General features: G+C 34.2%; 118 protein-coding genes, 1 tRNA gene, 1 other RNA gene and 2 other annotated features (2 of these 122 running past the window's edge). Of the genes, 10 read left to right on the forward strand and 110 right to left on the reverse strand.

The genetic code is table 11. The annotated features are described in order from the left end of the window. On the reverse strand, nucleotides 1–1,943 hold the 5' portion of the coding sequence (locus tag KFV12_RS08250) for a peptidoglycan D,D-transpeptidase FtsI family protein (RefSeq protein ID WP_242444227.1). The gene continues 136 nt to the left of window position 1, outside the view; only the first 1,943 of its 2,079 coding nucleotides appear in the window; the start codon lies at nucleotides 1,941–1,943; its stop codon lies beyond the left edge, outside the window. A gap of 189 nt (nucleotides 1,944–2,132) precedes the next feature. After that, on the reverse strand, nucleotides 2,133–2,732 hold the full coding sequence (locus tag KFV12_RS08255) for a superoxide dismutase (RefSeq protein WP_111715187.1): 600 nt from the start codon (nucleotides 2,730–2,732) through the stop codon (nucleotides 2,133–2,135). Between the two features lie 157 nt (nucleotides 2,733–2,889). Between KFV12_RS08255 and KFV12_RS08260 the strand changes: the two genes are divergently transcribed. From KFV12_RS08260 to KFV12_RS08270, 3 genes are all read left to right on the forward strand, one after another. Beyond that, on the forward strand, nucleotides 2,890–3,624 hold the full coding sequence (locus tag KFV12_RS08260; protein WP_111715188.1) for a DUF1189 family protein: 735 nt from the start codon (nucleotides 2,890–2,892) through the stop codon (nucleotides 3,622–3,624). 96 nt (nucleotides 3,625–3,720) lie between these two features. Next, a complete protein-coding gene (gene ispG / locus KFV12_RS08265; protein ID WP_199798213.1) occupies nucleotides 3,721–4,836 on the forward strand; it encodes a flavodoxin-dependent (E)-4-hydroxy-3-methylbut-2-enyl-diphosphate synthase in 1,116 nt (371 codons plus the stop codon). Then, the gene (locus tag KFV12_RS08270; protein WP_111715190.1) at nucleotides 4,829–5,419 is read left to right on the forward strand and encodes an LNS2 domain-containing protein; all 591 of its coding nucleotides are present in this window, start codon (nucleotides 4,829–4,831) and stop codon (nucleotides 5,417–5,419) included. Before ispG ends, KFV12_RS08270 begins: the two co-directional genes overlap by 8 nt. 16 nt (nucleotides 5,420–5,435) lie before the next feature. Here KFV12_RS08270 and KFV12_RS08275 read toward each other — a convergent pair whose 3' ends face one another. The 5 genes from KFV12_RS08275 to KFV12_RS08295 all read right to left on the reverse strand — a co-directional run bounded on the left by KFV12_RS08275 (nucleotide 5,436) and on the right by KFV12_RS08295 (nucleotide 9,747). Then, nucleotides 5,436–5,843, reverse strand: coding sequence for a Fur family transcriptional regulator (locus KFV12_RS08275; RefSeq protein WP_096076344.1), 408 nt, complete (start codon nucleotides 5,841–5,843; stop codon nucleotides 5,436–5,438). Then, nucleotides 5,833–6,684 carry a metal ABC transporter permease gene (locus KFV12_RS08280; protein WP_111715192.1) on the reverse strand — a complete coding sequence of 284 codons (852 nt, stop codon included), beginning with the start codon at nucleotides 6,682–6,684 and terminating at the stop codon, nucleotides 5,833–5,835. Before KFV12_RS08280 ends, KFV12_RS08275 begins: the two co-directional genes overlap by 11 nt. After that, the gene (locus KFV12_RS08285) at nucleotides 6,681–7,448 is read right to left on the reverse strand and encodes a metal ABC transporter ATP-binding protein (protein ID WP_111715193.1); all 768 of its coding nucleotides are present in this window, start codon (nucleotides 7,446–7,448) and stop codon (nucleotides 6,681–6,683) included. The genes KFV12_RS08280 and KFV12_RS08285 overlap by 4 nt, the downstream gene beginning before the upstream one ends. 64 nt (nucleotides 7,449–7,512) lie before the next feature. Beyond that, entirely contained in the window at nucleotides 7,513–8,409 is an 897-nt protein-coding gene (locus tag KFV12_RS08290) for a deoxyribonuclease IV (protein ID WP_240837101.1), read from the reverse strand. Between the two features lie 9 nt (nucleotides 8,410–8,418). After that, entirely contained in the window at nucleotides 8,419–9,747 is a 1,329-nt protein-coding gene (locus KFV12_RS08295; RefSeq protein ID WP_111715197.1) for a DEAD/DEAH box helicase, read from the reverse strand. 146 nt (nucleotides 9,748–9,893) lie between these two features. On the opposite strand from KFV12_RS08295, the gene KFV12_RS08300 reads away from it, so the two are divergent. After that, nucleotides 9,894–10,862, forward strand: coding sequence for a 4-hydroxy-3-methylbut-2-enyl diphosphate reductase (locus KFV12_RS08300; RefSeq protein ID WP_254256548.1), 969 nt, complete (start codon nucleotides 9,894–9,896; stop codon nucleotides 10,860–10,862). A 41-nt stretch (nucleotides 10,863–10,903) separates the two neighbouring features. Here the strand turns inward: KFV12_RS08300 and KFV12_RS08305 are convergent, their stop codons facing one another. The 7 genes from KFV12_RS08305 to ccpN form a co-directional block, all read right to left on the reverse strand. Next, nucleotides 10,904–11,989: a Nif3-like dinuclear metal center hexameric protein gene (locus KFV12_RS08305; protein WP_111715200.1), complete on the reverse strand. Its 1,086-nt coding sequence runs from the start codon at nucleotides 11,987–11,989 to the stop codon at nucleotides 10,904–10,906. Then, nucleotides 11,979–12,668, reverse strand: a complete 690-nt coding sequence (locus tag KFV12_RS08310) for a tRNA (adenine(22)-N(1))-methyltransferase (protein ID WP_254256549.1) — start codon at nucleotides 12,666–12,668, stop codon at nucleotides 11,979–11,981. Before KFV12_RS08310 ends, KFV12_RS08305 begins: the two co-directional genes overlap by 11 nt. Before the next feature lie 56 nt (nucleotides 12,669–12,724). Beyond that, on the reverse strand, nucleotides 12,725–13,075 hold the full coding sequence (locus KFV12_RS08315) for a c-type cytochrome (RefSeq protein WP_111715203.1): 351 nt from the start codon (nucleotides 13,073–13,075) through the stop codon (nucleotides 12,725–12,727). A gap of 93 nt (nucleotides 13,076–13,168) precedes the next feature. Further along, nucleotides 13,169–14,272, reverse strand: a complete 1,104-nt coding sequence (gene rpoD, locus KFV12_RS08320; RefSeq protein ID WP_111715204.1) for an RNA polymerase sigma factor RpoD — start codon at nucleotides 14,270–14,272, stop codon at nucleotides 13,169–13,171. A gap of 20 nt (nucleotides 14,273–14,292) precedes the next feature. After that, nucleotides 14,293–16,053 (reverse strand): DNA primase, encoded by a 1,761-nt coding sequence (gene dnaG, locus KFV12_RS08325; protein WP_254256550.1) that lies wholly within the window; start codon nucleotides 16,051–16,053, stop codon nucleotides 14,293–14,295. Between the two features lie 23 nt (nucleotides 16,054–16,076). Continuing rightward, nucleotides 16,077–16,886: a pyruvate, water dikinase regulatory protein gene (locus KFV12_RS08330; RefSeq protein WP_111715208.1), complete on the reverse strand. Its 810-nt coding sequence runs from the start codon at nucleotides 16,884–16,886 to the stop codon at nucleotides 16,077–16,079. A 14-nt stretch (nucleotides 16,887–16,900) separates the two neighbouring features. Continuing rightward, on the reverse strand, nucleotides 16,901–17,533 hold the full coding sequence (gene ccpN, locus KFV12_RS08335; protein WP_254257648.1) for a transcriptional regulator CcpN: 633 nt from the start codon (nucleotides 17,531–17,533) through the stop codon (nucleotides 16,901–16,903). Between the two features lie 285 nt (nucleotides 17,534–17,818). Between ccpN and KFV12_RS08340 the strand changes: the two genes are divergently transcribed. Next, nucleotides 17,819–19,207, forward strand: coding sequence for a glycine--tRNA ligase (locus KFV12_RS08340; protein WP_111715209.1), 1,389 nt, complete (start codon nucleotides 17,819–17,821; stop codon nucleotides 19,205–19,207). 48 nt (nucleotides 19,208–19,255) lie between these two features. Here KFV12_RS08340 and recO read toward each other — a convergent pair whose 3' ends face one another. From recO to lepA, 20 genes are all read right to left on the reverse strand, one after another. Then, nucleotides 19,256–20,005 carry a DNA repair protein RecO gene (gene recO, locus KFV12_RS08345; RefSeq protein WP_111715211.1) on the reverse strand — a complete coding sequence of 250 codons (750 nt, stop codon included), beginning with the start codon at nucleotides 20,003–20,005 and terminating at the stop codon, nucleotides 19,256–19,258. Continuing rightward, nucleotides 20,005–20,907: a GTPase Era gene (gene era / locus KFV12_RS08350; RefSeq protein ID WP_111715212.1), complete on the reverse strand. Its 903-nt coding sequence runs from the start codon at nucleotides 20,905–20,907 to the stop codon at nucleotides 20,005–20,007. Before era ends, recO begins: the two co-directional genes overlap by 1 nt. Beyond that, nucleotides 20,897–21,310, reverse strand: a complete 414-nt coding sequence (cdd, locus tag KFV12_RS08355; RefSeq protein ID WP_254256551.1) for a cytidine deaminase — start codon at nucleotides 21,308–21,310, stop codon at nucleotides 20,897–20,899. Before cdd ends, era begins: the two co-directional genes overlap by 11 nt. Nucleotides 21,311–21,320: 10 nt before the next feature. Beyond that, on the reverse strand, nucleotides 21,321–21,665 hold the full coding sequence (locus tag KFV12_RS08360; RefSeq protein WP_111715215.1) for a diacylglycerol kinase family protein: 345 nt from the start codon (nucleotides 21,663–21,665) through the stop codon (nucleotides 21,321–21,323). Between the two features lie 2 nt (nucleotides 21,666–21,667). Continuing rightward, nucleotides 21,668–22,132 carry an rRNA maturation RNase YbeY gene (ybeY, locus tag KFV12_RS08365; RefSeq protein WP_111715217.1) on the reverse strand — a complete coding sequence of 155 codons (465 nt, stop codon included), beginning with the start codon at nucleotides 22,130–22,132 and terminating at the stop codon, nucleotides 21,668–21,670. Next, entirely contained in the window at nucleotides 22,132–23,076 is a 945-nt protein-coding gene (locus KFV12_RS08370; RefSeq protein WP_239242775.1) for a PhoH family protein, read from the reverse strand. The genes ybeY and KFV12_RS08370 overlap by 1 nt, the downstream gene beginning before the upstream one ends. Before the next feature lie 66 nt (nucleotides 23,077–23,142). Continuing rightward, nucleotides 23,143–23,571 carry a hypothetical protein gene (locus tag KFV12_RS08375; RefSeq protein WP_239242776.1) on the reverse strand — a complete coding sequence of 143 codons (429 nt, stop codon included), beginning with the start codon at nucleotides 23,569–23,571 and terminating at the stop codon, nucleotides 23,143–23,145. 78 nt (nucleotides 23,572–23,649) lie between these two features. After that, nucleotides 23,650–24,231, reverse strand: a complete 582-nt coding sequence (locus KFV12_RS08380; protein WP_254256552.1) for a hypothetical protein — start codon at nucleotides 24,229–24,231, stop codon at nucleotides 23,650–23,652. An 11-nt stretch (nucleotides 24,232–24,242) separates the two neighbouring features. Then, nucleotides 24,243–25,235: a flotillin-like protein FloA gene (floA, locus tag KFV12_RS08385; protein ID WP_099578504.1), complete on the reverse strand. Its 993-nt coding sequence runs from the start codon at nucleotides 25,233–25,235 to the stop codon at nucleotides 24,243–24,245. Between the two features lie 18 nt (nucleotides 25,236–25,253). Then, entirely contained in the window at nucleotides 25,254–25,883 is a 630-nt protein-coding gene (locus KFV12_RS08390) for an NfeD family protein (RefSeq protein ID WP_111715224.1), read from the reverse strand. Nucleotides 25,884–26,059: 176 nt separating this feature from the next. Next, nucleotides 26,060–26,236: a 30S ribosomal protein S21 gene (gene rpsU, locus KFV12_RS08395; protein ID WP_041636032.1), complete on the reverse strand. Its 177-nt coding sequence runs from the start codon at nucleotides 26,234–26,236 to the stop codon at nucleotides 26,060–26,062. Nucleotides 26,237–26,354: 118 nt separating this feature from the next. Next, entirely contained in the window at nucleotides 26,355–27,710 is a 1,356-nt protein-coding gene (mtaB, locus tag KFV12_RS08400; RefSeq protein ID WP_254256553.1) for a tRNA (N(6)-L-threonylcarbamoyladenosine(37)-C(2))-methylthiotransferase MtaB, read from the reverse strand. A gap of 136 nt (nucleotides 27,711–27,846) precedes the next feature. Next, entirely contained in the window at nucleotides 27,847–28,584 is a 738-nt protein-coding gene (locus KFV12_RS08405; protein ID WP_254256554.1) for a 16S rRNA (uracil(1498)-N(3))-methyltransferase, read from the reverse strand. Between the two features lies 1 nt (nucleotide 28,585). Further along, nucleotides 28,586–29,521: a 50S ribosomal protein L11 methyltransferase gene (prmA, locus tag KFV12_RS08410; RefSeq protein ID WP_239242781.1), complete on the reverse strand. Its 936-nt coding sequence runs from the start codon at nucleotides 29,519–29,521 to the stop codon at nucleotides 28,586–28,588. Nucleotides 29,522–29,523: 2 nt separating this feature from the next. Then, the gene (dnaJ, locus tag KFV12_RS08415; protein ID WP_239242782.1) at nucleotides 29,524–30,642 is read right to left on the reverse strand and encodes a molecular chaperone DnaJ; all 1,119 of its coding nucleotides are present in this window, start codon (nucleotides 30,640–30,642) and stop codon (nucleotides 29,524–29,526) included. A 91-nt stretch (nucleotides 30,643–30,733) separates the two neighbouring features. Beyond that, nucleotides 30,734–32,560 (reverse strand): molecular chaperone DnaK, encoded by a 1,827-nt coding sequence (dnaK, locus tag KFV12_RS08420; protein ID WP_239242783.1) that lies wholly within the window; start codon nucleotides 32,558–32,560, stop codon nucleotides 30,734–30,736. Nucleotides 32,561–32,613: 53 nt separating this feature from the next. After that, a complete protein-coding gene (gene grpE, locus KFV12_RS08425; RefSeq protein ID WP_254256555.1) occupies nucleotides 32,614–33,195 on the reverse strand; it encodes a nucleotide exchange factor GrpE in 582 nt (193 codons plus the stop codon). 13 nt (nucleotides 33,196–33,208) lie between these two features. Then, nucleotides 33,209–34,156, reverse strand: coding sequence for a heat-inducible transcriptional repressor HrcA (hrcA, locus tag KFV12_RS08430; RefSeq protein ID WP_254256556.1), 948 nt, complete (start codon nucleotides 34,154–34,156; stop codon nucleotides 33,209–33,211). Nucleotides 34,157–34,280: 124 nt separating this feature from the next. Next, complete coding sequence (gene hemW, locus KFV12_RS08435) at nucleotides 34,281–35,396, reverse strand: radical SAM family heme chaperone HemW (RefSeq protein ID WP_111715237.1); 1,116 nt, start codon at nucleotides 35,394–35,396, stop codon at nucleotides 34,281–34,283. Between the two features lie 60 nt (nucleotides 35,397–35,456). Next, nucleotides 35,457–37,280, reverse strand: a complete 1,824-nt coding sequence (gene lepA, locus KFV12_RS08440; RefSeq protein ID WP_254256557.1) for a translation elongation factor 4 — start codon at nucleotides 37,278–37,280, stop codon at nucleotides 35,457–35,459. A 175-nt stretch (nucleotides 37,281–37,455) separates the two neighbouring features. Here lepA and rpsT point away from each other — a divergent pair, with 175 nt between their 5' ends. Beyond that, nucleotides 37,456–37,704: a 30S ribosomal protein S20 gene (gene rpsT, locus KFV12_RS08445; protein WP_096076311.1), complete on the forward strand. Its 249-nt coding sequence runs from the start codon at nucleotides 37,456–37,458 to the stop codon at nucleotides 37,702–37,704. A 34-nt stretch (nucleotides 37,705–37,738) separates the two neighbouring features. Here the strand turns inward: rpsT and holA are convergent, their stop codons facing one another. Further along, the gene (holA, locus tag KFV12_RS08450) at nucleotides 37,739–38,710 is read right to left on the reverse strand and encodes a DNA polymerase III subunit delta (RefSeq protein WP_436970162.1); all 972 of its coding nucleotides are present in this window, start codon (nucleotides 38,708–38,710) and stop codon (nucleotides 37,739–37,741) included. 94 nt (nucleotides 38,711–38,804) lie between these two features. Here holA and KFV12_RS08455 point away from each other — a divergent pair, with 94 nt between their 5' ends. Next, the gene (locus tag KFV12_RS08455; protein ID WP_096076310.1) at nucleotides 38,805–38,939 is read left to right on the forward strand and encodes a YqzM family protein; all 135 of its coding nucleotides are present in this window, start codon (nucleotides 38,805–38,807) and stop codon (nucleotides 38,937–38,939) included. 31 nt (nucleotides 38,940–38,970) lie between these two features. Here KFV12_RS08455 and KFV12_RS08460 read toward each other — a convergent pair whose 3' ends face one another. The 29 genes from KFV12_RS08460 to KFV12_RS08600 form a co-directional block, all read right to left on the reverse strand. Then, nucleotides 38,971–41,274 carry a DNA internalization-related competence protein ComEC/Rec2 gene (locus KFV12_RS08460; protein WP_254256559.1) on the reverse strand — a complete coding sequence of 768 codons (2,304 nt, stop codon included), beginning with the start codon at nucleotides 41,272–41,274 and terminating at the stop codon, nucleotides 38,971–38,973. Nucleotides 41,275–41,289: 15 nt separating this feature from the next. Then, complete coding sequence (locus KFV12_RS08465) at nucleotides 41,290–41,751, reverse strand: ComE operon protein 2 (protein WP_240837089.1); 462 nt, start codon at nucleotides 41,749–41,751, stop codon at nucleotides 41,290–41,292. A 79-nt stretch (nucleotides 41,752–41,830) separates the two neighbouring features. After that, the gene (locus tag KFV12_RS08470) at nucleotides 41,831–42,514 is read right to left on the reverse strand and encodes a helix-hairpin-helix domain-containing protein (RefSeq protein ID WP_239242788.1); all 684 of its coding nucleotides are present in this window, start codon (nucleotides 42,512–42,514) and stop codon (nucleotides 41,831–41,833) included. Nucleotides 42,515–42,582: 68 nt separating this feature from the next. Beyond that, nucleotides 42,583–43,323: a class I SAM-dependent DNA methyltransferase gene (locus KFV12_RS08475; RefSeq protein WP_239242789.1), complete on the reverse strand. Its 741-nt coding sequence runs from the start codon at nucleotides 43,321–43,323 to the stop codon at nucleotides 42,583–42,585. Then, complete coding sequence (gene rsfS / locus KFV12_RS08480) at nucleotides 43,323–43,676, reverse strand: ribosome silencing factor (RefSeq protein WP_111715246.1); 354 nt, start codon at nucleotides 43,674–43,676, stop codon at nucleotides 43,323–43,325. Before rsfS ends, KFV12_RS08475 begins: the two co-directional genes overlap by 1 nt. An 18-nt stretch (nucleotides 43,677–43,694) precedes the next feature. Further along, nucleotides 43,695–44,258: a bis(5'-nucleosyl)-tetraphosphatase (symmetrical) YqeK gene (gene yqeK, locus KFV12_RS08485; protein WP_239242790.1), complete on the reverse strand. Its 564-nt coding sequence runs from the start codon at nucleotides 44,256–44,258 to the stop codon at nucleotides 43,695–43,697. Next, complete coding sequence (nadD, locus tag KFV12_RS08490; RefSeq protein ID WP_111715249.1) at nucleotides 44,239–44,814, reverse strand: nicotinate (nicotinamide) nucleotide adenylyltransferase; 576 nt, start codon at nucleotides 44,812–44,814, stop codon at nucleotides 44,239–44,241. Before nadD ends, yqeK begins: the two co-directional genes overlap by 20 nt. Then, entirely contained in the window at nucleotides 44,811–45,104 is a 294-nt protein-coding gene (gene yhbY, locus KFV12_RS08495) for a ribosome assembly RNA-binding protein YhbY (protein ID WP_096076302.1), read from the reverse strand. Before yhbY ends, nadD begins: the two co-directional genes overlap by 4 nt. Beyond that, nucleotides 45,098–45,901 (reverse strand): shikimate dehydrogenase, encoded by an 804-nt coding sequence (gene aroE / locus KFV12_RS08500; RefSeq protein WP_254256560.1) that lies wholly within the window; start codon nucleotides 45,899–45,901, stop codon nucleotides 45,098–45,100. Before aroE ends, yhbY begins: the two co-directional genes overlap by 7 nt. Nucleotides 45,902–45,914: 13 nt before the next feature. After that, on the reverse strand, nucleotides 45,915–47,012 hold the full coding sequence (gene yqeH, locus KFV12_RS08505; RefSeq protein WP_254256561.1) for a ribosome biogenesis GTPase YqeH: 1,098 nt from the start codon (nucleotides 47,010–47,012) through the stop codon (nucleotides 45,915–45,917). Between the two features lie 111 nt (nucleotides 47,013–47,123). Further along, nucleotides 47,124–47,194, reverse strand: a tRNA-Gly gene (locus KFV12_RS08510). A 128-nt stretch (nucleotides 47,195–47,322) separates the two neighbouring features. Continuing rightward, nucleotides 47,323–48,171 (reverse strand): prohibitin family protein, encoded by an 849-nt coding sequence (locus tag KFV12_RS08515; protein ID WP_111715254.1) that lies wholly within the window; start codon nucleotides 48,169–48,171, stop codon nucleotides 47,323–47,325. Continuing rightward, a complete protein-coding gene (locus KFV12_RS08520) occupies nucleotides 48,137–48,442 on the reverse strand; it encodes a hypothetical protein (RefSeq protein ID WP_099578547.1) in 306 nt (101 codons plus the stop codon). Before KFV12_RS08520 ends, KFV12_RS08515 begins: the two co-directional genes overlap by 35 nt. Before the next feature lie 147 nt (nucleotides 48,443–48,589). Then, a complete protein-coding gene (locus tag KFV12_RS08525; RefSeq protein ID WP_254256562.1) occupies nucleotides 48,590–49,114 on the reverse strand; it encodes a YqeG family HAD IIIA-type phosphatase in 525 nt (174 codons plus the stop codon). Nucleotides 49,115–49,325: 211 nt separating this feature from the next. Next, nucleotides 49,326–50,018 carry a 5'-methylthioadenosine/S-adenosylhomocysteine nucleosidase gene (mtnN, locus tag KFV12_RS08530; RefSeq protein ID WP_254256563.1) on the reverse strand — a complete coding sequence of 231 codons (693 nt, stop codon included), beginning with the start codon at nucleotides 50,016–50,018 and terminating at the stop codon, nucleotides 49,326–49,328. A 60-nt stretch (nucleotides 50,019–50,078) separates the two neighbouring features. Then, nucleotides 50,079–50,555: a transcription elongation factor GreA gene (gene greA / locus KFV12_RS08535; RefSeq protein WP_099578553.1), complete on the reverse strand. Its 477-nt coding sequence runs from the start codon at nucleotides 50,553–50,555 to the stop codon at nucleotides 50,079–50,081. 19 nt (nucleotides 50,556–50,574) lie between these two features. Beyond that, on the reverse strand, nucleotides 50,575–51,198 hold the full coding sequence (gene udk, locus KFV12_RS08540) for a uridine kinase (RefSeq protein ID WP_096076294.1): 624 nt from the start codon (nucleotides 51,196–51,198) through the stop codon (nucleotides 50,575–50,577). After that, nucleotides 51,198–52,457 carry a peptidase U32 family protein gene (locus KFV12_RS08545; RefSeq protein WP_239242796.1) on the reverse strand — a complete coding sequence of 420 codons (1,260 nt, stop codon included), beginning with the start codon at nucleotides 52,455–52,457 and terminating at the stop codon, nucleotides 51,198–51,200. The genes udk and KFV12_RS08545 overlap by 1 nt, the downstream gene beginning before the upstream one ends. A gap of 11 nt (nucleotides 52,458–52,468) precedes the next feature. Further along, the gene (locus KFV12_RS08550; protein ID WP_099578557.1) at nucleotides 52,469–53,392 is read right to left on the reverse strand and encodes a peptidase U32 family protein; all 924 of its coding nucleotides are present in this window, start codon (nucleotides 53,390–53,392) and stop codon (nucleotides 52,469–52,471) included. Between the two features lie 11 nt (nucleotides 53,393–53,403). Further along, on the reverse strand, nucleotides 53,404–54,030 hold the full coding sequence (locus KFV12_RS08555; RefSeq protein WP_239242798.1) for an O-methyltransferase: 627 nt from the start codon (nucleotides 54,028–54,030) through the stop codon (nucleotides 53,404–53,406). Nucleotides 54,031–54,184: 154 nt separating this feature from the next. After that, on the reverse strand, nucleotides 54,185–55,318 hold the full coding sequence (gene mltG / locus KFV12_RS08560; protein WP_254256564.1) for an endolytic transglycosylase MltG: 1,134 nt from the start codon (nucleotides 55,316–55,318) through the stop codon (nucleotides 54,185–54,187). Nucleotides 55,319–55,336: 18 nt separating this feature from the next. Then, the gene (locus tag KFV12_RS08565) at nucleotides 55,337–55,651 is read right to left on the reverse strand and encodes a DUF1292 domain-containing protein (RefSeq protein WP_111715263.1); all 315 of its coding nucleotides are present in this window, start codon (nucleotides 55,649–55,651) and stop codon (nucleotides 55,337–55,339) included. A 14-nt stretch (nucleotides 55,652–55,665) separates the two neighbouring features. Beyond that, nucleotides 55,666–56,085: a Holliday junction resolvase RuvX gene (gene ruvX, locus KFV12_RS08570; RefSeq protein ID WP_099578561.1), complete on the reverse strand. Its 420-nt coding sequence runs from the start codon at nucleotides 56,083–56,085 to the stop codon at nucleotides 55,666–55,668. Continuing rightward, entirely contained in the window at nucleotides 56,078–56,347 is a 270-nt protein-coding gene (locus KFV12_RS08575) for an IreB family regulatory phosphoprotein (RefSeq protein ID WP_099578563.1), read from the reverse strand. The genes ruvX and KFV12_RS08575 overlap by 8 nt, the downstream gene beginning before the upstream one ends. Before the next feature lie 61 nt (nucleotides 56,348–56,408). Continuing rightward, nucleotides 56,409–59,033, reverse strand: a complete 2,625-nt coding sequence (alaS, locus tag KFV12_RS08580; protein WP_254256565.1) for an alanine--tRNA ligase — start codon at nucleotides 59,031–59,033, stop codon at nucleotides 56,409–56,411. Nucleotides 59,034–59,283: 250 nt separating this feature from the next. After that, nucleotides 59,284–61,704, reverse strand: coding sequence for an SF1B family DNA helicase RecD2 (recD2, locus tag KFV12_RS08585; RefSeq protein ID WP_254256566.1), 2,421 nt, complete (start codon nucleotides 61,702–61,704; stop codon nucleotides 59,284–59,286). A 2-nt stretch (nucleotides 61,705–61,706) separates the two neighbouring features. Beyond that, complete coding sequence (locus KFV12_RS08590) at nucleotides 61,707–62,366, reverse strand: tetratricopeptide repeat protein (RefSeq protein WP_254256567.1); 660 nt, start codon at nucleotides 62,364–62,366, stop codon at nucleotides 61,707–61,709. 78 nt (nucleotides 62,367–62,444) lie between these two features. Further along, the gene (mnmA, locus tag KFV12_RS08595; protein WP_254256568.1) at nucleotides 62,445–63,563 is read right to left on the reverse strand and encodes a tRNA 2-thiouridine(34) synthase MnmA; all 1,119 of its coding nucleotides are present in this window, start codon (nucleotides 63,561–63,563) and stop codon (nucleotides 62,445–62,447) included. Between the two features lie 6 nt (nucleotides 63,564–63,569). Then, on the reverse strand, nucleotides 63,570–64,709 hold the full coding sequence (locus KFV12_RS08600) for a cysteine desulfurase family protein (protein WP_254256569.1): 1,140 nt from the start codon (nucleotides 64,707–64,709) through the stop codon (nucleotides 63,570–63,572). Between the two features lie 158 nt (nucleotides 64,710–64,867). Here KFV12_RS08600 and KFV12_RS08605 point away from each other — a divergent pair, with 158 nt between their 5' ends. Then, nucleotides 64,868–65,758: a nuclease-related domain-containing protein gene (locus KFV12_RS08605; RefSeq protein ID WP_254256570.1), complete on the forward strand. Its 891-nt coding sequence runs from the start codon at nucleotides 64,868–64,870 to the stop codon at nucleotides 65,756–65,758. 37 nt (nucleotides 65,759–65,795) lie between these two features. Here KFV12_RS08605 and KFV12_RS08610 read toward each other — a convergent pair whose 3' ends face one another. Next, entirely contained in the window at nucleotides 65,796–66,176 is a 381-nt protein-coding gene (locus tag KFV12_RS08610) for a hypothetical protein (RefSeq protein WP_254256571.1), read from the reverse strand. Between the two features lie 107 nt (nucleotides 66,177–66,283). Here KFV12_RS08610 and KFV12_RS08615 point away from each other — a divergent pair, with 107 nt between their 5' ends. Continuing rightward, complete coding sequence (locus KFV12_RS08615) at nucleotides 66,284–67,285, forward strand: LLM class flavin-dependent oxidoreductase (protein WP_111715274.1); 1,002 nt, start codon at nucleotides 66,284–66,286, stop codon at nucleotides 67,283–67,285. Between the two features lie 36 nt (nucleotides 67,286–67,321). Here the strand turns inward: KFV12_RS08615 and cymR are convergent, their stop codons facing one another. After that, the gene (gene cymR / locus KFV12_RS08620) at nucleotides 67,322–67,741 is read right to left on the reverse strand and encodes a cysteine metabolism transcriptional regulator CymR (protein ID WP_099580130.1); all 420 of its coding nucleotides are present in this window, start codon (nucleotides 67,739–67,741) and stop codon (nucleotides 67,322–67,324) included. 108 nt (nucleotides 67,742–67,849) lie between these two features. Between cymR and KFV12_RS08625 the strand changes: the two genes are divergently transcribed. After that, complete coding sequence (locus KFV12_RS08625) at nucleotides 67,850–69,097, forward strand: replication-associated recombination protein A (protein WP_254257649.1); 1,248 nt, start codon at nucleotides 67,850–67,852, stop codon at nucleotides 69,095–69,097. Between the two features lie 24 nt (nucleotides 69,098–69,121). Here the strand turns inward: KFV12_RS08625 and KFV12_RS08630 are convergent, their stop codons facing one another. The 44 genes from KFV12_RS08630 to hemC all read right to left on the reverse strand — a co-directional run. After that, a complete protein-coding gene (locus tag KFV12_RS08630) occupies nucleotides 69,122–70,111 on the reverse strand; it encodes a DUF2705 family protein (protein ID WP_254256572.1) in 990 nt (329 codons plus the stop codon). Then, nucleotides 70,104–71,033, reverse strand: coding sequence for an ABC transporter ATP-binding protein (locus tag KFV12_RS08635; protein ID WP_254256573.1), 930 nt, complete (start codon nucleotides 71,031–71,033; stop codon nucleotides 70,104–70,106). The genes KFV12_RS08630 and KFV12_RS08635 overlap by 8 nt, the downstream gene beginning before the upstream one ends. A gap of 156 nt (nucleotides 71,034–71,189) precedes the next feature. Then, a complete protein-coding gene (locus KFV12_RS08640; RefSeq protein ID WP_111715279.1) occupies nucleotides 71,190–71,954 on the reverse strand; it encodes a tRNA threonylcarbamoyladenosine dehydratase in 765 nt (254 codons plus the stop codon). Nucleotides 71,955–72,055: 101 nt separating this feature from the next. Next, nucleotides 72,056–72,245, reverse strand: a non-coding RNA gene (ssrS, locus tag KFV12_RS08645) — 6S RNA. Between the two features lie 41 nt (nucleotides 72,246–72,286). Further along, nucleotides 72,287–74,092 carry an aspartate--tRNA ligase gene (gene aspS / locus KFV12_RS08650; RefSeq protein ID WP_111715280.1) on the reverse strand — a complete coding sequence of 602 codons (1,806 nt, stop codon included), beginning with the start codon at nucleotides 74,090–74,092 and terminating at the stop codon, nucleotides 72,287–72,289. Between the two features lies 1 nt (nucleotide 74,093). Then, complete coding sequence (gene hisS, locus KFV12_RS08655) at nucleotides 74,094–75,356, reverse strand: histidine--tRNA ligase (protein WP_254256574.1); 1,263 nt, start codon at nucleotides 75,354–75,356, stop codon at nucleotides 74,094–74,096. Between the two features lie 302 nt (nucleotides 75,357–75,658). Beyond that, nucleotides 75,659–76,519 carry an N-acetylmuramoyl-L-alanine amidase gene (locus tag KFV12_RS08660; RefSeq protein WP_254256575.1) on the reverse strand — a complete coding sequence of 287 codons (861 nt, stop codon included), beginning with the start codon at nucleotides 76,517–76,519 and terminating at the stop codon, nucleotides 75,659–75,661. Next, a complete protein-coding gene (dtd, locus tag KFV12_RS08665; protein WP_254256576.1) occupies nucleotides 76,516–76,968 on the reverse strand; it encodes a D-aminoacyl-tRNA deacylase in 453 nt (150 codons plus the stop codon). The genes KFV12_RS08660 and dtd overlap by 4 nt, the downstream gene beginning before the upstream one ends. Nucleotides 76,969–76,978: 10 nt before the next feature. Beyond that, a complete protein-coding gene (locus KFV12_RS08670) occupies nucleotides 76,979–79,168 on the reverse strand; it encodes a RelA/SpoT family protein (protein ID WP_111715286.1) in 2,190 nt (729 codons plus the stop codon). A gap of 116 nt (nucleotides 79,169–79,284) precedes the next feature. Further along, nucleotides 79,285–79,806 carry an adenine phosphoribosyltransferase gene (locus KFV12_RS08675; RefSeq protein WP_111715288.1) on the reverse strand — a complete coding sequence of 174 codons (522 nt, stop codon included), beginning with the start codon at nucleotides 79,804–79,806 and terminating at the stop codon, nucleotides 79,285–79,287. Nucleotides 79,807–79,846: 40 nt separating this feature from the next. After that, on the reverse strand, nucleotides 79,847–82,102 hold the full coding sequence (recJ, locus tag KFV12_RS08680; protein ID WP_436970163.1) for a single-stranded-DNA-specific exonuclease RecJ: 2,256 nt from the start codon (nucleotides 82,100–82,102) through the stop codon (nucleotides 79,847–79,849). Between the two features lie 60 nt (nucleotides 82,103–82,162). Beyond that, nucleotides 82,163–83,275: an amidohydrolase gene (locus tag KFV12_RS08685; protein ID WP_111715291.1), complete on the reverse strand. Its 1,113-nt coding sequence runs from the start codon at nucleotides 83,273–83,275 to the stop codon at nucleotides 82,163–82,165. A gap of 82 nt (nucleotides 83,276–83,357) precedes the next feature. After that, nucleotides 83,358–84,461: a mandelate racemase/muconate lactonizing enzyme family protein gene (locus KFV12_RS08690; protein ID WP_111715293.1), complete on the reverse strand. Its 1,104-nt coding sequence runs from the start codon at nucleotides 84,459–84,461 to the stop codon at nucleotides 83,358–83,360. Between the two features lie 113 nt (nucleotides 84,462–84,574). Next, nucleotides 84,575–86,866 carry a protein translocase subunit SecDF gene (gene secDF, locus KFV12_RS08695; RefSeq protein ID WP_254256578.1) on the reverse strand — a complete coding sequence of 764 codons (2,292 nt, stop codon included), beginning with the start codon at nucleotides 86,864–86,866 and terminating at the stop codon, nucleotides 84,575–84,577. A 180-nt stretch (nucleotides 86,867–87,046) separates the two neighbouring features. Beyond that, nucleotides 87,047–87,319, reverse strand: a complete 273-nt coding sequence (yajC, locus tag KFV12_RS08700; protein WP_372486727.1) for a preprotein translocase subunit YajC — start codon at nucleotides 87,317–87,319, stop codon at nucleotides 87,047–87,049. A gap of 10 nt (nucleotides 87,320–87,329) precedes the next feature. Then, on the reverse strand, nucleotides 87,330–88,469 hold the full coding sequence (gene tgt / locus KFV12_RS08705) for a tRNA guanosine(34) transglycosylase Tgt (protein WP_096076267.1): 1,140 nt from the start codon (nucleotides 88,467–88,469) through the stop codon (nucleotides 87,330–87,332). Nucleotides 88,470–88,482: 13 nt separating this feature from the next. Continuing rightward, on the reverse strand, nucleotides 88,483–89,505 hold the full coding sequence (gene queA / locus KFV12_RS08710; RefSeq protein WP_254256579.1) for a tRNA preQ1(34) S-adenosylmethionine ribosyltransferase-isomerase QueA: 1,023 nt from the start codon (nucleotides 89,503–89,505) through the stop codon (nucleotides 88,483–88,485). 2 nt (nucleotides 89,506–89,507) lie between these two features. After that, complete coding sequence (gene ruvB, locus KFV12_RS08715) at nucleotides 89,508–90,521, reverse strand: Holliday junction branch migration DNA helicase RuvB (RefSeq protein WP_111715297.1); 1,014 nt, start codon at nucleotides 90,519–90,521, stop codon at nucleotides 89,508–89,510. A gap of 14 nt (nucleotides 90,522–90,535) precedes the next feature. After that, nucleotides 90,536–91,126, reverse strand: a complete 591-nt coding sequence (gene ruvA, locus KFV12_RS08720; protein ID WP_111715299.1) for a Holliday junction branch migration protein RuvA — start codon at nucleotides 91,124–91,126, stop codon at nucleotides 90,536–90,538. A 9-nt stretch (nucleotides 91,127–91,135) separates the two neighbouring features. Further along, a complete protein-coding gene (locus KFV12_RS08725) occupies nucleotides 91,136–91,585 on the reverse strand; it encodes an ACT domain-containing protein (protein ID WP_111715300.1) in 450 nt (149 codons plus the stop codon). Nucleotides 91,586–91,596: 11 nt separating this feature from the next. After that, complete coding sequence (gene obgE / locus KFV12_RS08730; protein WP_099580094.1) at nucleotides 91,597–92,886, reverse strand: GTPase ObgE; 1,290 nt, start codon at nucleotides 92,884–92,886, stop codon at nucleotides 91,597–91,599. 11 nt (nucleotides 92,887–92,897) lie between these two features. Then, nucleotides 92,898–93,380, reverse strand: coding sequence for a Spo0B domain-containing protein (locus KFV12_RS08735; protein ID WP_239242822.1), 483 nt, complete (start codon nucleotides 93,378–93,380; stop codon nucleotides 92,898–92,900). Between the two features lie 107 nt (nucleotides 93,381–93,487). After that, the gene (rpmA, locus tag KFV12_RS08740) at nucleotides 93,488–93,772 is read right to left on the reverse strand and encodes a 50S ribosomal protein L27 (protein ID WP_096076260.1); all 285 of its coding nucleotides are present in this window, start codon (nucleotides 93,770–93,772) and stop codon (nucleotides 93,488–93,490) included. Between the two features lie 10 nt (nucleotides 93,773–93,782). Further along, nucleotides 93,783–94,103: a ribosomal-processing cysteine protease Prp gene (locus KFV12_RS08745; RefSeq protein WP_099580090.1), complete on the reverse strand. Its 321-nt coding sequence runs from the start codon at nucleotides 94,101–94,103 to the stop codon at nucleotides 93,783–93,785. After that, complete coding sequence (rplU, locus tag KFV12_RS08750; RefSeq protein WP_096076258.1) at nucleotides 94,103–94,411, reverse strand: 50S ribosomal protein L21; 309 nt, start codon at nucleotides 94,409–94,411, stop codon at nucleotides 94,103–94,105. Before rplU ends, KFV12_RS08745 begins: the two co-directional genes overlap by 1 nt. A gap of 13 nt (nucleotides 94,412–94,424) precedes the next feature. Beyond that, nucleotides 94,425–94,497, reverse strand: a sequence feature (ribosomal protein L21 leader region). A 54-nt stretch (nucleotides 94,498–94,551) separates the two neighbouring features. Continuing rightward, entirely contained in the window at nucleotides 94,552–95,055 is a 504-nt protein-coding gene (mreD, locus tag KFV12_RS08755; protein WP_239242823.1) for a rod shape-determining protein MreD, read from the reverse strand. Next, nucleotides 95,055–95,924 carry a rod shape-determining protein MreC gene (gene mreC / locus KFV12_RS08760; RefSeq protein WP_254256580.1) on the reverse strand — a complete coding sequence of 290 codons (870 nt, stop codon included), beginning with the start codon at nucleotides 95,922–95,924 and terminating at the stop codon, nucleotides 95,055–95,057. The genes mreD and mreC overlap by 1 nt, the downstream gene beginning before the upstream one ends. Nucleotides 95,925–95,947: 23 nt before the next feature. Then, a complete protein-coding gene (locus KFV12_RS08765; RefSeq protein ID WP_254256581.1) occupies nucleotides 95,948–96,943 on the reverse strand; it encodes a glycoside hydrolase family 3 protein in 996 nt (331 codons plus the stop codon). A gap of 285 nt (nucleotides 96,944–97,228) precedes the next feature. After that, on the reverse strand, nucleotides 97,229–97,645 hold the full coding sequence (locus KFV12_RS08770; RefSeq protein ID WP_254256582.1) for a DUF4930 family protein: 417 nt from the start codon (nucleotides 97,643–97,645) through the stop codon (nucleotides 97,229–97,231). 51 nt (nucleotides 97,646–97,696) lie between these two features. Beyond that, nucleotides 97,697–98,176: a GNAT family N-acetyltransferase gene (locus KFV12_RS08775; RefSeq protein WP_254256583.1), complete on the reverse strand. Its 480-nt coding sequence runs from the start codon at nucleotides 98,174–98,176 to the stop codon at nucleotides 97,697–97,699. Between the two features lie 13 nt (nucleotides 98,177–98,189). After that, nucleotides 98,190–99,929, reverse strand: a complete 1,740-nt coding sequence (locus KFV12_RS08780; RefSeq protein WP_254256584.1) for an ABC transporter ATP-binding protein — start codon at nucleotides 99,927–99,929, stop codon at nucleotides 98,190–98,192. Next, nucleotides 99,930–101,666 carry an ABC transporter ATP-binding protein gene (locus KFV12_RS08785; protein ID WP_254256585.1) on the reverse strand — a complete coding sequence of 579 codons (1,737 nt, stop codon included), beginning with the start codon at nucleotides 101,664–101,666 and terminating at the stop codon, nucleotides 99,930–99,932. 341 nt (nucleotides 101,667–102,007) lie between these two features. Further along, complete coding sequence (locus tag KFV12_RS08790) at nucleotides 102,008–102,370, reverse strand: hypothetical protein (RefSeq protein ID WP_254256586.1); 363 nt, start codon at nucleotides 102,368–102,370, stop codon at nucleotides 102,008–102,010. Next, a complete protein-coding gene (radC, locus tag KFV12_RS08795; protein WP_254256587.1) occupies nucleotides 102,370–103,041 on the reverse strand; it encodes a RadC family protein in 672 nt (223 codons plus the stop codon). Before radC ends, KFV12_RS08790 begins: the two co-directional genes overlap by 1 nt. Further along, nucleotides 103,041–103,868: a prepilin peptidase gene (locus tag KFV12_RS13395; RefSeq protein ID WP_367304751.1), complete on the reverse strand. Its 828-nt coding sequence runs from the start codon at nucleotides 103,866–103,868 to the stop codon at nucleotides 103,041–103,043. The genes radC and KFV12_RS13395 overlap by 1 nt, the downstream gene beginning before the upstream one ends. 93 nt (nucleotides 103,869–103,961) lie before the next feature. Next, complete coding sequence (locus KFV12_RS08800; RefSeq protein WP_111715319.1) at nucleotides 103,962–105,347, reverse strand: YfcC family protein; 1,386 nt, start codon at nucleotides 105,345–105,347, stop codon at nucleotides 103,962–103,964. 99 nt (nucleotides 105,348–105,446) lie between these two features. Beyond that, nucleotides 105,447–106,709, reverse strand: coding sequence for a bifunctional folylpolyglutamate synthase/dihydrofolate synthase (locus KFV12_RS08805; RefSeq protein WP_111715321.1), 1,263 nt, complete (start codon nucleotides 106,707–106,709; stop codon nucleotides 105,447–105,449). 4 nt (nucleotides 106,710–106,713) lie between these two features. After that, a complete protein-coding gene (locus KFV12_RS08810; protein WP_254256588.1) occupies nucleotides 106,714–109,347 on the reverse strand; it encodes a valine--tRNA ligase in 2,634 nt (877 codons plus the stop codon). A 52-nt stretch (nucleotides 109,348–109,399) separates the two neighbouring features. Continuing rightward, nucleotides 109,400–109,603 (reverse strand) — a binding site (T-box leader). Between the two features lie 32 nt (nucleotides 109,604–109,635). Continuing rightward, nucleotides 109,636–110,697: an AbrB family transcriptional regulator gene (locus KFV12_RS08815; RefSeq protein ID WP_254256589.1), complete on the reverse strand. Its 1,062-nt coding sequence runs from the start codon at nucleotides 110,695–110,697 to the stop codon at nucleotides 109,636–109,638. Between the two features lie 137 nt (nucleotides 110,698–110,834). Then, nucleotides 110,835–111,290 carry a hypothetical protein gene (locus KFV12_RS08820; RefSeq protein WP_111715325.1) on the reverse strand — a complete coding sequence of 152 codons (456 nt, stop codon included), beginning with the start codon at nucleotides 111,288–111,290 and terminating at the stop codon, nucleotides 110,835–110,837. A gap of 319 nt (nucleotides 111,291–111,609) precedes the next feature. Next, nucleotides 111,610–112,896 carry a glutamate-1-semialdehyde 2,1-aminomutase gene (hemL, locus tag KFV12_RS08825; RefSeq protein WP_254256590.1) on the reverse strand — a complete coding sequence of 429 codons (1,287 nt, stop codon included), beginning with the start codon at nucleotides 112,894–112,896 and terminating at the stop codon, nucleotides 111,610–111,612. Between the two features lies 1 nt (nucleotide 112,897). Further along, nucleotides 112,898–113,881 carry a porphobilinogen synthase gene (hemB, locus tag KFV12_RS08830; protein WP_111715329.1) on the reverse strand — a complete coding sequence of 328 codons (984 nt, stop codon included), beginning with the start codon at nucleotides 113,879–113,881 and terminating at the stop codon, nucleotides 112,898–112,900. Continuing rightward, nucleotides 113,881–114,564 carry a uroporphyrinogen-III synthase gene (locus KFV12_RS08835; protein WP_254256591.1) on the reverse strand — a complete coding sequence of 228 codons (684 nt, stop codon included), beginning with the start codon at nucleotides 114,562–114,564 and terminating at the stop codon, nucleotides 113,881–113,883. Before KFV12_RS08835 ends, hemB begins: the two co-directional genes overlap by 1 nt. Nucleotides 114,565–114,576: 12 nt before the next feature. Continuing rightward, on the reverse strand, nucleotides 114,577–115,343 hold the 3' portion of the coding sequence (gene hemC / locus KFV12_RS08840) for a hydroxymethylbilane synthase (RefSeq protein WP_099580052.1). It continues 166 nt past the right edge of the window; only the last 767 of its 933 coding nucleotides appear in the window; the start codon falls outside the window, past its right edge — the gene reads right to left on this strand; it ends in the stop codon at nucleotides 114,577–114,579.

A 115,343-nucleotide genomic window follows, 5' to 3' on the forward strand; every position in this document is an offset into this window, starting at 1 on the left:
CCAGGTAACCATGGTGGTGGGACAGGTTGGTTTGTATAGATAATAGCGAAACTCATACTTGGTTTGTCCATAGGAGCATAGCCGATATACGTAGAATTTACACGTGATTTACCATCCTGGAAAACTTCAGCTGTTCCGGTTTTCCCAGCACTTTTTACTACCGTATTAGCAAAACTTTTATAGCCTGTACCAAGTTCGTTATTAAAGGCCATATCGAACCCATCTTTCACTTGATCAATTTCTTCTTGTGAATTATTTATTCGATTCAATACTTTTCCTTTAATACTTTCTTTAATTGGTCCTATTTTATCTGTCTTTGAAGCTCCACGAACTTCTTTAACTAAGTGTGGCTGTATACGATAACCATCATTAGCAATCGTTGAAACATACTGAGAAAGTTGTAAAGGCGTATATGTATCATATTGTCCGATCGCTAAATCCAGATAATTACCAGGATTATTCTTCAGTGTACCTGTTTGACCTGTTACTTCATTTGGTAAATCAATACCTGTTTTAACGCCTAATCCAAACTGATTTAAGCCTTTTCTTAGTTTTAATCCTACTTCTGTTATATCCGCAGGTAATGACATATTGTTAGAATAATTTAAACCTGCCATCTTTAAAGCAGTCTTAAACATATATACGTTTGACGAGTGCATTAATGCTTCTTTATCATTGATTTCTATTTTGCCTGCTGGATTAAAATATGAACGTTTTTCTACGCCACCTTTAAATACTAAAGGTTGGTCAATCATATCCTCTCCAACATTTATCGCATTATTACTATATCCAGTAAGTAATGTTGCGCCTTTTACCGTAGACCCAACTGCATATTGAGATGTAAATGTCCCATAATGATAGTCTGATATCTTACCATTCTTATCAATTTGTCTTCCAGCTAATGCAAGAATATCACCATTGTTAGGATCTTGTACGACTACTAAAACTTTATCCATCGATTTGGCATTCATAGAGCGTAAAATTTGAATATGCTTATCTACTAATTTTTCAACTTGAAGTTGTAGATCTATATCAATAGATAAAACCAGATCATTTCCTCTAGATCCTTCAGAAATCACTTCTGAATTGATGATTTTCCCTGATTTATCTGTTAAATAACGCATCTTCTTCTTTTTACCTCGTAACACATTTTCATATTGAAATTCGAGATAACTTTGTCCTACTCTATCATTACGCGAATATCCTTTAGATAAATAATAGTCTACTAATTCTTTAGGTAATCCTTCTTCTTTTGATGAAACATTTCCAAACATTGTACGTAATGTCTTACCATAAAGATATTTTCTATCCCAATCCATTGTTGTATTCACACCAGGTAATTCACTTAAATTCTGAGAAACTAGTGCATATTCTTTTTCTGACACGTTTTCGTTTCTAATAATTTGAGGACTTAACTGACTACCACTGCTCATTTCGCGAAAAATAGCTGCTATTTCTAATTCATCTTGTGACATTGATTTCAATTTATCTTCTGTTAACTTTTTATATACCGCTTCATTATATTCATCCTGAGAAATTTCACCGGTATCAAATAATTGTAATTCTTTCTTCATCAACTGATCCACTTCATCTTTATGCGTCAATATAAAGAAATCCTGCTTATCCCTTAAAGTCAATGCATCTGTAGGCATAGACATCAATTTATGTAATTTCTTTGCAGTATCAAGCATTTCACTGCGACTTGTCATACGGTCACGTGTGTATGTAATAGCTTTCTTTGAAGTATTATCAACCAACAATTTACCGTTGCGATCATAAATTCTGCCTCTTGGAACTGATTCATTTACTTCTATATTTTCATTATTATCCACTGCTTTTTTATACGTTTCACCTTTAACAATCTGAAGGTATCCTAATCTAAGAACAAGGATGATTAATAATGAAACAATTGCCATAAAGATAACGCTGATTCTACGGTTCATCAGTCGCTTTTGTTTAAGTTCATTTGATTCTTGTTTAACACGTTTCAAAGGAAATCCCCCATCACTAACCATTTATCTTTTAATAATATATGAATTAACACATATTTTCTATATTTTTGATATAAAAACACAAATAAAGAGACATTTCAGATGAAATGTCTCTTTATTTTTACGAATTACGATTAACAACTATTTAGCAGCTAAATATAATTCGTTTACTTTTTCCCAGTTTACTACATTCCAGAATGCTGCAATATAGTCAGGACGTTTATTTTGATAGTTTAGGTAATAAGCATGTTCCCATACATCTAAACCTAAGATCGGTGTTTTACCTTCCATTAATGGATTCTCTTGGTTTGGTGTAGAAACTACTTCTAATTCTCCATTGTTTACTACTAACCAAGCCCAACCAGAACCAAAACGTGTAGTTGCAGCTTTAGCGAATTCTTCTTTAAAAGCGTCTAAAGAACCGAATTTAGCGTTGATTGCATCAACTACTTCACCAGTAGCTTCTTTACCTGGTGCAAGTAAAGTCCAGAATAAAGAGTGATTATAGTGTCCACCACCATTATTTACAACAGCTGTTTTCTTATCAGCAGGTACTTCGTTAATTCTTTTCATTAAATCTTCGATAGAAAGATCCGCAAATTCTGTTCCTTCTACTGCAGCGTTTAAGTTAGTAACGTAAGTATTATGGTGTTTCGTATGGTGAATCTCCATAGTTTCTTTATCGATGTGTGGTTCTAATGCATCATATGCATATGGTAATTGTGGTAATTCAAAAGCCATAATTAATCATCCTCCTTAAGTTTTAAGTACATATTCATCATATCAACTTAAGATAGCGTTCTCAACTACTTTGCTTATATATCAAAATGATTATTTTTGATAGAATAATAGTGTTGTCTCATCTCCAAACATTTAATGCATTCTAGGAGGAAGTAATTTGTATATTAAGCACTTGAAAAGGTTAATGAAGCCTAAACAATATCCTTTGTTCAGAACGGTAAAGCTCAGATATATTTTTTTACATATATTTATCATTGCATTTCTTTTCTCAATTCCTAATAGTATTCATTATTACAATGCTATTAATGTTGCAAATCAGATGGTGGAAAATAAACAGCATGAAATACCTGACTTTAAAATTAAAGATAACATACTTGTCTTGAAAGAAGAAAAAACAATCGATGTTCCACCTTATAAAATTTTATTTTCAAATAAAAAACAATCACCGGAAAATCATGTCATGTCGTTTCAGAAATACGGTATACAAGTAGATGAATCTACCTTCTTGTCGTATTTAAATTTGCCGATGTTTAATGATAAAACGAGTTTTATTACTTTTTTAAAAACGTATACTACTTCTAGTTACTTTTATCTGTCGATTATTATCGGTTTTCTGATTTTCATTCAATTTATCACTACTGTCATAAAAATTATATTTATCAGTACAGTTGCACACGTTGTCTCAGTACTATTTAAAAGAAAGTCCCGATTTATGAACTGGCTTAAAATAACAACATTTTTATTAACACTACCTTCAATTATTTTATTTTTAGGGTTATTGAATATAAAATACAATATGTTTTTCATCATGTGCTCATGGACAGTGCTCGCAGTCCTCATATTAGTAACTGTTCATAATTTACCTCGTAAAAAAGTAAAGTTTGAATCTTAAAACAAAACAATACAATTTAATGTTATTATTCTATATAATAAATATGTTATGACATTATTCATACTTAAAATTAAAGGAGTTTTATAAATGCCTGAAATCACACATAGAAGAAATACACGTCCAGTGAAGGTTGGAGATCTTACAATCGGTGGAAGTGATGAGCTTATCATACAAAGTATGACGACAACGAAAACACATGACGTTGAAGCGACAGTTGCAGAAATTAAGCGTCTTGAAGAAGCAGGTTGCCAAATTGTACGTGTAGCTTGCCCAAAAGAAGAAGATGCACTGGCAATTGCAGAAATTAAAAAACAAATTAATATCCCACTTGTTGTGGATATTCATTTTGATTATAAATTAGCATTACTTGCTATCGAAGGTGGCGCTGATAAAATTCGTATCAATCCAGGTAATATCGGGCGTCGTGAAAAGGTAGAGGAAGTAGTAAAAGCATGTAAAGCAAAAGGTATACCCATCCGTATTGGTGTTAATGCTGGATCGCTTGAAAAACATATCATAAAAAAATACGGTTATCCAACTGCAGATGGTATGGTTGAAAGTGCATTACATCATATCAAAATTTTAGAAGACCTGGATTTCCATGATATCATCGTATCGATGAAAGCAAGTGACGTTAACTTAGCAATAGAGGCGTACACAAAAGCTGCGCAAGCTTTTGATTATCCACTACATTTAGGTATTACTGAAAGTGGTACATTATTTGCAGGAACAGTTAAATCTGCAGCAGGACTTGGTGCAATCATGAGTTTAGGTATCGGAAATACACTTCGTATCTCTTTATCAGCGGATCCTGTCGAAGAAGTTAAAGTAGCTAGAGAATTATTAAAATCATTTGGATTAGCAAGCAATGCAGCTACATTAATATCTTGTCCTACTTGTGGACGTATTGAAATAGATCTCATTTCTATTGCAAATGAAGTAGAAGAATACATCTCAACGATTAAAGCACCGTTAAAAGTTGCTGTATTGGGTTGTGCGGTTAATGGTCCCGGTGAAGCACGTGAAGCAGATATCGGTATTGCCGGTGCACGTGGTGAAGGCTTGTTATTTATGAAAGGTAAAACAGTCAGAAAAGTTCCAGAGGAAACGATGGTAGAAGAATTGAAGATTGAAATTGATAAATTAGCTGAGGAATACTTTAAAAAGCAAGCTGAAGAAAAATTAAATCAAGAGCAGGCAGTAAATGAATAAAAAGTTTCGTATGGGTATAGATATTGATGGTACTGTAACATGCCCTACTGCTTTAGTACCTTATCTTCAAAGATCTTTTAATAAAGATTTTAAATATGAAGATATTACTGAATATGACTTATCTAATGTACTAAATATTCCTGAATCAGAAATTTATCAATGGTTTAAAGATAATGAACATGAAATATATAAATATTCTCCAGTTCATAATGATGCAGACCAGGTTTTATCGAATTGGGCCAATTATTATCAACTGATCTTTATCAGTGCCAGACATTCTTACTTACAAGAATTAACAATTGACTGGTTTAAAACACACAATGTGCCCTATCATCACATTGAACTTACAGGTTCACATGAAAAGATAGAAACAGCAAGACGTCTTAATGTTGATGCATTTTTTGAGGATAAACTTGATAATGCGATTGAAATTCACAACGCATTAAACATTCCAGTGTATTTATTTGATACACCTTATAATCAAAGTGAATTACCAGCTGGCGTTACACGGGTAAAATCCTGGCTGGAATTAGATACATTAATAAAAAAACAATTTCCAATAAGAAAAGGAGAAGACAGTTAACTGTTTTCTCCTTTTCTTATTTACAACGTTCACATAATCCATATAGTTCAATTTTATGACTATGGATTTCAACATTATCAAGTTCCGCTTCAAATGTTGCAATTGGACAAAATTCAACGACACGTGTTTCACCACATTTTTCACATATAAAATGGTGATGATGATGTGTCGTACATGATAGTCTAAATTTCTTTTCACCATCAAGTTCTGTCACTTCGATAATATTTAATTCATCAAATAAATTTAAATTTCTATATATTGTATCAAATGAAATGCCCGGATATTTCTCATTTAGTTCTTCCTGCATTTGTTTTGCATTAAGGTATTTACTTGTATCATGTAACATACTTATCATATCACGACGTTTGTCAGTATATTTATGTCCATTGTCTTTTAAAACTTTAATCGCATCATCAGTATTCATTTGAAATACCTCCTTTTTCTTTCATATTACTGATAGAAAGGGCAAAAAGCAACACTAATACAAGCAGCATTACAATTACTCCACCTGGAGATATATCTAGATAAAACGCAATAATTAGTCCGATTAAGACTGAACATTCACCTATCACAACACTCCACAGCATCAGTTGCTTATAGCCTTTTGCAAAACGCATGGCACTTGCTACAGGCAGGGTGATTAAACTACTCACTAATAGAATTCCAACGACACGCATCGATGCAGAAATTACAAGCGCCACCATTAGCATAAATAAAATATGTACGTGCTTCGGTACACCGATTATTGCAGCATATTCCTCATCAAAAGATAGAATAAACAACTCTTTATATAATACAAAGATAAATACAAGCACTAAAACAAAAATTGCTAAAATAATAAATACATCATTTAAAGTTACTGCACTGATACTTCCGAATAAATAACCAAATAGGTCCTGATTAAATCCATCCGCAAATGAAATGAAGATAACACTCAATCCAATTCCAAAACTCATGATTATCGGTATTGCTAACTCCTGGTAATGTTTATATAAAGAACGAAGTTTCTCAATTAAAAGAGAGCCTGTGATTGAGAATAATATCCCGGTCCAAACCGGATTAATAGTAACGGCAATCAATTTTGATAAAAGCATGCCAAATGCAATACCACCGAGTGTAACGTGACTTAATGCATCTGCAATTAATGAAAGACGACGTACTACAATAAATGTACCGATTAATGGGGCAAGAATACCTATTAGCATCCCACTTAGAAATGAATAGCGAATAAAATCAAATTCCCACAACGCTTCTATTAAGCTCATTGACAACACTCCCTACTATGATTATGGTCAACAAACTGTACAGGATGACCATAAATTTTAGAGATTTCAACTTCATCTAATGACTTAAATTGATGTGTTGTCCCGTGGAAATGCAGATGCTGGTTGAGACAGGCAACTTGTGTGGCTGTATCAACGACTACGCCAATATCATGCGTTACTAGTAGAATTGTGATACCTTCAGCTTTAAGTTGCGCAAGTAATTCATAGAACTGTGCTACATGTTTTGCATCAATACCAACAGTCGGTTCATCGAGTACTAATACAGAAGGATTTGATATGAGTGCACGTGCGATAAATACACGTTGCTGTTGACCACCAGAAAGCTGAGATATATTTTTATCTTTTAAATGCGTGATATTTAATCGTTCCAGCATCGCTTCAACTTTTTGTTCATCCAGTTTATTAAATTTTTTAAATAACGGTTTAATCTGAATTAAACCACTTCTTACAACTTCAAATACCGTAGCCGGGAAACCACCACTGCTCGCGTTTGCTTTTTGAGAAACATAACCGATACCCGTAAGTTTTTTTTGTGATTTCATATTCTTTCCGTTCATATAAATGCTGCCTGATTGTACCCTTAATATTCCCAGGATTAATTTTAACAATGTTGACTTACCTGAACCATTCGGTCCTACAATCGCCAGAAAATCTCCCGGATAGATACTGATGTTAATATCTGATAATGCTACTTTATCTGGATATCGATACGATACATTTCGAATTTCAAATATTGGCTCCAATCGCTTCAGTCCTTTTTGAGATAAAAAACAAGCATTAATCAAAGATTAATCCCTGTTTTAAATTTTATTGATGCATAATTTTTTCTAGTAAATCAGAATCAAACTGATTATTTTTAATCATTTCAATTTCAAATTTATACGGTGGCTTTTTATTTTTTTTATCATCGCCAACTTGAACGTATGGTGTTTCTAAAATCTTAGGTACATCTTTAAAGACTTCATGATAAACAATTTTTGATAATGCATCAAAACCGATGTTGCCAAATCCAAAATTTTCATGACGATCTTTTCGCGCACCCTGTACATTTTTTGAGTCATTTACATGTACAACTTTAATTCTATCAATACCGATAATTTTATCAAATTCTTCCAGCACACCATCAAAATCATTGACAATATCATAACCCGCATCATGTGTGTGACATGTATCAAAACAAACTGATAGTCGGGCATTATTCTTTACACCTGAAATAATTTCAGCAAGTTCTTCAAATGATTTGCCACATTCAGAACCTTTACCTGCCATCGTTTCTAATGCAATACGAACATCATTATTGTTAGATAAAACTTCATTTAACCCTTCAATAATTTTCTTGATACCCGCATCTTCACCAGCACCAACATGAGCGCCAGGATGAAGCACGATATCTTTTGCGCCAATTGCTTCTGTACGTTCAATCTCTTTTTGAAGAAACTCAACACCCAGTTCAAACACTTCAGGTTTTACTGTGTTAGCGATATTGATGATATAAGGTGCATGCACAACAATATTCGATAAATTATTTTCTTTCATAAATGCAAGACCTGCATCTATGTTCAAATCTTCTATCGGTTTACGACGTGTGTTTTGAGGTGCTCCTGTATATATCATAAATGTGGAAGCATTGTAGCTCGCTGCTTCTTCTGCTGCAGCAAGCAACATTTTTTTACCGCTCATTGATACATGAGATCCAATTAGCATGTTAAATCCCTACCTTTTTTTATTCTCTCTATTCGTACGTTTAGAATGGGCTTTTTTCTCATTACGTTTTAACTTATCTAATTCAAAACGGAATTTCTTCTTATACCCCGGTTTCACTTTTTTCTTACCTTTTAGTTTATGTTTTAAGTTCTGTTCGATATTATCTTCTTTTTTCTTACGTGATTGGCGCTCAGTTCTATCTTTAATTTCGACTAATTCACCATTTTTAACATCGCTATGAATGAATGAGAAACCACGTTTCTCAATCTGATTGATTAAATCTTCTTCATCTGGTGTATAAATCGTTATTGCTACACCAGTATAGTTTCCTCGACCTGTTCGCCCTACACGGTGCGTAAAGAAAGCAATATCACGTGGAATATCATAATTGATAACATGACTAACACCATCAATATCAATACCACGACTTGCAAGATCACTCGCAACGACATATTGATATTCAAGATTTTTCACACGTTTCATTTGCTGTGTACGTTCACGTGGTGCAAGACCGCCATGAATCACACCTACTTTTAACCCCTGATCTTGTAAATATTCAGCTACTTCATCCGCACGTTCACGACTATTCGCAAAAATAATTGCGAGATAAGGATTAATCGTAGACATTATTTTAGTTAACTGTTCTTTACGATCGTTACTTTTCGTAGGTACAAGATAAAAAGTAATATTTTTATTTGTCTTTGCGTCAGGTTCAATCTCAATAAATTCCGGCTTAGATAAGTATTTATTTAAAAATGGATGTAAAGCTTTAGGTATCGTAGCAGAAAATACAGCAATTTGTGCTTCACGCGATACATTTGCAGCAATCTTATCAACTGTCGGCAAGAATCCTAAGTCAATCATTAAGTCGGCTTCATCAATAACGACAGCTCTCGCTAAATGAATATGTAACACATTTTCTTCTGCTAAATCTTTTATTCGATTTGGTGTCCCGATAACAATTTGTGGCTGTACTTTTGATTTTTGAATATCTTTATTCTTATCAGTACCTCCAATATAAAGCCCTGCTTTTATACCATCTGTAAATGAAATTAAATGCTCTGCTGCATCATATAACTGCTTTGCAAGCTCTCTTGTAGGTGCAAGAATAATAATTTGAGGATGCTGTACCTCTTTATCAATTTTATTAATTAACGGTAGTAAAAATGCATGCGATTTTCCTGTACCTGTTTGTGATTGTCCAATTAAGTGTGTTTCTTTTTTTAATTTAGGAATAACTCTTCTCTGGATTTCTGTTGGCTGGTTGAAATTTAAATCTTCCACCGCTTCTACTAAATATGGTGCAAGTTCAAATAACTCAAATGGGTGTTTGTCCATCATAATCCTCCTTTTATGTTCATCTCATGTATTATATAGGAAAGAATACGAAAAAGAAAGCAATCATTGTTAAAATTAAAATATTCTAATCATCTTTAAAAGTTTGTTATACTATTTATTAAGCAGATTAATAGGAGGAAAATGCGATGGAAATTATTAAAATAACACCTCGTGGATATTGTTACGGTGTCGTTGATGCCATGGTGATTGCACGCAATGCTTCACTTGATAAATCATTGCCACGTCCAATATATATTTTAGGTATGGTCGTGCATAATAAACATGTAACTGATGCTTTCGAAAGCGATGGTATCATTACACTCGATGGACCAAACCGATTAGAAATATTAGAGAAAATCAGTGAAGGTACAGTTATATTTACCGCACATGGTGTAAGTCCTGAAGTAAAACGCCGTGCTAAAGAAAAGGGACTTGTTTGTATTGATGCAACTTGTCCGGATGTAGAAAACACACATACATTGATTCGTAAGAAAAAAGCAGAAGGTTATCATGTCATCTATATCGGTAAAAAAGGACATCCGGAACCTGAAGGCGCTGTTGGTGTCGCTCCGGAAATCGTACATCTTGTGGAAAATATCAACGATATCGACAACCTTGATGAAGATTTAAAAAACAATAAACTTATCGTTACAAATCAAACAACAATGAGTCAATGGGATGTAAAACATCTTATGGACGAACTACAAAAAAAATATCCACATATCGAAGTGCATAAAGAAATCTGTTTAGCGACACAAGTACGCCAGGAAGCAGTTGCAAATCAAGCAGGACAAGCAGACGTATTAATCGTGGTTGGTGACCCAAAAAGCAACAACTCTAACCGTTTAGCACAAGTATCTAAAGAAATCGCTCATACAGAAGCTTACCGAATTTCTGACATTAGCGAACTAAAACTTGAATGGCTTCAGGGTAAGTCAACGATCGCTGTAACTGCCGGGGCTTCAACACCAACACCAATCGTAAAAGAGGTCATCGATTATATTAAATCTTACGATCCATTAAATATTCAGCCGATACCAGAAAAGTCAGGTGTACCAACAGAAAAAATCTTACCTAAAATTAAAAATGCAACACCTGTAAAAATTTTAGATTAATAAAACGATGCTTAAACCTTAGTTTAAGCATCGCTCTTTTTTTATATTACTTTAAATGGATTTGTATCTATTTGTGAAACAACGATATTTATATCTTTGATAAAAGTGGATAAAAGTGCTTTGAGGCCATCTTTCATAACATATTCAGCATAATGTGTGATATCAAGCGCAGCAAGTTCTGCCATTATTAAATCATGTGCTTCATGATACTTAATATCACCTGTAATAAACACATCAACACCTGTTCGCTTAACATCTTTCATGTAATCCATACCTGCCCCGCCAATTATCCCAACTGTGTTAATAACTTTATCTTCACCTATCATCTTAATAACATCCAGATTTAATTTCTCTTTGGCAATTTTAGCAAAATCAGATAATGAAATAGGTTCCATCAAGGCTGCCTTTACACCAGTACCATATTCAGCCTGGACGTCAATTGACCAAATATCAAAAGCAGGTGTTTCATAAGGATGATGTGTTTTTATCACTTCTAATACATCAGATTTCAAAGATGATTCAAAGACACATTCAATCTTCATTTCTTCTTCCTGATGTATTTCACCTTTACTACCGACAAATGGGTTAGCATTTTCTAATGCACGAAATTCGCCAGTTCCTTTTATTGAAAAGAAACAGTGATCATAATCACCAATTTGTCCAGCACCTACCTTTGCCAACGCTGATTTAAATTGTTCAGCATATGCTAACGGAACAAAAATCTGTAACTTTAGTATCGATTTTTGTTCAGGTAATAATATTTCTATATCCTTTAATTCAAGACGCTCAGCAATCATTGCACTAACACCTTTAGGATGGGCATCCAAATTTGTGTGTAATGCAATCAACTGTATGTCGTTCTTTATTAAGCTTCTGATTACTTCTCCATAACCTGAATGAAGAATTGATTTTATACCACTAAAAATCAGTGGATGATGGCAAATTATAGTATTTATATTTTTTTCTTTAGCTTCCTCTACAACGTCTAACGTACAATCAAGCGCTGTTAAAATACCTGTAATTACAGCTTCTTCATCTCCAATTAGAAGACCTACATTATCCCACTCTTCTGCAGTTTGCAGTGGTATCTCCTGATTGATTTGCTTTAACAACTCTTTAATCAACATAACCTAACACCTCTTTTAATAATGAGATTTCTTCTTTTAGCTGTTCATGTTTTTGTGCATGAACAGGATCGTGTTCTATCGCTGATAATACTTTTATTAAATGCTGATATTCTCTATTCCATTTTTCGATAAACACTTCATTTTTATTTTGTAAAAGAATTGGGCCGAACTTCAGTGCTTTTTGTGTATATGCCACTTTTTCAGTGGCATATTCAGCAACGATAATTTCGTAGGTATGCTTTTTTTCTTTCATTATCTCTTCAACGATAATTTCATAGCCAAGTGAAACAAGTGCACGACGAACTGCTTCTGTATGAATATTACTTTGCAGAATTAGACGTGGATGATTACTTAATTTATCTTTACCAGTAGTAATAATGTCTGCGATAAGTGGTCCACCCATACCACAAATAGTAATTACATCAACTTCACCCGGTTTAATGACTTCTAATCCATTACCAAGACGTACGTCTATAGAAGTGGAAGCATTATACTTTCTAACATTCTGAACTGCAGCTTCAAACGGTCCAGTAACCACTTCACCAGCTATCGCATATCTAATCAGATTATTTTCTAATGCATATAGAGGTAAATAAGCATGATCGGACCCTATATCAGCTAATCGTTCATGCTGTATATACCTTGCAACTGTCTTTAATCTATTATTTAATGGTATCATTTTATATCCTTTCAAAAAAAAATCTTTTGCACTTGGCAAAAGATTTTAATTGTTTATTATTTTGCTTCTTTTAAATACTTCACTAAAGTATCTAAATCTTTATCAGAAATTTTTGAAGCGTCGTGTGCTGGCATCGCACCTTTACCTTCACGGATAATCTTCTTAGCATCATCTGGTTTCATAGAAAGACCAGCTAATTTAGGACCCATTCCACCTTCTAAGTTTTGACCGTGACATGACGTACAGTTATCTTTTGCAAAAGTTTTAGCATCAAACTTTTGCTCAGTTTTAGCTCCGCCTTCACCCTCTTCTTCAGCTTTGTTAGCACCATGTGCTGACATAAAGAAGATTAAGCCTACGCCCATAAGCATAATAAGTAAAAACGGAATTACTGGATTACGATTCATTCAATTTACCTCCCTTTAATTTCACCATATACATATCTATTTTATATTAAAAACAGTGATTGTCAAAGACTTTTCACAATTAAAATTGAAATTTTAATCCATAAAATCTTTAAGACGTTTACTTCTAGATGGATGACGTAATTTACGTAAAGCTTTTGCTTCGATTTGGCGTATACGTTCTCTCGTTACACCGAACACTTTTCCTACTTCTTCAAGCGTACGGGTACGTCCATCATCTAAACCAAATCGTAATCTTAAAACATTTTCTTCACGATCTGTTAATGTATCTAATACATCTTCTAATTGTTCTTTTAATAACTCATATGCAGCATGATCAGCTGGACTTTGTGCGTCCTGATCTTCAATAAAATCACCTAAGTGACTATCATCTTCTTCACCGATCGGTGTTTCAAGTGAAACTGGCTCTTGTGCTATCTTTAAGATTTCACGAACTTTTTCAGGTGGTAAATCCATTTCTTCTCCAATTTCTTCCGGGGAAGGATCACGTCCTAAGTCCTGAAGTAATTGACGTTGTACACGTATTAACTTGTTTATCGTTTCTACCATATGCACTGGTATACGAATTGTTCTTGCCTGGTCAGCTATCGCACGCGTGATTGCCTGACGAATCCACCATGTAGCGTAAGTTGAGAATTTAAATCCTTTCGTAAAATCAAACTTTTCTACAGCTTTAATTAGACCCATGTTACCTTCCTGTATTAAATCAAGGAATAACATACCACGTCCTACATAACGTTTTGCAATACTCACAACAAGACGTAAGTTTGCTTCTGCAAGTCGTGCTTTCGCTTCATCATCCCCCTGCTCAATACGTTTAGCAAGTTCAATTTCTTCTTCAGCACTTAATAAATTAACGCGTCCAATTTCTTTTAAATACATACGAACAGGATCGTTAATTTTAACACCTGGAGGTGCAGATAAATCATTAAGATTGATCTTATCATCTGTATCATTTGCATCTTTTTCATTGATTAAAGTGATGTCATTTTCGGCAATCGCTTCAAAAAATTCATCCATCTGATCAGAATCCATCTCAAAATTTTGTAATTTATCAGCGATTTCTTCGTGACTTAAATGTCCATTCTTCTTACCTGTCTCAAGTAATTGTGCTTTTACTTGTTCTAATGTCAATAATTCTGCGATTTTCGTTGTCGTATCGGATTTCTTTGCAGCCATTTTAAAACCTCCCAGTATGTCTAGTGCTTTTTTGATCTTTGATATTGAATGATTTCTCTCACAATATTATCGCGTGTTTCCATGTCACCGGTAGCAATTGCATCTTTTAAAGCTTGTTTCAGCTGACTCACATGTGTTAATTCATGCTGCTCTTCATTAAAGACATATACATAATCATTTATTTCCTCTGTAGTAGGTTCGGAATTAACCAACATACTGTCAATTGATAAACATACCTCATGAATATCCTGAGGAATATGTGTGATGAATTGACTGAGATTAAATTGGTCTTCATTATTGTAATACCCTATTAAAGCCTCATAAATCAATCTATGGTATGCATTTGAGAAATTATGTGCAGACAGAGAATCTTTATATTGTGTGAATAAATATTTATCTGTCATAAAATGTTTTAGTACCACGCGTTCAGCAGTCTCAATCTTGTTTAATGATTCTTGTTTGATACCAACATTAATATGATTAAATGGACGCTTTTTCTGATTTTTTTGTACTTGATATTTTAGACTGTCAAAATCTACTTTAAACAAATCACTTGCTTCATGCAATACTTTTTTCTGTAAAACTTCAGAATTCATAAGTTTAGCATCTTGAATAATATTATTCAAATGTTTTTCATATGCTAAATCATTATTCTTTATTTCATTCTGATAATATTGCATATAAAAGCTTAAATAATTAATCTTATGCGTTTGAAAATATTCTAAGAACTGATTTTCCCCTAAATCTCTAATCATCTCATCCGGATCTTTTCCTTTGTGAATCGGTACTACAAACACATTTAATCCTTCTGAAAGTAATGTCTTTCCTGATTTTAGTGTCGCTTCAATACCAGCTCTATCTCCATCAAACATTAACGTAATATTTTGTGCGAGTTTTTTCAGTGATATTACATGCTCTCTACTTAATGCTGTACCCATTGTTGCTACCGCATTATGAATACCTACTTCACCAAGCTTTAATACATCCATAAAACCTTCAAGTAAAATTACTTCATCTGTTTCTCGAATTGGTTTACGTGCAACATCAATATGATAAAGGATATTTCTTTTTTGAAATATCGGTGTCTCAGGACTATTTAAATATTTGGGTTCACTACCATCAAAACTTCGCGCAGAGAAGCCAACTGTATCTCCACGTGCATTTCGGATAGGAAACATAATACGATTACGAAAACGGTCAAAATAACTGAAATTTTCCTCATTTCTGCTTAAAAGACCAGCTTCATATGCAAGTGATTCATCATATCCTTGTTTTTTTAAAAAATCTAACGCAAAATGACTTACATTCGGACTGAAACCAATTTTTTCTTTGACAATCAAATCGTCATCTATACCACGTTTATAAAGATATTCTAAAGCTGGTTCAGCCTCTTCAATTGCTTTTAATACATAGTGATAATAATCATTTAATAAGTTATGCATTTCAACCATTTTCGTATGGTCATTTTCAACTGTTGGGTTATCACTTTGGACATCTATCTTGATATCAACATTTTCACCTAATATTTTAACTGCTTCAATAAATGAGACATTTTCTATTTGTTCGATAAACTGAAAAACATTTCCACCCTTTTTACATCCGAAACAATGACAAATCTGTTTTTCAACAGATACTGAAAATGATGGTGTTTTTTCATCATGAAAGGGACATAAACCGATATAGTTACGTCCCCTTTTTTCTAATTTCACATATTGACTTACAACATCTAAAATATCATTCTTTTCCCGTATTTCATTAATTATTTTTGGATCGATTTGCAAACTTCCACCTCATCATACCCATATTAATTTCTAGTAATTATTTTAATGATTTCATTCGCTGTTTCTTCAATTGCCTTATTCGAAACATCAATAACTTCACAATTAATTCTTGAAACAATCTCTTCAAAATATTTTAATTCTTCTAAAATACGTTGATCTTTTGCATAGTTGGCATCATTTTTTAATCCAAGTTGAGCCAAGCGTTCGATTCGGATTTTATTCAATTTTTCAGGATCAATTTTTAAAGCGATACATTTTTTAGGGTCAATTTCAAACAACTGATCAGGCGGATCAACTTCCGGTACTAATGGAACATTCATGACTTTAAATCTTTTATGAGCCAAATACTGACTTAAAGGTGTCTTTGACGTACGTGAAACACCGATCAAGACAATATCAGCTTTTGAAAGTCCGCGCGGATCTCGACCGTCATCATATTTTACAGCAAATTCAATTGCTTCTATCTTCTTAAAGTAATCTTCATCGAGTTTATGTACCATACCAGGCTCATTTAACGGTTTTTCTTCAAGCGTTTCTTCTAAAAGCCCCATTAACGGCCCCATTAAATCTACGCTTTTGATATTATGTTTTGCTAATTCAGACTGCATATAAGCTCTGACATTCGGTTTAACTAAAGTGTATACAACGATAGATTTCTGTTCTTTAGCCAGGCTGATAACTTCATTTATATTTTCATGAGTTTCAATATATGGCAGACGAATTGTATCTACAACGTTATTTAACATATTAAACTGAGAAATACATGCTTTTGTAACGAGTTCTGCTGTTTCACCAACTGAATCTGATGCAATAATTAATCTCATTTCATTCATAAAATAAATTCTCCTTATTCATCTTCGATTAGAGAAACAAATGCTCTCGTTATAGTAGTTTTGCTAATTCGACCGGTAACTTCGTAATGTCCGTCTTTTTCAACAACAACTGGAATTGAATCAATTTGTTTATCAATAATTTGCTTTGCAGCATAAAATAATAAGTCGTCTTTATAACAAACAGAGACATTTGGGACACGTGTCATATAAACATGAATCGGTGTCGTATGAATTTCTTGTCCCCCCATCGATGCACGGAGTAAATCCTTTCTGGAACATACACCAACAAGATGATTGTCTTTATTTGTTACAAACAAAGTTCCTACATCATCCAGGAACATCACACAGATTGCTTCATATGTACTTGAATCTTCATGAATAACGATTGGTACCGACTGAAAATCTTTCACCCGAAACTTCTTAATCGATTCTGAAAGTAACTGAGTACTGGATTTCCCTGTATAAAAGTAACCAACACGAGGACGTGCATCTAAATATCCTGCCATCGTTAAGATTGCAAGATCAGGACGTAAAGTAGCACGCGTTAGATTCAATTTTTCAGCAATCTTCTCACCGGTGATGGGGCCATTATTTTTTACAATTTGTAAAATCTTTTCTTGTCTTTTATTTAATTCTATGACAATCACCCCAATAGTAGACATAGTTTATTTATTATATTATACCTACTCATAAATAAATTTACAAATGTATCGCTTAACAATTGAGCTCATTCAATTTTCATGTTATATTTTAAATAAGCGAGTTAAGGATGGTGAAAGCTTAACAATAAATTGGCGTACATTTACATTGTTAATAATTAAAAGCGAGTAAACACTAATTTGGGTGGAACCGCGGGTATATATACTCGTCCCAAGGCAATCAATTTGCCTTGGGACTTTTTGTTTACTCAAAAATAAATGGAGGATATCAACATGACGGAAAACAAAATGGAAACAATCGTTAATCTTGCAAAGCATCGTGGATTTGTATTTCCTGGCAGTGAAATTTACGGAGGGTTAGCAAACACATGGGATTACGGTCCTCTTGGTGTAGAACTAAAAAATAATGTGAAACGCGCATGGTGGCAAAAATTTGTTCAGCAATCACCTTATAATGTTGGATTAGATGCAGCAATCTTAATGAATCCAAAAACATGGGAAGCAAGTGGACACCTATCAAACTTCAATGATCCTATGATCGATAATAAGGACTCAAAAATTCGTTATCGTGCGGATAAATTAATTGAAGACTACATGCATGCTCAAGGTGATGAGCACTTTATTGCTGATGGTATGAGTTTTGACGAAATGAAGCAGTTTATTGACGAAAAAGGTATTGTATGTCCAGAATCAGGCACAGCAAACTGGACGGAAATTCGTCAGTTTAACTTAATGTTCAAAACATTCCAGGGGGTTACTGAATCTTCTACTAATGAAATCTTCTTACGTCCTGAAACAGCACAAGGTATATTCGTGAACTATAAGAACGTACAGCGTTCTATGCGTAAGAAATTACCGTTCGGTATCGCTCAAATCGGTAAATCATTCCGTAATGAGATTACTCCAGGAAACTTTATTTTCCGAACACGTGAATTTGAACAAATGGAATTAGAATTCTTCTGTAAGCCTGGAACTGAAATGGAATGGCAGACCTACTGGAAAGAATTTTCTGCTAAATGGTTAAAAGATCTGGGCATCAAAGAAGAAAATACAAAATTACGCGACCATGACGAAGATGAGTTATCTCACTACTCAAATGCAACAACAGATATCGAATATAAATTCCCATTTGGTTGGGGAGAATTATGGGGAATCGCAAGCCGTACTGACTTTGACTTAACAGCTCATATGAATGCATCAAATGATGACTTCAAATATCACGATCAGGAAACAGGTGAAAAATACGTACCTTATGTTATTGAACCATCATTAGGTGCTGACCGTGTAACATTAGCATTCTTATGTGATGCATATGATGAAGAAGTTTTAGAAGGTGATGACAAACGTACAGTATTACGTTTCCACCCTGCATTAGCGCCTTATAAGGCAGCAATCCTTCCATTAAGTAAGAAATTGTCTGCTGATGCTATGAAAGTATACGAAGAATTAAGCGCATACTTTGCGATTGACTTTGATGAAAGTCAATCAATCGGTAAACGTTATAGACGTCAAGATGAAATCGGTACACCATTCTGTATTACATTTGACTTTGATTCATTAGAGGATAATCAAGTAACAATACGTGACCGCGACACAATGGAACAAGTACGTATGCCAATCAGTGAAGTAAAATCATTCTTAGAAGAAAAAATTAAATTCTAAAATAAATTTTAAAAGCACTCATGATATACCATTCATGAGTGCTTTTTATTATTGATTCATCTGATTTAACTGTTCAATAATTTTGCGAGATTTCAAATAGACGCCTACAAATTCATCATACATTTTAAACACAAGTGATTCCATCTCTCGAACAACTTCGTCACTAATCTTCATTCCACTTACTTTATCCAGAGGTACTTCATCGAGTAAATAGAGCATGTACAATGCTTTATTTGAGATACGGATAGCATGAGGGTCATCTATTTCTCCAAACTTTGTCACGACACTGTTATATTTAAAAGAATATGCGACAAAATCTTTATGGTCCATCGCACCGTCATGGACACTATATTTAAAGTTGGGTTCATACCCATAAAGCGCCATCATCTTGAGTGAAACAAATAATGCAATTAATGCTTCATTATCACCCTGTGAAATCCTATCCAGGCCAAATTTCAATAACTGAAAAACCAGTTTATTTGACGTATCATCATCGAGACCTCTATCAATCAATTCAACAATATATTGCGCATATGTTAATTTCATTATGTCACTACGAATCGGATAATGACTTTCTAATGTATCTACAGAACTTAGTGTTCCCATTCCTTTAAATTGTGAAAATATAAATAGATTTTCATAGAACAAATCTAAACCTGCACCAAACTTTGTAGATTTACGCGCATTTCTAGCCATCACTGCTACTTTTATACCAGCTTCATTTAAAAAAGTGATAATCAAATGATTATCACCATATTCAACTCTCTTGATAACAATACCAACAGACTTTTTAAGCATTAATATTCATCTTCTCTGTAACCGATTTGACGAATAAAGTTCGGTTTATTACGCCAATCTTTTTGTACCTTCACCCAAAGTTCTAAATAAACTTTAGAACCTAGTAACATTTCGATATCTTTTCGTGCATTTTGACCGATTTGTTTTAACATCGACCCCTTCTTACCGATAATAATCCCTTTTTGAGAATCACGTTCTATATATATAGTCGCCTCAATATCTACCTGATCTTCTGAAACACGTGTCATCTTTTCAACCTGAACTCCAATCGCATGCGGGATTTCCTGGCTTGTTAAATGCAGGGCCTTCTCACGAATTAATTCTGCTACGATAAATTCTTCCGGATGATCTGAAATTGTATCTTTCGGATAATACATCGGGCCTTCCGGCATATAACCTTCAATCACTTCCACTAATCGATCAACATTATTTCCTTGTAGAGCTGAAATTGGCACTACTTCAGCGAACGGTAACAAGTCCTTATATTTTTCAATTTCTTTAATCAGTTGATCCGGATGAATCTTGTCAATCTTATTTAAGACTAAGAAAATCGGTGTCTTGTTTGATTTTAAAAGCTCAATGATAAATTCATCACCACGTCCTAAACTTTCTTCTACATTTACCATAAATAATATTGCATCAACTTCTCGTAATGTATTTTTAGCGATTTTCATCATATAATCACCTAATACATGTTTCGGTTTATGAATACCTGGCGTATCGATGAATATGATTTGAGATTGTTCTGTTGTTAGTACGCCTTGCACTTTGTTTCTTGTAGTCTGTGCTTTATCTGACATAATCGCAACTTTTTGTCCAAGCACTTTATTCATAAAAGTTGACTTTCCGACATTGGGTCTACCAATTATCGCTACAAATCCTGATTTAAAATTATTTGACATCTTCTAAGTCCTTTCCTGAAAACCCTAACGGTAATAAATCATCTACAGTAAGTTTGATTACATTACCTTTAATATTTGTTAAGTATACTGGCATTTCATCATCGCATAGCTCTTTAATTACTTGTCTGCATGAGCCACATGGAGATGAAGGTGTTGGTGTGTCAGTTGTAACAACCAACGCTTCAAAATCTCCTGGTTTATATCCTTGTGCAATTGCTGAGACAAGTGCAGTACGTTCTGCACAAATACAATCACCATATGCTGCATTCTCAACATTACATCCATCAAATGTCGTACCATCTTTAGCGATTAAAAATGCACCCACTTTAAAATTTGAATACGGTGTATATGCTTTTTCTCGCGCTGCCTTAACACCATCCTGCCATTCATTTTTAAAATCCATAATATTCCTCCTAAAATAATTCGATTATATAAGGCATGAAAATGATTATTCCAATAATCGCACTCATGATTGATGATAATAAAACTGCAAACGCGGCTGTATCTTTAGCATGCTTGGCGAGTTCATGATAATCTTCAGTAACAAGGTCAACGACATATTCTACTGAAGTATTTATGACTTCCATAAACAATACAGAAAAAATTGCAATAATCACAAATAACCATTCAATCTTTGTAATTTGAAAATAAAATGAAAACATAACTACTAATATCGCGGCAATTAAATGAATCACAAAATTTACATCTTTTTTTAAGAGTGTTATGAAACCTTGTATCGGATATAAAAAGCGTTTCATCCTCATTCTCTCGTTAAGCCGTAAGCATTTAATATTTCATCCTGGCGTCCAAACATTTTTTTCTCATCTGCTTCATTCATATGATCATAGCCTAAAAGATGCAATAGTCCATGAACTGATAGAAATCCTAATTCACGTTCAAAAGAGTGACCATATTCTTCTGCCTGCTCTTCGGCACGTTTAACACAAATAATAATGTCACCTAATACACGTGGCGCATCCGGCATTTCAAAATCTTCATCTTCACCCTCTTCTAAAGCAAAGCTTATGACATCTGTAACACTATCTTTATCACGATATGCTTTATTGATACTTTGAATTTCATCTTCATCAACAAAAGATACTGCGACTTCAGCTTCTTCGTCAATGCCTTCTTGTTGTGCAGCAAATTGCAATAGCTTTTCAATTTCTGATAAGTGATCTGAAGCAATCATTTCGTCATCATCTATAAAATCAACTGTTAACATTATTCATCACCTTCATATGCATTAATAATTTTACCAACTAATGGATGTCTCACAACATCGGCAGCATCAAAATGATGCACTTCTATACCATTTACTTTGCCAAGTCTCTGTACAGCTTCGATTAACCCACTCTTAACACCTTTTGGTAAGTCAATCTGCGTTTCATCGCCTGTTATAACCATCTTTGAACCAAAACCTAGACGTGTTAAAAACATCTTCATCTGAGCATGCGTTGTATTCTGTGCTTCATCTAAGATAACAAAAGCATCTTCTAAAGTTCTACCACGCATATATGCAAGTGGTGCAATTTCAATCACACCACGTTCCATTAAACGCGCCGTATGTTCAGCACCTAATACAAAGTGTAATCCATCATACAACGGTCTTAAATATGGATCAACTTTCTCTTTTAAATCTCCAGGCAGAAATCCTAATGATTCTCCTGCTTCTACTGCAGGACGCGTAAGAACGATGCGCTTCACTTTGCCATTTCTTAACGCTTGTGCAGCCATAACAACAGCTAAAAATGTCTTACCTGTACCTGCCGGACCGATGCCAAAGACGAGATCGTTATGTTTGATATGGCGTATATATAGACGTTGTCCCATCGTCTTAGAACGAATCGGTTTACCGAAAGCATCTTTCGTGATTTCTTCATCGTATAGGTCACTTAAATACTGCAAGGTACCATTCGTTGCCATCTGTACAGCTGACTGAACGTCACGTAAAGAAATGGAAGTACCTTTACGGATAACAGATAACAGACTTTTCACTACGCTTTCAGCAACGACTACTTTCTCATCTTCACCATATATTGTTAATTCCTGACCTCTTGTATGAATCTCAACATCAAATGATTCTTCTAAAAACTTCAGGTGTTCATCTTGGTTACCAAGCAACGCTTGAGCTTCATTGATATTATCGAAGCGGATAATTTGAGACATTCAAAAACTCCTTTAATTAATGTTAATTTAACTTTATCAAACTCATGAATAACAAACAATTAATTATTACTGGACAGATTCTTTTACGACAGGCTGAATAACCTGTTTTGTTAATTTTTTCATATTTTGTACATGAATATTAGGATTAATTCTTATCAGATGCTGAATAAATCGTTCAGCTTCGACGGGTTTTACAACAATCTTTTTATCTTTTCTAACAATTTCGATATACGTTATATTTTTAACACGTACAATATTTAATAAATCAATATTCAATATATTGATCTGACTTGTTTCTAACCCTTTTTTAATCTTTATATAATTTGACTGAATTGCATAATATTCATGTAAGATGATATAGATTAATATTATTCCGATTACAATTGAAGCAATCCCACTTGTCATGAAATTCATGAAACATGCTAATATCATTAAAATGATAACGATAAAAACCATTACTTTCTGGAAATTATTGATGCGACTTTTATAGATCATAATATCACCCTCTTTTATTTTATCAAAAATTTCAAAAAAATAACTATGATACGCAAATTATTTTGCGTATCATAGTTATTACCTTCTTGCTTTTGGAGGGCCAAGTATTTCACTATATATAATCCCTTTAAGTGTATTTTCAGGCGTAAAATCTACAAGTGAACCTGCGCTATCAATATCATCTTCCATACGTATCATATTAATGCGATTCATCTTCTGTCGTGGTGACAAATGCGGGTCTGCTTCAATTTTCTCAATACGTTCAGCTAGCGATAATTTTTCTTTAGCCTGTATTTTTTCTTCGAATGCCTGAATTTTCTTAGCCGCCGAGCGTTCCACTGGACGTTTTTGATCCTTTACTTCAGATGCTTTATTTTTCACTTGTTGTTCTAATTTTCGAGTTTGCTTAGAACCTGCATCAATACGATTCTCAATTTCCTTTAATTTTGCTTGCGGATTATTCTTAAAATCGGTAAATTCTTTTTCTAAATTACCGATTGATTGTTGTAACTGTGTGAATACATTTTTAGAATTCACTTGCTGCTTCGTTGATATCGGACGTTTTGATTGATTTGCTTTCTTCTTATTAGCATTTTCAATAATCGAAGTTACTACGCTAATAATAGTAAAAATAATAAATATTATAAATCCTACATCCATCTAATCACCCTTTATTTTTTAGGAGTGTCACTACTATTCGGATCAGTCATTTTATTAATAGAATTTCTCATTCCTGTGTCTGATTCAATGTTCTTTAAGTTATAATAATCCATTACTCCGATATTTCCTGATTTTAAAGCTTGTGCCATTGCTAAAGGTACTTCAGCTTCAGCTTCTACTACTTTCGCTCTCATTTCCTGAACTTTCGCCTTCATCTCTTGTTCTTGAGCAACGGCCATTGCACGACGTTCCTCTGCTTTAGCTTGTGCAATATTTTTATCTGCTAATGCTTGTTCAGTCTGTAAGTCTGCACCTATGTTCTTACCGATATCTACGTCTGCAATATCAATCGATAGAATTTCGAATGCTGTTCCGCTATCTAATCCTTTACCTAATACCGTTTGAGATATCATATCCGGATTTTCTAATACAGAAGTATGTGAAGCACTAGAACCGATTGTTGAGACGATCCCTTCACCAACACGGGCAACAATTGTTTCTTCACCAGCACCACCGACAAGGCGTTCAATATTTGCACGTACAGTAATTCTTGCTTTCGCTTTCACTTCGATACCGTTCATCGCAACACCCGCAATAAATGGTGTTTCAATAACTTTTGGGTTAACTGACATTTGAACTGCTTCTAAAACATCACGACCTGCTAAGTCAATTGCTGCACCACGTTCAAACGGCAAATTGATATCAGCTCGTTGTGCAGCGATGATTGCATCGACAACGCGGTCAACGTTACCACCCGCTAAATAATGTGACTCTAATTGATTTGTCGTTAAATGTAATCCGGCTTTATGTGCTTTAATTAATGGATCGATAACACGTCTAGGCGAAACACGACGTAAACGCATCCCAACCAATGTACCGATACCAACTTTAACGCCAGCTGCTAATGCCGAGATCCATAAACCAACAGGTACAAATGAAAATAAAATCATTAATAGAATAAGAACTACAAATGCAATAATACCGATTGTTATTAATCCTGCCATAAAATTCACTCCTGTTTATTATATTTCTGTTACTACAACTCTTGTGCCTTCCACTTCAATGATACGAACTTCTTTCTCGCGTTTAATAAATGCACCATCACTTACAGCATCAATACGTTTCCCTTGATGTATAATAATACCTGAAGGACGTAGTTCAGTTAAGGTAGTTGCGGTTTGTCCAACAAGATAACTTCTATCATCATGAGATGTGTATCCTGACTCTTTATTCGTTGAATCATAGAGGACAACTTGAGAGAAAATCGGTATCGTCTTCTTTAAAAATTTCACTAAGATCACCCATTCTACAATTGCAATAATTAAACAAATCGCCACAAAAACACCCATTTTAGCGACGTTATCACCAATCAGTAAGAAACTAGCAATAATACTTAACATACCTATAATACCTAATATCGCTCCCACAACAAATAGCTCCAGGACTACTAAAATAATACCTCCTAAAAACAATATTATAGATAATGCTTCCATCTGATTATTAAATAAATTTAGTCCAAGAAAACTAATTGCAGCAATACTACTGATGATGCCTGAAATACCTATTTTCGGTGAATACAATTGCCACAGACCTGTAGATACCATAATAATCATGAGCAATAATATCACATAATCATATGTACTGATTTCCAATCAAACACCTCCTTACTTATATTATAACTGAAATAATTTAATAGTCTGTAAATTATTAGCGTTTTTAAGGTAAATTTAAGGTAGCACTTAAGGTATATCCTTTTAAACGATATAACAAAAAAACACACCACAAATGTGGTGTGCCTATCTATAAATAATATTTGAGGGAGCAATTATTATTTAAATTTACGTTTACGAGCTGCTTCTGATTTCTTTTTACGTTTAACACTTGGTTTTTCGTAGAATTCACGTTTACGAACTTCTTGAATTGTACCATTTTTTGAAACAGTACGTTTGAAACGACGTAAAGCATCTTCGATTGATTCGTTTTTACGAACTACAGTTTTAGACATTTAATTTCCCTCCCTCCAAATATCAACGGAACATATTAAACACAGATTTATTTAAATAAATATTTCTATGTACTAAAATATTATAATAGATTATCAATCTACGGTCAATACTCATTTTTTAATTTACAGTAAGTTCCTTATTTTCTGTTACCTTTTTATATATATTTGGAATTACTTTAACAAACTGTCCTTTATTCATAGGATAGCCAGCTTCAGTTATCTTAACTTTTACAAGTTCACCGATTAAGCTTTCGTCAGCTTCAAATTGTACCTTTAAGTAATTATCAGTGTAACCGACCAGCATATTTTCAACACTTGCTTTCTCTTCAGGAATAACTTCTAATACTTCACCTTCAAATCTGCTAGCATATTCTTTAGCAAGCTGATCTGACAGACTAATTAAGCGATGTACGCGTTCATTTTTCACATTCTCATCAATTTGATCTGTCATACGCGCTGCTGGTGTACCAGTTCGCATTGAATATGGAAAAACATGCAGTTCAGAAAAACCATCTTCCTGGATAAAATCATATGTTTCCTGGAATTCTTCCTCAGTTTCACCAGGGAATCCAACAATAACGTCGCTTGTCACAGCAAGTCCGGGCATAATTGCATGTAATTTTCTTAACCTTTCTGAGAAATGTTCCATCGTATATTTACGACGCATACGTTTTAAAACTGTATCACTCCCAGATTGCAGTGGAATATGCAAGTGACGCACGACTTTTTCACTTTTATCGATGACATCAATCACTTCATCCGTTAATTGACTTGCTTCAATAGATGAGATACGGATACGTTTTAATCCATCAATCGTTTCTAAGTCACGAAGCAGTTGTGCAAGATTATAATCTTTTAAATCTTCACCATAGCCACCTGTGTGGATACCTGTTAAGACAATTTCCTGATAACCAGATTGAACAAGCTGAGTTGCTTGTCTTACAACTTCTTTAGGGTCTCTTGAACGCATCAATCCTCTTGCCCATGGGATGATACAGAATGTACAGAAGTTATTACAGCCTTCCTGAATCTTCAGAGATGCACGTGTTCTATCAGTAAAATATGGTACGTCTAGTTCTTCATACGTACGATTCTTCATAATATTTGTAACACCGTTAATCGGTTGTCTTTCATTTCTAAACTGTTCAATATACGGTAACATCTTATTTCGATCTTGTGTACCGACAACGATATCAACACCCGCTATATCCATAATTTCAGCTGACGATGTTTGTGCATAACAACCAGTTACACAAATAACCGCTTCCGGATTACGTCTGATGGCACGACGAATAACTTGACGACTTTTCTTATCCCCGGTATTTGTCACGGTACAGGTATTAATCACATAAACGTCTGCATTTGTTTCAAAATCCACACGCTCATATGATGCTTCTTTAAATAATTGCCAGATGGCTTCAGTTTCATAATGGTTTACTTTACATCCTAAAGTATGGAAGGCAACAGTTGCCATTTATTTCACCTCATTTTATTTTCGTTCAATAAATCACATTATATAAAAATAACATTAATTGATAGGAATTTCAATCTAATCATTATAAAAGACAGTGGGATGCTATGTCCATCACACTGTCTTTTATAATAAATATTTATGATAGTTCAATATGATAACTCATCGCGCTCAGTAAATATAGTGGAGCAGTTTCTGCACGTAGTATTCTAGGTCCTAAACCAATTGTCGGTGCATTAAATTGTTTAATCTCTGTTTCACTCAAACCACCTTCTGGTCCAAAGATAACGATTACCTTCGTGCCAGATTCTAATCTTTTTAATGTCTGATTAAGCGTAGATGTTTCACCATTCTTAGCAGATTCTTCGTATGCAACGAGTACAACATCATAATCATCTAGTAATGCTGTTAAAGCAGTGCTATTCTTTACAACTTTAATTTCAGGTATCATTTGACGATAACTTTGTTCTGCTGCTTCCTTTATTATCTTCTGAAATCTTTCTACCTTTTTTGCCATTTTCTTTTCATCCAGCTTAATCACAGTATGGTCAGATATAAAAGGCAGGAAGCGGTAAGCACCGAGTTCAGTCGCTTTTTGAATCATCCATTCATATTTATCGTTCTTTAATAAGCCGCTCGCGATCGTAATTTGAACAGGGAGTTCTGTACATAGCTCTAATTGTTCTCGGGTTATTACTGTAATTTGATTATCAATATCAGTAATTTCACTTATAAAACTAGCATTGATAAAATTAATAATGATTTTTCTTCCTACAGTTTGGCGCATCACATTTTTTATATGATGTACATCCTCTTTATCGATAATTGCATAGCTTTTATTAATTTCAGCTTCAGTATTTAGAAAATATCGCTGCATATTATGCCTCTTTTCTAGCGGCAATCGCAATCCAGCCATTTTCACGCGTAATTTCTTCTATCTTATAACCAACGCGTTCCAAATGTTCAACGATCATTTCTTCTTTTTCTAAAATGATACCTGAAGTGATCAGTAATCCATTATCATTTAATAATGCAAAGCTATCATCAATCATTAGATCAACAATATGTGCTAATATATTTGCAAAAATGACATCACGTTTTTCACTTTCACCTTTTAATAAGTTGCCTGGTTCCGCTTGAATCGCATCAGCACAATCATTTTTTTCAAAGTTATCCACAGCAACACGTACTGCCACACTATCTAGATCCAGCGCTTTAATGGGTGCCGCACCTAATTGATGCGCTGCTATACTTAAAATACCTGAACCAGTACCGACGTCAATAACAGATTGATTTGGTTGAACATATTTCTCTATTAATTTTAAACACATCGATGTTGTAGCATGATCGCCTGTACCAAATGCCATGCCCGGATCAAGCTTAATGATAAACTCGTCATCATTTTGTTTCTCATAATTTTCCCAGCTTGGTACAACAACAAATCTTTCTGAAGCTTTAAATGCATGAAAATGATTTTTCCATTCGTTTGCCCAGTCTTCTTCCTGAACTTCATCAGTAGTAATTTCTAATCTAGTAACTTCAACATCCTGTAAACCATTAATTTTTTCTTTGATTTCATTAATGATTGCATCAGAATAATCTAATTCACTAAAATACACTTTTACACGTACATCAGATTCTGGATAATCATCTGGATTTAACTCATAGATTTCACCGTACGTTTCAATGCGACCTTTAACAAGTTCTAAACTATCTTCTATAACAACACCATTTGCACCAACTTCATTTAATATATCAGCAATAAATGGTTCTACCTCATGGTTGATCATCAATGTTATTTCTTTATAGTTCATTATTATTCCCCTTTAAAGAAGCGTTTTGTTTTATCGAAAAAGTTTGAAGGTTGTTCGTTAATTTCCGTACCATCTATTTCAGCAAATTCTCTTAATAATTCTGCTTGTCTATTTGTCATCTTCACAGGTGTTACTACATTGACAGTGACATATAAGTCACCCTTACCATAGCCGTGTACATTTTGAATACCTTTTTCTTTTAATCTGAAGCGTTTACCAGTTTGAGTTCCTGATGGAATTGTAATCTTTGCTTTTCCGTCAAGCGTAGGCACTTCTACTTCATCACCAAGCGCTGCTTGAGCGATTGATAAGTTTAATGTATAGAAAATATCTTCCCCTGCACGTTCAAAATGAGTATGGTCAGCAACTTTGAAGACGACATATAGATCACCAGCAGGACCACCATTAATACCCGGCTCACCTTGACCCGCTAAACGGATTTGTTGTCCAGTATCAACTCCAGCTGGAACAGTTACTTTAATTTTAACGGTCTTAATTACACGACCTGTACCGCCACAATCATGACATTTTTCATCAAATGTTTTACCAGTACCGCCACAATCATGACATGGTCGCTCAGTTCTTACACGACCAAATGGTGTATTTTGTTCCACCTGTACATTACCACGTCCATGACATGTTTTACAAGTATGCACTTCAGTACCTGGTTTTGCACCGCTGCCTCCACATGTTTCACAAGTCACTTCTTTTTTAACTGATATTTCTTTTTCAGCACCAAATACTGCGTCTTCAAAAGATATATTCATCTGATATTGTAAGTCATCACCTTTTCTAGGTGCATTCGGATCACGTCTAGCTCCACCGCCAAAAAATGAACTGAAGATATCTTCAAATCCACCGAAACCGCCAAAGTCCTGACCACCAAATCCAGCACCTTGGCCCATACCTGCGTGACCAAATTGATCATACTGTGCTTTTTTCTGATCATCACTTAATACTTCATATGCTTCTGCAATCTCTTTAAACTTTACATCTGCATCCTCTTCTTTATTGATGTCCGGATGATATTTTTTTGATAATTTTTTATATGCACGTTTAATCTCTTCTTTAGAAGCACCTTTTTGTAAACCTAGGACTTCATAATAATCTCTTTTCGCCACTTTTCATTCTCCTTTTCTTACTACTTAGTTAAATATGCTGAAAGAAAAAGCCAAAGTCAATAAATTGACTTTGACTTTATGTTATTACTTATTATTTTTTATCGTCATCTTTAACTTCAGTAAAGTCTGCATCTACTACATCATCTTCAGGATTTGTGTTTTGAGCACCTTCAGCACCTTGTTGTGCAGCCATCTCTTCATATAATTTCATAGATAGTGCCTGAACGATTTCATTTAAACTATCTTTTTTGGCCTTAATATCTTCAATATCATTGCCTTCTAAAGCCTTTTTAAGATCTTCTTTAGCAGCTTCTGCTTTTTCTACTTCAGCAGCATCCACTTTATCTTCTAAATCTTTAATCGCTTTATCAGTAGCAAATACTAATTGATCTGCTTCATTGCGTAAGTCAACTTCTTCACGACGTTTTTTATCTGCTTCAGCATTAGCTTCTGCATCTTTAACCATACGATCGATTTCTTCGTCGCTTAATGAAGATGAAGATTGGATAGTAATTTTTTGTTCTTTTTGAGTACCTAAATCTTTCGCTGTAACGTTAACGATACCGTTTTTATCGATATCAAATGTTACTTCGATTTGTGGCATACCACGTGGTGCTGGTGGAATGTCAGTTAACTGGAAGCGACCTAATGTTTTGTTATCTGCTGCCATTTGACGCTCACCTTGTAATACGTGAATGTCTACTGCCGGTTGATTATCCGCTGCAGTTGAGAATACTTGTGATTTAGATGTTGGAATTGTCGTGTTACGCTCGATTAATACTGTAGACACGCCACCCATTGTTTCAATACCTAATGATAATGGTGTTACGTCTAATAATACAACGTCTTTCACATCACCAGTGATAACGCCACCTTGAATTGCAGCACCCATCGCTACAACTTCATCCGGGTTAACACCTTTGTTTGGTTCTTTGCCTAATTCTTTTTTAATTGCTTCTTGTACAGCAGGAATACGTGTAGATCCACCAACAAGGATGACTTCATCGATATCTGCATTAGATAATCCAGCATCTTTCATCGCTTGACGTGTAGGAATCATTGTACGATCTACTAATGAATGTGATAATTCTTCAAATTTCGCACGTGATAACGTTAATTCTAAGTGTAATGGTCCAGCTTCTCCAGCTGAGATAAACGGTAATGAGATTTGAGTAGAAGATACACCTGATAAATCTTTTTTCGCTTTTTCAGCAGCATCTTTTAATCGTTGCATTGCCATTTTATCCTGAGATAAATCTAACCCGTTTTCTTTTTTGAATTCTTCTACTAAGTAGTCGATGATTACTTGGTCAAAGTCATCTCCACCTAATTTGTTGTCACCTGAAGTTGATAATACTTCAAATACACCGTCACCAAGTTCAAGGATAGATACGTCGAACGTACCGCCACCTAAGTCGAATACTAATACTTTTTGTTCTTTATCTGTTTTATCTAAACCATAAGCAAGTGCAGCTGCAGTAGGTTCGTTAATAATACGCTCTACTTCAAGTCCAGCAATTTTACCAGCATCTTTAGTTGCCTGACGTTCTGCGTCATTGAAATAAGCAGGAACTGTAATTACCGCTTTCGTAACTTTTTCACCTAAGTAGCTTTCAGCAGTTGCCTTTAAGTTTTGTAAGATCATTGCTGAAATTTCTTGTGGTGAGTATGCTTTACCTTCGATGTTTTCTTTGTAGTCTGTACCCATATGACGTTTAATCGAAATGATTGTATTAGGGTTTGTGATTGCCTGACGCTTCGCAACTTCACCAACTTGTGTTTCACCATTTTTGAATGCTACTACTGAAGGTGTTGTACGGTTACCTTCTGGGTTTGCGATTACTTTCGGTTCTCCACCTTCTAATACAGATACACATGAATTTGTAGTTCCTAAGTCAATACCAATTACTTTACTCATTATATTATTCCTCCATTATTTTAAAATTAATTTTAAATATTTTTTAAGAACGATTACTCATTTACTTTTACCATTGAAGGTCGTAAAACACGTTCTTTTAATTTATAACCTTTTTGAAGCTCATCCAAAACAATTCCAGAATCCTTATTTTCATCATGTTCCTGCATTACAGCCTGATGTAAATTCGGATCAAATGGTTGATCAAGTGCATCAATCACTTCAAGGCCATTATCTTTCAATGAACTAAGCAGACTTTCATAAACCATCTCTACACCTTTATGTAAAGATTTAAATGCTTCACTTTCACCTTTTTGTGCAAGTGCGCGTTCAATATTATCTATTGCTGGTAAAATGTCTCGCAGTACACTTTGCGCACGATACGTTCTTTCAGTATCTAATTCTGCACGTGTTCGTTTTTTATAGTTTTCAAATTCAGCATAAAGACGTAAATATTTCTCTTCAGCTGCTTCTAATGATTTTTTAGTTTCAGTGAGCTCATCAGTTGTTTCTTCTTCAGAAGCTTCAACAGGTGCTTCTGGCGCAACTGTTTCAGTTATATCCTGTTCTACTGTTTCAGTCGACTCATCTGTTTGATCAGTTTTTTCAAATGCTTGTTCTTCATGTTTTTCAGACAAGTTATTTACCTCCTTATAACAAGTGATTAATACTTGCTAATTTATTAAAGACTTTTCGGTAACTCATTTGTGTCGGTCCAATGACCGCAATCTTACCATTCATATTATGAAGATGAATCGGTGAAGTTACAATTGAGATGCCTTCTAAGTTTTTATCAATTTCCTGGCCTAACGTTACCTGAATATGATTAGATTCAACCTGACTTAATATAATCGGTAAGTCTTCGGAATCAATTAATTTCAATGTTTCTTTTACAGCATTCAAATTATCAGAATCAATAATTTCATACAAATATTCTCGTCCTTCAAAATATATTGTATGAGATTTTGTATGTGCTTTTTTTACGATTTGAGATTTTAAATGCGTAAGCGGTAACTGTTTAAAGCCCTCTCGATTTACATCTAAATGAATATTACCTTCAATAATTGCAAGTAAATTCTGGTTTAGATAATTGTTCATGCGCTCAATCTCTTGTCTCGTTAAACGTACTTGCCATGAAATTTGTTGATGTTCAACATTACCATTTTCATAGACAATAATTAATACCAGATTAGTCGGTGTTAAATACGTCAAATGAATCTGTGAAATTGATCGTTTATCGATTTCAGTTGTTGTTGCAATTGATAGATATTGAGTATCCATCGCAATATCCTTAGCGAGCATTCTAAAATCAACAAAATTTGTCTGATCAATAAAAAAATTCTCTTCATAAGGAAATTCTTTTTGCAACGCTTCAACATAAAATTTATAGCCTGCTTCTGAAGGAATTCTACCACTAGAAGAATGCATTTTTTCAATTAAACCATGATCTTCTAATCGCTTCATCTCAGCTCTAATTGTAGCAGGACTAACATTCAGATTATGTTGTTCAATCAGTTTCTTTGAACCGATAGGTGATCCACTATCAACAAAATCCTCAACAATTACGTTTAATAAATGTAATTGTCTATCTGTTAGCATAATTCACCTCGTTAGCACTCTATTACTTCAAGTGCTAATAACAATTTATCAAATTGGTCAAAGTATGTCAACATATAACACTTAAATTTTCTTAAATGAAAAAAAGTTGTTAAAAACCATGATATTACACAGTTAATAAGAACTTTTCAAACACATCGTTACCACGCATTCTACCTTGTTCAGATAGTTTGACATGATTATCCTCAACGATGATTTGACCTTCTTTTAGCAAACCTTGAACTACAGTGCCAAAAACATCATTAAATTTTCTATCATATCTTTTCTCGAAATCATTGATGTTAATACCTTTATTCAATCTCAATCCTAAGAACATGAATTCTTCCATCGAAGCATCGATATCGACTGGAATAATCTCTTTAACAGCACTACCGGTATTCATCGCTTTAATATAATGTGGGACAGGTATTACGTTATAATAGCGTTTACCATCAATATAACCATGGCTACCAGCTCCTGCTCCGTAATATTCTTTATTATCCCAATAGACTTTGTTGTGCTTTGACTCAAAATCTCCTTTAGCATAATTCGAGATTTCATATTGATGGAACCCATGTTCTGCTAAGAATCTCATTGTATATTCATACATGTCCTGGGCGAGAGTCTCATCAGGCATTTGAAGCATTCCTTTTTTATATAGATTATAAAATTGTGTCTTTGGTTCTAAAATGAGTGAATAACTCGAAATATGATTAATATTAAGCTGAACCGCCTGTTCTAAATCGTATTGGCACTCTTCGAGTGTCTGCGTAGGTAAATGATACATCAGATCGATACTAACTGACTCAATTCCTAAACGGTTCGCTTCATCTACAGCACGTTTAATATCACTTTCTACATGGGTTCTACCCAGTGATTTCAACAAACGATTATTAAATGTTTGCACACCAAGCGATAAACGATTAACACCATAGCGCTTCATAATAGCAATTTTATCGGTTGTTAATTCATCCGGATTCGCTTCAACAGTAAATTCACTCATAATTACAAATCTATCTGAAATATATTTTAGCAATCGTTCTAATTGTTTGCCAGATAATGCTGTCGGCGTCCCGCCTCCGATAAAAACTGTATAAATTTCCTTCTCACTAATCATTCCCAGCTCTTTAATAAGTGCATCTAGATATGCATCGACTGGTTGGTTCTTAATTAAAAATTTATTGAAATCGCAATACGTACAGATACGATTGCAAAATGGAATATGAATATATAAGCTTCTCATGCTACCACCTCCAAAATGAAAACACGATTGCTCTTTTAAAGATACAATCGTGTTTTTTTGCTAATCTTCGTCCATTTTTAACACAGCTAGAAATGCATCTTGTGGAATTTCCACAGAACCTACTGCCTTCATCTTTGCTTTACCGGCTTTTTGTTTTTCTAAAAGTTTACGCTTACGTGAGATATCCCCACCGTAACATTTAGCTAGTACGTTTTTACCGATTGATTTAATATTTGTACGTGCAACAATTTTTTGTCCGATAGCAGCTTGAACAGGCACTTCAAATTGTTGACGTGGAATTAAAGTTTTGAGTTTCTCTACAATAACTTTACCACGTTCATAGGCAAAGTCTCTATGTACGATGAAACTTAGAGCATCGACACTTTCACCATTGAGTAAGATATCCATCTTCACTAAGCGACTTTCCTGATAGCCAATTAACTCATAATCAAAAGAGGCATATCCTTTAGTATTTGATTTTAACTGATCAAAGAAATCGAATACGACTTCTGATAATGGAATTTCATAGATGATATTTACACGAATATCGTCCATGTAGTCCATCGTCTGAAAGTTACCACGTTTTCTTTGGCATAATTCCATTACGGAACCGACATAATCATTCGGTACCATAATACTCGCTTTTACATATGGTTCATAAATTTTATCAATCTTTTGAGGGTCTGGCATTTTTGAAGGATTATCTACAATTACTTCACTCTTATCTGTCATTTCACACTTGTAAATAACAGATGGAGCTGTTGCAATTAACTCAATGCCGAATTCCCGTTCAATACGTTCCTGAATAATTTCCATATGTAATAATCCTAAGAAACCGACACGGAAACCAAAACCTAAAGCTTGAGAAGTTTCAGCTTCAAATTCTAAAGAAGCATCATTTAATTGGAGTTTCTCTAATGCTTCTCTTAAATCATTGTATCGTCCAGTATCAATTGGATAAATACCACAGAATACCATTGGATTCATCTTTTTATAACCTTGTAGCGGTTCATCTGCTGGATTATCAGCTAAAGTAATAGTATCCCCTACACTTGAATCTGCAACATTCTTAATTGAAGCTGCAATGTAACCTACATCACCGACCGTTAATTCAGAAACAGGCAATTGTTTCGGTGTATTGATTCCTACTTCAACCACATCAAAAGTTTTACCTGTAGACATCATTTTAATTTTATCGCCAGCTTTAACAGTGCCATCAATAATACGTATTGATGAAATTACACCACGATAAGCATCAAACGCACTATCAAAGATTAAAGCTTTTAATGGTGCCTCAGGATCGCCCATAGGTGCCGGAACTTTTTCAACGATTTGTTCTAAGATTTCCTCTATACCGATATTTGCCTTAGCTGAAGCGAGTACCGCCTCACTTGCATCCAAGCCAATCACATCTTCAATTTCCTGACGCACACGTTCAGGTTCAGCAGCAGGTAAATCTATTTTATTAATAACAGGTAATAATTCTAAATCATTATCTAAAGCTAAATAAACGTTTGCTAATGTCTGTGCCTCGATACCTTGGGCTGCATCAACTACCAATATAGCTCCTTCACATGCCGCTAAACTTCGTGATACTTCATAGGTAAAATCGACATGTCCTGGTGTATCTATTAAATGGAAAATATATGTTTCTCCATCTTTTGCTGTATAATTTAATTGTACTGCGTTCAGTTTAATTGTTATCCCACGTTCACGCTCTAGATCCATAGAATCCAGCAATTGAGATTTCATCTCTCGTGAAGCAACAGATTTTGTATTTTCTAAAATTCTATCTGCTAAAGTCGATTTCCCATGATCGATATGCGCAATAATAGAGAAGTTTCTTATTTTTTCCTGACGGCTTAAACGCTGTTCATTATTCATCTTTTTGCCCAACTTTCTTAAATTGTACGTATATTTGATTATAACAACTCTTATACAGTTGTTCAATGAGTTTTAAAAAATATAGATTGCATATACTGTCTGAATTTGATAAAATATTTCTTGTTGCAATCAAAATATCTATTTTAAGTGCAAGACATTTCTAGGAGGTGACATTATGCCAAACATTAAATCTGCAATCAAACGTGTTACAACTAACAATAAAGCACAACAAGCAAACATTTCTCAAAAGAATGATATGCGTTCTGCTGTGAAAAATGCAAAAGCGGCAATTGAAAACAACGCTGACAATAAATCAGAATTAGTACAAGTAGCTGTTAAAAAGATTGATAAAGCTGCGAAAAGCAACTTAATCCACGCTAACAAAGCTGACCGTTTAAAATCACAAGTTATGCGTAACAAATAATAATTATAAACAAAGCGACCTGAGGGTCGCTTTTTTATATTTTTAAGATAAACAATTCTAGTATTAATACGTTATCGAGATAACTGGATTTTAAAGCATAGTCCGTATCAGCACATTCTTTTATGATATTTAGTAGTTGTTTCAATTCCATTGTCCTTACTTTACGTAATGCTAGTTTCACTCGATATGGATGAACTTTTACTTGTTTTGAAATCTGTGCTTCACTAAATCCTTTTTGTGATAATATTTTCACCTGATAGAACAATCTATACTGACTACTTATCAATGCCAGAAGTTTAATCGGTTCTTCTTTCATATTAATCAAATCTTTCAATAAATGAACCGCTCTTTTCTTGTCATCTTTAGCGATATAATCAGTGAGTAAAAAGACATTTTGCTCTAGACTTCTGCTCACTACTTCAGTGACATCTTTCTTCGTAATGACTGGATTATCTCCAATAAATAATACTAATTTGTCCATCTCTTTTACAACATTACTGTAATTGAGTCCTGTAAGATGTATCATCTCGTCTAACGCATCCGCTTTAATATCTTTAAACTGTTCATTGAAACGCTTTTTAATCAGCTGTTTCATCCCATTTTCATCTAGCGGTTCTATTTTCTCAATTGTATGCAATTTCTTGATGCGTTTAACAATTTTCTTTCGCTCATCTAATTTATCCTGTAGCACTTTAAAGATGACAATGTTAGGTCCCTCATACTTTTCGAGAAAATCCACTACTTTATCTAAATTAATTTCATGTGCAATTTTTAATTTTTCACCTGTAAAAATAAAACTATTATTGATTACAATCACTTTCTGATCACTCAAAAATGGTAAAGTCATCGCATCTTCAGCAATTACTTCAAATGGTGTTTCCTGTAGATCATATCGACTAAAATTAAAATCATCCTGTTCATCGATATATTGATGGATAATTTTATCAACTTTATCTTCAACTAATGGTTTTGTACTCCCATAGACTAAATAAATGTGACTCATTATGAGCACTCCTAACGTAAAAATCTTAATTTCATTATAGCTTTTTTCCGTTCAATATCATATACTTAAATAGATAGAAAAGTAGGGGGTTTATGACATGAATCATTTCGAAAAAAATACACAATCTAAAAACAATGACGTTCAAGACTCAGGCTATGCATTTTTAATTGGCTTTGGCGGATTCGCAACAATTTATATTATTGCTCAAATTTTCGACTTAGTAGCGAAATAATTTTTTTAAAGCGGTGAAATCACCGCTTTTTTTATTTATCATGAAATAATGCTTGATACTGTGTCTGAACAGTCCCTCTATCTAAATCAACAGTTATCCTTCCATTTTTCTGTGTATTAAAAATTTTGATATCGTTATTGATTAAAGCAGTTACAGTTTCATTATGAGGGTGTTTAAATCGATTATGCCGACCCGCAGAAATAATTGCAAATTTAGGATGTCGGCTAAGTAAAGTTTCACTTGTGCTCGTTCTGCTTCCGTGATGACCAATTTTCACTATATCTATAGCATCATCAATCTGACTTAAGATTTCATCTTCATACGCTTTACTTAAATCACCTAAAAATAATATATTTCTTCCGGGTTTATCGTGTTTTAAAAACACAACGATACTGTCATCATTCTCTTCTCCAGTTTGACCTGCAGATAAAAATCTTAAAGATACATTTTTGTTATTATTTTCATTTTGACGCACGAACTGAATTTGCGCTTCATGTAAATAATTATTCACATCTATCAATGCTATGCCTTTTAATTGTGCTAATCGAATTATGTTCTTATACTTTTCGCTGCCATGTGCTTTAGAATTTAAAATAATACGCTCAACCATCCCTGCCTTTATTAAATTTTCAGATTCTCCAAAGTGATCAGCATCAGGATGCGTCAAAATAAGCGCGTCAATTTTAGAAATACCACGATATTTTAAAAAAGGGAGTGTAACCTTGTCACTTATACTTTGTGCATTGCTGCGTCTTTCCCAAGATTTGCTAAAATCCAGCTTTCCTCCTGTATCGATCATTATCGTCTTTCTACCTAGCTCCAGTATGAATGCATCACCTTGCCCAACGTCCAAAAAGTGAACATAATTACTATTTTCTTTAATATTTTTATTTGTAAATATTAATAAAAATAGCAACAATGCAATGCTTAAACCTTTATAACTTTTTAATTTGCTAAATAGTAACGATAAAGCAATAAACATCAATACATAAATGAATATATGCTGTTGTTCTAATATAATTTCGACTCTAGAAAACTGCGTAAAAAATTTTGTTAACATGTCATTCAATATAAAAGAACCATCTACCCATTGATTTAACCAATTAATATGGATGTTTAACATAAATAATAATAGGATGAGCGTACAAATCGGAAAGATAATAAAAGTAAATAGTGGGATGAAAAAAATATTTGTCAACATACCGATTAAATAATTGTTATTAAAATGATAGAAAAGAATTGGAATTGTTGCTAATTGTGAGATAAAGTTAATGAGGAAAAATTGAAAAAGCTTTGATTTTTCATTATATAACGGTAAGATAAGCAAAAAACTGAAACATATAACATACGATAGTTGAAAGCCAATATCATAAACTGTAAAAGGATCATATATTAAATTTAGTATTAATGTGAGCGATAAAAGATCCGTAAGCTGCGTCTTTAGACCTGGATTAAATAAGATAAGCAAAATAAAAATAGTGGACCTCCAAACAGACGGTTGGCTACCTGTAAAAATCATATACATAGGTAACAACATTAGCAAAATCATTTTACACACGATTATTGGAACACTTAATCTCCGTAATACAAAATAGAACTGTACTGATATCAGTGCAACGTGACTCCCACTGATGGCATAAAGATGATAAATACCTAGTGTTTTAAGTAGAGACATCTCATTTTTATTTAAGTATGATGTGTCACCTAACGTTAAAGCGATTAAATATCCCTTATGCACTATATTGGATTGATACATTGCTATAGCAACATCTTTTCTATATTTCTGAATATGTTCAATCATATTTAAATCTTGATAAGAACAATTTTGCCAGTCAACGTTGGTTAGCTTCAAACTGCCTCTTTTATGTGTATAATAGAGATAGGCATCATAATGGAAACCTGAAAAATTAGTATTTGGTAGAATATGTTGAAAACTCATTTGAGCTGAACAACTTAGAAATGTTAATTGCATCATTTGTAATCGTTCTTTTTCAGCTTCATTGTTTATCTTGTAGAAAAATTGATATTCTTCCTGTTGTACTGTTAATGACCCCATTAGTAAATTGCCGTCAATTTCTAAATCATCTGAAAATCTGAACTCACCTGTTGTATTGACTTTCGGCTCAAAATCAAATGGCAGTTTTTCACGTTTAAAATCATACATATTATAAAAATAAAACGCAATTAAAAATGCAGCCAAAAAAATTAACAACCATTTTTGTAGCTGCTTTTGAAATATGATAATACAGGAAATTATTATTAAAAAGATTGTAATAACGATAGAATAAGATGAAAGTATACCTGCTAATACAAGTAATACAACAACTACACCCAAGACTACCTCCTATCTTTACATTTGTTCAAAATAGCCTGCTACATGTTTAGGATTGAATTCAATTTTTTCAGTATCAATATTAGCCTTTTTTAACAGCTCAATTGCATAAGGATGATTCTTATAATCATTCGCATAATATATTTTCTTTATACCTGCCTGAATAATTGATTTCGTGCAATGAATACACGGGAAGTGTGTCACATATATATCCGCACCTTCAGTTGATACACCCATTTTTGAACATTGTAATAGCGCATTCATTTCAGCATGAATTGTACGAATACAATGGCCATTCTCTATGTAACATCCTTCATCTATACAATGTACTTCACCAGATACAGAACCATTATATCCACCTGCAATTACTCGATTATCTTTTACGATTGTTGCTCCAACGCTTAAACGTGTACACGTTGAGCGTAATGCTAATAATTGTGATTGTGCCATAAAATATTCTTTCCATTGAATTCTTTCCATAACATCACCTATGTCTTTTTGAACTCATTGTAATATTTATTCATATTTTATTCAAGGTGATCTAGATACGTACAGACATTTAAATAGATATATATTCCTTTAAATTTTCAAACGTTTTATCCCCTATCCCTTTTATCTCTTTAATTTCTTCTATTGATTTAAACCCTCCATTTGTTTCGCGATACTGAATAATTTCTTGAGCTTTTTTCGGCCCGATTCCAGGAATTTCTTCTAAAGCGCTTTGTTCAGACGTGTTTATATTAATTACTTTTTTATCAGTTAGATCATTACTATCATGTGTTCCTGCTTGTTGATACATCGAAAACTTATCCTGCTTCACTTCACCTTTAAATGGAACATAGACGACCATCGCATCTTTAACAGGTGCAGCGAGATTGACCGCATCAAGGTCAGCATTTTTAAGGGGTACTGCCAGTTTAACAATATCATTGACCACTTGATTGGATTTGGCAGGATATACACCACTGAATTTCACGGCACCTTTGATATCTACTTTCAATTCCGTTACAACTTGCTGCTTATCACTCGTCAATTGAGATTGCTGGTCTACAGGTATTAAAGAAGCTTTTGTTTCTTTAGCATCCATTTGCGCAAACTGACTTAGCGAAGTATCCTCCTGAATATTCTTTGATTGGTCGTAATTTTGAAAGATGATTACTCCACTAAGCATGATAATAATTCCTATAAACAGACTGGACATCTTATTTTTGTCTATCCATGTTTTTATCAATTCTAAATACATAAAAAAACACCTCCACATTATTATCTGTAGAAGTGCTTAAAAATATTTTATTTGTCATAAATTAAATATTATTTTATTTTTTCTTTCTTCCTTACGACAAAAAATACACGATCAAAATATGCATCTTCATTTGTATCCACAACAAAATCAGGATCAAAATCTGCAAATATAGTAATAATCTCAAAACCAATCTGTCCTAGCATCACTTTATATTCATCAATTTCATATGTTCTCTGATAATGCTGTTCATCAAAACGATGATAAATATCTTGCTCATTATCTTTGATAAAGAATGTCAGATCATGATAAACAGAAAACGGTACCTCACCTTGAATAGCATGCCAAATATATAACATCTTATCAAGTTCATCACTATAAGTCTGGTTATCAAAATATGTTTCAAATTTAGCTGTACTATGAACGTCAAAAATAAAGATACCATCATCCTCCAGATGATCTGAAACACTTTGAAACGTTTTCTGTACATCTTCTGGTTCAGCTAAATAATTTAAACTGTCACATAGACAAGTAATTAATTGAAATTTTTGATTGAGTTCTAGTTTTGTCATATCTTGAGCAATAAGGGTCACATCACTACGTTTTGATGCAGCAATCGCTAACATCTCTTCACTCAGATCAACACCTGTCACTTTAACATTGTGTGGCATTAAATCAAGTAAAGCACCCGTGCCTGTTGCTAAATCTAACATATTTTCTTTCAAATATGGTCTTATCACTTCAAGCCATCTATCATATGGCTGATCATACATAAACTGATCATAAATTGATGCAAATTGACCGTAAGACATTAAACTTGCTCCGGCATATACTCGATAATTTCCTGATCACGATATAACTTCTCTAAGTTATAATAGTCACGTTCTTCGTGATGAAATACGTGTACTACAACATCGCCTAGATCCACTAAAATCCAGCGTGCTTCATTAAAACCTTCAAGTCGATTTACTTCGATACCATGTTTTTGTGCTTCATCTTTTACTTCACGTGCGATTGCCTGTACTTGACGGTCACTATTCCCTTCACAAATTACGAAATAGTCCGTAATACCTGTAACATTTGCTACATTTATTCCTATAATATCTTCTGCTCTTTTGTTATCGCAAGCGTTAAACGCAAGTTCCAATAATGCTTCTTTTTTCATTCAATCATTCCTTTTCTTTTACTTCTGTAAATTATAATAATTTAAACACTCTATCGTTTTAGAATATATCGGTTTATCATTTTCGATTAAATATAATGCAGTACGTTTAGAAATTTCATAAATTGCTTTATCTAAGTTCTGTTCTTCAAATACAATCTTGCGAATATCATCAACACCAGGTTGTGTACGTCCTGGTTCAATATAATCACTAATAAAGATAATTTTTTCGTTTAAACCCATTCCGGCGCGTCCTGTAGTATGATAATAAATCGCGTTATATATCTCTAAATCTATCTCATGTTTATCCATCATGTATGCAGCGGCTACCGGACCATGTAATATTTCTGAGTTATATGACAATAAATCATTATCGAGATTATATTTCGTAACTGCCTGATATAACTTACTTAACTCATCGTATTTCGCATAGTCATGCAAAATACCAGCCATTTCAACAATATCCTGATCACCATCAAAAATGTCAGCCATTTTTAAAGCTGTTTCTGCAACGCGAATTGAGTGCTCATATCTTTTCTTAGGTAATTTCTCTTCAACAAGCTTTTTAGCTTTCTTCTGCTTCATATAGATGTTCCTTTCTGATCAATCGCTCAATCGTATCTATTACAAAACAACGGATTGTCTTGCGCTGAGCAATTCGATTACGAATCATTGTAGAACTAATATCCATTCTTGGTATATTAAACGCTATAAATGGTTCAGGCAATTCCTGCGTATCTATATCTCGGTTAACCACAATAAACCGAACCATTTCTTTTAGTTTTTCAATTTCATACCATTGTGCTATAGATATATACTGATCTGTACCAATTATGACCGATATGTCTGCACCTGGATATTTATCCTGCAAATATCGCATTGTGTCATACGTATAGCTTTTACCTTTGCGGTGCATCTCTACAGTATCAATTTCTCCAAAACCTAAGTAATCAATCGCTAGTTTCAGCATCGAAATACGCGCATTATTACTTGTATGTGCACCACTTTTCTTTAAAGGGCTATGTCCTGTAGGTATGAATAAGAACATATCTGGCTGCTCCTGATGAAACACTTCATTTGCCACAGTTAAATGTCCGATGTGAACCGGATCAAATGAACCCCCATAAACAATGATTTTCATCGTGGTAATTCAATCTTCTTATTATTTACTGATGGTTTATATAAAATAATTGTTGAACCAATAACCTGTACAAGTTCACCATATACACGTCGCGCAATTGTTTCAGCAAGTTCTTGTTTGTCATCATCATTATTTTGTAACACACTTACTTTGATTAGTTCTCTTTTTTCAAGTACATCATTGAGCTGTTCAATTAAATTATCACTGATACCACCTTTTCCTATTTGAAAGATCGGATCAAGATGGTGTGCTTCTGCTCGTAAAAATCTTTTTTGTTTTCCTGTTAACATTTATTTCTTCCTTTCAAGGTTGTTTGCACTGCTTCACTCATTGCGTGAGAATCAGCTTTTAGCCCCGTCCATAACTCAAAGCTTTTAGCCCCTTGCATCACAAACATACCTAATCCATTTATTATTTTTAAATTGTTTGATTCTGCTTCCTTTAAAAATGCTGTTTTTTCCGGTGTATAAATAATATCACTTACTACACACGATTTTTTTAAATCATGGCATCGAATCAACGACATCTCATCAAATCCTGTCATTCCGACAGGTGTTGTATTGATGACTAAATCGTATACTGAAAGGTCATTTAGCTTGTCATATGTCACACCATTAACTTTGAAAGGCCACGTTTCAATACGTTTTAAAGTACGGTTAGCAACCGTAACACGATGTTTTTGCATCATTGTATAACTAATCGCTCTACTCGCACCACCGGCTCCTAAAATTAATATGTTCATATCTTCTTTTAGAACATGATTTATACTTGATAAATACCCTAATCCATCCGTATTATATCCAATCCATTTGCCATTCTTAATATGAACCGTGTTGACTGCACCAATCATTTTAGCAGCAATATCTATTTCATCACAATAAGCCATAATATCAACTTTAAATGGAATCGTAACATTAAAACCATCTATATTCTTTTGCGCAATGACATCTTTGATATGATGAAAATGTTTCGGATCGATGTCTAATGCACTATATTCATCATTTCTTCCTAAAGCTTTAAAATTTGCATGATGCATCACTGGAGATAACGAATGTCGAATGGGATGGCCAATGACTGCAAAATTCATTTCGCCACCTACTTTATAGAATACTTGGCCTTAAATATACATCGACTTGTTTCGGTGCATATACATCTATAACTGCACCTTTTTCTACAGTTATAAACCCTAGACCAGAAATAATAATATCTTGTTTATCTTCTTTAATCGATAGTGTAGTTCTTTTGACATTATCAAAATCAAAATCTTTTGTTCCTGGTGGTGTTAGTAACTCCCCTATTTGGCGGTGCCAAAGCGATTCAGCATTCTCCTGCTTCGTTCGATGTATATTAAGCATATTAGAAACAAAACAGTTTAAGCTTCTACGACCACCTGTTAAGTAATCAACACGTACAAGACCACCTAAAAATAATGTTTGACCTTCGTTCAATTGGAAGTTACGTGGTTTAATTTCATCCTTCGGCATTATGATTTTTAATTCTTTATCACTTACATAATGTGTCATTTGATGTGCCTGGATAATACCAGGTGTATCATACATAAATGAATGTTCATCTAAAGGAATATCAATTAAATCTAACGTTGTACCAGGAAAATGAGAGGTCGTAATGACATTCTTTTCACCGACGCTTGTTTCAATTAACTTATTGATTAAAGTTGATTTACCGACATTTGTCGTCCCAACCACATAAACATCTTTTCCCCCACGGTGTGTTTCAATTGATTCCAATAATTCATCAATACCATGATTCTTTTGTGCAGATATGAGTACGACATCATCAGCTTTCATCCCTAAATCTTTCGCCTGTTTTTCGATCCAAAGTTTCACACGACGTTTATTAATTAATTTCGGTAATAAGTCCATTTTATTTGCCGCAATTATGACCTTTTTATTTCCAACGATTCGCTTTAAACCATTGATCCATGACCCCTGAAAATCAAATACATCGATCACATTAACGATAATACCATCTTTATCACTTAAAGCATTTAGCATGGTTAAGAAATCATCACTTGTTAAATGCACATCCTGTATCTCATTATAGTGTTTTAATCTAAAGCAACGTTTACAAATGACATCCTCTTTATTCAAACTTGAATTTGGAACGTAGCCTGGCTTTGATTGGTCTGTTGATTGCAAGATTGCACCACAACCAATACATTTCATTTCATTACTCAAATAATGTTCCTCCTGAAAATATTTATCAATATATTTATTTTAGCACATAACGCCTACTAAGTATTGTAAGACAAAATAAAAGGGTTGTGCGAGTATGCACGACCCAGATTAAGCGGGTGATCGGAATCGAACCGACAACATCAGCTTGGAAGGCTGAGGTTTTACCACTAAACTACACCCGCATATATTAAATTGGTATAAATATAATAACGAATATTATCATTTTTGTAAAGAATAAATAAACTTATGTGTTGATTTTAGTATATTTAATACAAATTAAGAGTTCAGGAAATTCCCGAACTCGAAATAACTACTTATTCAAATCAACGATAACGCCTTCCCCACCTATCGTAATGGGTTGCTTACCGTCCCATTTATCGATCATCTGTTTACGAATAATTTTATCTGTCAATGATTTTTCTAAAATAGCATTCGCTTTTGCCTGACCTTCTGCCTCAATTTGTTTCTTCTTGGCATTTTGTTCCGCAATTGCTCTATCTGTCTTTGCTCTTTCTAATTCTTGATTTGCTTTTACACGTTCGTCAATTGCAGCTTGTGTTGCTTTATCAGCTTTTGGGCTGGAAATCGCTATATCTTCTACAATAAACCCTTGATCTGTTAAGTTTTGCTGTAACTGTTCTAAAGTATTCTTCTTAATTTCACCCGTTTTAACACCGAATGTTTCAATCACCGAGAATTTCGCAACAGATTGACGTAATCCATCTAGTACTCGTGTTCGAAGAAATCCATTTTCAAGTCCAGTAATATCTGCATTACCAAATTTATTAAAGATCTTCACAACTTTTGTAGGATCCACATGATAGTTCACACTAATATCCATATTTAAATTTTTACCATCACTAGTGGCAACATTTAAATCTGTGTATTCTTTCGTCTGCGTACGAATTGGGTAATGTACAGCTTTATCTAATGGAAAAATAAAGTGCCACCCGGCAGGTTTCGTCTCTTCTTTAACACCGCTGACTGAATAGATGACCGCTTGGTATCCTTGAGGTACCTTTTCTATAGACATAAATGCTAACATAATACCTAACAATAATAATAGCCCAAGCATAGATGTGATTAAGAATGATTTTCTATTGATTGGTTTACGATTTTTAGGTTTAATCGTCTTTACTGATTCTGTCGATGAGTTCATTAACTTCTTCCAGCTCCTTCTCTAAATATTTAATTTCTGCAATGTCACTAATCATACCGGTCTTTGCAAATATCTCACTTTCAAGCATCTTCTTTTTACTTCTTAAAGCAGCCTGATTCAATTCATATTTGCGCATATTTTCAATGTTTTGTTGCTCAATCTGTTCTTTCACTTCTCTATGGCTAAAATAATCATAAAGGCGACTTAATACAAAATAAAGAACCGTAAGTACAATCACTAAAATAAATAACCATATTAGAAAAAGTTTCAAATAAATCCTCCTCTTTATAAAGAAGTATTGTATCTATTTTACCATTTTATATTGTTTTAAAAGGATAAACTGATATTTTTAAGGTAAATTTAAGGTTAACAACAAAAAAAGAGACAATGTGCTTGTCTCTTTAAGTAAAAATAGATTTTAGTTTTCCCAGTTGATTAAACCTTTTTTCTTAAAATATGCTAAAAACTTACGCTCAATCATTCTGTTGACACGTGTTTTCCATTCATCATTAGATTTCACTGGTACTACCATTATTGAATAAAATCCATTAGAATTTGCTGCAAGCACATCCGTCATCATCTGATCACCGATAACTACAGTTTCTTCAGGTTGTACTCCCATTGCGACACAAGCTTTCTTAAAAGCTTGTCCCATAGGCTTGCGTGCGTTAAAAATATAATCTACTTCTAATGGTGACGCAAATGTTGCAACGCGTGCCTGATTATTGTTTGAAACGATTGTAACTTTAATATTGTGTTCACGCATACTGTTAAACCAGTTAATTACTTCAGGTGTTGCTAAAGCAACATCCCAGCCAACCAGCGTATTATCTAAATCAGTAATGATTGCCTTTACACCACGTCCTGATAATTCTTCTGGTGTGATTTCAAATATTGACTTTGCATATTTACTTGGTAATAAATATTTTTGAAATAATCCCATAAGTCACCTCTAAATTTTATATTGCTTAGTTATACCCTTTTATACAATCAATAACCCCAATCCAATAAGGATCGGGGTATAATGTATTATTCGATTTCTTGATTTGGAGCGTAATCTACTTCAGTACCTGTGTAAATTAAAAATCCGATAATTGCCGTTGCAATTACTGATAATGCCATAATAAATATCATAACGTGCGCCTCCTATCCCCTTAAGCTGGTAATGTCTCTATTAATGATTTTACAATTTTAGAACTTGATACGCAAGCCACTTTTAAGAACTCTTCAAAACTCATCTCTGCCTCACCGTTTGCAAGGTCAGAAATAGCACGTGTAATAATAAACGGAACCTCAAATTGATGACATGTTTGTGCTACTGCAGCTGCTTCCATCTCAACTGCAAGGCTTTCATTAAAGTTTGTTATGATTTCCTGCTTTTGTTCAGATGAGCCAATGAAACTATCACCTGAAACGATGACTCCGATATGTGCTTTAAGATTATTTTGTTCAATTGCCTGTTGTGTATATTCAATTAATTTTTCATCAGCAAGATATCGTGCAGGCATACCTGGTACTTGCCCTAATGCATAGCCAAAAGCAGTCGCAACAACATCATGATGAAGTACGCTTTGACTAATAACAATATCACCAACAGCTAAAGAAGCACCTAAGCCACCTGCACTACCTGTATTGATGATTATCTCCGGATGATAATTCTGGATAAGCAGTGTTGCACAGATTGCAGCATTCACTTTACCGATACCACTTTGCATTAATACAACATCTTTACCATATAAATTACCTTTAAAGATTTCAACATGGGCAATCTTTTCTGTTTGCAGTTCCTGCATATCACCCTTTAAAATTTCAATCTCTTCCTGCATTGCTCCGATAATTCCAATCACACGAATTCCTCCTAAATAAAAAGTAGATCATAAGATCTACTTTAATGTATATATAATTTATTAGCTGATTTCAACGATTTTAACACGCATTTCATTGCCGTTTGGTAACGGAACGTTTACTTCGTCGCCAACTTTTTTACCAAGTAATGCTTTAGCAATTGGAGATTCATTTGAAATTTTACCTTCAAAAGGATCAGCTTCAGCAGAACCTACAATTTTATATGATTCTTCTTCATTACCAGGCACTTCAGTAAATGTTACTGTTCTGCCTAATTGAACTTCTGATTTTGAACCATCATCTTCAATAATAACTGCATGACGTAACATCATTTCAATCTTAGTAATTTCCTGTTCAACAAAGCCTTGCTCATCTTTAGCAGCATCGTATTCTGAGTTCTCTGAAAGGTCACCAAAACTACGTGCAACTTTAATTTTTTCAACGACTTCAGGTCGTCTTACTGTTTTTAAATGTTCTAATTCAACTTCTAACTTTTCAAATCCTTCTTTAGTCATTGGGTATTCTTTTTGCATTTCCATGGATAAATCCTTCTTTCTACTAATTCACTCGAATTAATGATTGTATTTTTGTTGTCATAATATCGATAGCAACTGCATTACTGCCACCTTCAGGTATAATAATGTCAGCATATCGTTTCGTTGGTTCAATGAATTGATTATGCATCGGTCTCACAACAGTTAAATATTGATCAATAACTGATTCCATTGTTCGACCACGCTCTTCTATATCTCTCATCAGTCTTCTTAAAATACGAAGATCTGCATCCGTATCAACATAAATTTTAACATCCATTAAATCACGAAGTGTTTCATTTTCTAAAGCAAAAATGCCTTCTACTATAATAACATCTTTTGGCTCAAATGTAATCGTTTTCTTACTTCTTGTATGATTTGTGTAATCATATGTAGGAACCTTTACAGTCTCACCATTACGTAAATCAATTAAATTTTGAATAAGTAAATCATTATCAAATGCTAAAGGATGATCATAATTGGTCTTTAAACGTTCTTCAAAACTAAGATGATCCTGATTTTTATAATAATAATCCTGCTCGATTAAAGCTACACTGTAGCCTTCTAAATTTTTAAGTATTTTAGAAGTTACTGATGTCTTACCCGAACCAGAACCTCCCGCAATACCGATGATAGTCGTATGCGCCATTAATTTAGTTCCTTCCTCATCATATTCATTGGATAGACTGGATGTTTTACTTTAATTTGTACGATTTGAAGAGGATGACGTGCTGCATCTAATTCTGTCCCCTCTTCATCATATATAACATCGATGACTTGCTTAAAGTTTTCTATTTCAGGACCAAAGAATTCAATTTCCTGTCCTGGTTTAAAATTATTACGTTGCTGAATTGTTGCAATTTGTGTTTCTTCAGAATAGTCTAACACTAATCCACAGAAATCAAAAGGTGTTTTTTTAGACTGTTCATGGCCAAACATTTGCTCTTCAAAACCAGGAACCCCTTCGAAGAATGCACTTGCTGTATCACGATTGGCACATTTATCTAATTCAATTAACCATTTCGGATCAATTTTGAAATTTTCAGGGTCTGCACAATAAGCATCAATTACTTTGCGATAAACAGATACTACTGTAGCGATATAATGAATTGATTTCATACGACCTTCTATCTTCAATGAATCTACGCCGATATCAATCATCTTCGGAATTGACTCAACAAGCTTTAAATCTTTAGGACTCATTGCAAAAGGTGTTGCATCTCCATCATAAACAACATCAAGTTCACCATCATCTACTGTTAATAAATCATAATCCCAGCGACAACTTTGACAACAGCCGCCACGATTTGAATCTCGTGCTGTCATATGGTTACTTAATGTACAACGACCAGAATAAGCAATACACATTGCACCATGAATGAATGCCTCAATCTCGATATCAATTTTTTCTTTCATTTCCTTAATTTCTTCAGCACTCGTTTCACGAGCAAGTACGACACGTTCTAAACCTTCAGACTTCCAGTATTCAACAGCTTTCACGTTTGATAGTGATTGTTGTGTGGAAAGATGTATTTCAAGTTTAGGCGCAACACGTTTACATGTTTCAATGATTAGCGGATCTGCTACGATAATTCCTGTCGCTCCGGTTCCTTCAAGTGCGATAAGATAATCTTCTAAACCATCCATATTTTCATCATGCGCAATAATATTGGTCGTAATATAAATTTTAGCACCATATTTATTCGCAAAGTCTACGCCTTCTTTAATTTCTTCAATTGTGAAATTGTCAGCGTTTGAACGTAATCCGTATTCTTGTCCTCCAAGGAATACAGCATCAGCACCGTAATGTACTGCAATTTTTAATTTCTCAAGGTTACCAGCAGGCGCTAATAATTCTGGTTTCTTTATTATTTGTTTTGGTTGTTTAATTTCTAATTCCGTTTTCATCAAATCATTCCTTAATATACAGTTTGTTTAAATAAGAATCCTTGATCCAGTGGACGATGTTCTGGTTGAATTTCTTCAATCATATCTACAAGATCAAATTTAGCATCCTCATATGCTTCGACATCTTCATCATAAAGGTCAAGCGCTTGTCGATATGCTTTTGTCACTGTCGTAATATATTCTTCTGAATGTAATACGCCATCTATTTTAAATGAATCAATCCCAGCTTCAATTAACTCTTCTAATTCTTCGATAACGCAAATGTCATTTGGACTCATAATATGTGTGCCATTACTATCTTCAAAAATTGGATATTTATTATTTCGTTCTTCATCATAAAGTAACATTGCATCTTTAATTTCACGATTTTCAATTTTCATTACTTTATCCTGATACATAAAATAATTACCTAATAAACTACGTTTCGATTGGAACATACATGTCATGCCATGCACTTGCACTTCAATCGCAACATCACTATGCGCTTTAATGTTTAATACTTCATCAAGAGATAACTCACGTGCAAGTACCGCTCGGTTTGCACCACGTTGTCCCCAGTAGTTCACCTGGAAATAATTCGTAACTAAAGTTTCCTGATTCCATTGTAACGGTATCGTATTGCCTAGTTCTCTTTCATACATTACAATTGCAGGATCTCCAAATAAAATTGCGTCTGGTTTTACGACGTGTAAAAATTTCATATAATCTTCAACCGCATCTAAATGTTCATTATGAAATATCCCGTTTACTGCAACATATGCCTTCTTATTGTGTTCATGAATTAAATCTATTGCAGCCTTTAAATCTTCACGATTAAATTCACCTGCCAGACGTAATCCAAATTGTTCTTCTCCGATAACAAATGCATCTGCACCTGCTTCAATTAAATCACTAATATGTGATAAAGATTTAGGTGTTACTAATAATTCTGTCATAATGTACTCCTTTATTTTTTCACTGAAATACTCATTCCATCTCCAATATCAATGAAATTCGTATCAAACGATGTATTTTCACTTAGCCATGTATTATATTTTTCAATTTTACGCACCATCTGTTTAATATTTCTACTGCGCACAATTTCAATATTGCCTACAAAATCGTGATATAAAATATTATCAGTAATAATTAAACCGCCTTTTCGGACTAATGGACTGTATAACTCAAAAAACTTTAATGATTGCGCCTTAGCAGCATCGATAAATAATATATCATATTCTGTGTCGCTCACCTCATCAAATGCTTCAAGCGCATCTTTAAAGATCGGGCGAATTTGGTGTGCTTTGTTATATTGTTCAATATGCTTCAAAGCATATTGATACATTGTTTCATTACGTTCAATCGTTGTGATATGAATATTATCTTTTACTGATGCAAAATGTAATGCACTATATCCAATTGCTGTACCGATTTCTAGTACTGATCTCGCATGATGTATGCGAATCAACTGTTTGACGAATTCTACTGATATTTTATCCATAATTGGCACGTCATTTTCTTTTGCGACTTCAATTAAATCATCGATTGTACTGATTGGATTTAATCTACTGATATATGTCTCTTCTTTTATCAATTAAAACAATCCTTTAACGAAAAAATTACCAACCACAAAGGCTGGTAGTAGTGTTTTATATTTTCATGATATTGTACCATAAAACAACCAAAATTGTAATAGTAAAATTACAACTTGATAAAATCAAAAAAGAATAGGACAAAATATCCTATTCTTATTGCTGACTATCAATATGTTTATCTTTAAGTTGTAGATGTTCTTCATATGTTTTAGAGAAATAGTTCTTACCGTCTTTTGCTGCTAAGAAGTATAAATAATCTGTCTTTGCAGGATTTAAGACACTTTCCATTGATTCTTTACCACTTGTTGCAATCGGCCCAGGTGGTAAACCTGTATTGATGTACGTGTTATAAGGGGATTGAACTTTCAAATCTGCTTCATATGTAACAGCTTTATGACAACCTAGCGCATATAATACTGTAGGGTCTGTCTGCAGTGGCATGGCAGGGTTTGCTTCCATACGATTAATAAATACTGATGCAATCTTCGCTCGATCTGTTAGTCCTGTCGCTTCTCTTTCAACTAATGATGAGAATGTCAGGAATTCATGGAACGTTAGTCGCTTTTCAGCACCATCTTCTGTCAATAAAATGCCACCATATTTATCCCATAACGGAAAAGCATTTTCTTCAGTCGCTGTTAGCATTTTATCAACGATTTCTTCAGTCGTAGGATTCTTTTCAGTAAAATCATATGTCGCAGGATATAAATAGCCTTCTAAAGGTACTTTAATATCTTTATTAAAGACCTCTTTTGTAATTAACTTCGGATGTTTCTTCTGCATCTTTTTAATGAAAGCAGGATTATTTACCTCTTTAACAAAATCCGCTTTATTAATTGAAGTTTTCTTTTCAACAATCTCACCGATTTGATCGATTGTAATACCTTCAGGAACATTCATTTTAAAGACAACTGGAATGTAAACTTCACCTTTTTGAAGACTTTTTGAAATTTGTTTAAACGTCATAGAAGGCGATAATTCATAATTTCCTGCCTGGAAATTAGAAATATTATTAAACTTCAAATAATACTTGAACATCGTACTACTTTTAATGATTTTTTCTTTTTCTAATTTTTCTCCAATCATCGTTGCAGACTCACCAGGTAATATTTCTATCTTAGTAGTAGACTTATCATCTGGATTCAGTGGCTTTTGGCTAGAGCTAATATAAAAATAACTACCAACTGCTAAAATACACACGCCTATTAAAATAATTCCGATAATGATAGAAGAAAGAAGTTTAGAGAAAGATTTTGAATCTCTAATTTCTTTGTTTCTATTCGACATAATCAAACTCCTTTAAGATTAAAGCTCTTCTTCATCAAAGTTAGTGTTTACGAATTCTTCAATCATATCCCATTCTTCATCTGTTTCGATTGGAATTAATTTTCCGCCTTCTCCTTCGCTATCAGGTACATTGATCATTGGAATTAATTCGATTTCTTCCTCTTCATCTGAACCTTCTTCAGCTAAGATAACATATTCTTTCTCAAATCCAGGGTGTCTAAAACTTACTAATTTGCGGTATAATACTTGATTACCTTCTTCATCATAAAGTTCTAATAATTCTACTTCTTCATTAATATCTAGCGTCTCCTGATTGTTCATTTCTTCTGTCATTTTAATCATCCTTTTTATTTTGAATTTAAATACCCTTGTAATATGAAAACTGCAGCCATCTTATCAATGACCTGCTTTCTTTTCTTGCGTGAAACATCCGCTTCTAACAGTGTTCTTTCAGCACCAACTGTCGATAGACGTTCGTCCCACATTACTATTGTAATGTCAGGACAAACTGCTTTCAACATTTCACTAAATCGAATTGATGCTTCTCCCCTTGGTCCTACTGAATTATTCATATTTTTAGGTAATCCAATAACGGCAGTATCAACATTATTTTCATCTATGATCTTTTTGAGTTCGGCTATCCCAAACTCTTCATTTGCTTCATCGATGCGGAGTGTAGTAAGACCTTGCGCAGTCCAACCCATGGCATCACTTAATGCAACACCAATCGTTTTAGAACCAACATCTAAACCGATAACTTTATTCATTACCTTTTTTCTCAGTTTGAATATAGTTTGATACAAGTTGTTCCATAATATCGTCACGATCTAAACGTCGGATTTGATTTCTGGCATCATTATGTCTTGGAATATAAGCTGGATCTCCTGATAATAGATAACCAACGATTTGATTGATCGGGCTATATCCTCTTTCTTCTAAAGTATTATAAACATTCAATAATACAGTTCTTACTTCTTCTTTCGGTAGTTCATCAAAGTTGAACTTCATTGTTTTATCGAAATTTTCCACTGCAATACACTCCTTTGTATGACATTTGTTCAATAATATCATACTATAAAACAATTTTTAATTACAATGTATTAATATAATCCTTCACAAATTGTAATGCTGTTGTAATACCAGCTGGATCATTTGCTGCACCTTGAGCAGAATCAGGACGGCCGCCACCTTTACCGCCAGTTGCATTTGCAACACCTTTTATAATGTCTCCAGCCTTCACTTGTGACGTTTTATCTTTTGGTACACTCGCCATATAATTTAACTTGTCATTTGCTGCAGCGATAAAGATTACTGCATCCTGTAATTTTGATCTATAGTCATCCATAAGTTCACGCAGCATTTTATTATCTTCTGCATCTACTTCCACTGCTAATAACTTAAGTCCGTTAATTTCTTCAACTTGTTCTGTTATGTCACCCATCTTAAGAGATGCTACTGCTTTATTCAATTCAGTGATTGTTTTTTCCTGACCACGAATCGTCGCTGTTAATTCATCAATCTTACCTGCTAATTGTTCTTTCTGTTTTACTTTCACTTTTGGTAAAATGTCATTCACTGTATTTTGATATGTTGATAAATATTCAAATGCTGCTTTGCTTGTTACGGCTTCAATACGACGTACACCAGCCCCTGTACCTGATTCAGACACTATCTTGAATAAACCTATTTCACCAGTATTGCGTACATGCACACCACCACATAGCTCAATTGAATAATCACTCATTTCAACAACACGAACGATATCACCATATTTTTCACCGAATAAAGCCATCGCACCTTTTTCTTTTGCTTCTTTTATCGGCATTTCATTGATTTCAACCGGTAGATTTGCCCATATTTTTTCATTTACGATACGTTCAATTTTTTCTATTTCTTCTTGTGTAACTGGACCGAAATGAGAAAAGTCAAAGCGAAGTCGTTCTGGTGTTACTAATGAACCAGCCTGATTAACGTGTGTGCCTAAAACATCTTTTAATGCCTGATGCATTAAATGCGTCGCACTATGGTTTTTAATTACAAATGTTCTGAAGTTTGGATCTACTTGCGTCTTCACTTTAGCACCAACAGTTACTTTACCGAAACGAACTGTTCCTGTGTGCAGATTCTGGCCATTTGGGGCCTTCGTAACCTCGGTAACCTCAATCTCAAATTCTTCATTTGAAACAATCCCTGTATCAGCAATTTGTCCACCACTTACAGCATAAAATGGTGTCTCAGTAAGGATAAACTGTATTGTATCTTCTTTTGAAGCATCTACACTTTCACCGTTTTCCACAATCGCTACTACTTGTGTTTCATTTGATAAAGTATCATAACCAACGAATTTACTTTCAACTTTAATATTCGATAACACTTCATTTTGAACCTGCATACTTTGCGTCTTTTGTCGTGATTCTCGCGCACGTGTACGCTGTGCTTCCATAGCCATTTCGAATCCTTCATGATCAACTGCAATACCTGCTTCTTCAGCTAATTCTTCAGTTAATTCCACAGGGAAACCGAATGTATCATACAATTTGAATACATCTTCGCCTTTTAATCGTTTATCTGAATTTTGTGCAGCTTCTTTTAATGCATTGAAATGTACTAAACCTTCTTCAAGTGTTTCATGGAATCTATCTTCTTCAGATTTAATTACTTTTTTAATGAAATCTTTATTTTTATCTACATCTGGATAATATGGTTTCATAATGCTTGCTACGATATCAACAAGCTCATACATGAAAGGTTTATTAATATTTAATTTCTGAGCGAAACGAACTGCACGGCGTAGTAAACGACGTAATACATAGCCACGCCCTTCATTTGATGGTAGTGCACCATCTCCAATTGCAAAGCTTACTGTACGGATATGGTCTGCAATCACTTTGAAAGCAATATCATCTTCTTTATTAGTACGATATTTTTTCCCTGAAATTTGTTCTGTTGCTTCTATAATCGGCATAAATAAATCTGTATCATAGTTTGTCGGAACATCTTGAGAAATAGAAGCCATACGCTCTAATCCCATCCCTGTATCTATGTTTTGCTTAGGAAGCGGTGAATATGTGTGATCAGGATTATGGTTGAACTCAGAGAACACTAAGTTCCATACTTCTAAATAACGCTCGTTTTCTCCACCTGGATACATTTCTTCTGCAGGATCATCTTGGCCATAGCTCTCTCCACGATCATAGAAAATTTCAGTATTCGGACCACTCGGACCTTCTCCGATATCCCAGAAGTTTCCTTCAATACGTGTAATACGGTCATCAGTTAAACCGATATCATTAACCCAGAAATCATACGCTTCAGTATCTTCCGGATGAATAGTAACGTATAATTTTTCTGGTTCAATCGCCATCCAGCGCTCACTCGTTAAGAATTCCCATGCAAATTCAATTGCTTCTTTCTTAAAGTAATCACCAATAGAGAAATTCCCTAACATTTCAAAGAATGTATGGTGACGTGCCGTAAATCCTACATTTTCAATATCATTTGTACGGATTGATTTTTGTGCATTTGTGATACGTGGATTTTTTGGAATAACGCGGCCATCGAAATATTTCTTAAGCGTTGCTACACCTGAGTTAATCCATAGAAGTGTGTCGTCATCTATTGGTACTAAAGGTGCTGAAGGTTCAATCATATGTCCTTTCTCTACAAAAAAGTCTAAATACATTTGTCTAATTTCTGCTGCAGTTAATCGTTTCATTATTATCTTCTCCTTTAAAATAAAAAAATACACGTTATCCCTAAAAAAGGGACGAACGTGTTCGCGGTACCACCCTAGTTATGACAAAGTCATCACTCGATTAATATTCGAAATTATAAGATAAAGTAGCTTCAGTAATATCAAGCATATCTTTCACCAACCGATATGTCTCTAAGTCTTGAGGGATTACCTACTCAGCTTTAAATTTGAATTAGTTAAATTATAATTGAATCATATGCTTATCGTCAACTTAAACATAATCATATGGAGATATATCTCCCATATTAATCATCGGTGAAACTAGATGCATATTCTCTTCGGTCATTTCACCAACCTGAAATGGTAATTTTTTAAATACTTCATTTTCATTATTTTCATCAGTATCGATGTCGCTTTTTACAATGTCTTTTTGATCATCTGTGCTAAAATAATCCATTAAAAATTGATAAAAAGAAGTGAATCTGGCATTGCCTAATCTTTTTATACCATCATTGAAGGCATTAACATCACCGCAAAAGATAAGTGACTGTTTCGCACGTGTTAATCCTGTATATAATATATTTTTCTGCAGCATTCTATAGTACTGATTGACAACAGGCATAATGACAATCGGAAATTCTGATCCTTGCGCTTTATGAATCGAGCAACAATATGCATGGGTAATTTCAATTAAATCAGCTTTTGTATACGTTACTTCATTCCCATCATAATCTACAATGACAACATCCTTATTCAGTGCATTTTCTGCTGCTTTAAAGATACCTACGATTTCTCCGATATCTCCGTTAAATACACTATCTTCAGGTCGGTTAACAAGCTGTAAAACTTTATCGTGATTTCTAAAGACAATATCACCAAATTCCATTTCGCGCTTTTTTTCTTCTGGTGGATTTAAAATTTTCTGTAAAACTTTATTCAATGCACGAATCCCTGCATTACCTCGATATATTGGTGCGAGCACCTGAATATCCCGCATATCGTAACCTTTATTAACAGCTGATGTTACGATTTTCTCGATAACTTCTGGAATTTGATCCGTTTGGCATGGAATAAAACTTCTATCATTGTATCGTTTTGTGATATCGAATGGTTCATTTCGTTTAATCTGATGTGCCAGTTCTACGATAGAAGAGCCTTCCTGCTGACGATAAACTTCATTCAGTTCAATCTGAGGAATAATTTGAGACTCTATTAAATCTTTAAATACTTGTCCTGGACCTACGGATGGCAACTGGTCCTGATCACCTACAAAAATAATCTGAGAGTCATTTGGTACTGCTTTCATCAATTGAAACATTAACCACGTGTCAACCATAGACATCTCATCGATAATGATAAGCTTTGCAGTAATTTCATTTTCCAGAATATCATCAGGCTTATTATCTCGGGTCCAACCGATCAGTCTATGAATCGTTGTTGCTTCCAATCCTGTTGATTCATAAAGTCGTTTCGATGCACGACCTGTTGGTGCTGCAACAACGATCGGAAAGTCCTGACCATCATAATCATTATAGTCAAGACTTAATCCATGCAGTTCTGCATAAAGTGTCACAATACCTCTTACAACTGTTGTTTTCCCAGTACCAGGACCACCAGATAAAATCATCAGTTTACTATGCATCGCCTGCATTAGTGCTTCCTTCTGTTTTTCTGCATATGACACTTCAAATAACTGTTCAATCTCCCCAATAGCAAGCATTATTTCAGATTGTTCAAATTGCTTAAGTTGATTTTGATGATTCATTAATCTGTGTAATACTTGAACGGTCTTTGTTTCAGAATAAAATAAACTAGGTATATAAATATTTTTTTCATGTTCGACAAGTAATTTTTTCTCTTCGCAAAGTTCAGTTAATGCATTTACTAATGCATCGGGGTTAACATCAGAACCATTCTTTGTTAATAGATTGAAGCTTGTCTCGAGTAAAATCTGATCCGGAATGTAAGTATGACCATTCTGTAATGATGCCTGCTCCATACCATAGACTAATGCTGCTTTTAATCGTTCAGGATGATTGTTATCTATACCGATATGACGGGCTAATTCATCAGCTTTGTTAAAACCTATGCCTTCGATATCCATCACTAATTGATAAGGTGATTCATTTATTACTCTTATCGTATCGTCTTTGTAAAACTGATAGATTTTCATTGCAAGCTGTGGTCCAAAGCCCCAATCATTTAATTGAATCATTACTTTCTCAATCGCTTGGTTTTCATTGATTGTATTGTAAATTAAATCTTTTTTATCTTGTGATAATTTCGGAATCTGATCCAGACTGCTTTTATCATCTAAAATAATATTCAATGCATCTTCGCCAAGTATTTCAACAATTGTACGTGCTGTTTTTTTGCCGACACCTTTAAATAGGTCACTAGAAAGATAATGAATGATACCGTCTTTAGATTGAGGTAAATCCTTCTCAAATTTCTCTGCCTGTAATTGTTTCCCGTACTTAGCGTGTAACATAATCTTTCCGGTAAATGTATAAGTGTCACCTTCTGCAATTTGAGGTAGGAAACCTGTAACCGTCACTTCATCATCAAAATCTTCATTTGTATCGATTACCTCGGCTTTTAATACCGTATAAAAGTTATCGTTATTCTGAAAAAGTATACGGACAATAGTGCCTTTCACATAAGATCGATCAAATAAAGTGGCGTTCTCCAAGTTTATTCCTCCTTCATTGCTTTAAATGTTTTCAGTGCATGGCCAGCGAGCAGATGATCAGGCTGAATGTCAATAACACGCTCGAATTCAACTATAGCTGCATCAATATTTTCTGTCATCATATAATCTGCAAGTGCCTTATTATAAATCGCGTCTGTATGATCTGGATTATCACTTAATACACGTGCTAAAGTCTTTGATGCTTCTTCAAACATATTCATCTGACACATCACAAGACCATATTGGAATGATATCTCAGTGTCATCCGATTTGAGTTCATGTGCACGCATTAAAAATGGTAATGCTGACGCGAAATCACTTAGATTAACAAATGACATACCGAGCATATAGTATGTATCACCATCTTCCAGTCCATTTTCAATGGCTTTATGATACAGTTTCACTGCTTCTTCAAATCGATCCGCATTGTAATATATATTGGCCAGCCCATAGTATGCACCACCATGAGTCGGGTCTACAGTAATGGCTTTTTGAAAGAAACGTTCCGCTTCAATCGGTTGATTTGAATCCAGAAGAATCGTTCCCATATTAATATAATGTGTCACTTCTTCAGGTTCTTCATCAATTGCTTCTATAAGTATTTTTAGTGCTTCTTCATATTGTTTCGTTTCAATCAGTTGCATTAAATGTTCATCATTCATTAGCGTTCTCCTCTATTATATTCATTGTATTATTATATCAAAAAATAAAAAAGAAGACATTGCTGTCTCCTTTGAAATTTATTGTGTCACCACATATGTTAACTGACCAGAATTTTTAAATACTTCATCAATCGTTGCACCACCTAGACAAACTTCGTCCTGATAGAATACCACTGCCTGACCAGGTGTGATTGCTCTCACGGGTTCTGAAAAAATCACTTTAACCGTATTGTCATCGATACGTTCAACAGTAACCTTCGTATCCTTTTGACGATATCTGAATTTAGCCGTACATTCAAATCCATTAGACAAATCAATATCATTGATAAATGAGACGTCAGATGCAATCAAGTAGTCACTGTATAATGCTTCGTGGTCAAATCCTTGCTCAACATACAATACATTGTCTTTTAAATTTTTACCGACAACAAACCATGGATCGCCATCTCCACCGATACCTAGCCCATGACGTTGTCCAATGGTATAGTACATTAATCCTGAGTGTTCTCCCATTTCAATGCCATCTAAAGTCATCATTTTACCGTTTTGTGCAGGAAGATAACCGCTTAAAAACGTTTTGAAGTTACGTTCTCCAATAAAACAGATACCTGTAGAATCTTTCTTTTTAGCAGTTGCTAAGTCATTGTTTATAGCGATTTCACGTACTTCTGGTTTTTGCAGATGCCCTAAAGGAAACATGACATGTTGTAACTGATCTTGTGATAACTGGTTTAAGAAATATGTTTGGTCCTTGTTATTATCAACACCACGTAACATTTCAACGGTACCGTCATCATTACGACGAATTTGAGCATAATGCCCTGTAGCGACAAAATCCGCACCTAACGCTAATGCATGATCTAGAAATGCCTTAAACTTAATCTCTTTATTACACATTACATCCGGATTTGGCGTTCTGCCTTTTTTATATTCATCAAGAAAGTATGTAAAAACTTTATCCCAGTATTCTTTTTCGAAATTTACTGCATAATAAGGGATACCGATTTGATTACAAACACGGATAACATCTTCATAATCCTCTGTTGCAGTACATACACCAAATTCATCAGTATCATCCCAGTTTTTCATAAAGATACCGATAACGTCATAGCCTTGTTCTTTTAGTAATAATGCAGTTACTGAGCTATCAACGCCACCACTCATTCCAACTACTACTTTAGTTTTTTCATTTGTCATTCTTATCTACTCATTTCTATTCATTTCATAAATTTTTTTAATTTGTAATGCAATATAATCAATATCTTCTTCTGTCATTTGATGTGAAAAACTAAATCGTATCGACTGTTTTGTTCGTGGATGTTCACCAAACATTGCAGTAAGTACATGACTCGGTTCTATACTACCAGCAGTACATGCAGAACCACTTGATACATATACTCCATTCATATCAAGGATTGTAAGCATTTTCTCAACATCGCTGAATGGAAAATAAAGATTAGTGATGTGAGGTAATGAATCATTTATATCACCATTCAATTCAAACGGAATATCGTAAGACTGAAGCGCGTTAATAAAATGTTGTTTCAATTGTATCAATTTTAAACTTGATTGTTCAATATTATCTGTAGCCATTTCTAATGCTTTTGCCATACCGCTAATATATGCGATATTTTCTGTACCCGCACGACGTTTAGTCTCCTGTGCGCCTCCAAGCTGCTGAAATTGTAATGGCGTCTTATCTTTCACATATAGTAAACCCAAACCTTTTGGGCCATAGAACTTATGTGCAGTGAGGGTAAATAAATCTACGTTTAGTGACTTTAAATCGATCGGCATATGACCAATCGTCTGAACGCCATCAGTATGAAATATTGCCTGATGCTCTTTTAATAGTTCAGCAATTTCGTCAACTGATTGAACAGTACCAACTTCGTTGTTACCAAACATAATAGAAACTAATATCGTATCTTCACGAAGTGCATCTTTCAATTTGTCAACTGCTACAAAGCCTTGTGCATCCACTGGTAAATATGTGACTTCATACCCTTCTTTTTCAAGTTGCTCAAAGACGTGTAATACAGAGTGATGCTCAATAGAAGAGGTAATCAAATGTTTACCTTTATGCTGATTCTGGTATGCAATACCTTTAATCGCCAGATTATTCGATTCAGTAGCGCCACTAGTAAAGACAATTTCTCTTGGTGATGCGTTCAATATTTTTGCAATTTTCATGCGTGACTGATCTAAAATTCTACGACCATCACGTCCGATATGATGTATTGACGAAGCATTACCAAAGTGATCAGTTAATACTTCATTTATTTCAGATACAACTTCCGGCGCAACATTAGTAGTTGCTGCATAGTCTGCATATACCTTCATAATTTATGAACATCCTTTCAATTTTTTCAATAACTTATCTTAACACCCTTTAAGAAAAAAAACTATCTAATTAACTTAATTGTAAAAATTGTAAAGATTCTCATTTTGAAAAATACTTTAACGATTTTCTACTATATATAAATAGGAGGAGATTTCATTTGGAACGAATCATATTAGAAATTCTAAATAGCCGTGATGTTGACTTTGACCAATCAAAAAAACTAGAAAAGTTACGATTAGGTAATGATGGAGAACAAAACGTTCGAGGAATCATAGCACAATTTGAAGAAATCGACGCAATTCATGATATTTTATTTGAAGTTGATGGCAGTTATTTTCAAATAGACCATCTGATTATATCGGGTAATCATTTGATTATTTTTGATGCTAAATATTATAGTACCGACGTTTACATCAAGAATGGTGAATGGTATTTAGATGATTTACAAATAAAGAATCCTTTGACGAGTTTGAATAATACCGTAAATCAGCATTTGAAAAAGTTACTCTATTATCATGGCATGCAATTAAAAATTTATGGCTATATAATATGGTGTAATGAAAATGCCTATATATATGGTTTGGAGAAAAAGTTACCGATTATTCAATTGAATCGATTGGAGGATTGTTTGAAAAAATTATCGCGACATCGCGTATCAATGTATACTGCTGCCGATATTTTCGAACTACGTTCGCGATATAACCCTTTCCTGAAACACTATCCTGAGAAATTAGATACTTTGAAGAAAGGTTTGAATTGTCCTAAATGTTTCAGTCTACTCGGAGAACGCAGTCGAAAAAAATATATTTGTCGCAGTTGTGGAGAATCATATCATTTAGCAGACATAGTATTCAAAAATTTACAGTATTATTGTCTGGTGAAGGGAGATAATGAAATAGATATTTATGATTTTTATAAATTTATAGATAAGCCTATTTCAGTTCGTACTTTAAATGATTATCTTAAGAAATGGATAGTAATGAATAATTTAAAATACTTAAAACAACGTTACTATTATTTATTAGATAGTTTATTCGTTACAAAATAGAATAATATATATATATTTATTTCGATAAAATTTTTATTTATGGCCCTATCAGAATTTTTATAACTACGATTCCACTATTACTTATTACCTTTAGCGGTATCGGAACTTTTTGTGCTACGATTCCGCTATTACTCATTATCTTTAGCGGTATCGGAACTATCATTACTACGATTCTGCTATTACTCATTACCTTTAGCGGTATCGGAACTTTTTGTACTACGATTCCGCTATTACTCATTACCTTTAGCGGTATCGGAACTTTTTGTGCTACGATTCCGCTATTACTCATTATCTTTAGCGGTATCGGAACTATCATTACTACGATTCTGCTATTACTCATTACCTTTAGCGGTATCGGAACTTTTTGTACTACGATTCCGCTATTACTCATTACCTTTAGCGGTATCGGAACTATCATTACTACGATTCCGCTAAAATTTCATCCACTATCAACAAGCATATAATTATCATAATTACCGACCTAAGTGCTAAACTATCGGTACTAAATTAAAAGGAGTTAATTATATGTCTAATCTCAATATTCCTATTTCTATTTTGAATTTAGCGCCAGTACGAAAAGGCGATACGAACAAGGATGCAATCGATCAGGTGGTATCACTGGCTCAACTGGCTGAAGAACTAGGTTATAACCGATACTGGATTGCTGAGCACCATAATACACCGAGCCTTGTGAGTTCAGCAACAGTAGTGCTTATTAATCATGTCCTTCAACATACAAAATCAATACAGGTTGGTTCAGGTGGAATCATGTTACCTAACCATGCACCACTCGTTGTAGCAGAACAATTTGGTACGATGGCAACAATTTATCCTGATCGATTGAATCTTGGATTAGGTCGTGCACCTGGTACGGATATGATGACTGCGAGTGCTCTACGTCGCGACCGTCATGATAGTGTGTATACTTTTCCTGAAGAAATTCAGGAATTGTTAAAGTATTTTGGACCTGAAGAAAAACAAGGATTTGTAAAAGCTTATCCTGGTGCTGACACAAATGTACCGATATTTGTACTTGGTTCTTCAACTGATTCAGCACATCTTGCAGCACGTCTCGGTTTACCTTATGCGTTTGCCGGACACTTTGCACCGGAACAGATGAAAGAAGCGATCGCAATTTATCGCAATCTTTTCCAGAAGTCTGAATATCTGGACAAACCTTATGTTATGGTCGGTACGAATGTGATTATCGGTGAAACTGATGAAGAAGCTGATTATCTGGCGACTTCCACTCATCAATTTTTCTTAAGTGTAATCCGAAATGCAAGACAACCGCTTCAACCACCAGTAGAAGATATGGATGCGATTTGGAGTCCACAAGAAAAACAAATGGCATTGTCTCGTACTCAAACTGGTTTTGTAGGTTCTAAAGAAACTGTAAAACAAAAATTACAAGCTTTTCAAAATGAATTCAATGTCGATGAATTTATTGTGGTTAGTTATATCTATGATCTTGAAAAACAACATCAAAGTTTCAGATGGTTAAAAGAAATTACAGAAGAAAAATAGTTATCGCAGATGCGATAACTATTTTTTTGATTATCCCTATATGTAGAACATGTAACCTTCGATAATATCCTCTTCTTTATAGTTCATTAAATCTTCCAAAGTCGTTTCATCCAGCACTTTTTTTACAGCATCGCGAATATCAATCCACAATTGCTTTTGAGCTGGTGGTTCATCTTCAATGCCTTCTACTGGTGTAATTGGGCCTTCAAGTAATCGGATAATATCTGCTGCTGTCACTTCTTTAGGGGCTTTCATTAACATGTAACCACCTTTTGCACCTCTTACGCTTTTAATGAGACCAGCATTTCTTAACGGTCCTACAAGTTGTTCTAAATACAGATCACTGAGATTATTTTCTTCTGCGATAATTTTTAATGATACAGGTTTCGTCTGATATCGTTTAGCAAGGGATATCATCAAAGTTAAACCGTATCTACCTTTAGTTGAAATCTTCATAATTATTACGCCCCTTTTCAATAAATCAATTTTATCACATTTTGACTTAAAATAAGGTACACTTTTATTAAAGGAGTGAATAATATATTGGAACCTTTAGCATATAGAATGCGTCCTTCTTCTATTGATGAAGTCATTGGACAGCAGCATCTTGTTGGTGAACAAGGAATTATTCGTAGAATGGTCAATGCTAAAAGACTTTCTTCAATGATTCTTTACGGACCTCCTGGTGTCGGTAAAACAAGTATTGCCAAAGCAATTGCAGGCAGTACGGAAGTGAAATTCAGACAATTAAACGCAGTAACCAATACAAAAAAAGATATGCAAATGATTGCAGAAGAAGCTAAAATGAGTGGACAAGTTATCCTCCTTTTAGATGAAATTCATCGACTAGATAAAGGGAAACAGGATTTTCTATTGCCTCATCTTGAAAATGGTCAAATTATATTAATCGGTGCAACAACGAGTAATCCATATCATGCAATCAATCCTGCGATCAGATCAAGAACACAAATATTTGAGCTTTATCCTTTAACAGAAGCCGACATTAAAACAGCACTACTTCGTGCGATAAACGATAAGGAAAAAGGTTATGGTAATGATGATATCGAAATTGATGAAGCAGCAATCAATCATTTCGTGCAAAGTGCTCAAGGGGATATTAGAACGAGCTTAAATGCATTAGAGCTGGCAATCCTTTCAGCTGAAACTAAAAATCCAATAAAAATCACATTAAAAGATGCGAAGGATTGTTTACAGAAATCCAGCTTTCAATTCGATAAAGACGGTGATATGCACTATGACTTGATGAGTGCGTTCCAAAAATCTATTCGTGGTAGTGATGTAGATGCAGCACTGCATTATCTTGCGCGCCTCATCGAAGGTGGCGATTTACCGACAATAGCCAGACGCTTACTGGTCATCAGTTACGAAGATATCGGACTCGCATCTCCTTCAGCAGGCTCAAGAACGCTTGCTGCGATTGAATCTGCTGAACGACTTGGATTTCCCGAAGCACGCATACCACTTGCGCAAGCTGTCATCGAACTTTGCTTATCACCGAAATCAAACTCTGGCATCTCCGCAATTGACGCTGCTTTATCTGATGTACGAAGCGGCAAAATTGGTGCCATCCCAAAACACTTAAAAGATGCACACTATCAAGGTGCGAAAGATTTAGGGAATGGTGTGGGCTATCAATATCCTCATAGCGTACCATCAGGGTTTATCGCTCAACAATATTTACCGGATACACTAAAGAAAAAGCAATACTATGTACCAAAGAGCACTAGTAAAGCAGAACAACAATTCAAACAAATTTACGATAATATTAAACAACAACAAAACAAGCATTGAGTTAAATCACTCAATGCTTGTTTATTAGTTTGCTACATCTCTTTTATTAAAGATCCATGCTGCGACTACTGTAATAATCAATAATATTACAATGTCATACGTTAAACTAAAACCAAATGATAAATCTTTATCAACAAGTTTCGAAGGATTTGTCGGTAAATATTGTGATAAGTTCCAATTGACCGGCCAGAAATATTCTAATAACTTCGTTTTACCTTGTAAGAACAAAATGAGTAAATCTCCGAAAAATAAGAATGCAAAACTTACACCTAAGCTTAGTGCTGTATTTTTAAAGATAACTGATAGCGCATATGCTAAAATCGCAAACGTAATAATAAATATAAAATTTGCAAATAATTGCTGACCAAGTACTTCAAATACATTTATCATTTTCAATCCTTTGTTACTTTGAACCACAAGTTGAGCAGTTGGATTCATTTTTGTCGTAAAGAAAAAGATAATAGCCGACATTAAATAAGTAAAGCCTAAAAATAAAATTGACGCTAAAATTGCAAAAATATATTTAGAGAAAAAGATTTTTAATCTTGATGCAGGTCGAATAAGTAATAATTTAATTGTTCCTTGCTGGTGTTCACGTGACATTAGCCCACTACAAATAATAACAATCATAATTGTTACAAATGATATAAAGCTACCCGTATCTAATAAGTTTTGATAAAAATTATTGATAGCTGGTGGTTTTACATCTTCTTTTAGATAGTACTGCAATTTCGACATACGTTCGCCAAGTGTCATTTCATCAGTAATATCTTTCATAGACTTTTTATCATTTTCTTTTTTCGAAATTTCTGCAAGACGTTTTTCATACTTTACGATATCCTGTTTAACTTCCATTTTCCAGTTATCTGTATACGTTTTATTATCGTATTTACCACTAAACTGCATGTTCAAAAATACACCAATCAACATAAAGACTAATATAATTCCTAACATGATATATGTGCCAAGGCGATTAAAATACTTATTAAATTCATTTATCACTAACTTAAACAATGCTACCGCCTCCTTCTTTTGTTAATGCCATGAAGCGATCTTCAAGTGAAAGTTTTTCTTTTTTAACACCATAAATATCGACATCAGCTTTTACAAGATCACGTACAAGTTGCGGTACATCTTTTGAGGCAATGTCAATTGCTAGCATGTTATTATTCAATTTAAATGGCACACCTTTTTCATTTAGGAACTTAACTGCCTGATCGATTGGATAGACATCAAAATCATGTTTTACGATATCACTCGCAGTAACAACTGTGTTAACATCTTCAATACGAATCATCTGTCCATTCTTAATTATCCCAAATCTATCACACATGAGTTCCATCTCACTCATTAAATGACTTGATACGATAACTGACATATTTTCTTCTCGGGCAAGCTTTTTAATATAATCACGAATTTCACGTATACCCGCAGGATCTAAACCATTGGTTGGTTCATCCAAAATCAATATTTTTGGCTTATGTAGCAACGCTTGCGCAAGGCCCAGACGTTGTCGCATACCTAATGAATAACGTCCAACTTTTTCTTTAATCCGATTTTCAAGTCCTACTAACTTGACGACACGGTCAATATCTTCTTCTGAAATTCCAACCTGCATTCTTGCAAATTGCTTTAAATTTTCTAAACCTGATAAAAATGGATAAAATTCCGGGTTTTCAACGATTGCACCGATATCTTTCATGACTTCACTACGATTCTTTAATACCGAACGTCCTAAAACTTTAACATCTCCAGAAGTAGGTGTCGTAAGGCCAACAATCATTCGAATAGTAGTTGTTTTACCAGCACCATTCGGACCTAAAAAGCCAAATACTTCACCCTTTTTTACATCAAAGTTTAAATCTTTGATAATGTGCCTTTTGTTAATCGTCTTATTTAAATTGCTAACCTGTAAACTAAATTGATTTTCTTCCATTTTTACACCTCCGTTATATTTATCATACATGATAAATCCAGTCATTTACTTTTTAGCAACAACTTTTAAGGTAAATTTAAGGTTGTATCATACAAAAAGCTGAAGTGAAATCATCATTGATTTTACTTCAGCTTTTTAAGATTAACTATTAAACTATCATCTATCTTTTACACGTGTTACCGGAAAATCTTTTAATATATCATTGACAACCCAGCTGGCACAAATCAGCCCAACAACGCTTGGTACGAAAGCATTACTTGATGGCGGCATCTGCGCTTTTCTTACAGGGGCATCTGCATTTCCGACATAAGCTTTTACATCTTCACGAATAACGATTGGACTTTCATCACTAAATACGACTGGAACCCCTTTATGAATACGTTCTTTCTTTAATTTTGTACGGATAACTTTCGCCATTGGATCAGTATGTGTTTTTGAAATATCTACAATTTTAAAGCGTGTCGGGTCCGTTTTATTCGCAGCTCCCATACTTGAAATCATTTTAATATTACGTTTTAAACATTCTTTCATTAAATGAATTTTATACATAATCGTGTCACTTGCATCTACAACATAGTCAATATCATATTTAAATATTTCTTCATATGTTTCATCTGTATAGAACATATGTAGCGGTGTAACTTTGCATTCAGGATTAATGAGTTTAATACGCTCTTCCATTAATGTAACTTTTGACTGACCAACCGTCGTAGTTAATGCGTGAATCTGGCGGTTAACATTTGTAATGTCCACATCATCTTTATCAATCAGAATAATGTGTCCGATATTTGTTCTTGCAAGTGCTTCTGCAGCAAATGATCCAACTCCACCTACTCCTAATATCATAACTGTTTTGTTTTTAAGTGCTTCTAAACCTTCTTTACCATAAGCAAGTTCATTTCTTGAAAATTGATGTTTCATTTCATTTCTCCATTCCATATTGTCAATAAATATATCCTATCATATTAGTAAGCTTTAATCATTACAAAAAAAGACGAGAGACAAAAGTCTCTCGCCTTACGATAGTATCCAAGTGAGCCGTTGTTTTAAGTGTTGATCATTTTGGCCTGCTATAAACAGGTGGGTGTCCCGTTTCTAATTTTGCAAGTCCTCCATGTGAGGCGTGTGCGCTAAAAGAAAACCTATTAGACTCCCGATCAAAAAGTGTTAGGTCAAAATAGAATAAACAAACATCGAACTCTTCAGACACCTATCTTATGACTATATAATATCACATATTTATTTATTTGCAACTATTTCGAATCTTCTTTTTCCTCTTCTGTGTTAGCAGCTTCCTTAATGTTTAATGCAATGTGTAAATCATCTAACTGTGCTGTTGCTACTGCACTTGGAGCTTCTGTAAGAAGATCAGTTGCAGATGCTGTTTTAGGGAAAGCAATAACGTCACGTAAGTTAGAACGTCCTGCAAGTAACATCACCATTCTGTCTAATCCAAGAGCAATACCGCCATGTGGTGGTGCACCATACTTAAATGCATTCATTAAGAAACCAAATTGTTCTTCCGCTTCTTCCTTCGTAAAGCCAAGTGCTTCAAACATTTGTGCCTGAACTTCCTGATCGTGGATACGAATAGATCCTCCACCTAATTCATAACCATTTAATACAACATCATAAGCATTTGCTTCAGCAGCTTCAGGATTCGATTTCAATAATTCTAAATGTTCAGGTTTTGGAGCAGTAAATGGATGGTGTGCCGCAAAGTAACGATCTAACGCTTCGTCATATTCAAATAGTGGCCAATCTGTCACCCATAAGAAATTAAATTTATTCTCATCAATCAATCCTAAATCTTTACCTAATTTGTTACGTAAGTTTGCTAGACTCGCATTTACTACCGATGATTTATCAGCGACAAATAATACTAAATCTCCATTGTCAGCACCAGTAAGTTTAATTAATTCTGCTGTATTAGCTTCATCAAAGAATTTAGCAATTGGCCCGTTTAATCCATCTTCTACAACTTTTACCCAGGCAAGCCCTTTAGCACCGTAAATTTTTGCGAACTCTTGTAATGCATCAATATCTTTTCTTGAATATTTATCAGCAGCGCCTTTTACGACGATTGCTTTTACTGAACCACCGTTTTTCACTGCTTCACTAAATACTTTAAAGTCCATTTTAGAAGCTAAGTCATTTAATGTTTTTAATTTCATATCGAAACGTGTGTCAGGTTTATCAATACCGTAATCACGCATTGCTTCAGCATATGTCATACGCGGGAATGGTGTAGTAATTTCAATCCCTTTCACGTCTTTCATAATACGTGCCAGCATACCTTCGTTCATCGCCATCACATCTTCCTGATCTACGAAACTCATCTCGATATCAATTTGAGTAAATTCGGGTTGACGGTCCGCTCGTAAATCTTCATCACGGAAACATTTAACGATTTGATAGTATTTATCGAATCCACCGATCATCAATAACTGTTTAAAGATTTGCGGTGATTGTGGTAACGCAAAGAATTTACCTTCCTGCACACGTGAAGGTACTAGATAGTCACGTGCGCCTTCTGGTGTTGACTTTGTAAGTACTGGCGTTTCAACTTCATAAAATCCTGACTCATCTAAATAATTACGTACTGCTCTTGTAATTTGATGACGCATCTTAAAAGTATTCGCAAGTGGTTCACGACGTAAATCTAAGTAACGATATTTTAAACGGATATCTTCAGAAATATCAGTTTCTGCTTCGATTTGGAATGGTGGTGTCTCAGATTTATTGATAATGTTAACTTCAGCAACCTGAACTTCAATTTTTCCAGTTTTGATTTTTGGATTTACAACTGCTGCATCTCGCTCCGTTACTTTTCCTCTTATTTCAACAACGTACTCAGAACGAATTGTTTCTGCTATTGCTAATGCATCTTGAGAGAAATCTGGATTGAATACAACTTGCACGATACCTTCTCTATCACGTAAATCAATGAAAATTAATCCACCTAAATCTCGTCGTTTTTGTACCCACCCTTTTAATATTACTTCTTGTCCAATATATTCTTCTGTAACTAATCCACAGTATGTTGTTCTTTTCTCCATGTTATTTTTCTCCTTTTATAAATGATGCTAGTTTTTCAATCTCAATTTCGGTGCTTTCACCAGTTTCCATCGATTTCACATTTATTTTACCACTTTCAAGTTCATTAGAACCAAGCACAATCGTATTTTTGGCATGAATTCGATCTGCTTGTTTCATTTGTCCTTTCATTTTACGGTTTAAATAGTCGATATCAGCTTTAATACCGTTGTTACGTAAATCTGCTAAAATCTTAATTCCGGCATCCACTGTTTCAGGCATAGTAACGATATATAAGTCGATTGCTTCTTCAATTTCAAGCTCGATACCTTCTGCTTCGATTGCAAGTAACAGACGTTCAATACTGAGAGCAAATCCAATACCCGTCTCTTTCGGACCGTCTAGCATTTCTAATAATCCATTATAGCGGCCACCGCCACATAATGTTGTAATTGCACCAAATCCTTCAGCATCACTCATTACTTCAAATGCAGTATGGGTATAGTAGTCTAAGCCACGCACTAAATTTGCATCCTCTACATAAGGTATTTCTAAAATATCTAAATAACGTTTAACTTCGTTATAGTAATTTAAAGAATAATCATTTAAGAATTCCGTTATTTTTGGTGCATTTTTAACTGATGGTTGATCTCGGTCAACTTTACAATCAAGAATACGCATTGGATTTGTGTGTAATCGATTTTTACAATCATTACAGAAGTGCTCGATATGTGGTTCAAAATGCTTAACTAATGCTTCTTTATAGATGTTACGGCTTTCCAGATCACCAATTGAATTTAATACAATTTTAATATGTTGTAAGCCAAATGATTTATAGATCGAATACACCATATGGATGACTTCAGCATCCAAAACAGGATTTTCTGCTCCTATTGCTTCTACACCGAACTGAACAAATTGGCGATAACGTCCCTTTTGTTTACGTTCATAACGGAACATCGGACCATTATAATATAATTTAATTGGTTGATTCGCATCACCATTCATCTTGTTCTCAATATAACTTCTAACTACAGCTGCTGTACCTTCAGGACGCAGTGTGATACTTCTATCACCTTTATCTTTGAATGTATACATCTCTTTTTGTACGATGTCTGTTGTATCACCAACACCTCTCGCAAATAAATCTGTCGATTCAAATATTGGTGTACGAATTTCCTTATAATTAAATGATGCAGCAATTGCATGTAATCTATCTTCAATATATCGCCACTTCGGAGTTTCTGTCGGTAAAATATCCTGTGTTCCTCTTGGTATATTAATCATAAATTTTCCTCCTAAAAAAATAAGTCCCTTATGCATCATAAATAATGCATAAGGGACGTAAAATTTTCCGTGTTGCCACCCTAATTGGTACAAAGTACCCACTCTAGTACATTTAACGCATGTAAAACGGTGATACTTTCATATCACAACCTCATCTATTGTTACATCTTATAAGAATTTATCATCTAATTTCAGCAGCATAGATGTCTCTATTCAATAAATTTCCTATAAATGATAGACTAAAACGGTATTTGTTAAGTTTGAATAGGTTTATATTACTAAGTTAATCTGCTAAAGTCAAGTTAATATAAAAAGTAATTACGCAGACCATCAACAATACTTGTCGTAATAATTTGACGGTACACTTTATCATTCATCAATTTTTCATCGGTAGGATTACTGATATAGCCCAGTTCTAATAAAACTGCAGGTGTCTTCGTTTGACGTATCACCTGAAAGTTTTCCTGGCGAACACCACGATCAGATAACAGTGCTTTTTGTTTAATCGCCATATGCAATGTGTCGGCAAGCACCTTTTGATTATCATGATGATAATATACGGTTAAACCATGTGGACTAGATGCTTCTAAAGCATCTGCATGAATGCTGATAAATACATCTGCAGCACCTTTTCTATTTTTTAGCTTGATATATTCATCACTGTTTCTTGTCATCAAAACAGTAGCACCTTCTTCTTCTAACTTCTGTTTCAGCATTAAACTTGTCTTCAGAGTAATCACTTTCTCTATCGTACCGTCTTTACTTGAAGCACCTTGATCATTTCCACCATGACCAGGATCAATCATGATGACTTTATCTTTAAATGGATTAGTCCCAGCAATCTTATCTTTTTTTATATTAAGATTTGTGTGCCATCCTGCAATCCATCCCTTTTTCTCCCCATTTTCAACGTAATACCATTTTCCGGTATGTTTTATAATGTCAAAATGGTCACCCTTTTTAACATCAAAAATAATAGGATAAAACGCTTGTGGTCCAGTGCGAAGGGCGCCATCTTCAATCATCGACAATGTTGTCGGTTTATTATTCTGCTTCGTAAACAACCAAAATAATAAGACAATCAATAATATTGTGACAAAAGCTAAAATCAGTAGTCTTAAAACTCTTGAACGTTGGATTGGTCTTAAATCAATCTTCTTCATTGTATCTTCCCCTCAACGCTCTCAAAAATAATCGTTACAGGACCATCATTAATTAAAGATATCTCCATCATTTCTCCAAATACACCAGGAAAAACTTCAAGTTGATGTCCTTTTAATATTTCATTAAATTTTTCATACATCTCTTTCGCTATTTCAGGCGTCTTGGCATCTGTAAAACTTGGGCGATTACCTTTTTTGACATTTGCATATAAAGTAAATTGTGATATCGATAAAATCTTGCCACCAACGTCGTTAATTGATAAATTCATCTTTCCATGTTCATCTTCAAAAATACGGGTATTGGCAATTTTCTTTGCAACAGCATTTAAATCTTTTTCTGTCGTATTTTGTCCTATTCCAACCAACAAACAGTAACCTTGATCAATGGATTGAAAATAATCTCCTGCAGTGACAGAAGCTTGTTTTACTTTTTGTAATACTACACGCATGTTTGACACCTCAATTTAATATCCTAGTTACTGTGTATATATCACTCAACTGCTTAATTTTTTCAACAACACGCATCAGTTCACTGACATTCTTCACCATAATACTTATATTTATCTTAGCATTTTTATCGATATCAGCTTTACCAGAAACTTGTGTTAAAGTTGTTTTCGTTGCATTTACGGCTTGTAATACTTCATTTAATAAGCCAAGTCGATCATATGCTGTGATTTCTAAGTCTACTTGATAAGTCTTGTTCTCTGAAGATTTTACCCACTCTACATCTATCAAACGTTCAGTTTCATTTACGACATTTGGACATTCGGTGCGATGGACTTTTACCCCATGACCTTTTGTAATATAACCAACGATGTCATCTCCTGGTACAGGGTTACAACATTTTGATAATTTAATCAGCATATTGTCCATGCCTTCAACATAAACACCAGTTTCTGTCTGAATATCACGTTTAACATTTAACGTTTTATTAACTTCCTGTACTTGATTTAACTTTTGTTCCTTTTCTTTGATACGGTGTCTTTCAGTTAATTTATTAACTACTGCTGATGCTGTTAATCCACCAAATCCAACGGCAGCATATACATCATCAATTGATGTGAAATTGTATTTTTCAATCACTACAGCTATATTTTCATCAATCATCACATCATCTATATTGATACGCTGCTCTTTTAACTCTGCTTCAATCATGAACTTTCCTTTTTCTACATTGCTCGAACGGTCCTGTTTCTTAAAGAAACTTTTTATCTTACTTTTAGCACTAGCTGATTTACAGATTTTCAACCAGTCGCGACTTGGACCATAAGAATGTTTTGAAGTTCTAATCTCAATGATGTCACCCGTTTTAAGCTCATAATCAATCGGAACGATTTTACCGTTTACTTTCGCACCGATCATTTTATTTCCGACTTCACTATGTACTGCATATGCGAAATCAATCGGAACAGCGCCAATAGGCAATTCTACAACATCACTTTCCGGCGTAAATACGTATACTTTATCCGACTGTAGATCATACTTAAGTGATTCCATAAATGCTTCAGCATCCGGTGATGTAGAATCTGTTTCTTCAATTTCTTTCATCCAGCTCATCTTGCTTAAATTTTTCGCTTCATCTGGATTAACTAATGTTTTACCTTCTTTATATGCCCAGTGTGCAGCTACCCCATGTTCTGCTATTTCATGCATTTCATGTGTTCTTATCTGTATTTCTAATGGATCACCATTTGGCCCGACAACTGTAGTATGAAGGGATTGATACATATTTGGTTTTGGCATCGCAATATAATCTTTGAATCTTCCCGGCATCGGTTTCCACAATGTATGAACTAATCCTAATACTGCATAACAATCTTTAATTGAGTCAACTAATACACGAATCGCTAATAAATCAAAAATCTGATCGAATTGTTTCTTTTGTTTAACCATCTTACGATAGATACTATAAATATGTTTAGGACGGCCAGTGATTTCCCCCTGGATGCCCGTAATTCCCATCTCTTTGCGAATATTTTCAATGGCATTTTCTATGTATGCTTCTCGCTCACTGCGTTTCTTCTTCATTAAATGGACGATTCTAAAATATTGTATACTGTCAATATATCTTAGGGAAATATCTTCTAATTCCCATTTAATCGTATTGATCCCAAGACGATGTGCAAGTGGTGCATAAATTTCTAATGTTTCCTTTGCAATGCGTACTTGTTTTTCGTGAGGCATTGCTTTTAATGTACGCATATTATGTAATCTATCAGCGAGTTTAACTAAGATAACACGCACATCTTTTGCGATAGCAATAAACAATTTACGATGGTTTTCTGCCTGCTGTTCTGCTTTTGAACGATATTTCACTTTTTCTAGCTTTGTAACGCCATCTACGATATATGCAACTTCTTCGTTAAACATTGCCTTTAAATCCTCATACGTATATGGTGTATCTTCCACAACATCGTGTAAGAATCCAGCAACAATTGTCGGCCCATCTAATTTCATCTCAGCTAATATACCAGCTACCTGAATAGGATGCATTATGTATGGTAAACCATTTTTTCTAAATTGACCTGTATGAGCTTTTTCGGCAAGTTGATAGCTTTTAACAACGAATTGATAGTCCTCTTCAGATAAGTAAGCTTTTGTCATCTCAAGAACATCATCTTTTGTATATGGATATTCATTGTTCATTCTATCACCACCTCTTTTTATAATGTATTAATAATACTATATTATGACTGATTTTTAAATGAAATATAAAAAAGACTGAGTCAATTTAGTGCTACTCAATCTTTTTCGGTAAATTATTATTCCTCTTCATACTCTACCAATGTTAAAACATCGTATCCTTCTAACTTCTGCATACCCTTTAAATATTTTAAATCTATAATAAAGGCAATACCCGCAACAATTCCACCTAATTGCTCAATTAATTTAATCGTTGCTTCTATCGTACCACCTGTTGCCAGTAAATCATCTGTTATTAAAACACGTTGACCCGGTTTAATCGCATCTTTGTGCATCGTTAACACATTACTTCCATATTCAAGTTCATATTCATAACGAATAACTTCCCTTGGCAATTTACCTTCTTTTCTAACAGGTGCAAAGCCAATGTTCATTGCATAAGCGACTGGACATCCAATAATGAATCCACGTGCCTCTGGTCCAACTACGATATCAATCTCTTTTTCACGTGCGAAATTAACGATTTGATCTGTAGCATAGGCATATGCTTCACCATTATCCATCAAAGTAGTTATATCTTTAAAGCTAATTCCTTCTTTTGGCCAGTCTTTCACTTCTGCAATATACTTTTTTAAATCCATCTTTGTGCCTCCACAATAAAATTCATTTATTTTTTTAAAATTATTCCATAATTTGTTGTTTTAAACTGTCAAATGTTGAGAACAGGAAAGTCTGTTCTAATTTCAAAGCAGTTAATCTTTTTTTATACGTTTCTGAAGACTGTATTTCAGCTTTTTTAATCGTTTCATTTAAATGATATGTTAATTCAGTTTGATAAATAAAGTTTAAATCTTTGTATACTTCTAACATAAATAGTAAAGTATCAGGTTTCACCTTCAGTAAATCAATAAGATAACCCCCATCTGTCTTTAAATCAATGATTGGCTTCATCTTAAAACATTTAAATAATAATTTGAATTTTTCGATACTTGGCATACCCTCAAAGTAAATTTGATTTTTCTTATGAAAAATTAAATAGATAGTATCTGCATCATTTGTATCAAAAGTTCTTTTGAAACTTTCAAAATCGTGTGGGATATCCCTAAATACTATTTTATCATGCCCAAATACAGATTCGCCATAATAATAGTAATTTTCGTTGATTTTTTGTTGACCTGGATGAATAACATAGGCAACTTGTTCATCCTTTAAAAATGCAAATTTTCTTGGATGTGCATTACGAAAATCAATCATTTTAATATTATCTGATTGCATAGCCTGCACAATCATTTGCGGTGAAACATTGCCATTCCATTCATTGAGTTGAAGTGAACCTGCTAAATTAACAACAGCTCCTGAAGGAAATTCATTAATTAAGTCTCCTTGTTTCCACATTAAACAATTCAAATCAGACATTGTTTTAAACTTTAAATGTGCCGCATTTTGCCCAATTTGTTTAATCTCACTGATTATCTGGTCATATAAACCTATTACCGGTGCTTTAAAATCTGTTCCAAATGGTCGTAGTAATTCAATATCACTAATATTTTTTACTGTAATATCATCCATATCAATAACAGTATCTATATTTAACTGGGAAGTTATCGGTTCACCGTCTAATACGCTTTCCAAATAATGATTGATACTACGTTCTAACTGTTCAATATGATCGATTGGTAGCGTCATACCAGCCGCCATATGATGACCACCAAACTTTGTAATCAATTCTCGTGCCTGGTCGAGACTTTCATACATGGATATCTGTTCAACACTACGTGCTGAACCCTTTGCGTAATCATTCACATAATCTATATTTAAAACGATGGCCGGCAGATTATATTTTTCAACGATTCGACTCGCAACTATACCAAGGACACCCTCATTCCAATTTTCTTTAGCAAGCACTAAAAAACGATTACCGTTACTGATTTTCTCTTCTGCTTCAATCATCGCTTCCTGTGTAATTGTCTCTACAATCGCTTTACGTTCAACATTGAAACTTTCAACTTGTTCAGCCATCCATTCTGCTTCCACAGGGTCATCCAGCTGTAAAAGTTCTGCAGCAATTCTTGCGTCGTCCAGACGGCCAACAGCATTTAATCTCGGACCAATAATAAAACCTATTGTCTCTTCATCTATCATTCCTGAGAAACCTGCTTGTTTTAATAGCGCTGCTACGCCAACAGGTGGCGTCTGATTAAGTATTTTAAGGCCTCGCTTTACCATTGCTCTATTTTCTCCGGTCATTGAAACAAGATCGCTGATTGTTCCTATCGCAACAAACGGTAAAAATTGTTCATTTTGTTGTCCAAGAAGTGCATGACTGACTTTATATGCAACCCCCACACCTGCAAGATATCCAAAAGGATAAGTACCTTCGGGGTGCATCGGATGAATGATTGCAAAAGCATTCGGTAAAGTCTCACCAATTTCATGATGATCGGTAATGATGACATCTATTCCAAGTTCATTGGCAACATCAATTTCATGATGACCTTGAATGCCATTATCGACTGTAATAATTAATTTAACGCCTTCATCTGCTGCCTGACGAAATGCATCTTCATTCGGTCCATATCCTTCAGTAAATCGATTCGGAATATACCAGCCGACTATAGCGCCCATGGATTCTAAAGTTTTGACAAGTACTGTAGTGCTTGTCACACCATCTGCATCATAATCACCATAAACGAGAATCGGTTCACCATTTTCAATTGCTGTTTTTATTCTTACTATTGCATTGTCCATATCAAACATTAAAAACGGATCATGAATATTCCCTTCAGAAAAAACATCACTAAGCTGTTCGTCTGTAATAATATTTCGTGCATTTAATATTTTTTGATTGATACTAGAAATTTTATATTTTTTAATTAAGTCATCAGGAATTGTATTTTCTATCCTAGACACTTGCCATTTCATTTTCTTCATAACAATCCCCCTACACTCTAGAATTATACATGAAGGCATTCATTTTAGAAAATGAATGCCCCCAAATTAACTCACTTTTTTATCTAGTTTTTTAATCACATCAAAATAAATATTAATAGCAGTAAATATCGATTCTTTATCATATTTCATTTCAGGATGATGTAATCCGTGATTCATATTACATCCAATTCCGAGCATCGTCGTTTTTATTTCAGGTAATGTGTTAGAATACGTATGAAAATCTTCTGCACCAGGCGTTACAATCGTTTCAATATAATCATGCTGCTGTTCACGTAACACTTCTGTTAAGATATTTCTTGCTTCATCACTTACTTCAGCTGCTACTGTATTACTTGTATAATAATATTTTATTGTACAATCATACTGGCCTTTTATCATTTCACAAATGTTATCTATATTTTCTTGTAATGCAGCCATTTTATCATTGTATTGTGCTCTAACATCAAACACACAATTTACCGTGCCGGGAATCGTATTATGTGTGCCTCCAAGTGTTTCAATCGTCGTCATCTTCACAGAATAAGATCTGTCTTTTTCATTGTTCAGCGCTTTTATTTTTTGATTGAGTGTCATTGCAATATCAATGCTATTGATAGATTCCCATGGTCGACCCGCATGACCTTCCGTCGTTGTTATATCTACGTGAAGCGTTGCACTCGCTCCATGCTGAATACTGCTTGAGAATTCATTTCCTTTTAATTCATTTTTTGGTCTGACATGCATACCAAACATAAATTCAACATCATTTAAAATATCATGTTCTAAAACATATTTTGCACCACTTCCAGCTTCTTCAGCCGGCTGGAAGATAAACAATAAGTTATATTTAGGTTGATAATTCGTTAGTTTCAATTTAAACAACAGACCGATCAAAGTTGTCATATGCGCGTCATGACCACACGCATGGATGACTTTCAAACCATCTTCAAAATTATAAGGCAGTGCATCAATGTCACTTCTAAATGCTACTGTCTTATCAATTTCACCTGGTATTTTTATATATAATCCCGTCTTGTTAAATCGATGAACTTCGTATTCATCTCTAAATAACTTTTCTATATATTTTGTTGTTTTCTCTTCATCCCAACTTACTTCAGCTCTTAAATTCAGTTCACGATTAATGTCTAATATCCTATCATGAAAATCTGTGTTATTCATGTTAATCCCCTTTTTATTAAATTGTTTAAATTTATTTATATTATATATTATTATTTATCAATATTATTATTCATTAAATTATTCATACTTCAAATTTTTTTACAGTTAATGCTGCTAATGTTTCTTTATTGATAGTAATACCTAATCCAGGTGCATCACCTAAATCAACAAACGGTATATCATATTTTAAATCACCAATATCTTGACTGAATAATAATGGTCCTGTAAGTTCCGTTGATTTAACATTATTTAATGCCATTGCTGTATGATAACCTGCAGCACTACCAATAGAAGATTCCACCATTGATCCGATTTGACATTCAATGCCTAAACCTTCTGCAAATCGTATTAACTTCACTGCATTATGAATTCCGCCACACTTCATAAGTTTCACATTTAATAAATCAAAATGTGGTGTTTTGAGTCTTGCTAAATCATGGACATCTTTAATCATTTCGTCTGCCATCAGATTTACATTCATATTTTCATATAAATATTTCATGCCTTCAATATCATTATATTTTAATGGTTGTTCAATCCATTTTAATTTCGAATCTTCTATTGATTTCAAAGCTTGTACGATTGCCTTTGGATTTGACCATGCTTGATTGCAGTCTACACGAACGATTGCATCTGTTTCTTTTATATACTCTAATATCTGTTTCAGTTTTAGAATATCATCAAATATATTACCACCAAGCTTAACTTTTATAACCTTATACCCGGATTCGAGTAAAATATCGATATCTTTTTTTGTTGCTTCAATATGTTTCACACTTAATACTTTTGCGTAATCCAGTCTATCAACAGTTTTACCTCCAAGCAGCTGATAAATTGGTAAATTAGCGTGCTTACCTAAAATATCATACAATGCGATATCTATACTTGCCTTCAATGCGGGATTACCTAAAATCATTTCATCGAGCAATAAATGAATACTTTCAATATTTAATGGATTTTCTCCGATAAGCTTAGGCGCTATTATTTCCAGATTAGCATAGATGCCAGCTGCACTTTCCCCCGTAACATGCTCATCAGCAACGCCTTCACCATATCCTATAATACCTGTATCCGTATGTATTTCTACGATTACTGAGTGCATGCTATCGTAAGTAGCATAATTAATAATAAAAGGTTCTTTCAAAGGTAGTTGAATATAATGGCCAATAATTTTTGTGATTTTCATAATTCTCCTCCAAATGACTGTTATATTCATCATAATAAAATTTTAATGTAATTTGTGAAATTTATACAAAAAAAAAGAAAAATCATGTATAGACATGATCTTTCTTTTTTTATTTAAACATATATCTTTTCATCATTTGCTTTCTTTTCCTCATATACCGTCAAACGTCCGCCGTTTGCTTTAAGTTGACGTTTTTTCAAAATACCCCAAAGTGGAACAGCAATAAAGATTGAACTGAATACCCCAGAAATTAACCCGACAAGTAATGCAAGCGAGAAGTTAAAGATACTAGATGCTCCAAGTAACATCAGTGCAACAACTACGATAATTACAGTTAGAACAGTGTTGATTGATCGCGTTAATGTTTGTCGAATAGAACTATTAACAATCTCATCAATCTGTTCAGGATGTGTAATCACTTTCATTTTATGCAGGTTCTCACGTACACGGTCAAATGTAACGATTGTATCGTTGATTGAATAACCGATAATTGTCAGTATCGCTGCGATAAAGGTTACATCCACTTCGAATCTGAAGATACTGAAGAAAGCTATAATTAAAAATGCATCATGTAATAAAGAAAGTACTGATGTTAATCCCATTCTCCATTCAAATCGGAATGTTACATAGATGATGATACCGATAGATGAAATGATTACAGATTTAATCGCATTTTTTGCTAATTCTTTACCAATTTCACTTGAAACAGTATTTACGTTCGGTTCATGTCCGAATTTCTTATCAAAATCAGATTTTAAATCTCTAATTTGATTTTTAGTCAGCGGATCTTTAAATTGAATAACTGCTGTTTTATTTGTATCAGAATTGACAATAATATTATCAGTTTCTAAATCTAATGATTTCAATGATGTTTTCACATCATCAACTTTTATCACCTGATCGCTCTTCACATCCACACGAGATCCTGATTTAAAGTCGATGCCTAAATTTAATCCCATTATAGCAATGATAATACTTCCTATAATAATAGATGCTAATGATGCAGTAAGCAATGGTTTCGCAAGTTTTACAAAATCAATACGATCCCAGCGTGTCTTCAGATCATGTACATCGATGCCTTCTGATAGGTGATGACGCTGTTTACTGTTCACTCCGAAGAAACTAAATTTCTTATCAAAGAATCCTGAATTTACAGCAAGACTCAATAATAAACGTGTAAAGAATACTTGTGTAATAAAGATCATTAAGATACCTAGTAACAGCATTGTCGCAAAACCTTTAACACTACTTGTTCCTAAGAAGAATAATACTAAAGCAGCAAGTACTGTCGTTAAGTTGGCATCGAGTATCGTTAAAAATGATGAACTAGATCCTTTTTTAAATGCCTGTTTTACACTACGCCCAATCTTCAATTCATCTTTAATACGTTCATACATGATGATGTTGGCATCAACAGCCATACCTACACCTAACACTAACGCTGCAATACCCGGTAACGTTAGTACACCATGGATCATATTAAATGCTATCATCGTTAACCAAATATAAGCAGATAAAGAGATGACAGCTAATATACCTGGTAGACGGTAATAAAAAATCATAAATAAGAAAATTAATCCTACTCCGACTGCAGATGCTAACATTGTATCATGTAACGCATCTTGACCAAACTGAGCACCAACAGAAGTTGAATAAACTTCTGTAAGTTTAACTGGTAGTGAACCTGAGTTTAATAAGTCAGCAATTTGTTTTGCACGTATTAATCCTTCTTCACCCTGGAATCCACCTGAAATCTCAACATTTTGCGAATTGATTTCCTGTGATACGCCGGCAGCACTCACATATTTCGGTTCTTTTCCAGCCTGTTCACGCTTAGCTTCTTTTTTATAGCTATCTTTACCTTCTTCAAAGTCCATCCAGATAACCATTATATTTGGGTTCTGTTTTGAAATCTTACGTGTAACATCAGCAAATTTTTTCGCTGATTTTAATTTTAAGGTAACAACAGGTGCATTACTATTTTGATCAAATGCTTGTTTAGCACCACCTTGTACTAAATCTTTACCTGAAAGAAGTAATTTATCATTAGCGTCACGAATCGTAAGGTTCGCACTTGTAGATAAAATCTCTCGTGCTTCATTTTGATTTTTAACACCAGCAAGCTGAACACGAATTCTGTCATTATTTTCTATCTGAATTTTTGGTTCTGATACCCCTAAAACATTGACACGCGATTCAAGTGTCTTACTCGTCGCTTTAACGACTTCACTATCGATTTTGTCGTTTTTATCTAGTTTATCTACTTTATAAAGTACTTCAAAACCACCTTGTAAATCTAATCCCAGATTTACTTTCTCCATAATACCTTTTACTGTTACACCCATTGAGCTAAACAAAAGTATTGTTAATAACAGTAATGCTATTAATCTGCTACGTTTTTTCACAGTTCCACCTCAAAACTCAAATTTAAAAACACATTTTACCAATTTAATAAATAATAACATAATCTCAACTTAAAACGATATTAAAGATGTGTAAAATTTGATAAATAATTAAAAATATTTAATTTATTAAGATTTATCTATTTGAATATAAATTTTTATTAATTATTATACACAATACTTTTACTTAGCTTTTTTGATTGCCATCTTATCAAAAGTCATTTCTGTACCTTTGTTATTGACAATGATCGTTACAAAGTTTGCATCAACTGATTTCACAGTTCCTTGTAGCCCACCAATCGTTGCAACTTTGTCGCCTCTTTTTAAGTTTCTAAGCAGTTCCTGTTGTTCTTTCGTTCTTTTTTGCTGTGGTCTGATCATTAAAAAATATGCCACAAATAATAATACGATTAATGGCAATATTTGTACGATAATTGCCTGCATTTCTGGTGTCATAATAGTCCTCCTAGAAGTTTTTTGGATTTTCAACATTTAAACCGTATGCTTCAAAGAATTCTTCCTTGAAATCAAGTAGACGGTCATTACGAATTGCTTCTCTTACCTGTTCCATCATATTCAATAAGAAATGTAAATTATGGATTGTCGTTAAGCGAATTCCAAAAGTCTCATCAGCTTTAATTAAGTGACGAATATATGCTTTCGTATAATTTTTGCAAGTGTAACAATCACAATTTTCATCAAGTGGCGTATAATCACGTTCGTATTTCGCATTCTTTACGACAACACGTCCTTTGCTTGTCATACATGTGCCATTACGTGCAATACGTGTTGGTAAAACACAGTCAAACATATCAATACCACGAATTGCACCTTCAATGAGTGCATCAGGAGATCCAACGCCCATTAAATAACGTGGTTTATCAAATGGCATGAGTGGTGTCGTATGCTCTAACATTCTATACATGATTGGTTTAGGTTCTCCTACAGATAAACCACCTATCGCGTATCCCGGAAAATCTAATGAAACTAAATCTTTAGCAGATTGTGTACGTAAATCCTCATATTCTCCACCCTGAATAATACCGAATAATGCCTGATCATTTGGTCTTTGATGCGCTTCTAAACAGCGTTCAGCCCAACGACTAGTTCTTTCGATACTCGCTTTTACATACTCATACGTAGCAGGCATCGGCGGACATTCATCAAATGCCATCATTATATCTGATCCTAAATCATTTTGAATATGCATTGCTTTTTCAGGACTTAAGAATAATTTAGAACCATTTAAATGGTGTCTGAAATGTACACCTTCTTCTTCAATCTTACGCATATCGCTTAAACTAAATACTTGAAAGCCACCGCTATCTGTTAAGATAGGTCTATCCCAGTTCATAAATTTGTGTAATCCACCCGCTTCGCGAATGATATCACTCCCTGGTCGAAGCCATAAGTGGTATGTATTACTTAGAATAATTTTAGCGTTCATTGCTTTTAATTCTTCCGGACTCATCGTTTTTACTGTTGCTTGCGTTCCAACTGGCATAAACATCGGTGTTTCAAAAGAACCATGTGGTGTATGGACAATACCTAGTCGCGCTCCAGATTGTTTACAAGTTTTTATATGTTCATAAGTTACTGCTGGCATAAATGTTCTCCTTTTAATAAATAAACATTGCATCTCCGAAACTAAAGAAGCGATATTCTTCTTTAACAGCTTCATGATATGCATCTAATATAATTTCTCTTGTTGCTAAACTTGATACTAACATTACAAGTGTTGATTTAGGCAGATGGAAGTTTGTTACCATTGCATCTATCGCCTTAAATTTATAACCTGGATAGATGAAGATATCTGTCCATCCACTTTGTGCTTCAAAGTGACCATTTTCATCTGCAATTGTCTCTAGTGTTCGTGTTGAAGTAGTACCTACAGAGATAATGCGTTTGCCACTCGCTTTTGTACGATTTAACAATTGTGCAGTTTCTGTAGTCATCTCGTAGTATTCACTGTGCATATCATGATCTTCAATCGAATCAACACTTACTGGTCTGAACGTACCTAGACCGACATGCAATGTGATATAAGCAATGTTAACGCCTTTTTCTTCTATTTCTGCTAATAATTCTTTTGTAAAGTGAAGACCAGCCGTAGGTGCTGCAGCAGAGCCAACAGCTTTTGCATACACTGTTTGATAACGATCCTGATCATCAAGTGTTTCCTTTATATAAGGTGGTAGTGGCATTAAACCTAATTCATCTAGTCGTTCCTGTAAAATCCCTTCATACTTTAGCTGCATGATACGACCGCCCTGCTCAAGCATATCGACACATGTCGCTATAATCTTACCATCCCCAAAAGATACTTCCGTTCCGATTTGAACGCGCTTTGCGGGTTTAATCAAAACTTCCCAGCCATTATCATGTTCAGTAAGCATCAACATTTCTATTTTTGCACCTGTATCACTTTTAACACCAAAAAGACGTGCCGGCATAACTTTCGTATCATTAAGAACAAGCGTATCACCTTCATTTAAATAATCAATTATTGATTTAAAATGTGTTTGCGTGATCTCTCCAGTTACCTTGTTTAAAGCAAGTAATCGACTTGCTGTACGATCAAGCAAAGGCGTTTGTGCAATTAATCTTTCTGGTAATTCAAAATCAAATTCATTTACATCCAACTTTATTTCCTCTTTTCATTATCAAACGGAATATTAAAATGTTCATAAGCAAGTGGTGTGGCTACACGCCCACGTTGTGTTCGTTCTAAAAACCCTTTTTGTATTAAATAAGGTTCATAAACATCTTCAAGCGTCATGCGTTCTTCACCGATGGACACTGCTATCGTATCGAGACCAACCGGGCCACCGTTATAACGCTCAATGATAGCCATTAATATTTTATGATCGATATGATCTAATCCATACGCATCAACCTGCAATAAATTCAAGGCATTTGATGTAATATTAAAATCAATATGACCATCATTCTTAACTTGTGCAAAATCACGTACACGACGTAACAAACGATTAGCGATACGTGGTGTCCCACGACTACGCATGGCCAGTTCTGTGACTGATGCATTATCAATTGCCACATCAAACACATCAGCTGTACGACTGACAACTTGAGACAAATCATCAATAGAATAGTAATCCAGTCTTAAATGGACTCCGAAACGGTCACGTAAAGGTGCTGAAAGACTTCCGGCACGCGTTGTCGCACCAATCAAAGTGAATGGTGGTAATTCGATACGTATACTTCTTGCCTCTTCACCTTTACCTACTACGATGTCTAACATAAAGTCTTCCATAGCGGGATATAATACTTCTTCAACTACGCGACTTAAACGATGAATTTCATCGATAAAAAGCACATCACCTGCATTTAAACTTGAAAGAATTGCTGCTAAATCCCCGGGACGCTCTATTGAAGGTCCTGAAGTCGTCCTGATATTGACATCAAGTTCATTTGCCACTATTGTAGCAAGCGTTGTCTTACCTAAGCCGGGTGGACCATATAACAGCACATGGTCTAGTGATTCGTTACGCAATTTTGCTGCCTGAATAAATACATCCAGATTATGTTTTATCTTTTCCTGCCCTATATACTGAGAAAGTTTTGTCGGACGCAAACTTAATTCATCTTGCAGTTCCTCTGAGTTTAAAAGTGTATCATCTATAATTCTGTCATCCAATCATTTCAACTCCTTTATGAGACAAGCATTTGAAAGGCACGTTTGACATTTTCATCAACAGTTGCTAGCTGTTCTTGTTTTAACACTTTTTCGACTTTTTGAAGTTCACGTTTCGTATAACCCAATGCTTCTAGCGCCAGTAATGCTTCATCAATGACTTCGGTCTTCTGTTCAGTTATTTCCTTAAATACTTCTGTTTCATCCGTAATAATCAGCTTACCTTTTAAATCAAGTATCATTTGTCGTGCTGTCTTCTTACCGATGCCAGGAAACTTAATTAAATAACTATCATTTTCACTTTCAATCGCATTTTTAATTTCCTTTGGTGAGCTTGATGCTAATATAGCTAAAGCAGACTTTGGACCTATACCCGTCACTTTATTTAAAGATAAAAATAATTGTTTTTCTTCCATTGAATCGAAACCATATAGTGTATGTGCATCTTCACGCACAATCAGCTGCGTAAATAATTTAAAATCTTTATTGATATATTTTTGAAATCGGTATGGATTTGGTACATGACATTCGTATCCAATACCGTTGACTCCAACAACTAGATGTGTCGGTAAAATCTCATTTAATTGACCTTCTAAATAAGCGTACATCGTACCCTCCTATAAACTCATACCAAGTAACTGCACTTGATTAACATAATCAAGTGTTTCTATCTTTTCAATCAGTTCATTAATCGTTAAATCCATATTCGTAGCATTTAATGAAATTGTAATCGTCGCTTTATCTTTAATTGGAATCGTCTGATGAATTGTTAACACCGAACCATTCTCACTTGCGATAAATTCTAATATACGACTTAACAAACCAACTTTATCATCAACCTGGACCATCATTGTAATGTTACGTTCACGTGTTTTTTCATCTACCGGAAAAATCGTATCTTTATATTTATAAAAAGCACTTCTGGATAAATCGTATGTTTTAACTGCATCAAATATTGATAGCTTTGGATTTTTATCGAGTAAATCTTTAATTAATAATGTTTTCTTTACTGATTCAGGCAATACATCTTCGCGAATTAAATAAAACTTTTTATTTTGATCCGTCATATCTTCACCTGCTACTCTACAAATTCAAACTCACCGCGCATAATTCGAACGATGTCTCCATTTTTACAGCCACGTTCGCGCAATGCATCATCGATACCCATCGTACGCATTTGGCGAGCAAAACGACGTACAGATGCATCACGCGTGAAGTCTGTCATCTTGAATAAACGTTCGATTGAGTTACCACTCACAACATAAGCACCATCATCTGCACGTGTAATTTCAAAGTGATCTGCAGATTTTTCATGTTTATACATTACACGGTGCACCGCAGTATCTTCTTCATCAATGTCATAATCGACATCTTTCGTTGCATCTAATAAGTCTGCTGCTCGATATAATAACGTATCTATGTTTTGGTAGGTTGCTGCGCTTAATTCAATAATTTCAACTTCATCACCAATTTTTTCTTTGAATTCTGCTAAATATTCATCCGCATTTGGCATATCCATCTTGTTTGCAACGACAATTTGTGGGCGTCGCGCTAATTTTTTATTATAGTTTTCTAACTCTTTATTGATAGTAACGTAGTCTTCATAAGGATCTCTTCCATCAGTACGTCCCATATCAATAATATGAATAATAACGCGTGTACGTTCAACGTGTTTTAAGAATTGATGCCCTAAACCAACACCTTCAGAAGCACCTTCTATTAGACCGGGTAAATCAGCCATTACAAAACTACGATTATCTTTTGTTTGTACAACACCTAAATTAGGTTTAATTGTCGTAAAATGATAAGCACCAATCTTTGGCTTCGCTTTTGAAACAATTGAAAGTAATGTAGATTTTCCAACACTTGGATAACCAACTAAACCAACGTCGGCTAATAATTTAAGTTCTAAAGAAACTTCTAATTCTTCACCTGGTTCACCATTTTCACAGAAATCTGGTGCAGGGTTACTTGCTGATGCGAAACGTGAATTACCACGTCCACCGCGTCCACCTTTAGCGACTACCGCACTTTGTTCATGTAACACTAAATCTGCAATAATCTCTCCGGTTTCAGCGTTTTTAACAATCGTGCCGGGTGGTACTTTTAGTATTAAATCTTTTGCTCCTCTTCCATGCATGTTGCTCGTCTGACCGTTCTCACCTTTTTCAGCTTTGAACATACGTTGGAAACGGAAATCTAATAATGTACGTAACCCTTCATCTACCTGGAATATAATAGAAGCGCCTTTACCGCCATCTCCCCCGGCAGGACCACCTAACGGTACATACTTTTCACGACGATATGCAACGATACCGTTACCACCGTCACCTGCTTTTAAATTAATTTTGACCTGATCTATAAACATATAAACACCTCTTATTTTCTAATTTCTAATTTGTATTCAATAATTTCGTCATTTGCGATTGTACAACTTAATAATACATTTGACGTGTCTTTAATATTGCCTGTTAATGCGAAAATACATTCAATCTCATCATCAGTTTCAAATAAACTCATTGTAACCAATGATTTAGTATCGACTCTATTTTTGTAATCCATAATACATGTCTGAATAAACGCTTTTAATATTTCATCATAATTGCCAATTGCACTGGTTAGAAGCTCAATTTCAAACGCCCATTCAAATAAACGTTCATCTAATATAGTATCAACGTAATACTGTATGGATTTGGGACAATTTAATTTTAGGAATTGTTGTTCATCTCTAAACTGTGCAACGATGTTTTTGGATAAACGCTCAGCTTTATCTCGTTGACCTAATGTAAAATAAGCATCTAACAACTGCAATTGGTTCGCTAAATCATGTTTAGTTTTCATATAAGTTTCAACATTATGCATTAAATCACCTGCTCATATTATATCATGGATTAAATAATTGTACGACTGAGGTAAACAAATGAAAAAAGAACTGAGACATGGTTATGTCTCAGTCCCTTATCATCTAATTATTTTGCTTCAGCGTATACTGAAACTTTCTTTTTGTCGCGTCCGAAACGTTCGAATTTAACAACGCCGTCGATTTTAGCGAATAAAGTATCATCGCCACCACGTCCAACGTTTTCACCTGGATAAATTTTAGTACCGCGTTGACGATATAAAATAGAACCACCTGTTACGAATTGACCATCAGCACGTTTAGCACCTAAACGTTTTGATTCAGAGTCACGTCCGTTACGTGTAGAACCTACCCCTTTTTTCGATGCGAAGAATTGTAAGTTTAATTTTAACATGAGTTACACCTCACTTATAGTTTAGTTTAATATATTGTCCGTATTCAGCTTCAATCGTCTGTAATGACACGAGCATTGATTGAATAATGAGCTGTGCTTCTTTATTGTTCAGGTCAACGACCCTTGCAGTAAAGTAACCACCATCATCCGCATAATCAATGTCCGGTCGTTCATCTGTCAAACCAATCACTGCATTCATACTACCAAAGACGATTGCTGAAGCGCCTGCACAAACAAGATCTTGTCCGTGTGGTGCACTATCTGCATGTCCTTCCATAGTAAACTCAGTCACTTGACCTTCATCATTTACTAAGATAGTAACGTTAATCATTACGCGTTAATCGCTTCGATAACTAATTTAGTGTAAGGTTGACGATGACCTTGTTTACGTTTGTAGTTTTTCTTTGGTTTGTATTTGAATACAGTGATTTTTTTACCGCGACCGTGTTTTTCAACTTTCGCTGTAACAGTAGCACCTTCAACTACAGGTGAACCTACTTTAACTGAATCTCCACCAACCATTAATACTTGATCAAACGTGAATGTTGAACCAGCTTCTGCGTCTAATTTCTCAACCCAGATTTCTTGACCTTGTTCAACTTTTAATTGTTTTCCACCAGTTTCAATAATTGCAAACATACTTGCACCTCCTATTTTATTTAAGTCACGCCATCTTCAGGTGGATTGCTCACTTGAAACCTAAAGTTGTGCGGTTGTATGTAGCTTATGAAACTACTCAACTTCAATATATTATCATTTTAAAAATGCGACGTCAATCATTATTTCATATACTTATCAAGTAATTTCAGGATAAATGGAAAAACGACGAGTATTAAAATGAAGTTAATAAGTAACGACGGTAAAACATGTGTCCACAAAAATAAAAAATAATTGATATGTGCGATTCCAAGAATTGCAAAGACAATGTAATAAAAGTTTTCAAAAAGAAAGATAAATCCCAAGAACAATACAATCATCATCTTTAAATCTTTGTAGAAGACTTTAAATAATTGATCCATAAGAAGTATAGCAATGATAAAACCGAATAGATATATACCATAGATTGTGCCAAAATAAATATCTGAAATGATTCCAAATAACACACCTAGTATTAATGCTACTTTCGGATTTTTATACACTGTTATTATCAACAAATACATAAATAATAAATGTGATTTAAAATAATAATCAACATTAAAAATAGTGACCGGCCAAATTGAGTTGATTAATGAATCAATGTAAAACAACACGAGCGCAATAAGCGGCATAATCACAAGCTGCATTACTCGCCACTTCCTTCTAATGAAATCGCTTTAGGACTTTTTTTAGCAACATAAACTTGTGTGAGTTCATTAATATCAGCTTGCGTTTCGACATATGCAATTTGACTCAATCCAAATTCATCATTTTCAACTTTCTTTACTTCTCCAATTAAGATGCCTTTAGGGAATTGACCGCCAAGTCCACTTGTAACTACTTTTGTTCCAAGTTTAACTTTCACATTATTATTTATATCAGATAAGACAAGTAAATTCTTGCTTTCATCAAAATGATCAATCATACCAAATATATCTTGACCTTCTTGTTGCAATGTAACACTAATCTTACTAGATTTTATACTAGAAGTGATTAATTCTACTTGTGAAGAATAACTGTTAACCTTCTTGATACGTCCTACTAAGCCTTCAGTTGTAAGCACAGCCATATTTTCACGTATGCCAGATGATTTACCTTTATTGACGATAAAAGTATTCATCCATTGATCTTGATTTCTAGCGATTATCGTAGAAATCACCGGATCATATTCTGAAATACTATCCGTTTTTAAAGCTTGTCTTAGTTCCTGATTTTCTTTTTCTAGACGATAATTATCAGCTTCAACTTGAGCAAAACCTTTTATCTTTTCTTTCAACTTTTTGTTTTCTTCATTTGCATCCCACATATTAATGAGATTACCGAAATTACCTGTAACAAACATTGCAGGATATGACACGATTCTTTGACCGATGGCAGTTGTATCACCTACAAAAGATTCAACTGTCGTCGTTTCTCTTTCTCTCAGTGAAAATCCAACCAGAACCATAAATATGATGAGTCCAAAAAGAAAGAAAACTAATTTATTTCTCTTATAAAAATTGGGCAAACTTAACACCTCATTAAAATGACTTTAATATATTATACGATACCATATTTTTGCTTTAACTTGAGTATTTTTTGAACATTTTCATCAATAATTTTCTCATCTATCTTACCGGATTTCACTTGTGATTTAATAAATTCTATCTGGTAGCGAATATCACCAATATCTGAACCAATCAATAAACATGTTTCCCCGGCATTTATTGCATTCATTAGCGCCTGCTCTCGAGAGTAATTTTTAACAACAGCACCCATAGCCAGATCGTCGGTAATTATGACACCTTTGTAGCCTAATTTTTGTTTGAGTATGTCTGTAACCATAGCCTTACTCATTGAACTTGGGGCGTTTGCATCAATTGATGGGAATAATATGTGGCTGACCATAATCATATCGATATCATCCTTAATCGCTGATTTAAATGGTTGTAACTCACTATCAAATAAACGTTCCTCTGACAAATGACTTACCGGTAAAGATTCATGACTATCAGTAAAAGTATCGCCATGCCCAGGAAAGTGTTTCGCACTTGTAATGACATCCTGATCATTAATGCCTCTATTAAAAGGTATGCCATACTTTATGACGTCCTGATAAGTCGTACCAAAACTACGATCCCCGATTACTTTATTTGCGGGATTACTCCAAATATCTAAAGATGGTGCAAAGTCTACGTTAAATCCTAATGCATTTAATTGTCTTCCAATGTATTCACCTTTGTCATATGCAACGCGCGGATCACCACTGCTACGAATTTGAAATGCAGGTTCAATATTCTGAATACCCGTGGGGAAACGATTCACACGTCCACCCTCCTGATCCACCGCTATAAACATTGGAACACCTTTATTTTGGTCGTAAATTGTTTGATTAAGCAGTCTTGTTTGTTCAGCTGACTGGATATTTCGGGCAAATAAAATCACACCTCCAATATTCAGCTGATTATATTCTTCCAATACATTATTATATGTCGTGCCGTGAAAACCTAAAATAAATTGCTGAGCAATCTTTTGTTCTAAAGTCATTTTACTCATTATATACGGCAAGAGCGAAACTTGATTTAGCGGTTTTATAATCGGAGTACTGTAATGTGACTTAAAACTATATTGTTGATTACATGATGATAATAGGAGACAAATAATAGCTAAAAATATGATGCGGATTGGTTTATTAAAATAAAACAAAAAAACAACTCCATCCAGTCAAAATGATTGATGTTACTACATATACCGTATTTATTATAAACAAAATTATTAGAAAAACAAAATAAAGGTCCGGAAATAAATATTATCTCCAAACCCCTTTAGAATCTCTAACCTTTAATAAGAACTTTTATCTTTCATATCAATAGATTGCTGACGTTCACTTAGAGCATGATATAAATCATTTTCTGATTGAAATACAGATACTTTATTTTCACCAAATCGATACATGATAAAGTCACTGCCACGCTGACCAATCAAGTATTCATCATTATAACCCATTCGAGTTAATCCGGACACATCCATAAATTCCTGCTTATCCATAAAATTAAATGCATTCTTTACCTGAGATAACGGAATATTTCTAAACAGCACATTATCTTCTAAAGTATACGTCGATGCATTTTGAACTGGTTCATTTACTGTTTGATTTGCCTCACCATTAAATGGATTAGTAACAAAGATAAAATATATCATAACGCCTATAACTACAAGTAGACTTAATTTAATAAGTCTTCTGATTAACTTAAACATTGTATCCCCTACTTTCTGATACAATTTTAACGTTATTTAGAAAAAGATTCATCAGTCCTGGGATTGATTATAGCACATTACAATAAATTTAATAGCTTCATTATCAATCGTTTCGTAAAACGTATTTACTTCGTAAAATCCTATTCTTTCATATAGTTTAATACCTCTTACATTGAATGAAGCTACCGTTAACCGAAATATATGAACGTTATAAAGCGCATAATAATATTCAAACATAATGTTTAATAGCAGTTCACCCATTTTTTTACCGATCCATTTCGGATTTAATGCGAATCCAACATCTAAGATATCATCATCTATAGGATATGTTTCATTGATTCTCGCACTTTCACCATCACAGAAGAAACCAAATATTTCATCATTTTTATAGACAATATAATAATGACCATTCAAAAATGTTTCTATAACATATGGATCTTCTTCTATGTTATAAAATTCATAACCTTTGCCAAAATCCCACCTGCTTATTTCTTCGGCAGCAGTTCGATGCATCGGAATAATGTTATACATACTTACACCTCGATTATTTCACACCGGATTGCAATGCATACATTTTAGCATAAACATCGCCTTTTTCGACTAATATATCATGTGTACCACGTTCGATGATTTTCCCTTTATCCAGAACAATAATTTCATCAGCATGTTTAATGGTAGATAATCGGTGTGCAATAATAAATGTTGTTCGGCCTTCTTTTAACACATCCATTGCTTGCTGAATGACAGATTCTGTTTCTGAATCAATACTAGCAGTCGCTTCATCTAATATTAATATTTTAGGATTGAACGCCAGTGCCCTTGCAAATGATATTAACTGGCGTTGACCACTCGATAGCGTTGAGCCACGTTCTACTACTTCAGTGTCGATTCCATTTTCAAGTGACTGTAAAACTCTATATCCACCCACGCGTTCCAGTGCATCAATCGCCATCTCTCGAGTAATTTTAGGATCATTTAAAGTGATGTTTGAAAGAATCGTTCCAGAATAAAGATACGGATCCTGCAAGACAATACCCATAAATTGACGCATCGATTGTTTAGTAACAGACGTTGTATCAATACCATCAATTGTAATACTACCCGTTGTCGGATCATAAAATCTGAAGAGAAGATTCATAATTGAACTTTTACCTGAACCGGTATGACCAACGAGACCAATCGTCTCACCAGGTAAAGCATCAATATTAATATTTCTTAATACAAGTTCGTCAGGTTTATATCCGAATGATACATCTTCAAATTTCACATGGCCAGTACAATGCGTCATGATATTATCTTCCTGCTCTTCTGCTGTTTCATCCATCATTTCAAACACACGATTGCTTGAAACACGTGCCTGCTCTAGAACACTAAGCTGATTAACCATATTGAACATTGGATTAAATAGACGAGTTAAATAATCAACTAATATATACATCATACCAGCAGTAAGTGTTGCTTCATCACTTAAGAATGATTGTCCGAAGATGTAAATCATCACTAAAAAGACGAATGATCGAATCGTACCCATAAGGTTATGACTCGTAAAAGAATCAAGTTGAATAATCTTGCTATAATTCTTTAGATATTCTTCATTCAACTGATTAAATTCCTGCTGAATCTTCTCTTCCTGATTAAATGCTTGAATGATCGTCATACCATTTATTGATTCATTTAACATGGCATTCATATCACTATTACGTTCACGAACGATATTATTATATTTATCGCTGATCTTACGGTAAATTAATAACCAGCCAAATAATAATGGCACTACAATTAACGCAAGCAATCCTACTTTAAAGTTAAAATAAAATATTACTGCAATAATTCCGACGATATTTGTAATACCAGCAATATATGTTGGAAGCATCACTGTGAACAACTCTAATATTGTCTGTGTGTCATTTGTGATACGTGCTACAACTTTTCCAGCTGGTAAATTATCAAAAAACTTAATCGGAAGTTTCTGTATATGACTGAATAAATTTGTACGTAAGTGTTTGATAACATTTGAACCGGCTGTCTGGAAATAGATTGTTTGATAGTAACTTAATATCGCATAGAAAATTGCAATGATGAAATATACTGCTAACAATAAAAATATCGGCTGCATATTAATAATACCTTCTGTTGCCGTCTTGATATGGTGATCGATAATATACATCCCGATGACAGGACCAATGAGCTCCATAATGACAGCAAAGAATAATATAATAAAACCTATGAAAAATAAAGTTTTCTCTTTCTTGGCCTCTAAATATAAACGTTTAGTAGTCGACATTTAAGAGACACCTCCCAACTGTTGACGATCGAATTGCGACTTGTACCAGCCATTATTCGCAATCAGTGCTTCATGAGTACCACGCTCGATAATTTTTCCGCGATCTAATACCACAATTAAATCTGCGTGCTGTACAGCTGAAAGTCGATGCGTTGATATAATCGTCGTCTTTCCGCTTCTTGAAGCCTGAATATTTTCTATGATCGCTGTCTCCGTTTTTGCATCTACAGCACTTAATGAATCATCTAATATTAATATATCTGGATTTTTTATCATTGCACGGGCTATAGAAATACGCTGTTTTTGTCCACCTGAAATAGCGATTCCTTTTTCTCCAACGAGCGTTTCTAACCCTTGAGGCAATCTTTCAATATCTTTTGTAAAGTTTGCAAGACGAATTGCTTCTGCAATTTCAGCGTCAGTCGCATCCTCCTTACCAAACTTAATATTTTCTTTTACTGTTCTTGAGAATAATATATTTTCCTGAGAAACATAGCCTATCTTATTACGAACGTCATACTTGGATAAATCTTTCACGCTTAAATTACCAATAGAAATGTTCCCTGCTCCCATCGGATATTCTTTTAAAATCTGCTTGATTAAAGTCGTCTTACCACTTCCCGTAGGACCAACAATACCTAATGTTTCGCCTACCTTTATCTCTATATCAATATCCTTTAAATTTTCTTCTTCACTTGATGGATACTGGAAAGTTACAGCATCAAAGGAAACATGATGATCCTTTGGAATTGAAGCGTCAATCGGATCTTCCATGACATCTTCAGTATTTAATGTATCCATTACACGGTCTAATGATGCATTACCACGTTGCATAATATTAAATAATAATCCAATTGCAAACATCGGCCACACAAGCATATTTAAATAAACATTGAAGGCAATTAAATCACCGACTGTAATTTCACCTTGATTAACAAGATAACTCCCATAACCGAGACCTATCATAAAACTTAACGATGTAACAATTATCGTAATCGGTTTGAATAGAGCATCTAATTTTTCTACGTGAATAAATTTGTTAACCACATCAGTCGTCATATGTTTAAAATGAATATCTAAATGTTCTTCCTGTGCAAAAGCACGTGTTACCCTAACGCCTTCTATCGATTCCAATACACTGTCATTCATATCACCAAATGCATCCTGACTCACAGTGTATCGTTCATGAATCATTTTCCCGAGACGTTGTTCAATATATGCTAAAAATGGTAAAGGAATAAGCGCTGCTAACGTTAATTTCCAAGAAATCGCAATAGCCATCATCGCAATAATTGTTACCATATATGTTGTACTATCGATTAATGTCAATATACCAAAACCAACTGTTTGACGAATGGCACTTAAATCATTTGTAGCCTTTGCCATAAGGTCACCAGTTCTATTCTTTTCGTAAAAACTCGGACTCATCGTTAAAAACTTTGCCATAATTTTCTTGCGCATAATACTTTCTAGCAATTGTGAACCATTAAACAAAAGATATCGCCATAAGTAATTGATTAAATAACTCAACATTAGCGTTACAGTAAATACGATTAATATCCAGTTAAAAGTATCTTGTGTTAACGTTTTTAAATTGACGTAATCAATCGTTTTTCCAATTAGCCAAGGCGGAATAATCTCTGTAACATTCGCACAAAGGAGTAAGATTACCGCAAAAACATATCTCTTTTTTTCCTGCTTGAAAAACCATCCTAACTTAAATAAAACATCTAACATGTGTCACACTCCTTGTTCACTCATAAAAAAATACACATACTCAAATGATGAGCATGTGCACATTTTTAGAGTGGGATTAACTCCCACAGACAATCAAAAAAATACATAATCATTTCTATATTAATATCGTCGAAAAGATTATAGCGTTATTTTTGATTCGTATGCAGGAGGAAAATATAAAATTGATGATAAATAAACATACTGTCGTCTAACGTTGTTCATTGTATTTTCCTCCTTTCTTTATTAGTTGTTTTAATCATAAATTAATCTTCTGAAAATTTCAATAGTTCAAACAAATAAATTTCGTTTTACGAACAAAATTTACAATAAATTTACAAAATCTAATAATCTGCCTGATAGTATATATCATATTTCATCCGGTCAACCTGTAACAAACGCTTTAAATCTTTATATAGCTGATCGATATATTCAAAGTAAATATAGCCATAGTCATAACTCCCAAAAAATGGTCCGTAATACACCGGTAAAGCTTTAGGTGCAACATTAGCATTCATTCGTATGGCATTGACCTTAAACATGAGATTCGTCAGATCATCCTCTGCAATCTCAATACTACATGGATTATCCAGGTTATATTTGATATCAAAGTATCCGTGTAACGCGTTAAATTTTCTAAAATAAGAGAATTCAATCATTTCTTCAGTAGATTTATCTTTTAAGTAGATATACATATCCAGACCCATTATAATTGTCCCCTTTCTTTAATACTGACAAAAGTGCCATCTCCGATAATAATATGATCCAGTAAATCAATGCCGACGAGTTCTCCGACACTTACGAGTCTTCGTGTCGCTTCAATATCTTCATAACTCGGTTCTGCACAACCTGATGGATGATTATGAACTGCAATGATATTCGCCGCACTTCTTTTAATGGCTTCTCGAAATATTTCACGCGGATGAACGATGGATGCATTTAATGATCCGATAAAGATTGTATGCTCATGTATGACGTAATTCTTCGTATTTAACATCAATACTATAAAATGCTCCTGAGTAAAATATCGCATGCGTTCCATCAATAAATCTGCTACACATTGAGGTGAGTTAATCTTAATCCTCTGTTCCAGAGAATGTGTATGCATACGCTGTGCCAGTTCTATTACTGCAAGTATTGTTGCTGCTTTTTTGTCACCGATACCTTTAATTTGTGTCAGTTCCTGCAAAGTTAAATATCTCAAATCCTTAATATTATCTACTTGATTCAATAAATTTTCTGAAACTTGGTAAACAGATTCATCGCGTACACCAGTGCCGATAATCAATGATAACAGTTCCTGGTTTGTTAACTTATCGGCACCATAGATCATTAGTCGTTCTCTTGGTTTATCGATATCTAATGGAATATCAATCATCAGACAAATCCTCCAAAGTACAATATTTTGATTTGTTCATATAATAGGAGTACTACAAAAAATGATGTCGTTATAAAAGGGATAAGTGGTACTTTTTTAATCCCAGTTTTATAACTTAAAAAGATGATACAACTAAGACCACCTATTAAATATGTTATAAAAAATAACGCTATAAAAAATGGAATGGGCAAGAATAGAAGAAGTATTGAAAATAATTTAATATCTCCATAACCAATACACTTTGAGAGAAAGAAAAATAAATGAAGTAGTATAAAAATTAGTAGTTTAAATAGAAAGACTTCATAGGAAAAATATATTTGATAGATTAACATGTCTTTTAGATTAATCAGCATTAGCGTTATAAATAATAAAATTAGCATTATATTAGGTATTTTTAAATGTTCAGTATCATATATTGATAATGGAATAAGTATGATTGCGATTGTAGCTAATAAATCAATATTGAATTGCTGATTCAAACTTAAATGAACAAGCGCCAAACCAGTTAATATTTCGCAAATTAAATATTTACTAGATAATTTACAATTGCAATATCTGCACTTCCCCCTATTCAATAAGAATGAATATACCGGTATTAAATCCATCCATGCAAGATTGTGATGACATTGGTCACACCTTGATTTCCGACACATACAATGCGTTTCATAAGTCAGACAAAGCATAAATGAACCAATGCATGACCCTAAAATAAACCAGATGATTATATAAAACTTGTATCCACTTTCTTCTCCTCCTTTAATAAATGTCAGGACTAATATAAAACAAAAATAAATTGTTGTAAAAATGCAGCAATTTAATAATTGCATTAAAATTTATATGAATAATAAAATAAATAGCTTCAAAATCAATATTCTGCAGAAAATAATTACAGAATTTTAATTTTGAAGCAAATATTAATACTAGAAAAAATAAGTATATACAATTAAACTTGACAGACAAATTACAGCCCAGATCAAGGAAATCTTCCAGACAAATTTTAACCATTTTGAATACGGAATACCCGCTACTGCAAGTAATCCCATCAAAGAAGCAGATGTCGGGATGATGTTGTTACTGATTGCATCACCATATTGGAAAGCAAGTACAGCAACTTGTCGGTTAATCCCTAGTAAATCACTGATTGGTACCATAATTGGCATAGTAGTCATTGCTTGACCTGATCCAGAAGGAATGAAGAAATTTAATACTAACTGTGTTATGAACATCGCTATGACTGAAAATGCTGTCGGAAGGTGATCAATAAAATCAGTCATATAAAATACGATGGTATCGATTATTTTTCCTGACGTTAAAACAACGACAATCGCTTTTGCAAATCCTACGATAATTGCACCGAATAAAATATCTTTCATCCCTTCAAGTAATGCATCAAATGTACCGTTTAAGCCTAACCCTCCGATGAGGCCAGCAACGATTCCCATCAATAAGAAGTTTGCACTCATTTGTGACAAGAACCATTCATATTTAAAAATACCATATACATTAATAATAATCGTTATTGTCAGCAATATTAATATGATCGCATGTCGCTTTCTAAATGAATCAAATTTAGTATTCAAAACATCCTCACTCATTGTACTACGTGCTTCAACATTAATATGATTTAACAAACTTTTTCCTGGATCATTTTTTACTTTTCTTGCATATAACATCACATATGCAATCCCAGATATAAGGACAAGTAAATATACTACTGTTCTAAAACCCCAACCAGAAAATAATTTTACTTCTGCTATCTTCTGTGCGATTCCTACTGTGAAAGGGTTTATCATGCCTCCCAGGAATCCAATCCCTGCACCAAGTGCAATCATACTTGCTCCCACCATCGCATCATAACCAAGCGCTGTAGCAAGTGCGATTCCTATCGGTACAAAAATTATCGTTTCTTCACTCAGCCCAATTGAAAATCCTAATATACTAAAAATAATCATAGTTATTGGAATCAACCATTTACCATTTTTTCCAATTCGGTTCATCAAAGAATTAACACCTGTTGTAATAGCATCTGTGCGATGAATAACACCAAATGCGCCTCCGACGATAAAGATGTAAAAAATAATTTCCGCGCCTTCAATCAATCCTTGTGGAACAGCTCTAAATATCTCGATTGGCTGTGCTGGAGATTGTGCCACTTCATGATATGACCCATTTACGACAATATTTTGTTTATCTACGACTTTTCTATCAAATTCACCTGCAGGTATAATATATGTCAGTACTGCAGCGACACAGACAATCAATAGTAATAAAAAATATGTATGGGGCATTTTCAACTTTTTTTCCATATAAATTCCTCCTTTAGAATACCATTCCCTAATTTTCTGAAATTTCTGCATAAAAAAACAAAGAATCTATAAATAGACGCTTTGTCAAAAATATATTGATTATTTTTTTAATTTATCTTTTACCGCACTGATAAAATATAAACTTCCTGTAACAAGCAATAAGTCTCCATCGTACGATTTAATAAAATCTGCATAGTCTTTAATTTTAACTTTCTTTTCATGCTCTACATTCTCATATATTGTATCAACCGGTAATGCTTTCGGGAAATCAAATGCTGTCACGTAAAATGTATCGGCAATTGATTCCAGAGCTTTTAGCATCTTGCCGATTGGTTTCCCATCAATTGCTGAGAATAACACATCGATACGTCGATCAGGATAATATGTTTTCATAGTATCTACTAATACATCAATAGATTCTTTGTTATGCGCTCCATCAAGAATAATCGTTGGATTCTCCTGAACAGTCTCAATGCGACCAGTCCATGTAGTGTTTTCAATCGCATCGATCATTTTATTGAAATTAAGCATAATCATTCCACGATCAAACATCTCTAATAATGTCGCAATCGCAAGTGAAGCATTTTCCTGTTGATGCGTACCGATCATTTTCAGCTCGATATTTTCTAGTTCATAGTCTTTATATCTGAACGTAAATTCCTTACCGTTTGAAATACATTGAATATCACGATCCAACTTTATACCTTTTACGTGTTTTTCTTCGACGACTGAATTTAAATATGCCTTTGCTTCATCATTTTTGACAGCATAGACGAAAGGCACGCCAGCCTTAATTACACCAGATTTTTCTTTCGCAATATCCAGATAAGAATCTCCGATAATATTAGTATGATCCAAACCGATACTTGTTAAGATGGTCATGATAGGCATGAACACGTTGGTCGAGTCATTCTTAGCGCCAAGACCCGCTTCTACGATTACAAAATCAACCGGATGAACCTGACCAAAATACACAAACATCATCATCGTTATGATTTCAAATTCCGTAGCGACTCCTAAATCAGTTTCGGCGTCAAGCATCTCACTCACCGGTTTTACGATACTTACCAGTTCAACGATTTCATCATTCGTAATCGGCAAACCATTAAGACTGATACGTTCATTGAAAGTTTCTATATAAGGTGATGTAAAAGTTCCTACCGAATAGTTATTTTCAATTAATGCATTCTTTAAATAACTTACGGTTGAACCTTTACCATTTGTACCTACTACATGAATCCCATTAATATTTCTCTCTGGATGATCTAATCGGTCAAGCATCCATTCCATACGTTTAATGCCCGGCTTAATACCAAATTTATAACGTTCATGGATCCAATATAAGCTCTCTAAATAATTCATATGATTACTTCCTGTTCAATTGATTTAATCGTGCTTGAACACTTTCATATTTTTCTGTATAAAGTGCTTGTTTTTCTTTTTCTTCATTTATTATTTTCTCAGGTGCTTTAGATACGAACTTTTCATTACTTAACTTTTTATTTACACGGTCTAACTCTGAAGCCCATTTCTTTAACTCTTTTTCTAATCGTTCAATTTCTTTGTCCATGTCAATTAAACCTTCTAATGGTAAGATAACCAATCCACCTGTTACAGCTGTAGTCATCACTTCTTCAGGCATATCAACTTCAGTACTGATTGTTAATTCACTTGGATTACAGAAACGCTCGATAAAAGGTCTTTCTGTTTCAAGGCGTTCAGTCGTTGCCTGATGATTCGTCTTAATCATCATCGGAATCTGCTTACTCATTGGCGTATTCACTTCATTACGTGTATTTCTCACGGCACGAATGATTTCCATAAGCTGTTCCATAGATTTCTTACTTTCAATATTCGAAAGCTCAGGACGCACTTCCGGCCAGCTCGCTGTAACGATCGAATCACCTTCAACCGGTAAGTTCTGCCAGATGCTTTCTGTAACGAAAGGCATAAACGGATGCATCATTCGCATAATTGAATCTAACGTATATGCTAAAATTGAACGCGTCATTTGTTTTGCTTCTTCATCTTCACCGTTCATCGGTATTTTACTCATTTCAATATACCAGTCACAGAATTCGTCCCAGATGAAATTATATAGTACTCGACCAACTTCACCAAATTCATACTTATCTGCTAAACGTGTTACTTCTTCTATCGTTTCATTTAGACGTGTTAAAATCCATTCATCAGCAAGTGATTTTTTTCCATCTAATTTAATATCGCTCGCTTTAAAATCTTCTCCGATGTTCATAATACTGAATCGAGAAGCATTCCATATTTTATTGATAAAGTTCCATGTTGCTTCAATCTTTTCTGTAGAATAACGTAAATCCTGACCAGGAGTTGATCCCGTTGCTAAGAAGTAGCGTAAGCTATCAGCACCATATTGTTCAATAACGTCCATCGGATCTACACCGTTACCTAATGATTTACTCATTTTACGGCCATCTTCGGCACGCACCAGTCCATGAATCAATACTTCATTAAAAGGTTTCGTCTCTGTAAATTCAATACCCTGGAAGATCATACGAGCAACCCAGAAGAAGATAATATCATATCCTGTAACAAGCACATTTGTCGGATAGAAACGTTTGAAATCTTCTGCATCCACATTTGGCCAGCCAAGCGTAGAGAAAGGCCATAGTGCACTTGAGAACCAAGTATCTAGAACATCTTCATCCTGTGTCCAGTTTTCACTATCAATAGGTGCTTCTTTACCTACGTATAATTCTCCTGTTTCATTGTGATACCATGCAGGAATTTGATGTCCCCACCATAACTGACGTGATATACACCAATCATGGATACCTTCCATCCAGCGATTAAATGTGCCTTCAAAACGTGGCGGAACAAATTCAATTTTTTCATCAGTCTTTTGAAAATCTAATGATTGCTCTGCTAAAGGAGCCATTTTTACGAACCATTGTTTTGAAAGATAAGGTTCTACAATCGCGCCGCTTCTTTCACTATGACCAACCTGATGCATATGTTTCTCAATTTTAATCATCAGACCAGCATCCTGTAAGTCTTGCACAAGCGCCTTACGACATTCAAAGCGGTCCATACCAGCATATTTACCAGCTAATTCGTTCATCGTACCGTCTTCATTCATTACATTGATGCGTTCCAGATTATGACGATTACCGATTTCAAAGTCATTTGGATCATGCGCTGGAGTAACTTTCATTGCACCACTACCAAAATCCATCTCTACATAATCATCACCTAAAATAGGTAACTCACGTTCAACGATTGGCAAGATAACTGTTTTACCGATTACATCTTTATATCGTTCATCTTCTGGATGTACAACAACAGCAGTATCACCTAGTAATGTTTCAGGACGTGTTGTTGCAATTTCAATAAATCCTTCACCTTCTGCATATGGATATTTAATATGATAGAATGCGCCTTCAACTTCCTCATGTATAACTTCGATATCACTTAATGCAGTTCGCGCTGCTGGATCCCAGTTAATAATACGCTCGCCACGGTAAATTAAACCTTTATCATACATTTTAACGAATACTTCTTTAACCGCTTCACTTAATCCTTCATCTAGGGTGAATCGTTCACGAGAATAATCTAGCCCTAAGCCAAGTTTCGCCCATTGGTCACGAATAAAACCTGCATATTCTTCTTTCCAATCCATCGTATGTTCTAAAAATTTTGTACGACCAATATCATGACGTGAAATACCTTCTTCACGTAACTTCGCTTCAACTTTGGCTTGTGTCGCAATACCGGCATGATCCATCCCAGGTAAGTATAATGTGTTATAACCTTGCATGCGTTTTATACGCGTAATAATATCTTGTAAAGTTGTATCCCATGCATGTCCAATATGCAATTTACCAGTAACATTCGGTGGCGGAATCACTATAGTAAATGGCTTCTTATGATCGTCCTCTGTCGCTTTAAATAAACCTTTATCTAACCATTCCTGGTAACGTCCTTGCTCTACTTGTTGTGGATTGTATTTTGTATCCATAGTCATTCCTCCAATATTAATATTCCAAAATTTCCTGCAAAAAAATCCCGTCCTATAACAATAGGACGGGATAACCGTGGTACCACCTAAATTCAGCTTACGCTGCACTCATTTCGATTAACGCTCTCACACGTGTACTTCTACTTAGGTTCAAAGCACATTTTATGTCAGGCTACCTTCGTTAAATTTCAATATGCATTTCCACCAGCCATGCACTCTCTTTGATATCCATCTAACTACTCTTCCTGTAGGAATATTTAGTTAAACATATTGTATAAGATTATCATTTAACTGTCAATCAGCACTGCCTATATCACTATTCAGTCTATGCGTTAAATACCAGGACATCATTGGCGCTACAATTAATAAAATAAGAAAAATCCTAAAAATATGATAACTTGATATCATCGCAACATTTGCCCCTGTCTCAAGAGCGACCACGATTATCTGTGCCATCCCACCTGGTGCTGCACTTAAGAAAACATCGTTAAAATTATGATCCGTAAAAATATTGATAACGATACTCAAAACAATAGCGCATATGATAAGCAGTATATTTTGTACAAAAATCCCTATAAACAATCTTTTATTTATCTGACTAGATAAATCATACATTTGTAATCCAATACGTACACCAAACAATAATTGTGCAAAGTTTATCAATGGCATCGGAACAGTAAAATTTAATCCCGTACTTAAATTCCAGATTAATATGGCAAATGTCGGACCTAACATATCTGGCACAGGAAAATGGATAAGCTTTAAAATATATATACCTGCCGCAATCATCGCAACAATCATAACAATTTGATCAAGCGATACAACTTCAAATAACTGCTTTGCTTTATCAATTTGATAACGTTCATGATTGTCTGAAGTCATACTAGAAATAAACGGTACAATCATAATTACGAACAATAAACGAGACGTTTGTGCAAGAGTTACTACTAAGATGTTGGCATTTTTATTGTCTTCTGCCATTACGATCATTTGATTTAATGCACCTGGAATGGACGCCAGTAAAGCAGTCTCCGTTGTACAATTAACAATGCGTTTAAATAAAAATGAAATAACAACAGCACAAAGAATAATCATTAAACTTAAAAATATGACAGACCAGAAATCATTAGCAATATCTACAAAAATTTCTTTCGTAAAAGATACACCAATTTGCGCGCCAAGAATATATAATCCGATATCACCAAGCCACTTTGGCCACCTATATGTTAAGGCGGTAAATTTCCTGAGCATTATCGTAGCTAAAATCGGACCAAATAACCATGGTAGTATCATACCTATCTGAGCTAATATGAGACTAAAAGTAATACTGATTAAAAATAATAATAAATAACTCATAAAAAACACTTCCATCAAATTTAATACGATAAAATAACATTTGTTACTATTAATATATAGAAGAATAAAAAAAAACACATATAAATTGCTTATAACAAAAAAACAGGACTCATATCGAGTCCTGTTAATTAATTATGTTAAGCAGCTAAATCAAAGTTTGTGATTGTTGCAAGATCAAACTTTTTGATTGAAGCTTCTTCAGTTGTAGCATCTTCAGTAGTTTCTTCTTCTGTCGTTGCTTTTTCTTCAGTAGTTGTTTCTGTATCTGTTTTGTCTTTATCATCATTATCATCTTTATTATTACAGAAACTTAACGCTAAGATTGCTAATAAAGCAAGTAATAATAATGGTAATAACCATGCCCATGGGCTTTTCTTCTTAGGTTCACGTTCGATGTGATCATGACGTACACGGTCATGTTCTTCAACTACGACCTTATCATGATGTTCACCTTCACGAACTTTACGGCCATCTTTGTAAGTGTCGCCGTCTGCTTGATGCGTAACGTGCGTTTTGTTACGATCAGTTTCTGAATTATAAATTACATCTCTGTCTTGATTATTTCTGTTATTATCGTTTCTATTGTTTGACATGATAACTACCTCCACAAATTGTTTTTATGTAATTGAAAATTAATTACATAAGTAAGATAACCTTAAAAACATAGTTATAAACATTTTTGCTCAAAAAAAATTCAAAAAGTGCCCAAAAACCTTTAATATCAATGCACTTTTTTTCATTTTTAATTTGTAGCAGACAGTGTTCGAAAGAAATTTTCAATATATTCAATAAAATATATTGTACTATATTCTTTCAAATTACAATAATAATAAAAAAGGAACAATAATCACATACAATCGATTATTGTTCCTTTTCAAAAATATTTATATTTAAATTTTCGTATTTAATTTTTTATTTTTTGACTTTAGATAAGGACATATCAAATGCATTTAACGTCTTATCAATATCATCGCTACTATGTTGTGTAGACATAAACATCCCCTCAAATTGTGAAGGTGGTAAGAACACGCCATTATTCGCCATTTCCTTGTACATCGCTGCAAATAATTTCAAATCTGATTGAGCAGCAATTTCAAAGTTCGTCACTTTTTCATCGTTCAGGAAGTAACCAATCATACTGCCTGCTCTATTTACAGTAATCGGTACGTTATGTTTATTAAACACCTCATATAATCCTTTTTCTAACTGATCACCTAATTGATTAAAGTGCACATAGCTCTCCTTAGTTAATTGGCTTAAAGTATAATATCCACCTGTCATAGCTAAAGGATTACCGCTTAACGTTCCCGCCTGATAAATACTACCGGCTGGAGCGATGTTCTCCATAATTTCACGTTTACCACCAAAAGCCCCAACAGGCAGTCCTCCACCTATAACTTTTCCAAGACACGTTAAATCAGGTGTCACACCAAAGTATCCTTGTGCACAATTATAATCTACTCTAAAACCTGTCATCACTTCATCAAAGATAAGTAATGCACCATATTGTGTCGTAATATCACGCAATCCTTGTAAGAATCCTTCTACAGGAGGTACAACTCCCATATTCCCGGCTACTGGTTCTACAATTATACACGCAATATCATCACCATATTTTTCAAAAGCAACTTGAACTGCATCTAAATCATTGTAATGAACTGTAATGGTATTCTCAGCAGTTCCTTTAGGTACACCTGGTGAGTCAGGTAATCCAAGCGTTGCTACACCAGATCCTGCTTTAATCAATAATGAATCACTATGTCCGTGATAACATCCGATAAACTTTAATATTTTATTTTTTCCGGTATATCCGCGTGCTAAACGAAGTGCAGCGAGGGTTGCTTCTGTCCCACTTGATACCATACGAACCATCTCAACTGACGGCACACGTTCAATCACAAGTTTTGCCATTTCATTTTCCAGTGTTGTAGGTGCACCAAAACTACTACCTTTCAAGATAGCTTTTTGAAGTTCATCCGTAACTTTTTCATCAGCATGACCTAAAATTAACGGTCCCCAGCTTAATACATAATCGATATACTCATTGCCGTCGATATCATATATTTTTGAACCTTTACCGTGATCCATAAATATTGGATCCATATCTACACTTTTAAATGCACGCACTGGACTGTTAACGCCTCCAGGCATTAATTCTATAGCTGACTTGAATGCATCATGTGATTTATTAAAATTCATATTAGTATTCTCCTTTATCGATGTAATTACAAATGTCTTTCGCAAAATAAGTAATAATCATATCTGCACCAGCACGTTTCATTGAAAGCATCTGTTCCATTACAACGCGTTCTTCATCTATCCAGCCATTTGCTGCAGCAGCTTTTGTCATTGAATATTCTCCGCTGACATTATATGCAACAATCGGAAGATTACTATTATTACGTACATCACGAATAATATCTAAATAACTTAAAGCTGGTTTAATAATCATCATGTCGCAACCTTCTTTTTCATCACTTTGTAGCTCACGTAGTGCTTCAAGGCGATTTGCCGGATCCATTTGATATGTCTTTCTATCACCATGACTTGGCGCACTCTCAGCTGCATCACGGAATGGACCGTAAAATGCTGACGCATATTTAATACCGTAGCTCATAATCGGAATATTAATAAAGCCAGCTTCATCTAAACCTTTACGAATTTCTGCAACAAATCCATCCATCATATTACTTGGCGCAATAATATCTGCGCCCGCTTTCGCTTGAGAAACTGCTGTTTTAACAAGAAGGGGTAACGTTTCATCATTGATGACGTCATGTGTATGATCATCTAGCACACCACAATGACCATGGTCTGTATATTCACATAAACAAGTATCCGCTAATACGAGTAAATCCGGATATAATGACTTCGCTAAACGTGTTGCCTTCTGAATAACACCATCATCATCAAATGCGCCTGTACCACATTCGTCTTTATGATTCGGGATGCCAAAAAACATAATTGCACGAATTCCTGAATCATATGCATTTTTAATTTCTTCTTCAACAATATTTAAACTCCACTGGTAAATCCCCGGCATTGATGTAATCTCATTTTTTACATCGTCTTTTTCAACGACGAATATTGGATAGATTAAATCTCTCTTCGCAATACTCGTTTCTCTTACCATGTTTCGCATATTAATTGAAGAACGTAAACGTCTATGTCTATCAAAATTCATTATAATCCACCTTTTCTCTTGTTTTCTATATTCAATATAGTATCAATCATACTCTTCTTCGTTTCAAACTGACTTACATAATGCTCAATATTTAATTGATTTAATGCACTGCTCGTGACATGGCCAATCGCCATAACAGATATATACTGTTCTAATTTCTGTTTACCAAACGCACTAACACTAGATGGTGACATGAAAGTTATCCAGTCTACCTGCTGTGTTCGCATCAATTGTAATGCTGAATTAATATTTTCATCAATTTTTACAGGTCTGTATAAATCAATTCTATCGACATCCGCCAAAGATTTCAATGCTTCATACATTTTCGGTCTCGCTTCTGTTGAAATAGGTAAACACACTGTACTGTGACAAAATATATTATCCATTTCATCGATGAAACTTTCCTGATTAAATTGAGACGGCATAAATGCTACTTTATGATTGTAATGTTCAATATGTTCTTTTGTTTTTATTCCTATCGCAGCGATATTTTCAAAAGTAACATGAGCATACAGTTTAAAAAAGATTTCTACTGCATTTTTACTCGTAAAAATAAGCCAATCATAGTGCTGACGTGTAGGTTGTACAGGAAGAGGTTCAACACCGATAAACGGTAGGTGAATAATTTCAACGCGCTCATCCTTATACAATTTACTATCTGTCATCAATACAATTGGCTTCATGGTTACCATCCTCTAATTTGATTTTGGCGTATTATTTAAAGTTTCGATAATCTTTTGTGCACCATTTCGTTGCATGGCATCAGCTACTTTCGCACCTAATGCAACAGGGTCAGTACCTGATTCAGTTACTTTATATTTCTCTTTACCGTCAGTAGACATAATCAGACCGGTAAAAGTAATTTCATCATTAGACATTACTGCATGTCCCGCAATCGGTACTTGACAGCTGCCATCCATAAGTTTTAAAAATTCGCGCTCTGCCTGTGTGCATACTTCAGTTTCACTGTTGTGAACGGTAGCAAGTAATGAAAGCGTCTCTAAATCATCAATACGACATTCAATCCCTAAAGCGCCTTGCCCAATAGCTGGAAGCATTGTTTCAGGATCAAGATATTCTGTTACAATATCTTCACCCCAACCCATACGGTTAAGTCCAGCCGCAGCTAATATAATGGCATCAAAGTTTTCAGTTTCAAGCTTTTTAAGTCGTGTATCAATATTTCCACGAATCCATTCTATATTAAGATGTGGGTATAAATTTAATATTTGAGCGCCACGACGTAAAGACGATGTCCCTACAATTGCACCTTCTTTTAAGTCAGATAACTTAACGTGTCCTTTAGAAATAAATGCATCTCGTGCATCTTCTCTATCTGGAATACAACCTAATGTGAGCCCTTCTGGCAATACACTTGGTACATCTTTTAAAGAATGAATCGCAAAATCAATTTCTTTATTATAAAGCGCAGCTTCAATTTCTTTAACGAACAATCCTTTTC

The organism is Macrococcus epidermidis, from assembly GCF_024205965.1.
GTDB classification, from domain to species: Bacteria; Bacillota; Bacilli; order Staphylococcales; family Staphylococcaceae; genus Macrococcoides; species Macrococcoides epidermidis.

What these genes read in the sequence shown, in the direction of transcription:
- KFV12_RS08255 (WP_111715187.1), bottom strand. Translation starts at nt 2,732, where the DNA reads ATGGCTTTTGAATTACCACAATTACCATATGCATATGATGCATTAGAA.
- KFV12_RS08270 (WP_111715190.1), top strand. Translation starts at nt 4,829, where the DNA reads ATGAATAAAAAGTTTCGTATGGGTATAGATATTGATGGTACTGTAACA.
- KFV12_RS08275 (WP_096076344.1), bottom strand. Translation starts at nt 5,843, where the DNA reads ATGAATACTGATGATGCGATTAAAGTTTTAAAAGACAATGGACATAAA.
- KFV12_RS08280 (WP_111715192.1), bottom strand. Translation starts at nt 6,684, where the DNA reads ATGAGCTTAATAGAAGCGTTGTGGGAATTTGATTTTATTCGCTATTCA.
- KFV12_RS08290 (WP_240837101.1), bottom strand. Translation starts at nt 8,409, where the DNA reads ATGCTAATTGGATCTCATGTATCAATGAGCGGTAAAAAAATGTTGCTT.
- KFV12_RS08295 (WP_111715197.1), bottom strand. Translation starts at nt 9,747, where the DNA reads ATGGACAAACACCCATTTGAGTTATTTGAACTTGCACCATATTTAGTA.
- KFV12_RS08300 (WP_254256548.1), top strand. Translation starts at nt 9,894, where the DNA reads ATGGAAATTATTAAAATAACACCTCGTGGATATTGTTACGGTGTCGTT.
- KFV12_RS08305 (WP_111715200.1), bottom strand. Translation starts at nt 11,989, where the DNA reads ATGTTGATTAAAGAGTTGTTAAAGCAAATCAATCAGGAGATACCACTG.
- KFV12_RS08310 (WP_254256549.1), bottom strand. Translation starts at nt 12,668, where the DNA reads ATGATACCATTAAATAATAGATTAAAGACAGTTGCAAGGTATATACAG.
- KFV12_RS08315 (WP_111715203.1), bottom strand. Translation starts at nt 13,075, where the DNA reads ATGAATCGTAATCCAGTAATTCCGTTTTTACTTATTATGCTTATGGGC.
- rpoD (WP_111715204.1), bottom strand. Translation starts at nt 14,272, where the DNA reads ATGGCTGCAAAGAAATCCGATACGACAACGAAAATCGCAGAATTATTG.
- KFV12_RS08330 (WP_111715208.1), bottom strand. Translation starts at nt 16,886, where the DNA reads ATGAATGAAATGAGATTAATTATTGCATCAGATTCAGTTGGTGAAACA.
- KFV12_RS08340 (WP_111715209.1), top strand. Translation starts at nt 17,819, where the DNA reads ATGACGGAAAACAAAATGGAAACAATCGTTAATCTTGCAAAGCATCGT.
- recO (WP_111715211.1), bottom strand. Translation starts at nt 20,005, where the DNA reads ATGCTTAAAAAGTCTGTTGGTATTGTTATCAAGAGAGTTGAATATGGT.
- era (WP_111715212.1), bottom strand. Translation starts at nt 20,907, where the DNA reads ATGTCAAATAATTTTAAATCAGGATTTGTAGCGATAATTGGTAGACCC.
- cdd (WP_254256551.1), bottom strand. Translation starts at nt 21,310, where the DNA reads ATGGATTTTAAAAATGAATGGCAGGATGGTGTTAAGGCAGCGCGAGAA.
- KFV12_RS08360 (WP_111715215.1), bottom strand. Translation starts at nt 21,665, where the DNA reads ATGAAACGCTTTTTATATCCGATACAAGGTTTCATAACACTCTTAAAA.
- ybeY (WP_111715217.1), bottom strand. Translation starts at nt 22,132, where the DNA reads ATGTTAACAGTTGATTTTATAGATGATGACGAAATGATTGCTTCAGAT.
- KFV12_RS08370 (WP_239242775.1), bottom strand. Translation starts at nt 23,076, where the DNA reads ATGTCTCAAATTATCCGCTTCGATAATATCAATGAAGCTCAAGCGTTG.
- KFV12_RS08375 (WP_239242776.1), bottom strand. Translation starts at nt 23,571, where the DNA reads ATGATCTATAAAAGTCGCATCAATAATTTCCAGAAAGTAATGGTTTTT.
- KFV12_RS08380 (WP_254256552.1), bottom strand. Translation starts at nt 24,231, where the DNA reads ATGGATGTAGGATTTATAATATTTATTATTTTTACTATTATTAGCGTA.
- floA (WP_099578504.1), bottom strand. Translation starts at nt 25,235, where the DNA reads ATGGCAGGATTAATAACAATCGGTATTATTGCATTTGTAGTTCTTATT.
- rpsU (WP_041636032.1), bottom strand. Translation starts at nt 26,236, where the DNA reads ATGTCTAAAACTGTAGTTCGTAAAAACGAATCAATCGAAGATGCTTTA.
- mtaB (WP_254256553.1), bottom strand. Translation starts at nt 27,710, where the DNA reads ATGGCAACTGTTGCCTTCCATACTTTAGGATGTAAAGTAAACCATTAT.
- KFV12_RS08405 (WP_254256554.1), bottom strand. Translation starts at nt 28,584, where the DNA reads ATGCAGCGATATTTTCTAAATACTGAAGCTGAAATTAATAAAAGCTAT.
- prmA (WP_239242781.1), bottom strand. Translation starts at nt 29,521, where the DNA reads ATGAACTATAAAGAAATAACATTGATGATCAACCATGAGGTAGAACCA.
- dnaK (WP_239242783.1), bottom strand. Translation starts at nt 32,560, where the DNA reads ATGAGTAAAGTAATTGGTATTGACTTAGGAACTACAAATTCATGTGTA.
- hrcA (WP_254256556.1), bottom strand. Translation starts at nt 34,156, where the DNA reads ATGCTAACAGATAGACAATTACATTTATTAAACGTAATTGTTGAGGAT.
- hemW (WP_111715237.1), bottom strand. Translation starts at nt 35,396, where the DNA reads ATGAGAAGCTTATATATTCATATTCCATTTTGCAATCGTATCTGTACG.
- lepA (WP_254256557.1), bottom strand. Translation starts at nt 37,280, where the DNA reads ATGAATAATGAACAGCGTTTAAGCCGTCAGGAAAAAATAAGAAACTTC.
- rpsT (WP_096076311.1), top strand. Translation starts at nt 37,456, where the DNA reads ATGCCAAACATTAAATCTGCAATCAAACGTGTTACAACTAACAATAAA.
- KFV12_RS08455 (WP_096076310.1), top strand. Translation starts at nt 38,805, where the DNA reads ATGAATCATTTCGAAAAAAATACACAATCTAAAAACAATGACGTTCAA.
- KFV12_RS08465 (WP_240837089.1), bottom strand. Translation starts at nt 41,751, where the DNA reads ATGGAAAGAATTCAATGGAAAGAATATTTTATGGCACAATCACAATTA.
- KFV12_RS08470 (WP_239242788.1), bottom strand. Translation starts at nt 42,514, where the DNA reads ATGTATTTAGAATTGATAAAAACATGGATAGACAAAAATAAGATGTCC.
- KFV12_RS08475 (WP_239242789.1), bottom strand. Translation starts at nt 43,323, where the DNA reads ATGTCTTACGGTCAATTTGCATCAATTTATGATCAGTTTATGTATGAT.
- rsfS (WP_111715246.1), bottom strand. Translation starts at nt 43,676, where the DNA reads ATGAAAAAAGAAGCATTATTGGAACTTGCGTTTAACGCTTGCGATAAC.
- yqeK (WP_239242790.1), bottom strand. Translation starts at nt 44,258, where the DNA reads ATGAAGCAGAAGAAAGCTAAAAAGCTTGTTGAAGAGAAATTACCTAAG.
- nadD (WP_111715249.1), bottom strand. Translation starts at nt 44,814, where the DNA reads ATGAAAATCATTGTTTATGGGGGTTCATTTGATCCGGTTCACATCGGA.
- yhbY (WP_096076302.1), bottom strand. Translation starts at nt 45,104, where the DNA reads ATGTTAACAGGAAAACAAAAAAGATTTTTACGAGCAGAAGCACACCAT.
- aroE (WP_254256560.1), bottom strand. Translation starts at nt 45,901, where the DNA reads ATGAATTTTGCAGTCATTGGCCATCCCATTCGACATTCGTTATCTCCA.
- KFV12_RS08515 (WP_111715254.1), bottom strand. Translation starts at nt 48,171, where the DNA reads ATGAACTCATCGACAGAATCAGTAAAGACGATTAAACCTAAAAATCGT.
- KFV12_RS08525 (WP_254256562.1), bottom strand. Translation starts at nt 49,114, where the DNA reads ATGGGATTATTTCAAAAATATTTATTACCAAGTAAATATGCAAAGTCA.
- greA (WP_099578553.1), bottom strand. Translation starts at nt 50,555, where the DNA reads ATGGAAATGCAAAAAGAATACCCAATGACTAAAGAAGGATTTGAAAAG.
- udk (WP_096076294.1), bottom strand. Translation starts at nt 51,198, where the DNA reads ATGGCGCATACGACTATCATCGGTATTGCGGGAGGTTCTGGTTCGGGT.
- KFV12_RS08545 (WP_239242796.1), bottom strand. Translation starts at nt 52,457, where the DNA reads ATGAAAACGGAATTAGAAATTAAACAACCAAAACAAATAATAAAGAAA.
- KFV12_RS08550 (WP_099578557.1), bottom strand. Translation starts at nt 53,392, where the DNA reads ATGACAGAATTATTAGTAACACCTAAATCTTTATCACATATTAGTGAT.
- mltG (WP_254256564.1), bottom strand. Translation starts at nt 55,318, where the DNA reads ATGTCGAATAGAAACAAAGAAATTAGAGATTCAAAATCTTTCTCTAAA.
- KFV12_RS08565 (WP_111715263.1), bottom strand. Translation starts at nt 55,651, where the DNA reads ATGACAGAAGAAATGAACAATCAGGAGACGCTAGATATTAATGAAGAA.
- ruvX (WP_099578561.1), bottom strand. Translation starts at nt 56,085, where the DNA reads ATGAATAAAGTTATCGGTTTAGATGTTGGTTCTAAAACGATTGGTGTT.
- alaS (WP_254256565.1), bottom strand. Translation starts at nt 59,033, where the DNA reads ATGAAACGATTAACTGCAGCAGAAATTAGACAAATGTATTTAGACTTT.
- KFV12_RS08590 (WP_254256567.1), bottom strand. Translation starts at nt 62,366, where the DNA reads ATGAATGATGAACATTTAATGCAACTGATTGAAACGAAACAATATGAA.
- mnmA (WP_254256568.1), bottom strand. Translation starts at nt 63,563, where the DNA reads ATGACAAATGAAAAAACTAAAGTAGTAGTTGGAATGAGTGGTGGCGTT.
- KFV12_RS08600 (WP_254256569.1), bottom strand. Translation starts at nt 64,709, where the DNA reads ATGAAGGTATATGCAGACTATGCAGCAACTACTAATGTTGCGCCGGAA.
- KFV12_RS08610 (WP_254256571.1), bottom strand. Translation starts at nt 66,176, where the DNA reads ATGATAGTTCCGATACCGCTAAAGGTAATGAGTAATAGCGGAATCGTA.
- KFV12_RS08615 (WP_111715274.1), top strand. Translation starts at nt 66,284, where the DNA reads ATGTCTAATCTCAATATTCCTATTTCTATTTTGAATTTAGCGCCAGTA.
- cymR (WP_099580130.1), bottom strand. Translation starts at nt 67,741, where the DNA reads ATGAAGATTTCAACTAAAGGTAGATACGGTTTAACTTTGATGATATCC.
- KFV12_RS08625 (WP_254257649.1), top strand. Translation starts at nt 67,850, where the DNA reads ATGCGTCCTTCTTCTATTGATGAAGTCATTGGACAGCAGCATCTTGTT.
- KFV12_RS08635 (WP_254256573.1), bottom strand. Translation starts at nt 71,033, where the DNA reads ATGGAAGAAAATCAATTTAGTTTACAGGTTAGCAATTTAAATAAGACG.
- KFV12_RS08640 (WP_111715279.1), bottom strand. Translation starts at nt 71,954, where the DNA reads ATGAAACATCAATTTTCAAGAAATGAACTTGCTTATGGTAAAGAAGGT.
- aspS (WP_111715280.1), bottom strand. Translation starts at nt 74,092, where the DNA reads ATGGAGAAAAGAACAACATACTGTGGATTAGTTACAGAAGAATATATT.
- hisS (WP_254256574.1), bottom strand. Translation starts at nt 75,356, where the DNA reads ATGATTAATATACCAAGAGGAACACAGGATATTTTACCGACAGAAACT.
- KFV12_RS08660 (WP_254256575.1), bottom strand. Translation starts at nt 76,519, where the DNA reads ATGAAGAAGATTGATTTAAGACCAATCCAACGTTCAAGAGTTTTAAGA.
- dtd (WP_254256576.1), bottom strand. Translation starts at nt 76,968, where the DNA reads ATGCGTGTAGTATTACAAAAAGTAAAACAAGCTTCTGTCACTGCAGGA.
- KFV12_RS08670 (WP_111715286.1), bottom strand. Translation starts at nt 79,168, where the DNA reads ATGAACAATGAATATCCATATACAAAAGATGATGTTCTTGAGATGACA.
- KFV12_RS08675 (WP_111715288.1), bottom strand. Translation starts at nt 79,806, where the DNA reads ATGGATTTAAAAAAGTATATTGCAGAAGTGAAAGACTGGCCAAAAGAA.
- KFV12_RS08685 (WP_111715291.1), bottom strand. Translation starts at nt 83,275, where the DNA reads ATGAATAACACAGATTTTCATGATAGGATATTAGACATTAATCGTGAA.
- KFV12_RS08690 (WP_111715293.1), bottom strand. Translation starts at nt 84,461, where the DNA reads ATGAAAATCACAAAAATTATTGGCCATTATATTCAACTACCTTTGAAA.
- yajC (WP_372486727.1), bottom strand. Translation starts at nt 87,319, where the DNA reads ATGACACCAGAAATGCAGGCAATTATCGTACAAATATTGCCATTAATC.
- tgt (WP_096076267.1), bottom strand. Translation starts at nt 88,469, where the DNA reads ATGCCAGCAGTAACTTATGAACATATAAAAACTTGTAAACAATCTGGA.
- ruvA (WP_111715299.1), bottom strand. Translation starts at nt 91,126, where the DNA reads ATGTACGCTTATTTAGAAGGTCAATTAAATGAGATTTTACCGACACAT.
- KFV12_RS08725 (WP_111715300.1), bottom strand. Translation starts at nt 91,585, where the DNA reads ATGACGGATCAAAATAAAAAGTTTTATTTAATTCGCGAAGATGTATTG.
- obgE (WP_099580094.1), bottom strand. Translation starts at nt 92,886, where the DNA reads ATGTTTATAGATCAGGTCAAAATTAATTTAAAAGCAGGTGACGGTGGT.
- KFV12_RS08735 (WP_239242822.1), bottom strand. Translation starts at nt 93,380, where the DNA reads ATGCATAATGTTGAAACTTATATGAAAACTAAACATGATTTAGCGAAC.
- rpmA (WP_096076260.1), bottom strand. Translation starts at nt 93,772, where the DNA reads ATGTTAAAATTAAACTTACAATTCTTCGCATCGAAAAAAGGGGTAGGT.
- KFV12_RS08745 (WP_099580090.1), bottom strand. Translation starts at nt 94,103, where the DNA reads ATGATTAACGTTACTATCTTAGTAAATGATGAAGGTCAAGTGACTGAG.
- rplU (WP_096076258.1), bottom strand. Translation starts at nt 94,411, where the DNA reads ATGTTTGCAATTATTGAAACTGGTGGAAAACAATTAAAAGTTGAACAA.
- mreD (WP_239242823.1), bottom strand. Translation starts at nt 95,055, where the DNA reads ATGCAGCTTGTGATTATGCCGCTTATTGCGCTCGTGTTGTTTTACATT.
- KFV12_RS08765 (WP_254256581.1), bottom strand. Translation starts at nt 96,943, where the DNA reads ATGAGTAAAATGACTTTAGAACAAAAGATTGCTCAGCAATTTATTTTA.
- KFV12_RS08770 (WP_254256582.1), bottom strand. Translation starts at nt 97,645, where the DNA reads ATGTTTAAGTTAATCAGAAGACTTATTAAATTAAGTCTACTTGTAGTT.
- KFV12_RS08775 (WP_254256583.1), bottom strand. Translation starts at nt 98,176, where the DNA reads ATGTATAACATTATTCCGATGCATCGAACTGCTGCCGAAGAAATAAGC.
- KFV12_RS08780 (WP_254256584.1), bottom strand. Translation starts at nt 99,929, where the DNA reads ATGTCGACTACTAAACGTTTATATTTAGAGGCCAAGAAAGAGAAAACT.
- KFV12_RS08785 (WP_254256585.1), bottom strand. Translation starts at nt 101,666, where the DNA reads ATGTTAGATGTTTTATTTAAGTTAGGATGGTTTTTCAAGCAGGAAAAA.
- KFV12_RS08790 (WP_254256586.1), bottom strand. Translation starts at nt 102,370, where the DNA reads ATGGGTCTGGATATGTATATCTACTTAAAAGATAAATCTACTGAAGAA.
- radC (WP_254256587.1), bottom strand. Translation starts at nt 103,041, where the DNA reads ATGATTGATATTCCATTAGATATCGATAAACCAAGAGAACGACTAATG.
- KFV12_RS13395 (WP_367304751.1), bottom strand. Translation starts at nt 103,868, where the DNA reads ATGCAATTATTAAATTGCTGCATTTTTACAACAATTTATTTTTGTTTT.
- KFV12_RS08800 (WP_111715319.1), bottom strand. Translation starts at nt 105,347, where the DNA reads ATGGAAAAAAAGTTGAAAATGCCCCATACATATTTTTTATTACTATTG.
- KFV12_RS08805 (WP_111715321.1), bottom strand. Translation starts at nt 106,709, where the DNA reads ATGAATTATTTAGAGAGCTTATATTGGATCCATGAACGTTATAAATTT.
- KFV12_RS08810 (WP_254256588.1), bottom strand. Translation starts at nt 109,347, where the DNA reads ATGACTATGGATACAAAATACAATCCACAACAAGTAGAGCAAGGACGT.
- KFV12_RS08815 (WP_254256589.1), bottom strand. Translation starts at nt 110,697, where the DNA reads ATGAGTTATTTATTATTATTTTTAATCAGTATTACTTTTAGTCTCATA.
- KFV12_RS08820 (WP_111715325.1), bottom strand. Translation starts at nt 111,290, where the DNA reads ATGTCAAACAATAGAAACGATAATAACAGAAATAATCAAGACAGAGAT.
- hemL (WP_254256590.1), bottom strand. Translation starts at nt 112,896, where the DNA reads ATGAATTTTAATAAATCACATGATGCATTCAAGTCAGCTATAGAATTA.
- hemB (WP_111715329.1), bottom strand. Translation starts at nt 113,881, where the DNA reads ATGAATTTTGATAGACATAGACGTTTACGTTCTTCAATTAATATGCGA.
- KFV12_RS08835 (WP_254256591.1), bottom strand. Translation starts at nt 114,564, where the DNA reads ATGAAGCCAATTGTATTGATGACAGATAGTAAATTGTATAAGGATGAG.